Source organism: Ruminiclostridium papyrosolvens C7, assembly GCF_000421965.1.
Lineage (GTDB): Bacteria > Bacillota > Clostridia > Acetivibrionales > DSM-1351 > Ruminiclostridium > Ruminiclostridium papyrosolvens_A.
In genome coordinates this window covers 57,672-173,014 of sequence record NZ_ATAY01000022.1, presented here as the reverse complement: position 1 = coordinate 173,014, position 115,343 = coordinate 57,672, and the positions used below count along the sequence as shown (strand labels likewise).

Sequence of the window (115,343 nt, the reverse complement as noted above, 5' to 3'; positions counted from 1 at the left end):
GGGAAAAACTGGGATGGTTCACCAAAGTATGAAAACTACTACGGATTTTCAGGTTTAAGTGTTGATGCACAAAATCCTGATACACTTATAATATCGTCACTTCAATCATGGTGGCCTGATAACTTTATTTTCCGTTCAAGGGATGCGGGTAAAACTTGGGATGCTATTTGGGAAAACGGTGACTCATATCCGTCAAGAAACCTTAAATATACAATGGATATTTCGAAAGCGCCCTGGCTTACATTTGGAAATAAGATAAACGCAGCAAGCGGCGGTTTGGTAACGGGCGACGAAATAATGAATTATCCTGCTCCAAAGCTTGGCTGGATGATGAGCGCTCTTGCAATCAATCCTTTTGATTCCAATGAAATGATGTATGGTACAGGTGCTACTATTTATGGCTCAAAAAATCTGACAGATTGGGATAGCGGTAAATTAGTAAATATCGAAGTTATGGGAACGGGAGTTGAAGAAACTGCTGTTTTAAGTCTGATATGTCCGCCAATTAATGGCGTAGAACTGATAAGCGGGGTTGGAGATATCTGTGGATTCGTACATAAAGACTTAAAAGTAGGTCCGGACATGATGATGCTAACTCCTAGATTTACGAGCACTACAGGTTTGGATTATGCAGAGCTCAATCCGAAAACCATAGTAAGAGTAGGTAATACTGATAAAGAACAATATGAAATGATTAAAAAAAGCGTTGCCATTTCTAAAGATGGAGGCACAACATGGGCTGAAGTTCAGCCAAATATAAGTTATACATTCCCTGCAAGTACTGAAGATGACATTATACAGGGTGGTACTGTTGCAGTGTCTGCCGACGGTTCAACATTTGTCTGGTCAACAGGCACAAGTCAGGGAGTTGTATGCTATGTAAATGGCGGCTGGAAAGCAGTCAGCACACTTCCGGCAGGTGCAAATGTTTGTTCGGACAGAGTTAACCCGAAAGTATTCTATGCATACGCAAATAATACTTTCTATTCAAGTAATGATGGAGGTCAAATATTCACAGCTGTAAAAACAGGTCTTGAATCTTCTACTTCAAAAATCAAAGCAGTTCCTAATAAAGAAGGGCATGTTTGGATTCCTGGTTCAACCACAGGTCTTTCCTACACAACTGATGGAGGTAAAACAATTAATAAAGTTAACGACATTACCAGATCTGATGTAGTTGGATTCGGTAAAGCCAAGGATGGTGCAGACTACCTGGCAATCTATATGTGCGGCGAAAAAGACGGTCAATATGCGGTCTATCGTTCCGATGATATGGCTAAAAGCTGGGTCAGAGTAAATGACGACCAGCACCAGTATGGTTCTATAAACTACTCAATTACAGGAGATTTAAGAGTTTATGGCCGTGTATTTGTTGCAACCAATGGAAGAGGTATTGTATATGGTGAGCCTACCTCCGGTACACCCACTCCTACTATTGGAGACATTAATGAAGACGGCCTTGTTGATGCTCTCGATTTTGCGGCATTAAAAAGGTATATTCTCAGTTCAACGACACTTACTGATAAACAATTGATTGCCGCTGATGTTAATCATGATGGTTCAGTAAATGCTATTGACTTGGCAGTATTTAAAAGTTATTTATTGGGGATAATTACCTCGTTTTAATGATCTCTATTTAGTTTTTTAGTTAAGAGACACCAGCTTAGTGAAGTTGTAAAAAAAGTAGACAAGGATTACCACCTTGCCTACTTTTTTTTATAATTAATTATAGGGGTGTGGGATATGGGGATACTTAAAGGTACTAGAAGAAAATATGGATATAGTCTTTTAAATCATTGGGTTCATAAGTATTTAGATAATGTTGAAGACAAATAATACTATGTTTGAGTCTAATGTACTTTCTATACTAGCAAGGGCATATGAAAAAGGCATGGTTGACTATTCAGACCATCTGGCTACTAAACAATCATGTGATAAATGAGCAAAAATATAAAAATATATCATTAACTATTTTAAACTACTCCCATATGAAAATGTTTCTAATTCAACACCGTTATTAGCATCAATAACAACATTTTTATCTGCATAAACAGTAGCAGAATTTGTATTGCTTTGCTTAGGGCCACTTCTTAGAAGGTTTACGCCATTAAAAGTTACAATCCATACCGGATAATCTTTTAAAATAATATCTGATTCAGGTAATTTAAGTTTGTACATATCCGTAAATTTTACAAGTAAAGCAGAAATATTTTTTGCTTCTGTCCTTGTTTTTCTCCAACTACCTTTTTTGCCAACTCAATAGCAGTTTTCTTATCGATTTTTACTGCTTCAAACATTTTCCTAATCTCAAAACCATGATTTTGAAAGTTGGGGTTTTTCACTAAAGTGTTAATGATATTATCAGAAATAGTTGGGGATACAGTAGTATTGGTATTATTATTGTGTGAATTTGCAATTACTATAGCAGTCAAACATACTGTTAACACTAAAATTGTAACCATTGTTACAATCATTTTTTTCATAGTTAAACTCTCCCTTGATTTACGGCTCAATCGGATATTAGTAAGAAGTTTAGTACCAGTTGTTATAAATAACCAAGTACATTTTTGCATTGCCGAATCCGACTCTAAAATCTTTGTTACTAACTGGATATTTTAACCACCCTACTTGTACATATCCTGTACTACCACTATTACCATCACATGTCATAGCCCATGCAGAAGCCGAAGATATAACAGAAAGATTTTGTGTTTCAATAGTCGCTTCTGCACCTTTGTTGTTCACAGTTTACCATATCAAATTAATATATTATTGTCGAATTATGGTCTAACTAGATAAATTCCTATTTTTGAATATTTTTATCAACAATTAAGCCAATTGCTTATTCTAAAATTACCTTCTTTATTCTGCATTGCAAACCCTGTGAATTTACTTAATAAATCGTTGTTTTAAGGTAGGAATTTGTCACGAGTACAAATTTCTGGTAAAATAATGTCATATTTTGGTTGACTTTTAATAAAATAAATGTCAAAATATAAAGTATTTAACAATTTACAAAAAGGAGTGAAGTGCTATGAAGAAAGCAATTTCTTTCATCGTTGCTGTCGTCATGCTAATGAGTTCATTTGGAACATCATTTGCAGCAGCAGATGCATCGATGGCAACAGTACAACAGACGTTTAAAGATTTAAATGGCCATTGGGCATCAGATGCTATTTACAAATGGTCAGCACAGGGTGTCATTAACGGATATGATGGATTTTTCAGACCTAATGATTCTATAACCAGAGGAGAAATGGCATGTATCCTTGACAACATTATGGACTACAAGGCGACCTCCAAGAACACTTTTTCAGATTTAAAAGCAGGACAGTTTTATACTAATGCAGTTCTAAAGGCAAATGCCGCAGGAATTATTGATGGTAATGGAGCTACACTGCTTCGCCCAACAGATAAAATTACAAGGGAAGAAGCCGTAGTAATGATGGCAAAAGCATTTTCAGTAAATGAAGGCACTACTTCCAATACGCATTTTTCTGATGAAAAAGAAGTATCATCATGGGCAAGGACTTCTGTATTTGAGATGGAAGCCAAGGGCTACGTAAATGGGAATAATGGTAAGTTTAATCCTAAAGCAAATATTACCAGAGCAGAAATTGTAGCAATCATAAATAACATTGTAAAAGGTTATTATACAAAAGCTGGTACTTATGACGGCAATGTGACTGGAACAGTAGTTATAAAGGTACCTGACGTTATACTTAGGGGAGTTAATATTACAGAGAATCTGATTATTGCAGAAGGAGTTGGCGAAGGGGATGTCACTCTTGACAGTGTAACCGTTAAGGGGAATACTGTTGTCAGGGGCGGTGGTGAAAATTCTATACATATCACCGGGACTTCAAATATCTCAAATATCAAAATTGAAAAGGTTAATGATAAACTGAGAATAGCAATCTCAGATGGCAACACTGTAAAAGAAATTGAAATTGCAAAAGGTGAAGAAATCATAATCACAGGTTCCGTTGGAACCTTGGAGATAGGAACTCCAGATGTAATTGTTAAAGCAATTGCAGCAAATATTGAAAATACGAAGGTTTCAAGCGCCAACACTACTATATTTGTTGATAAGGAATCAAAGATAAAATCTGTTTCTGTAAATAATACAGGAGAAAATACTGCTATAGAGGCAGAAAAAGGTGCGGTTGTTAACACAATAACTTCAGCAGCAGAGACTACTGTTAGTGGAGCGGGAACTGTAGAGAAAGTTCTTCTCCATGAGGGTGCAAATAATTCCAGTGTTACAACACCGAACACACAAATAACAGCAGCAGCCGGTGTAACCGGAGCAACCGCGGGAGGAGTACCTGTCACGGGTGGAACTTCAGTTGTAAATAATAATACCGGAAGCGGTACAACAGGTGGAACACCAACGCCTAATCCCGGCAATGGCGGGAACAGTGGAGGTGATAATACAACACCATCAGTAACGCCAGTTAGTGCTATTAGTGTTTCACCAACTACAATGACCCTGACAGCAGGTGGAGCAACGGGAAAAATAATAGCAGCAATTACACCTTCAAATGCGACAAACAAAAATGTAACCTGGTCATCCGGCGATACAACGGTTGCAACCGTAAATAATGGTATAGTAACTCCATTGACAGAAGGTACAACTATAATCTCAGCTGTCTCAGCAGCAGATCCGACTAAAACAGCAACAACTACCGTAACTGTTAATCCAGCTGACACAACGCCACCTGAGCTTTCTGGCGGCACTGTTGAAAATCTGGGTACAGCAACTGGAACAACAGCTACATTGAAATATCATGCTACACAAGAAGCCGGTACCGTTAAATACTATTATTTACTAAAAGATGCAAGTGCAAGTGCTCCTGACATGGTAGCGATTAAAGCATCAAATACAACAGGGTCAGCTTCCGGAAACCCTGTGTACTATCAGATTAATCTGACAGGTCTGACAGCCGGTCAAAAATACACAGCGTATATAGTAATGGAAGATGCTTCAGGTAATACCTCTGATATCCTCACTATTACCGGCATAAATCCATATTCAAATGTTGCTTTAGAAAAATTAGGTACTCCAAGTGTAACACTATCTTCAAATACTTCAGGAACAGGCGGGCTGGCTTATACAATTACTGCGGCGAATGGCGCAGAGGACAGCAATATAAAAGAATATTCCGTGGAAATTGCTTCATTCTCAACTCCACAAACACCTGCAGATACAATCCTTACGTTAACAGTTCCGAAAAACAATCTTTCAGGGATAATATTACTGGACAATGGAATTGTTGCCGGAAACTCATATGTTGCAAGAGTGCAAACTATTGTTACAGACGGTAATATTGTATACCAGAATTCAGATTTCAGTACGTACACCGATATGGCAATCGCTCAGGCAGAGCTGGGAATGAAAGTAAATTATGTATCTAACTTTAATAAGGATTCAGCAGTCAAGAATATACAATTTTCATTTTCCGGCTCTAATGGTGCATCTGCAAGTGACTTGACTATTGATACAACAAAAATAAGTGTTATGATAGGTTCTCAAAAACATCAATTATCAAATTACAGTAAGGCTGAAAACTCAGGTGAGCCCGGAACTTATGAATTGTTGTATGGAAATGTTCCTGGTTATGTAAAAATAAATTTAACTGATGCGGACTATATTGCAATTACAGGTGATGCTAACTTTACTTCACCAACCGGAACCAACAAATTAGTGGCTGATTTGGGATGGGCAAGTATAAAAGGTACAGCTAGCGGAAAGGCTTCCGAGTCTACGATAAAATTTTCAAGGGATTTGACAATTGTAAACAATTCAGATGAGTATATTGCTAAATACCAGTTGCCTCAAAATTATCATTATAGATTACAAAGTGGTAAAATTCAAGATTTGGGTTATTCTGTATCATCAATTACTTTTTATAGTGAATTAGTTACAGACTCTGGTACAGAGCCAAATAAAGGATATAAAATAACAAAGACTATTACACCTGCCGACTCAACAATTAGCTTTAGTGAAAATGATGTTTGGACAAGACTTTCAGCTGCGGAAACTCCAACAGCCTTTCCGGATACAAAAGATTATTACAAAGTAACAAGTGCCGATACTGACCGAGTTATGATAGGTGGAGTTTATTACAAGGTAGCTCAAGGTGTGGCTGGCAGAATAAACAGTATGTTGACTATTAAGGAAGGCCAAACGGTTGATTATACAAATTCATTAATGTTTAAATTCAGTGATAATGGAACCTTAGAAGCTATAAAAGTAGTTGGTGAAGTAACCATTGGAACTGATTTGGTGGGTCACTTTGCACCAAGTGGTATTCCTGTCTATTTAGATTCAGTTACTGCAAAACTTACCGTCATCGGTGGAAACACAATTGGTGATATCATTGTAAATAAAGCTTCAAAAGATTCTTATGCAATTTATGTAATGGGCGGTAAGGTAGGAAACATCACCTTAGCAGATGGAGTTAAACTCAGTATACAGGGTTCCGAAGAAGTGACGAAAGTTGGAAATATCAGCGGTAAAGATACTTATACCATTGCCATTGATGTGAATTCACAGAATAAGAGAAAAGTATTGGTCGGTGACGTTGAGCTGGGAAGCAGCGGAACTCTGGATTTATTTCAGAATAATGCCGGTGATTTATCAGAGGAATATTTTACTATCGGAACTGTAACTGCTATAACCGGTGCTGCCATTATTATACCAAATGCCGAAAATGAGGAGTGTAATCCATATGGCTGGTTTACAAAATTTAAGGATTTAGTTGATATAGTTACTTTTAAAATTGGTCCTGATATATATACTCCTCCAACAAGTCAGATAACAATTAGTGGAAACAGTAGCTTTGTACCAACACTAATGCATGGTGTTATTAACTACTATGACCCTGAAATTTGGAAATGGAGATTTTTCTTTACAGATGCCACTATTACAAAAGAAGATCTGGAAAATGATAGTAAAAAATTCACGTTTTCTGCCATTAATGCTGAACATATAAGCAGTTTAGTTGAGTAGAAACTATTACCAACGTCGAATGATGAAAGAGAAAAATGAAATAACAGCAAGTAGAATCAAGCAGTAATCTCTCTAGTTCTTTATAATAGATGTATGGTGGTTGAAACGAGGTGAACGGACGGATGTACGAGTGGCAGAAGCAAATTCAAATAATCGTTGATGAAATTGACATATGTATTAAAAATTATAATGATGAAGCCTTGACACTACGCTTTCTGTCTCGCAGGCTGGGTTATTCCGAATTTTATACAACGAGAAAATTCAAAGAAATATCGGGTATGCAATTTAGGGATTATCTGCGGCATAGAAAATTAGCCTTTGCACTAAAAGAGGTTCGGGATAGTGAAAAAAGCCTTTTAGATATTGCTTTTGATTATGGGTTTTCATCCCATGAAGCTTTTACCAGAGCTTTCAAAGGAACATATGGTGTAACTCCAAATGAATACCGAAAAAAGCCTAAGCCTGTCGTTCTTCGTACAAAAATAAACCCTTTCGACCGCTATTTTTTAGGATTGGGAGAGATTGGGATGATGAAATCTACAGATGATGTTAAAATTTATTTTGTAACCATTCCCGCACACAAATTTTTGCACATTAAAAACTATGAGAGTAATGGGTATTGGGATTTTTGGCAAAAGCAAAGTCTTATTCCGGGACAGGACTGCGAAACAATTTGCGGCTTACTCGATAGTATCAAGGACAAATTGGATGATGATGGTGGGAGCGAATCGAACAGCGGCAGCGGTCAGATTATGGCGTACATTAATGATCCGGACGGCAGACTCTGCGATTGGGGTATACCGCGTACAGAGTGTTATGGTGTACGACTTCCTTTTGATTATAAAGGCGAAGTACCACCACAAATGCTTATGATTGATGTTCCCGAAGCCGAGTATATTGTTTTTGAACATGGACCATTCGATTATGAACAGGAAAATCGAAGTGTGGAGGAAAAGATTGAAAAGGCAATGTCAACTTTTAATTTTGCAGGCACTGGTTACTGCTTTGATACTTCCCCCGGTAGAATAATTTACTTTTATCATAATCCGGAACGGTTTTTTAAGTACATCAGACCAGTACGGAAGTAAATAAAATTGACTTGCTATCCACTATTGTTTCTAATGAGAAAACCAAACAAGAGACAGACTAGCTAACTTAGTAGTCTGTCTCTTGCTATCTATAGGAGGAAAAAAGCGGTATCAGAAATCTAATTCAGTTATGGTCGGTTTGGCTCAACCTGTAGTCTTTATACACTATAGAACAACCGACAACAATACAACGTTATAGTCTTCATGTGGATAAGGGCCTTTATTATAATACTTGTATAAAATATAATTAAATGGCATAAAAAAAGCTCTCATCGCCAGGAATTAATCCTGGGGACGAAAACTATATTCTTCGTGATACCTCCCCGGTTTACGTATACTTTACAGTACAACCCCTATAAAGTAGGGGGGGAGTAGAATCAAAGACCTCAAATCTCTTTTAAAGCATCTTCCTTTGTATCAACAAAAGTCACTTTAGTGTTAAACCCAGGAACATTCTTTGATAACCTGACAGCCTGTGATTGTGTAATTGATGAAGCACAATTGAGCATAAATCGTTTTTTGAATTTGAATTCATCGGAAGCATAAAGAGCCAATGCATTTCCAAGTGCTTCTGCCACTTGAGGGGTGGATGGTTTAACTCCTTGTGCGTCAACAATCATGATATAGTCCCCATACTTACTGCATTCCAGTGCAGCCTTAGTAAAATCTTCACAAAACGCAATTCCTTGCTCCATTGAAAAAAAACCTTCAGCAAAAGCAGTGAATACTTTGCTTTCTTTGTCTATATCCATTGAAAAAACCCCTGTTCCATTAATTGCCATGATGAATACCTCCATATGTATTATAAAATTTGACAAAATTTTATTAATATTTTACATTAGAAGCAAAATATATACAATAACTATTAATGTAATTTGACAAATTATTCACAAAATAATATGGGATTTGTTAATACTAAATAGGTTTTATATCATATCAAGGTAGCCTGTTGGAAATCTATCGGGGATGCCAGTTTTTTAACAGGAGCTGGATTTTCTGCAAGTTTTGGGATTTCAAATGTTACTCCGGAAACTTCTGCTTTCCAAAGAGCAATTGCAGAAAATTCAAGGAAAAATATTGCTTTATTCCCTAATCAAAAGGATGTCGAGGCAACTAAATTCGATATCTTAATAACAGATTGGAATGCGGTAGAGGATGAGTTATCTAGAATTGAAGATTTGGGGATTAATGTAATCATGGTAGATAAAAAATGAACATCCTCGCCATAAAATACACTTGCAAAAGTACAAATATTTATAGTAGAGTTAATCTATAGACTTATAAATATTATGTAAATAAAAGGAAGTATCCGGTAAAAAATCTGTACTAATGGAGGTCTTCTGTGAAAAAGAACTTGTTGGATCTGGATTATATAATAAATGCCGATAACTATAGGAATATTCAGGATTCAATTGCGGATGCCACAGATATGGCTATTATTACGGTGGATTACAAAGGTAAACCAATAACCCATCACAGCAAATGTACAAATTTATGTAAATTTGTACGTTCTCACCCTAAACTGTCCCACATATGTGAAAAGTGTGATTCCAGAGGGGGACTGGAGGCGGCGCGGTTAAATCAGCCCTATATATATTTATGTCATATGGGAATAGTGGATTTTGCCATACCTATAGCAGTTGACGGTCAGTACCTTGGTGCAGTTATGGGAGGGCAGGTCCGTGTTGAAGATGCCTCGGAAATGGAATCACTCGAGAAAATTACCAGTCAAAAAACAGATATTCTTGAATACATTAATAAAAATGAACTTAAAGAATTATATCAAAGTTTGCCGGTAATGAAGCTACAGAAGGTACGTGCTAACGCTGCCATGATATATAACATCTGTAATTATATCGTAGGAGAGGCAGTGCTGAAAATAAACCTTAGCGATGGGGCTATTTCAAAGGAAACAGGCTATAACAACTATCAGAATAAAAAAACATCAGTAAATACGGAAAAGTTGAGTATAAATACAACTAAAAAAGATGAACATACACATGGTGAATTGCTGAATAGCCGGGAGAATATTATTCTTAAACCGGCTCTTGATTATATTGAAAAATACTATACCCGAAATATTAGCCTGAACAATATGGCCAGCTTGTGCAATATCAGTACAAGTTATTTTAGTAAGCTATTCAGAAGGACAATCGGTGATAATTTCTCAAATTACATTAACAGAATAAGAATAAAAAAAGCCAGAGAACTCCTTGAGACCACTGATATTCCCATAACTAATATAGCGTTGGATTTGGGCTTTGAAGACAGCGGATATTTTATTAAAGTCTTTAAAAAATTCGAAGGAGTTACTCCCTCTAAATTCAGAAACGATGCACTTTGATAAAAGTACATAAAAAATCAGTGCTGAATTTTACTATCATTGCGCAATTTTACTATTGATTTTTACCAAAACTGTGCTTTTATGTTCAAGTTCCTGACCACTCGTTAATTTATAATAAAAATGTAATTAGTATTTAATTTCATTTTCTATATTAAATTTAAAGGAGTGGTTTATTTTTATGAAAAAAGTAATGATATCACCATCTAAATATATACAAGGTGAGGATGAATTGTATAATTTAGGAACCTACGGTAAGGAATTTTCCAACAGGGCATTACTGGTAGCCTCAAAGGTAGACCAATCAAGAGTGCAGAACTATATCGATAAAGCCTTGGAAACCGATTCCTTTGATATAGTGTATGGGGAGTTCGGAGAAGAGTGTACAAAAAAAGAAATAGCTAGATTGCAAAAACTTGCTGAGGATAAAAATTGCGGAGTATTTATCGGTTTAGGAGGAGGAAAGGCACTGGATACTGCTAAAGCAGCTTCATTCCTTTCTAAGAAACCTGTAATTATTGTTCCTACCATTGCATCTACAGATGCTCCAACAAGTAAGCTTGCAATAATATATAACGAAAAAAGTGAATTTGAAGAATATTTCCATCTGCAAAAAAATCCTGATCTTGTTCTTGTTGATACTGGAATTATCTCAAGGGCACCTGTAAGATTTCTTATAGCAGGTATGGGTGATGCGCTTTCCACATATTTCGAGGCAAGATCCTGTATAAGATCCGGTGCAAATAACATGCCCGGAGGCAAAAGTACCAAGGCTGCATATGCTTTAGCAACACTTTGCTTTGAGACACTGATGGAGGAATCCTTGAAAGCAAAGGCAGCTTGTGAAATGAAAGTTGTTACACCTGCACTTGAAAATATAGTTGAAGCAAATATACTTCTGAGCGGTCTGGGCTTTGAAAGCAGCGGTCTTGCGGCGGCCCATGCAATTCACAACGGTCTTACCGTTCTTGAGGAAACTCATCATTATATGCATGGAGAAAAAGTGTCTTTTGGAACAGTTGTTCATCTGGTACTGGAGAATGCTCCGCAAGATGAAATAGACAATGTAATTGGCTATTGTAAATCTGTAGGCCTGCCGACTTGTCTTAAGGACCTTGGAATTGTCCAGGTTACAGAGGAAAAAATTATGGCTGTAGCAAAAGCTGCCACTGCGGAAGGTGAGACAATACACAACATGCCTTTCCCGATTACGGCAAAGGACGTATACGCTGCAATAATGACTGCCGACAAACTCGGCCAATAGAATAGGAGTAAATGCATATGAAAAAAATAATAAATAAGGTTGAAGATATTGTAATTGAGATGTGTGAGGGTATTGTAAAGGCACATCCGGAACAACTTTCTTTCAGCAAAAAATATAAAATTATTAAAAGAAAACAGCTGAATAAAGGCAAAGTTACTCTTATCAGTGGCGGTGGAAGCGGACATGAACCTGCCCATGCAGGTTTTGTAGGCAAAGGTATGTTGGATGTAGCAGTTTGTGGAGACGTATTTGCATCTCCATCAACTATACAGGTGTACAATGCTATTGTGGAAACACAATCAGACAAGGGCACGCTTCTGATAATCAAGAACTACTCGGGAGATTGCATGAATTTTGACGCAGCTGCTGAGATGGCAGAAGACGATGATATAGTTGTTGGAAAAGTTTATGTAAACGACGATGTTGCAGTTAAGGACAGCTTGTACACTGTTGGAAGAAGAGGAGTTGCCGGTACTGTTTTTGTTCATAAGCTGGCCGGCGCCGCTGCTGAACAGGGTATGGAACTTAAGCAGGTTAAGGAAGTAGCACAAAAGGTCATAAATAACGTCCGTTCAATCGGTTTTGCATTGACTTCCTGCACTGTTCCGGCAAAGGGAACACCGACCTTCAGTTTGAATGATGATGAGATTGAATTCGGAGTCGGAATCCATGGTGAACCCGGAATTGCCCGTGAAAAGATTGCTACTGCTGAAGAATTGGCAGTTAGAATGGTAGATTTGATAACAAAGGATCTCCCGATAGTTTCCGGGGATGAGGTTGCTCTTCTGGTTAATGGATTGGGGGGAACACCCTTGCAGGAATTATATTTACTCAACAATTCAGTTGCAAATGCACTTGAGAATAAAAACATAAAAATATACAAAACCTTTGTGGGCAACTACATGACCGCGATAGATATGGCGGGAGCTTCTTTGTCACTGCTTAAACTGGATGATGAGCTTAAGGGTTATTTGGATGCTTCAGCCGATACTCCAGCACTAAAAATCTAAAACGAGAGGAAGTACAAGATATGTTGACTACTAAAAAGATAACAGAGCTTGTTATGAATATGGCAGATATTATCATAGCAAACGAGGTTTATTTTTGTGAACTGGATTCTGTTGCAGGTGACGGAGATTTCGGAATGTCAGTTGCAAAAGGATTTAAGCAGTTGAAGCAGGATTGGAATGAAGTTCCGCAGGAGAATATTGGAGCTTTCCTTAAGGGCTGCGGAATGATAATTACCGAGTACTGCGGCGGAGCGTCAGGACCAATATGGGGGTCTGCCTTCAGAAGTGCTGCAAAGTACGCCGCTGACAAGACTGAACTTGACCTGCCCGGATTAGCAGATTTAATGCAAAGCGCAGTAGATGGTATTCAAAAGAGAGGCGGAGCAAAGTTAGGAGATAAAACTCTACTGGATGCATTGATTCCCGCTACCGAAGCCTTAAAAGCCGGCGCCGATAAAGGTGAAGAAATGCTGTCTGCAATGAAGGCTGCGGCTGAGGCTGCTGTTGCAGGTGGAGAGAAAACAAAAACTATGGTGGCTACAAAAGGCAGAGCCAGCTATGTAGGCGAAAGAAGTGTAAACTATCCTGATGCAGGAGCTGTTGCTATCGGAGTAATCTTTACTGAGTTGACAAAGAACTTAAACCTGGCTTAAATAATTTAATTAAAAAGAACAAAACTCAATTTAAAAAGTATCAAGACCGTATGAAAATCTTAGATTTTTATACGGTCTTACTATTTTACCCAATTAAATCTAATTAATTAAATCCTTTAAAAATATATTGACATACTACACTGAAATGCAATATAATTTATACATAAAGAGACGAAAGATGTCGAAAACTACATGTTATTTTAAAATTTTTTAGAAATTGAATTAAAAAGATTAATCAAATATACAAATTGCAAAATTATTATTTTCAGGAGGGGAATAAGTTATGGATAACCAATTTGAATTTTTTATGCCGACAAAAATATGTTTTGAGGCCGGAATATCTAAAAAGGTGGATAAGTATATCAGCGGAAAGAATGTTCTGATTATTTCAGACCCTTTTCTATATCAGTCCGGTGTCGCAAAACAAATCGGAGACAGTATGTCAGGTAAAAATGTTGCCTACTTTAGTGATGTGGAACCTAATCCTTCATGTGAAAGTGTTGATAAGGCAGCAGAAGTTGCAAGAGCTATAAATGCTGATTGCGTTATCGGCTTAGGCGGTGGAAGCGCTCTTGATATTTCAAAGATTGTTTCCTGTCTGGTTACAAATGAGGGTAGCATTTATGATTATTACAGCGGCGGCAGCAGAACATTATCAAAAAGACAGGCAACTCTGGTATGTATTCCCACAACTGCCGGAACAGGCAGTGAAGTAACAAATGTTGGTGTATATACAAATAAGAAGGCCGGCATAAAAATGCCGATGGTTAATAACGAATTCTGGCCTGACTATTCAATAATTGACTGTGAGCTTACATATACCTTGCCGGCTCCGGTTACGGCTTCCACCGGTATGGATGCTTTCTGTCATGCTATTGAGGCATACTGGAACAAGGCATCACAGCCCATTTGCGATATGCTTGCAATTGGTGCCATGAAGCTAATTCTTGACAATATAAAAACTGCATACAGCGAACCCACAAATAAGGAAGCAAGGGCAGCAATGATTAAGGCTAGCTTGATTGCGGGAATTGCCTTTAGCCAGACAAGAACAACGGGTATACATGCATTAAGTTTTCCTTTGACCACCGAATTCGGAGCAAACCATGGAACAGCTTGTTCTATAACACTTCCTGCATTTATAAAAATCAGCGGACAGCAGGCTGAAACAAAAATGAAAGCATTGACTGATTACCTTGGCTTTGAAAGTCTGGAGAAATTCTCTGAAGAAATTGAAGAGCTTATGAAAAGTATGAATATGCCTGTACGTTTACATCAAATCGGAGTTAAAGAAACTGATTTGGAGCATATAACTGAAATTGGACTTGGAGCTGCGATTATCCAATTAACTCCGGCTGTTATGAATAATGAAACAGTTTACCAGCTGCTTAAATCAATTCTATAATAAAAAATTAAAATAAATTTTAAGAATAATTTGTAATCAAGGATTTGGAGGTAGCAAATGGAAAATAACATTAAAATGCTTGAAAACAGAGCATGTGAGATACGAAAGTTAACCATACAAACCATTGGAAAACTTGGTGTTGGACATATAGGTGGAGCGTTATCACTCTGCGAGGTTTTGTCAGCACTTTATTTTGAAGTTATGAATATTAATTCAAAAGATTCAAAAATGGAGAACAGAGACAGGTTTGTTTTGTCAAAAGGCCATGGTGGTCCGGCACTATATTCTGCACTGGCGTTGAAAGGCTTTATTCCAATGGAGGAATTGGATACCCTGAACAAGCCTAATACCAACCTTCCAAGCCACTGCGACATGAAGAGAACAAATGGTATCGACATGTCAACAGGTTCCCTGGGTCAGGGATTTTCAGCTGCAACCGGTATGGCGGTTTCAGCCAAGCTGGATAAGAAAAGCTTGTACGTATATACGATCATTGGCGATGGAGAGAGTCAGGAAGGTCAGATATGGGAAGCTGCCATGTTGGCAGGTGGCAGAGGTCTTGATAATATCATAGCCTTTACCGATTACAATAAAATGCAGATTGACGGTTTGATAGAGGAAGTAAACGGACTTGAACCTCTGGACAGGAAATGGGAAGCTTTTGGCTGGCATGTGCAAACAATAGACGGACATGATATGAAACAAATTTTACATGCCATTGACAATGCTAAAAAGATTAAAGGAAAACCACATATGATTATATTGAATACCATCAAGGGTAAAGGTGGATTTTTCTGTGAAAATAGTGTTGCCTCTCACAATATGCCTATTTCCGAAGATACATGGAAAAAGGCTGTGGAATTACTGGATAAAAGGGAGGATGCGTAATTATGGTACTTGAAAATAGATGGTTAAGAGAGACCTATGTAGACCTGCTAATAGAATATGCAAAGCAGGATGAAAGGCTTGTTATAGTTGAAGCAGACCTTATGAAGGCAGCAGGAACTACACGTTTTGGCGAAACTTTTCCTGAAAGAACTGTAAACTGTGGTGTTCAGGAAGCAAATATGATAGGTGTCGCAGCAGGAATGTCTGCCATGGGCAAAATTCCATTTACTCATACCTTTACTCCTTTTTCTACAAGACGTGTATGTGACCAGGTTACATTATCCGTTGCCTACGCTGGCCTGAATGTAAAGATTATGGGCAGTGATCCCGGAGTGACTGCGGAGTTGAATGGCGGTACTCATATGAGTATGGAAGATGTAGCAATTATGAGAAATATACCAGGTATGATTATATACGAACCGGTAGACAGCGCTCAGCTAAAGAAAGCTTTCCCACAAATATTAGAGCATTATGGCCCGGTATATATAAGGCTATTAAGAAGAAATGCAGTACAGATATTTGATGACAATACTGAATTCAAGCTTGGAAAGGGTATTGTTCTTAAAGAGGGAAAAGACGTTACCATTCTGGCAAGCGGAATAATGGTTGCAGAGGCCTTGAAAGCAGCTCAAACACTGTCTGCAAAAGGAATTGACGCGGAAATAATAAATATTCATACAATTAAACCTTTAGATGAAGAACTTGTGTTGCAAAGTGCAAGAAAAACGGGAGCAGTTGTAACTGCCGAAAATCATTCTATACTCAACGGACTGGGTGGAGCAGTTGCTGAATTCCTGAGCGAAAACAATCCTGTCCCTGTACAGAGAGTCGGAGTAAAGGATACCTTTGGAGAAGTTGGTTTTACAGACTTTTTAAAAGAAAAATACGGACTTACTGAAAAAGAAATAGTTCTGGCAGCGGAAAAAGCCATAGCCATGAAAAGATAAGGGGGATTTTATGAAAAAAATAATTATTGGTTCCGATAAATCAGGTTTTCCTTTAAAGGAAGCTATAAAAGCACATTTAACGCAGTTGGGGTATGAAGTTACTGATGGTGGCACACTCAATGAAGAGGAACCCAAGCCATATTTTGAAGTAGCTTCGGCAGTTGCTAAAAGAGTATCTGAAGGGGAATTTGAAAGAGCAGTTTTAATCTGTGGTACCGGTATGGGAGTATCAATAGTTGCAAATAAGTACAAGGGAGTTTATGCGGCAGTTTGTGAAAATACATATGCTGCTGAAAAGGCCAGAGCTATAAATGATGCCAACATTTTGTGCCTTGGTGGCTGGCTTACCGCTGAATTTGTGGGTTGTGCCATGGTAGACACCTTCCTTAATACCGAATTTACTCAGAATCTTGAAGAATGGCGTGCAAAGAATTTAAGGAATGCAAGAATACAGGTTAAAAATATTGAAGATGAGATTTATAAATAAACCAATTAACCAAATCTATTAAAGAAATGTGAGGGATACTGCTATGAAATATTTTTTAGACAGTGCAAAACTGGATGAAATCAAGTATGCATATGAGAATTTTTGTATTGATGGTGTTACAACTAACCCAAAACATATCCAATTAAGCGGAAAACCATTTATGCAGGTTGTTAAAGATGTAGCAGCTTGGATAAAGGAAGAAGGAATTGAGGGTATGGATAAATTTCCTGTATCCTTCGAAATCAATCCACATCATGATAAGTGGGAGGATATAGTTGAAGCAGCTAAGGAAGTAGCGGCTTATTCACCAAACTACGTAATAAAGCTCCCATGTACCGAACAAGGTTTAATTGCAGCAAAAAAGCTTGAAAAAATGGGAATAAGGACAAATGTTACACTGGTATTTTCTCCTTCACAGGCAATTCCTGTAGGAAAACTGGGAGCTAAGTTTGTTTCACCTTTTGTAGGCTGGAAGGAAAATAGCGGTGATGACTCAATAAATTATATTTCTGACATTATTGATATATACAGAAACTATGGCTTTGATACTGAAATAATTGTTGCAGCAGTAAGAAACGGTAAACAAATCGGTGATTTTGCCGCTTTAGGTGCAGACATTGTAACCTGTGGATTGGATGTATACAAGGCAAGCTTTGAGCATCCTTTTACAACATATGGATTAACTGTATTCAGAAATGCTTGGGAAGGTACAGCTAAAGAATAATATCACGAACGCTGTATGCGTAGATGGGAGATAATTATGAAACAAAAAGTTAAACTTGGCGTTGTCTGTCTGACCAGAACCACTTATGAATATAAAACAGCACAGGCAATGTATACAAAAACAATTGAAGACCTTAAAAAGCTGCCTGATGTGGACTTTACGTTCATTGAAGATTGCGTAATTGAAATAGAAGATGCAGAAAAGGCCGCGGTTAAACTGTTATCAGCTAATGTAGATGGAGTGGTTATAATAAGTGGTACCTTCCATTTGGGTCATCTGGCCTTGATTTTTGCAAAATATATTAAAAAACCATTCTTACTCTGGGCATACAATGAGCTTCCGTATGATGGCGGTAAAATTCGTCTAAATGCTGTTTGTGGTTTGAATCTTAATGCTTCCAATCTTTATAAGACCGGAAAGGATGACTACTCCTGTACTATAGGTGACAGTATTGACGAAAAATGGGTAGATGCATTGAGGGTAAAGGTTGCTCTCCAAAATGCAAGGGTAGGACTTGTAGGCTATCGTGCCCACGGATTTTTTAATGTTGGTGTTGATGACATGGATATCTATCAAAAAACAGGCATTTTGATAGACCATTATGAAATAGCCGATATGTTTTCACAGCCTGTTACAGATGTTGAAATTGAAGAAGAAGAGAAGGAAGTCAGGTCATTATTTATTTGTAAGGAAGTAAATGATACACAAGTGAAAAAAGTTGCTCAACTTTGTGTAAGTGCTTCTAAGTTTGTTGAGAAAAATGGCCTTACAGCAGTAGCAGTAAGATGTTGGCCGGAATTTGCAGCAAACTATGGAATTTCACCTTGTGCAGCAATGTCCATTCTCCAATCAAAAGGAATAATTTTATCCTGCGAAGGTGATGTTGAGGGTGCCCTATCCATGCTAGCAGGTGCTGCATTAGGTGCTGAAACACCATTCCTTGCAGACCTTTCACAGGTTGACCTTCAGGAGGATTTTGCTCTTATGTGGCATTGTGGTGTTGCACCGGCTAATCTCTGGGACGGTAAGAGTGAAAGAACACTTGATACTTATTTTGCCGGAGGTAAAGGTGTAACTGCCGGTTTTGTAATGAAAGAGGGTCATGTTAATCTCATAAGATTTGACACTGCCCGTGGAAAAACAAGAATGTTCCTTGCAGCCGGTGAGTCTATAGAAATGAAGAAACAGCTCTGCGGAACCTACACAAAGGTAAAATTTGAACAGAACATTAATGAATTACTCAATACAGTGACAGAAACAGGTGTTGCACACCATCTGGCCATGTTGTACGGAGAGTACAGGGATGTATTGAGGTTGGCAGCAAAAATGATGAATTATGAAGTTATAGAATAGTTAAAATATAGGGCAATTACTGTCAGCTAACAAACTGATGGTAATTGCCTTAACAAAAGCATCTAAAAATACAGGGGGTTAGATTATGAGCACATTTAAAGGCAGATTACATGAGACAGTGGTTAAATTTCCAAATACAGATATATGGATGGACTCCTGTGGGGAAAACGAACTTAACTACGCATTGGAGAGAGGCTGTGTTGGTGCTACAAGTAATCCTGCTATAGTAGGTTCTGTTATCAAGGGAGAACTGTCTATATGGGAAAAACGTATAAAAGAAATGGTGTCAGAGAGAAAAGACATGACCGAAGAGGACGTGGCCTGGGCTCTGATTTATGAAATAGGTGCACTTAGATCAAAAAAGCTTCTTCCTATTTTTAATGAGTCAAAGGGTATAAAGGGTAGATTGTCAATTCAGACTAATCCCAAGTATTACAGAGATACTGAAAAAATGTTGCAGCAGGCAGATGTTATAAACAGTCTTGGCGAAAATATGCAGATAAAAATGCCTGCCTCGGAAGCTGGAATTAAAGCAATGGAGGAGGCAACTTACAGAGGAATCAGTATAAACGCTACCGTTTCTTTCACTGTTGCGCAAGCTGTTGCAGTTGCTGAAGCTGTTGAAAGAGGCTTGAAGAGAAGAGAAGCTAAAGGATTGTCTACTGAAACCATGTCACCGGTTTGCACAATAATGATAGGCAGGACTGATGACTGGTTGAAGAAATATACCGATGAACATGATATAATTGTTGATCCTGAAATCCTTGAATGGTCAGGGATTGCAGTTATGAAAGAAGCCTACAGAATATTTAAGGAAAGAGGCTATAAGACCAGGTTGCTGTCAGCAGCATGCAGAAACCACCATCATTGGTCACAATTGATAGGTGGCGATTTGTCAATGACTATTCCTTTCAACTGGCACAAGAAATTGAACTCATGTGACATAGAGGTAGCAAGCAGAATTGAAATACCTGTTAAAGAAGAATATATGAATCAGCTCAGAAAGCTAAGCGAATTTCAAAAATCCTTTGACGAATTTGGAATGAAGTATAATGAATTTGAAAAATACGGCGGCTTCAGAGCGACAGTATCCGGATTTATTGGTGGCTATGACGAATTATTAAAACTTGTAAGGGGATACATGATTTAATGAAAATAAAACAAACAGCTCCTTTATTGCTATTAGCGTTCATATGGGGATGCTATTATGTCGCAAGCCAAAAAGCCGTCTCGGAAATGTCAGTTTTTACAGTGGGAATCGTTATTCGTTTTATAACTATGATCCTTCTGACTGTAATAATGTTTAAAAGACACGAGTTAAAGCTGTTATTCAATACAAAAGGCATTTTATTGAGATTAATACTGATTGGTGTTCTGGGTTTTTCGCTGGATCTGACCGCATTCATTGGTCTTAGTCTCTCTCACGCAGGAGCCGGAACAGCTTTATTAAAGTGTGATATTATCTTTGTTAACTTAATATCAGTTATAATATACAAGGAAAAATTCACGAAGCTGGACTGGACATACACCTTTATAATGCTCTTTGGTGTTCTTATGGTTATGGGAATTGATTTCAGTAAGTTCAAAATCGGGAATAAAGCGGATATATTTTTTATATTGAGTGCATTATTTGTATCAATCAACGCCTTTGTAATTAAAAGCGTTCAGTTGGACAAGAAGAATCCTGCGGCGGATAATGTAGTAGCTTTTTATAATAATTTTATCACTATGATTATGTTTATTGGTACGTCAGTTTTTATGGGGACCATGGGACAACTCAGCTTGCTGGCTGAAAACAGGCCGCTATTGGTGGCGGTAATGGCTGCAGGGTTGGGGCAGACTCTTATCTATATTGTATATTATTATAACCTTAGACGTTTCCCGGTTTGGATTGTTAAAGTATTCCTGCTTTTAATGCCTATTGTTGCAACAATAGTAGCCTTTCTCCTGTTTGGAGATGTTATGGTGCTGGGTCAATATATTGGAATGGCCATAGTATTAGCAGGAGCGTTTGGGATATTGATTGAACAAAAGAAAAAAGCTGAAATGCAAAAAAAGCTTAATTAATAGATGGATTAACCTTGGTTTTTTACTAAAAAGGGCTGATGTACAATGAATAAATTATATTCACTGTGCATCAGTCCTTTTTGTCAATAAAATAATAAATGCGGGTCCCGAAGAACCCGCAAGTGTTATAGAATGTAAATTAATCTTTAATATCTATTAAGCCGCCGTTCTCAAAGAAATAGTTTATTATTGTCGAAGCAGGCCCCTGAGTTTCCAATTGAAGATTGAAACCACTGAAGGTTACCTTTTCATAACCTGAGTAATTGGACAAATGTATATACAGATTCTTTCGGAACTTCTCGTTCTCGAAAAGTTCTCCGTATAAAATTATTGATTTGGGATCAAACAAGCACATTGAATTCTTTATTGCAATAGATAGAAAATAAATAGACCTGTCCAGAATGTCCTCTATCAATTTATCTCCGTCATTGTATGCTTTTATAATATTCTTGATATTTAAATTTTCTGCGTTTCCGTCTGTGTATGAGAAGAGATATGGCGTCAGCTTACTTGATAATATGTTGGCGGCATTTCTTTCAATAGCATCATATCCTGCGATAGTTTCAAGACATCCTCTATTACCGCACTCACAAATTGCACCGTTGGGGTCTGCAATAGTATGACCCAGTTGAATGGCATTGAAGTCAAAAACACTTAACGTATCCTGATAGAATACTCTGGCCGCTCCTACACCGGGGCCATATTTTATAAAAAGCATATCCTTAGGATGCTCCATATTGGCAAAAAAACTTTCTCCATGTGCCAGCGAACAGATGTTGTTTGTTAATATTGCAGGAACTTTCATTCTTTTCTGAATATATTCAACAACATTGACGTTATCCTCCCAGACGTTATAAGAATTAATACTTACTCCGGCTCTGGAATTCACAATACCCTTAACACTTACACCGACACCCAGAATAGTTCTCGTTCTGACTATATCATAATAAATAAGGTTATGCTCCAAAATTGAACATACCTTATCCAATATGGCTGAAGATTTCTTATGACAATCTGCTGTAAACACTGTATCTTCAAAAATAACCGTACTATTTAAGTCCATACACAGAATCTGAAATTTATTTGTACTGATATATATACCGATAGTTGCATATTTTTTTCTATTTATATCTAAAAGGATTTCCTTACGTCCCTTGCGATTGTTATTTTGTTCCACTGCCGATTCAACAAGAATTCCTTCATTAATCAGGTCGGTTGTAATCAGGGTAATAGCAGCCGGTGTCAAATTAAGTTTATTGGCTATCTCCTTTCTGGAGATTCCACCTGAACGGTAAATCAAATATAAGATTGAACTCCTGTTTTTTATCTTAACTCCCAGCATATTAATTCCATTTACAGATTGATCCATAGTTCTCACTTCTTTTCTTTAGATTATGTTACCTTAAAAATTACTAACATTTTATTTCAAAATTTTCGCCGGTTATTCCTGCATATGCGCCCTTAGATGCCGGAATACTCTCCTCGTGGGCAATTAACCATTTATTCTGCATCCATAAAAGCTTATCCTCATCACAGAGGGGTGATGGAATAGAGAGAAGGGGCTGGTTGGTACCGGCAGGAAGTACTATTATACTCTTAAAACCCTTATCTGATACTTTACAGGGGGCAAAATGCAGTGTAGTACCGTATAATTCAACAGCAGTCATAGCAGGAACAAAAAAAATCTCAGTTGATGCACTTGATAAATGATTATCCTTAATATCCCGTATATCTGCTAAAATAAGTACCAAATCTGTTACAGCGACATCTATCTCAGAACCTTTATGGTATTCCAGAGCATTGAGCTTGCTGCTGTTACCATTACAATATCCTATCTGAATAGGCATGTTACCATAAAAAATATTACTAAGCTCCTTTGCGATAGAAGTGCTCATTAATTCATCGTCACATGCAACATACACATTACCCGAATCCGGAATACCTTTGGTTTTCATAATTTCAATACACTCGGAAAAGTCATATTGGTCAAGTACTTTTCCATACCTTAAAAATGCTTCATCAAATATACTTTTTATTTGCAGAGTAGGATTTAATTGCTTTAAATAGTTTATCATAGAGTTCTCCTTATAATTATAATATATTATAAAAAAATATAAAGCTATCTACACAATATATGGAAAATATATTTCTAAATTTATAATGTAAAAGAGGAATTAATTATAAGTGTTAATAAAAAGCCAGAAAAAATATTATGTAGAACTTTATTTAAGAATATCATAGTAATTAAAATCTTTCAATCATTGAACTTACATTGAACTTAAAATACTATGGTTGAATGAGTATCCGGATTACGCATGTTAATACCATATTAGTAAAAGCTTTGTGACATAATTAAAATATTTAAACAAATAAATTTGCTATTTAAATTACAAATATAAAAAATGTATTATAAAGTCGAAAAATATAAAATAACTGTTTACTTTTTATAATATATGATATATAATTGCCATTGTAAACTATTGTTTTTGGTGAATATGTATAGCCGTTAGTAGCTTACCGAACCCAAGGGTTACTTAATGACTAGGATAGTTACCGACAAGTTTTATTTTTTTCTTCAATAAATTAAAGGTTTTAATTTATTGAAGAATTGGTATAAATGCCTAAAAATATAGCTTGTACCCAATGTTAAAATCCATACAGTAGGGTAATTTTTAATTGGTAAAATAAAATGAGAAAGAAGGTTAATAATTATGGGGAAGATTATCAAACGTATTGTGGCATTAATGGTAGTTCTTTCAATGACAATGGCAATTTTTGCAGCCTGTGGTAAATCAGATGTTAGCCAGTCGACAAATTCCACCTCGAATTCAACAACTGGGAAAAGTGCAAGTACTGAAAAGGTTGTAATCACATTCCCGAGTATTTGGGTTGGGACTGATGGAAAAGCAAAAGTGTTTGGTCAAATGGTTGATTCATTCAATAAGGAAAATGAATCTAAAATCGAAGTAAAAATTGAAGAATACACTGATTATGATGCTTATGAAGATAAGATAAGGACTACGATATCAACCGGTAATGCACCTGATATTTTTACCTTCAAATCAAGCGCAGACTTACAACTGTATTCTGAATCCGGTAAGCTAATGGATCTCACTTCCTACTTGGCTGATAAGGAATGGTCCAATAAATTTGCAGAGGGTGTAATTAAGACGGCTCAGTATAAGGGCAAAAACTTTGCTCTTCCATATGAAAACGCTGTTATTGCAATAATGTTTAACAAAAAATTATTAAACAGCGTCGGAGTAAGTACTGTTCCTACTACTTATGAAGAGTTGTGGAAAGTATGTGATGCATTAAAAGCAAAGAAGATATTCCCAACTGCACAGATGACAAATAAAAATGCATGGACTTCAATGCTCTGGTATTCATATGCACTTGCAGCAGTAGGAGGCCCTGATGTTTATGAAAAAGGATTAGATGATCCTGCTTTTGTAGAAGCTGCAAAGATTATGCAGAAGATGTTTACTTACACCTCACCTGATGCACTTGGAGCAGATGCTACAGTTGTAAATGGACATTTCTTTAATGAAAGATCAGCAATATATACAAATGGATCATGGATTTTGTCAAGAATTAAAAAGGAAGGTGTTCAGGGCTTATATGACAATTTAGCTATCAGTGCCGGTTTAGGCTACAATGGTAGTAAGCCTGGAGCATACGTAAACGCAGTTCAGGCTTACATAGCTGCTGCTAAGCAGGACAATCCTGCAAAAGAGGAAGCAATAGTTAAGTTCTTAAAATATATTTGTGATGTTGATAGAGTGACTGAATTGTCCAATTCATCAGGCTCAATATTTACTATCAAATCAAAGATTACTGATCAGACAGAAAAGCTTCAGGCTACAATGATTGAACAAAGCACAGCAGCTCCATATATGATCGGAACTTTTGAGTCCGCAATGCCTACAAAGGTAGTAACAGCATTCCCACCTGCTCTTGAAGGTCTTATTCTTGGAGAGTTAACTCCTGAGCAGTTTGTTGCGGAATTAAAAGCTGCAAATAAATAATAGAAAAATAGATTCAAATACTTTGGCAGGCTGTATAGCCTGCCAAAGTAAAAATAACTACTATAATATTTTGAGTTGGTTTGGACGATGGAGGCAGGAGCGATGGAAGTTAAAAAGCATGACATAAAAAACATCTGCATCTTTATATTGCCGGGACTAGCACTATTTACCCTATTCTTTATTATACCCGTAGGTTATGTATCGATAACCAGTTTTTTTGAATGGAATGGGATTACATCTCCTATATTTAAAGGTTTATATAATTATAAGGATATTTTTAGTGATAAAGTGTTTTGGCGCAGTGTAAAAAACAATGTTCTGTGGGCCGTGGTTGCCGGAGGTGTGCAGGTTCCTCTTGCAATGCTTATGGCATTAATATTATCAAAGAAACCAAGAGGTTGGCAATTTTTCAGAACAGTATACTTTTTGCCACAGGTTATTTCAGGAATTGCTCTCGCCATGTTATGGGCAGCAATGTACAACAGCGAATTCGGTTTGATTAACGGTTTGCTAAGAGCTGTTGGTCTTGGTGAATATGCAACAAATTGGCTTGGTACTGTAAAAACAGCTTTCCCTTGTATGCTGATTTATTGGGTATTTTATATCGGCTATTATATGGTTATAATGCTGGCGGATATAACCAATATTGATGAAAGCTATTATGAAGCAGCTCAGATTGATGGTGCTGACGGAATAAGACAACATATTCATATTACAATACCTTTAATCAAAGGTTCATTTCAGACTTGTGTTACATTGGCTATGATTTTCGGATTAAGAACGTTTGAACAGGTGTATCTGTTAACAAATGGAGGACCTGCAAACAGAACTTCCGTGCTTGTACTTTATCTGTACAATCAGATGAAAACAAATAACTATGGTGGAGCAAATGCTTCCAGTGTTATGCTCATATTAACAGGAGCCTGTGTTATTTTAATGATTCGAGGTATATTTGCTAAATTAAATAAGGAGTAAAGGAGGAGAAATATGTCGGCAAAAACTGCTCAGTCAATTGTAAGGGAAAAAAAGAACATTAGAGATTATTTAGCATCGTTTTTTAAATGGGTTTTAATCATATTTTTTGCAGTATATACATTGTTTCCACTATTATGGCTGTTTCTTACATCACTAAAAACAAATGCGGAATATTTCGATAATCCATTTTCCTTGCCTGCCGTACCACAATGGCAGAACTATGTAAATGCATTTCAACAAGCAAATTTAGGCAGAATGATTTCAAACTCTGTTATTGTTGCTGTTACAGCAACAGTGATAAACGTTATGATTGCCTCTATGCTTTCATATTGTTTATCCCGTTTTAAATTTAAAGGAAGAGAAATCATATTTACATTTTTTTCAGTAGGTGTACTTGTTCCTCTTAATGCACTTATGGTTCCTTATTTTTCTATATTCAGTAAAATGGGTCTTGTAGATTCTTTAGGTGCATTAATTATACTTTACGCTGCAATCGGGTTACCTATTTCAACATTTATTATTCGTGGTTTTATGTCTAGCTTCCCTGCAGAAATAGAAGAAGCAGCTTATATTGATGGAAGCGGATTTTACGGAAGATTCTTTAAAATGATTTTACCATTAACAAAAACAGGTCTGGTAACAGCGGCAACCTTTGAATTTATAACCTGCTGGAACGAATTTGTTTATGCGAATCTTCTGACTTCATCACCGGTAACAAAAACTATACAGATAGGTATCAGATATTTTACGAACCAGTTTACTACAGATTATGTTTCTATGTACGCTGCAATTATTATCAGTATAGCTCCTAGTATTATTGGATACATGTTATTCCAGAAACAGGTTATATCGGGCTTGACAAGTGGTGCTGTAAAGGGTTAATACTTTGATTTTCACTGTAATATACCGGGAGGGGAAATATGGAACTAGTTATACTAAATGATGGGTTTAAGTTATTATATCAGAATAAATGTATTATTCATCATACGACAGAAAATCCTTCTATTTATATAGGGTATGGTAATGAAACCGTCGAGATGTATAGAGGAAACTTTGATATCAGGGATTATGTAATTGAAAGGTATCCCTTAAGAAGTGTTTCTATACAAAAAAATAACAATGAATATTCATTAAATTTTGATAATAAATTAACAGCTTATATTAAAATTCAAGACAATAGGTTCTTGATGGACTTTGAAAAAAAAGATGATAAAATCAACAGGTTTTGGATTAGAATAGATGCCGATGAAAATGAGAAGTGTTACGGCTGTGGAGAGCAGATGTCCTATTTTAATCTGAGAGGAAGAAATTTTCCACTCTGGACATCTGAGCCGGGTGTGGGCAGAGATAAAACTACCTATGTAACCTGGAGGTCTGATGTGGAAAATAAAGCTGGAGGAGACTATTACAATACTAATTTTCCACAGCCTACTTTCGTATCAACTAAACACTATTACCTCCATGTTGATTCAACTGCCTATGCTGATTTTAACTTTAAAAATAAAGCTTTTCATGAATTGCAGATATGGGAAGTACCAAAGCAGATTAGGATTGAAGCCGCGCCTACCTATATTCAGTTACTCGAAAAGCTCACCGGCTTTCTTGGTAGACAGGTAGAATTGCCTGACTGGATATATAATGGAGCAATCCTGGGACTTCAAGGAGGAACAGAACGCTCTTTCGGACTTGTTGACCGTTCGCTGAGAAATGGAATCAAAGTCTCAGGGGTTTGGTGTCAGGATTGGGCAGGCAAGCGTATCACTTCGTTCGGTAAGCGTCTTAACTGGAACTGGAAGTGGAATCAGGAAATGTATCCGGGTTTGCCTGAAAAAATTAAAGAATATAAAGAAAAAAACATCAGATTCCTTGCTTACAACAACCCGTACCTTGTAAAAGAAGGGGATTTGTATAAGGAAGGCAAAGAGAAGGGGTACTTTGCCAAGTCCCTTGATGGTAATGATTATTTAGTGGATTTTGGAGAGTTTGACTGTGGCGTTGTAGATTTTACAAATCCAGATGCCTATGAATGGTTTAAAGAGTTAATCAAAAGGCATCTCATTGAATTTGGAATAGATGGCTGGATGGCTGATTTCGGAGAATATCTCCCTACGGATTTACAGTTATACAGTGGAGCTTCGGCGATGATAGAACACAACCACTGGCCGGTTCTTTGGGCGAAATGCAATTATGAAGCTCTTGTAGAAACAGGAAAGCTGGGCGAAATTGTATACTTTATGAGAGCAGGCGGGGCTGGTACCCAAAAATACTGTACTTTGCTGTGGGCAGGTGATCAAAGTGTGGATTTCTCAATGCACGATGGTCTGGTTACTGTAATTTGTGGGGCACTCAGTGCTGCAATGAGCGGATGTGGTCTGCATCATAGTGATATCGGTGGATATACCTCCTTGTTTAACAACTGCAGGACAAAGGAAGTATTCCTGAGATGGGCTGAAATGGCTGCATTTACTCCTGTAATGAGAACTCATGAAGGAAACAGACCAGAGGAAAACTTCCAGTATTATGACGATGCAGATACTTTGGAACAGTTTGCAAGACTGACGGAAATCTATACAATGCTTGCACCGTATACAAAGAGCCTTGTAAGTATTAATGCAGCTTCAGGACTCCCGGTACAAAGACCGTTGTTTTTACACTATGAAAATGATGAAAAGACCTATGATATTCAAACTGAATACTTATTTGGTGAAGATATCTTGGTTGCACCTGTATATTTGCCTGATGTAAAGGAGTGGGAGGTTTATCTTCCAAACGACCAGTGGGTTCACCTTTGGACGGGTAAGGAGTATCAGGGTGGAACAGTAACTGTAGAGGCAGGAATAGGCTTTATACCGGCATTTTATAAAAAGAATTCCAAGTATGCAAATTTGTTTGAATCAATTCAAAAACAGTATGGAATAAAATAGATTAGCTTTAAATTAGTCCTCCCTTTTAGCTGGAAATACATATTTTCAGTTAAAAGGGGTTTTTTTATTTGTTGGAATAACTGAGTGAAATACAAAAACTATTCAAAATCACTTCTCCAACCCGATTGCTGCTTATTTTGCTATAATTAAAAAGCCCGACATCTTCGTACAAGAAATGTCGGACAGGTCTTTTTCATCCCATATAAAATTGATAATGAAAGGAGCAAGTAGATGGACTGGCTACAATAACTTTATTTTTAAATACAGTATAAGAATGTTGGTAAATACCGTAGATACTAAAAATGTGCATTACTATAAATCTTTATCATCAATTCTTCGATACGTTTATAATCAGGCTTATCCGGCAGACAAGTACTTGCAGCAGCCATTTTAAATTCATGCTCATAATCATCAACCATTTCAAAAATCTCATTATAACTATATTTTCCGCTGCGAATATCAAGAAAAAACGATCTTTCTTTTTCTCTATAGGTATTAACTCCTTTTCCTTGGAGGATTTCTGTACCTGTTACAAGAAGACGTATCAAGTGCATAGCATGTTTGTTAAGATGAAGCTCATCCTTTTTGCTGTTTCTGTGATTCAACTTCGAATAATCCTTAACTATATTGTTCATATCGGAATAAATATTTTTAAAGTCCCGGAGGGGATAATGTTTTAAATTTACATCTATAAATATCTCCGTATCCATATCTTCTCTGTCAGATTTATCAATATATAAACTTATGTCACTGTCAGTAAAACTTTTATAGACTCTTTGCATATGCTCCATTTGACCCCAAATGCTATTTAATATATGTTGTTCCTTTTCAGCGTGAGGATAATTATCCCTTGCTAAAGCATTTTGCAGCCTTCTTAACTGGGCTGTGGCATAGCTGCCAAAACTCTGAATAGCTCTTTTGGATAAAAATAGGTCTACGTTGTTTCTAAGTAACTCACCTCCTTTTGATATAACAAGTAAATGTTCCTGCTTTGTTCCGAGAATCTCAAGAACATTCGGATTACAATTTAAACAAAGAGAGATGAATTTTTTGAGACCGTATATAACCGTATCTGTTGGTTTGTCCTCAAATTGTTCAAAACTTGATAAGCCCAAAATATCCTGCTTGTTTTCCAGAGTAACGCCCCTGATGTCAATATCGCTGGTAGCTACATTAGTTCCATAGGCAATAGACCCTCCGGTTGTGAGAATTAATATATTATCTCCCAGATGAGAGTCTTTCTTTAAAAAATCATATTCTTTTGAGTTAAGCTTATCTTTTAAGATTTGAATATTCATACAGCCCTCCTCTTGTATGTTTCCATTTTTATTGGAAATCATGGGTCGTGTTGTGCAAGATTACTTTTTATATTATCATAGAATAATATTATTATCTCTCATAATTTAAATGGGCAAGATTTGTTAAGAAAGGGGATAATTCTAATGCAGGAAGAAAAGAAATACGGGCCGAGCCCGGATACTGTTTATCCTAAGGAGGGATTCACCAGAATTGCTTTTTTGAAGAATATTATAAAAAATCCGAATATAATTGTAGGTGAATACACCTACTACGATGATAACGACAATAATCCGGAGAAGTTTGAAAAAAATATTCTGTACCACTATGACTTTCTTGGGGATAAACTGATTATTGGGAAATTCTGTGCCATTGCATCCGACGTGAAGTTCATAATGAATGGTGCAAATCATAAAATGCAGGCCTTTACAACCTATCCCTTTGGTATCTTCCAAAATGGTTGGGAAGCAGGGATTCCTGAATTAAAGGATTTGCCCTATAAGGGTGATACGGTAATTGGAAATGATGTGTGGATTGGGTACGAGGCTATTATTATGCCCGGTATAAAAATCGGAGATGGCGCGATAATAGCGGCAAAATCAGTAGTTACAAAGGATGTACCGCCTTATAGTATAGTGGGAGGGAATCCGGCTAAGATTATAAAAATGAGATTTAACGATGAAGTCATAGAGTATTTGCAACAAATAAAGTGGTGGGATTGGAGTATCCAGAAGATAACAGAAAATATTCCAAACCTTTGCAATGATGATATTAATAAGCTTAAATCGATTGTTATGGGGGAGCCAAATGAAACAAAATAAATATGATGATAACACTTTTTTTGAAAAATACAGTAATATGGATCGTTCAAAAAAAGGACTAGCAGGTGCGGGAGAGTGGCACCAACTAAAAAAGCTGTTGCCTGATTTTCAGGGTAAGAGAGTTTTAGATTTGGGCTGTGGCTTTGGGTGGCATTGTCGATATACCGTAGAGAATGGTGCAGAGTCAGTTGTGGGAATTGATATATCACAAAAGATGTTAAATGAAGCAAGGGAAAAAACAAAGTATGAAAATATTGAATATATCTGCATGCCAATTGAGGGTTTTAATTTTCCGGCTGATTCTTTTGATATAGTAATCAGTTCTTTGACTTTTCATTATATTCAGTCATTTGAGAGCATTTTATGTAAAGTAAGTAAATGCCTTGTTAATGGCGGAGACTTTGTATTCTCAGTGGAACATCCGATTTTTACTGCACAAGGACCACAGGATTGGTATTGTGATAACCGTGGAAACCGCCTACACTGGCCGGTTGACCAATATTTTAACGAAGGTGTTCGTAAGGCAATATTTCTGGGTGAGGAAGTTGTAAAGTACCATAAAACATTGACGACATACTTAAACAATCTCATAAAAGCAGGATTTGAAATAACAGGACTTGTGGAACCACAACCTGCAGAAGATTTACTCAATGCTATCCCTGAAATGTCGGATGAACTCCGCAGACCAATGATGTTGCTTGTATCATCAAGAAAACACTAGCTTCAGATACCATGGAACTTGTAAGTGCCTCTTGCGTCAAATAGAGTATAACAAAGGAGGTGCCCTCAATATGAAGAAAATACTAATCATTGTGCTTACAACCGTGTTGATGCTCAATATGGTGGGTTGCAGTAAAACATCCAATAATAAAAATGAAGAAAAGATAGGTATTCGGGGACTAATTACCAAGGTCTTGACGAATGATAACAAAATAGTAACTGGTGTTTTGGTGGAGGGGAAGGTTGAAATCGACACCATACATGATAAAGCAACAGTTAGCATAGATAAAAGTACAAAAGTATCTACAAGCGAATTGAAGGAAGGCATGAAGGTTGAAGTAGTTTTTGAAGGCCCTGTAATGGAATCATATCCTGTTCAGGGGAAGGCTAAAACTATAAAGGTCATTGAGTGATTCCTGATAAACTATCTTCATATTAGCATGCCATTTACTTTTTATTTTAAGTAGTAACCATCTTCCCGCCATTCACATGAATCGTTTGTCCTGTTACGTAGGCAGAGTCATCAGAAGCAAGGAAAACATAGGCCGGAGCAAGCTCAAAAGGCTGTGCGGCACGCTTCATCGGATTGTCGGCCCCAAAAGTTTTAACCCTTTCTGCGGAAAAACTTGAGGGAATAAGTGGTGTCCACACAGGCCCGGGGGCTACGGCATTAACTCTGATACCTTTATCCACAAGAGATTTCGACAAGGAACGTGTAAATGAAACTATGGCTCCTTTAGTAGAAGAATAGTCGATTAATGTCTTTTCCCCCTCATAAGCAGTAATAGATGAGGTGTTAATGATACAGCTCCCGCATTTCATATGAGGGAGTGCTGCTTTCGTCATGTAAAAGAAGGAGAAAATATTTGTTCTGAAAGTATCTTCCAATTGCTCTTTTGATATATTTAATATGCTGTCCTGAGGAAATTGAACACCTGCATTATTAACAAGTATGTCCAGTCGATTAAAATAACGGACTGTTTTTTCTATAGCTTCTTTACAAAATTCCTCTCTTCGTATATCTCCTTCAATATTTAGGCAACGTCGGCCTAGTGATTCAACGGCTGCTTTAGTCTCTAAAGCATCAGTACGCTCATATAAATATATTATAGCCACATCAGCTCCTTCTTTTGCAAAGGCAACGGCTGCAGCTCGTCCGATACCGCTATCCCCGCCGGTAATTACAGCTACTTTGTTTATGAGCTTTTCTGAACCACGGTAACCGGGATTGTTATATATTGGCCTAGGGTCCATTATATATTCAATTCCTGGCTGACGATTTTGATGTTGGGGAGGGAAGGTTAAGGGAACTTTTTCACATTTTGTTTCAAATCCTATGTAAGGATATACCGGGTACATAAAATACACATCCTTTTTGTAAACTCTCTTTTATATACTATTCTGTTAGGGAAGATGGTGTTCAATAATTAAGATTTTTTGTTAACCTAATAATCAAATTTCAGCAATATATTTAGTATTACGAAAGATAAATTATATAGCAATTGTTGCAGAATAGAAAACCTCCGTACTTTTTATCACGCTAGAATAATTAATAGCAAAATGGTATAATTATAAAAAAATGTAATATTTAACATTAAAGGGGGATTTCGTGAAAAAGAAATTGCTTATCCTAATTTCAATAAAGTCTTAGCACTTATCGGAACTGGTTTGTTTGGTCATAGCTTCTTTAATATTAGATTTAATTTCTACAACTCATCCCATGCTTTTTACACAAAAACAGATGCACTCTCTGTAGAGTCAAAGATTAAAGGCACAACACTAAGTAAATCAGAAAATGGTATCTGGATAAGCGAACCGGTTTATTTTGAAAATACACATCAGCTTCATTTTGCAATGATAAAAAAGGAAGCTGATGATATGTTCGGAGTAAAAGCTGTGTTAACTTCAGAGTCCGAAAAAACAATGCAAAAGGACTTCAATATATTTGCAGGACCCGGCTTTTTTATGTTTAAATCTTATCGGGTGTACTTTGATTTCCCGGAGCTGGTACACGGGGAGAAATATACACTTGAAATAAGGAAAGATGAACAAATACTAGGTAAAGTTCAATTTTCATTCAAATAAAATTAGTAAATCTCATCACCAAATAATTTCAATATTATGCATAAATCTTTACAATATACAAAAAGTGCTTGTATAATTAAATATTAGTAAATATTGCATAATAATTCTAATTTTAAGTCTATGGACCTTCTCTAATAACAAACTTCATAAGACCGTGGACTGGACAGAGGTAGTGTTAGCTAATGTAGAAAGTAATCACAGTAAATAATATGGTAGAGAACAACGGTTCCATTGAAGCTGTAAAGAATATATGAAGTTGAAAAAGGAAGTTACTGGTTCCATTAGTTCTGTTTTTCATAAATTTCAGACGGAAAAAACAAGAAATATGAGATTTTTACTATATTTTGACTGGATACAAATAAATAATTATACAATATATGGTTTTTTATTAAAGGTTAATGTATAATTTTATGTTATAGATAAATTCAGTATACTCTATTCAAAAATCTGTTTGCTGAAGATAGTAGAGAGGGGCGAAAGATTATCATGTCATACGATAACAATATAAAAATATTGGATTGTACCATAAGGGATGGCGGACTGGTTAACAATTTTAATTTTGAGGATGGCTTTGTCAGAGCCGTATATGACACGTGTGTTGATTCACATATAGATTATATGGAAGTAGGCTACAAGGCAGATAAAAAGATATTTACCGGTAATCAGTTTGGACCCTGGAAGTTTTCAGATGAAAACGATATACGCCGAATCGTAGGAGATAACAATACCGGATTGAAAATTTCTGTGATGGCTGATGCGGAACGAACAGATTATCACAAGGATATATTAAGGAAAACAGATAGTGTAATTGACATGATACGTGTAGCAACTTATGCTCATCAAATACCCACAGCTATTGATATGATAAAGGATGCTCATGATAAAGGGTATGAAACTACTGTCAATATTATGGCAGTATCACTGCTATCCGAAAGTATATTGAATAATGCTCTGGAACAGTTATCCAAATCAGAAGTAGAAGTCATCTACATAGTTGACAGCTTTGGTTCGCTTTACTCAAATGACATACATAAACTGGTAAAAAAATATATGCAGTATGAGAAATCAGAGGGGAAAAAAGTAGGTATACATTGTCATAACAATCAACAGCTAGCCTATTCCAATACTATTGAAGCTATTAACGATGGAGCTGAATTTATAGATGCGACGATAGCGGGGTTGGGCAGGGGAGCCGGAAACTGTCCTATAGAATTGATTTTGGGCTTTTTAAAGAACCCCAAATATAATTTAAGGCCGATTATAGAATGTATTGAAAAGCATATACCTGCAATAAAAAAGGAAAACAATTGGGGATTTGATGTAGCATATATGCTCACAGGATTACTAAATAAGCATCCCCGTGAAGCAATCGCTTTTTTAGACAATAAAAGAGAAGATTATACTAACTTCTATGACACCATCATAAGATGTGATTAAAAACGGAAAAAAATGATGAAAATAGGTATAATTTATTAAGAACAATAGCAGAATTATGATATAATTGTAATAAAATGAAGATTGGGAGGTAATATATCCCAGTAAAATTGCAGTACAAAAAATTTTTGGAGGTTTAAACCTATGTACCAATTGAAAAGAAACAGAATTGCAAGGATTTTTATTTGCATGGTGTTGGTTATGACCATGATTCTGCCGGCAGGATTAGCAACAAATGTAGCAAATGCCGCTGCTGCCAAACCGTCAATTCAAGCAAAAGTGACTATTGGAGCAGGAAGTATTGTTAGTAGTATTGATTACTATTCAAAGGATGACAAGTATACTTTGAAGGTATCAAATTCAGTAAAAAACGCAACTTATAGCTTTACATCAAGTAATAATAATATAGTAAAAGTAAAGGCTAGTGGAACTGCTGCATATTTGACAGGAGTAAAAGCAGGAAGTGCTACTATTACCTGTAATCAGAAATTAAGCGGCAAAACAACAAAAGTTGGCACTTGCACCGTTACAGTAAAAAATTCTACCGTATCTCAGGATTTCGTACCGGTATTACCTATGGGAACCAGTACTTCAAAGGAACCTATAGAATTCTCTTACCGAAATAACGAAGCAACATATACATACGTTTCCAATAACAAGAATTTCTCTATGAAAGAAAGTTTCAGTCAATTTGATGGTATGTATTTCATTTCACACAGTTTTACAGCAAAAGCGCCTGGAACATATTCTGTAACAGTTAAAGAAACCTATAATAAGATTACCAGAACAGTTGGTACAATTAAGTATACTGTAAAAAAAGCAACAATGTCGGGAGATACCTCAGTTGATTTAGGCTCCCCAATGTGGGCTTTTGAGCTTATGAGTAATTATAGGTCAGATGTTAATTACTTGTTTATTTCGGAAGACGAAGAAATTGTTGACCTGTATAGTGAGGATAAAACCGTTTATTTAAAAGGATTAAAAGTTGGAACTACAACCGTAACAATATATGAAAATACAGCTACTCCAGATAAAAACAAGCTGGTTGGAACTTGTAAGGTTACTGTAAAAGAAGTTGTATTGGAAGACCTTGAATGTGACTTTGATGAAACTGAATTGTATGTAGGTGATGGTCCGGTTGAATTATATATTTCAAAAGATCCTTATAATGCACCGGGAACCATTACTGTTACTTCATCAGATACTAAGGTTGTTACCGTTGGTGAACCTGATGAGGACGGCATTTGTCTTATTAGTCCGGTAGGCGCCGGAACAGCCACAATCACGATAACTTGTGGAGATATAAAAAAGACTGAAGAAATCACTGTATACGATGAAGATACAGAAGATGATGAATATTAATATTTGAAATACATGAAAAGTGGCTTTGCAAAACTGATTTTGTTTTGCAATAGCCACTTTTTTTATGATGGCATAAAAGATGTCCTGCCGTTATTTGAGGTTTTTAGTATTAATTCTGCTATGTCCCTGGCGGATTTTTTCATGCCACTTTTAAGCCACATCTGAATGACACCCACAGCACCGGAGGCTAGAAAGTAAAACAAATACTCCGCATCATCTTTATTTACTGAGTTGCTTCCCAGTATAGGAAGAAAATGCTGTTGTCCTATAATATTAATGAATTCTTGCTGAAATTTTATATCTCCGTTTAGATTAAGCAAAAGGTCAAAAAGTTCTGAATTTTCTGCAATATATTCAAGAATTCTCTCAATTATTTTAATATCAATAAGATTAGTTTCTTCGAAATTATATTCATTTAAGTATAAATTAATATCATCAATAATTTCATTTTCAATTTGTTGAAGTAAATCATACTGATCTGTATAATGTGCGTAAAAAGTAGCGCGGTTAATATCTGCATCTTCGCAGATTTCTTTAACTGTGATTTTTGATATGGGCTTTTCTTTTAAAAACTTAACAAGGCTGTCTTTAATCACCATCTTTGTATATTTTACACGCCTGTCCGCTATTTTTTGTTTCCATACCGGCCTCCCACTAACCAAAAAATAATTTGTTGTTTTCTAAACATTTTTTTAATATTTGTCGGGTAACTTACATTTATCAAAATTCTGATTGTTGTATTAGTTTCACACTGTAAATATAATATATTCAAGTTGGATTGTCAACACAGTGTTTAATAAATCGGAGGCAGTAAATGGCGCTTATAAAGTTTGAAAATATTAAGAAGGAATATGCAGTAGGTGATATTAAAATTACGGCGGTTGATGGTTGTACTTTTTCAATAGAAAAAGGTGAGCTGGTGGTCATACTAGGGCCGTCAGGAGCAGGAAAAACAACAGTTCTGAATCTTCTTGGAGGTATGGATAGTCCAAGTGGGGGAAAAATCATAGTTGACGGTAAGGAAATACACAAATACAACAAAAAAAAGCTGGTAAGTTACAGGAGAAGAGATATAGGCTTTGTATTTCAGTTTTATAATCTTGTAGGGAACCTCACTGCACTTGAAAATGTTGAACTTGCCTGTCAGATATGCCCGGATTCCCTTGACCCTAAAAATGTCTTGGAACAGGTGGGATTGTCTGAACGTATGGCGAGTTTTCCAACTCAACTATCCGGGGGAGAGCAGCAGAGAGTGGCTATAGCAAGGGCAATTGCCAAAAATCCTAAGTTGCTTTTGTGTGATGAACCAACGGGTGCGTTGGACAGCGTAACGGGACAGAGGATTATTGAGCTTTTGACAAAAAACTTGTAAGGAAATGGGTATGACTACAGTTTTAATTACTCACAATGCAGTCATTGCAGATATTGCAGATAAAATAATAAAAATAAAAAACGGCACGGTTGTGGATGTTATTAGAAACAAAAATCCTAAAAAAGCCGCAGAGATTGTGTGGTGATTAATTTGCTGTATAAAAACACTCTTAAAAAAATAAAGAAATCCTTTGGCAGGTATATATCCCTTTTTATTATAGTCATGATAGGTGTTGGTTTTTTTGCCGGAATACAAGCCACTACTCCTGATATTACAGGCATAGCGGATAAATATTATAAAGAAAATAATCTATTGGACTTTAAGGTAGTTAGTACATTAGGTTTGACTGACCAAGATGTTAATGCAATTAAGAAACTTAAAAATGTAAATGCAGTTATACCAAGCTATTCATTGGATGTTTTGGATACGGATAAAGCTATTAGGATTCACGCAATAGAAGATGGGGTTAATACCTTTAAGCTTGCGGACGGCAGAATGCCTCAAAAAGGTGACGAGTGCATTGCAGACAGTAAAACCTACAAAACAGGGGACATAATAAAAATTACAAGCGATACGGACAAAAAGCTGAAAAACAAGGAATTTACCGTTACAGGCACAGTACAATCGGTGCTGTATCTTGCCGAAGACTACGGAAACACCACTATAGGTGACGGAAAGCTGTCATCATTTATTTTTATAAACAAGGATAATTTTATTTTAGATGCATATACGGAAATATATCTTATTGCATCAGGCACCGGGAAAACAGCAGCATATTCTAAAGAGTATGATACTGAAGTCTCAAAGCTGAAAGACGAACTTTTGAAAATAAAATCAGACAGAGAAAATGCAAGATATCAGGAGATTTATACGAAAGCTGACAGTGAAATAAGAAAAAATGTAACAAAATTAAATGATGAAAAGGAAAAGGGCGAAAAGAAACTGGCAGATGCAAAAGCTACCCTTGATGAAAATGCCGGGAAACTGGAAAAAGGAAAAGCTGAACTTATTTCCAACGAGGCAAAACTGAAAAAAAATACCGAAAAGCAAAATGCAGAGTTTGCGTCTGCAAAAGAAAAAATATCGGCTGGCTGGAAGGATATAAATAATGCGCTTAATCAAAATAAAATAAAAAAAGAAGAAGTAGACACTAAAATCAATGAGCTGAATTCTGCCATTGGGGCCATGAATGCACAGCTAAGCCAGCTTCCCGTCGAAAGTCAGGAATATATCCGGCTAAATGCCACTATAAATCAATATTCCGAAATGCAAAAGGGCTTGCAAAAGTTAAAGGAATCAATAACTACATTAACCACTCAGGAAGCAAAGTTGGATAAAGGTATCAACACCTTTAACAGCGAAATTGCTAAAGCTAAAAGAAAAATAGAACAGGGTAAAATTGAGTTAACTGAGAATGAAAAGAAACTAAAGGACGGGTATGCAGAGTATAATAAAAATCTGGAAAAATTTAATAAGGAAATAACAGATGCTCAGGCAAAGATAACAGATGCAGAAAAAGACGTTTCTGATATAGAAAAACCCAAATGGCATATATTTGGAAGAGAGGCGGCTGGGGGTTACAGTGAATTAAAATCGGGTATCGACGTGGTTACTTCGGTTGCAGCACTTTTTCCATTCTTTTTCATACTTATTGTAATGTTGATGGCATCAAACTCAATGGTCAGGATGATAGAGGAAGAAAGAAGCGAGTTGGGTACGTTAACCTCACTGGGGTACAAAGATGGCAGTATAATATCAACATATCTGTTCTACGTACTGTCTGCTTCAGGACTTGGAGCAGTTGTAGGATTTTTCACAGGCTGCGGGATTATTCCTCCGTTGATTTACTCAACCTTCCGGTTTAATCTGCCGCCACTTGTTACTAAATACAGCATGGGAACATTTACGATAATTTTACTTATTACCTTTGCCCTTATGAGCATAGTAACGGTTATTTCATGTAACAAAGAGCTAAAGCAGAAGCCATCGGCATTAATGCGCCCGGCTTCCCCTAAAAACGGTAAAACAATTATTCTGGAAAGAATTAAACCTCTATGGGGCCGATTGTCCTTTACATGGAAGGTGACATTGAGGAATATGTTCAGGTATAAAAAAAGAGCCTTTATGACCATTGTAGGAGTGGCAGGGTGTACGGCCCTCCTCCTTGTAGGTTTTGGTCTGAGAGACAGCATGAATGGTGTAGCGGAAAAACAGTATGGTGAAATCTTCCGCTATGATAATATGTTTATTTTAAAAGATGAAATAAAAAATATACAAGGGGACTTGGAAAGCCTTTTAACAAGGGAGCAAATAAAAGAGCCACTTTTACTTAAACAGACTGCCTTAAAATGTGAAACAACGAACAAAACCCATGATGCTTTTTTAATAGTACCTGCTAATGAGGAGGATTTTTATAAATATTTTAATCTGAAAACTCCTTCTGACGGAAAACAGTTAACCCTTAATGACAGCGGAGTCCTTATTACACAAAAACTGTCTGATGTTTATAATTCCGGAAAAGGCGATACAATTACCGTAAAAGATGCTGAAAATAATTCTTATAAGTTGACTGTTAGTGGCGTGGCAGAAAACTATACAGCTGATTATATTTACATGAACAATCAAATGTATAATAAGATTTTTGGCAAAGCTGCATCTTATAACGCCATTGTGTCAAATCATAAAACAGATGAAACGTCTTTTGCAGAAAAGCTTATTGACAGCGGCTTAATTTTGAATGTGGTGTTTAATGGTGACTTGATAAAGAAGGTTCTTGACAGTAACGAAAGCCTGAACAGTATTATCCTGTTGATTGTGGTAGTTGCCTCACTTTTAGCAATTATCGTTCTTTATAACCTGACATCCATCAATATAAGCGAGCGAACACGTGAAATTGCTACGCTAAAAGTACTGGGTTTTACCGATGAAGAAACAAACGGTTATATTTACCGTGAAGCCTTTATACTTACATTAATAAGTATCGGGGTGGGCTTGATATTGGGAATTTATATCCACGGTTTGGTAATTGATGTAATTGGAGAAAACTCAATGGTGTTGTTTAAGAAAATAAAATGGCTAAGCTTTGTATTGGCAGCGTTACTCACGGTGATATTCTCTGTGGTAATGCAAGTAGTAACTTATTTTAAATTACAGACAATTGATATGATAGAATCCCTGAAGTCAGTGGAATAGGAATAAAACAAAAAATGTGCCTCCTATCGCAGGAATAAATGCGGTAGGGGGTTTTTTCATCTGTCCTTCTTAATCCAGTTAAATTTTGCAAGTATGTAATATATTAAAATATTATAGTAATTGACACATTTCTTACATAAATATAAAATAATACATATTAATGGTAAATATATTATAAAATGTAAAAGGATATTTATGAGATACGGTTATTTTGATGATTGTAATAAGGAATATGTTATTACAAGACCCGATACACCTACTCCATGGTCAAATTATTTGGGATCAATGGAATACGGAGCTTTGATAACTAATAATGCAGCCGGCTACAGCTTCGTGAAATCCGGCTCCGATGGGCGAATTTTACGTTTTCGGTTCAACGCAGTTACACAGGATATGCCGGGTAGGTTTATTTATATAAAGGATCAGAATTCAGGAGATTACTGGTCTGCTTCATGGCAGCCGACAGGTAAGGACCTGAGTGACTATAAATCGGTTTGTCGGCACGGTACAGCTTACACGGTTATTTCTTCAGACTACGACAAAATTTCCTCCGAGACCCTTTACTACGTTCCTTTGAATCAAAACCATGAGGTCTGGCATTTTAAAATAAGGAACAATGATACAAAAAGACGGAAAATATCTGTTTTCAGCTATGCAGAATTTACAAGTGATAATAATTCCATTCTGGATATGGAGAATATCCAGTACACTCGGTACCTAAGCCGTACATATTTTAAGGACAACTACATACTACAGTCACTAAAAGAACTGACCGAGGAAAGGGTTTTTCGGTTCTTTGCCGCAAGCGGCGGAGTTAAGGTTTCAGGATATGATGGTTCAAGAGAAAAATTTGTAGGATCCTACGGGTCATACAGTAATCCTTTGGCACTGACTAACGGATACTGCAGCAATTCTTTGAATTATACCGGAAACTCCTGCGGCTCTCTTCAAATAGATTTGGATTTATTACCCGGTAGCGAGCAGGAAATCGTTTTTATTCTTGGGGAGGGTAATGAAGAGACGGCTGAAATGAAAGTAAAGCATTACAAGGGCGTAGGAGTGGTTGAAGAAGAACTGTCACAGTTAAAGGCTTACTGGCATGGTAAGCTGGAAGTATTTCAGGTAAAAACGCCTGATTCTGCCTTTAACAGCATGATGAATGTGTGGCACAGCTATGAATGCTTTGTAAATACCTTCTGGTCCAGGACAGCTTCCCTTATTTACTCAAGCCTGAGAAATGGCTTTGGTTACAGGGATACAATGGCAGATATTCAGAGTATTATGCATCTTGACAGTAAACTTGCTGGTGAAAGACTGGTTACAATGTTATCCGGGCAGGTATCAAACGGAGGAGCTCTTCCACTGGTCAGGTTTGACCATAAGCCCGGGATGGAACCGGTTCCGGGTTCTTCACAATATCAAGAAAAGACGGGCTATAAGGAATATCGCTGTGATGATGCACTTTGGCTGTTTCAGGCTGTTCCCCAGTACATAAAGGAAAGCGGTGAGCTTGATTTTGTCGACAAGATAATTCCATACTCTGACAAAGGCGAAGATACTGTTTACGGGCATCTAAAGAAGGCACTGGAGTTTAGCCTTGAGAGATTGGGTCGGCATAACCTGGTACTGGGCATTGATACAGACTGGAACGACTGTCTGAAGCTTGGAGAGAAGGGGGAATCTGTTTTTGCCTCCTTTCAGCTTTATCTGGGCTTATGTGAATTCAAAAAAATTGCACTGGGTAAGGGGAACCGTGAGGATGCTGATTGGGCGGAAAAGAACAGAGAAAAACTATATGACAGCCTACAGAAGTATTGCTGGGCGGACGACCAGTTTATAAGAGCCTTTACAGGAGACAATCAAGTAATTGGTTCATCTAAAAGTAAGGAAGCTGCTTTGTGGCTCAATCCACAAACATGGTCAGTCATTAGCGGTGTTGCGACACATGATCAGGCCCAAAAAGCATTAGACAAAGTACACGATACCCTAAAAACCGAATACGGTGCAATGCTTTTCTATCCAGCTACAAAGACGATTGGGCCGCCTATATTCCTTATGAGCTTGTATCCACCCGGAATAAAGGAAAATGCCAGTATATTTTTAATGGCGGAAGCATGGATTATTCAGGCAGAAGCTATGATGGGTAACGGAAACCGTGCATGGGATTATTATAACAGCACAAACCCTGCTGCACAAAACGACTCTGCTGATCTACGCCATACAGAGCCATATGTCTACAGTCAGTTTATTGATGGACTGGAAAGCCCGAACCACGGCAGATCTCACGGGCACTGGCTGACAGGTTCGGCTTCATCTATAATGACTGCCGTAGTTGAAGGGATTTTGGGGGTTAGAGCGGACTACAACGGATTAATTATTGATCCGTGCATTCCATCGGAGTGGAAAGAATTCAGTATGGTAAGGCATTTTAGAGGAAAGAAACTGAATATTATTGTACAGAATCCCGGTGGTGTAGAAAAAGGTGTAAAAAAAATCATTATCAACAGTAATACCATATTGAACAGCTGCCTTATCCCGCTAGATTATATGGAGGACATAAATGCTGTTCAGGTAATTATGGGTTGATATAAATAAGTAAGTAAAATGTATATCTAGTAATTCAATAAAATAAATATTTAAATCTAGGAGGTTATTATGATTAATTTACCGGCAGGATTTACATCCGAAGAGCAATATCAGTTTCCAAATATAATCAATGTTTGTATATTCAAGGGTGAATGTTCAGCAAACTGTGTTCACTGCCCTATCGGCATTACGGCAATTAGTGAAAGAAAAGAGAAGTTTGGAAGCGGGTCTATGAGCTTGGAGGTATTTAAGAAAATTGCAGATGAAGTAGCAGCGTATCCACACTGTACCTTGAGAATCCATTCTGTTGGAGAACCGCTTATGTGGGAAAATCTGACTGAAGCTGTTGAGTATGCCCATTCAAAGGGAATTATAACCTGGATATTTACAAATGCGGTTACAGCAGATAAGAAGCTGCTAGAAACAGTGGTTTCAAAGTGCAGTGTTGTGGAAGTTTCAGTTAATAGTATAGATTCAATGGACTATAAAGAAACAAAAGGTGTGGATGCTTTTGAGCTGGTTAAGGAAAATATAGAATATATGCATAAATACATCAAAGCTAATCAATTGAATACAAGGTTTTTATTAAGCCGTGTTGAAAGCGATGATAAGGAATACGATCAAAATTTCCTGTCATATTGGAAACAAACCGGTTATGCCGACGATATTTTTGTAAGGTCTTATCACTCATATAACAGTCTCATAGAAGATAAAATCAAGAATAACAAGGTCGTTGCATGCCATGTTCACTGGGGAAGGTTCAATGTTGATACCAACGGTGAGGCTGTAGTCTGTTTCAATGAGCTGTTTAAAGGTCCGGAAATGGACAGGACCCTGGTTCTTGGAGATTTGAAGAAACAGTCAATTCAGGAAATATGGAAGGGCGAAAAATTAGCAAAAATTCGTACCTCACAAATTGAAAATAAGCCTGAATTAGTTGATTTTACAAGTAACCTGCCCTGCGGCAACTGTACATATTGTCAGCCCCTTTTCTCTGATTCTGTAAAAAGTGAGAATCAGATAAATTATATTTTAAACAGTAGGAATAAATAATATGAAAACATATAAGATTCGTGAAGAAAAGGAAGGGGCTATGTTGTTTGATAGTTTGACCGGCTCTACATCTTACTTAACTGAATTGCAGTATCAGAGCATATTAAGGAATAACTCAGATGAATTCAGATATCTTTTTGCTGAAAACAATACTCCCTTGTTCTCCATATTCAAGTCGAAAAAAGACAGGGAATCCTTGCCTTCAGATTGCTTGTCGGCTCCTTCAAAGGTTTACTTTGAAATAACCAGACGCTGTAATCTTAAATGTGTATACTGCTACAACAACAGTCGGAAGGATTTCTCCAAGGAACTTGGAAAAGAGCAGATTTTCAGACTTATAGACGAACTGTATGAAGCGGGAACCTTCGAAATCAGGCTTACGGGTGGTGAACCCACACTTCATCCGGATTTTTTTGAAATAATCAAATATATAAAGGATAAGAACTTTTTTATTTCTTTAGGTACTAATGGTGTATGGAATGATGAGCTGATAGAAAGAATAGGTCAGTCTGGTATAAGAATCGTTATAATCAGTCTTGACGGAACCGAAGAATATAACGATCAGTCCAGGGGTAAAGGAACCTTCAAGTCAATAACCAACACCATAAAACAATTAAAAAAGTTCCGAAATATAACCTTGAAAATAAACAGTGTCATATGCAGGGAAAACATGGACCAGCTGGAGACAATTGTTGCTTTAGCAGACGAACTGGGGATTGCCGGAGTCAATCTTGCCCCTCTGCGGGTTTCTGGCAGGGCGGACGGTTCAGGATACGGCACACCGCTTTTACCTGCTGATATGTATTCTGTTGTTGCAAAAGTAACGGAACTTCGTAAGAAATGCAAGGTTAAAATACAAACCTATTATGATATTATTGAAGCTCCTGATTTATCTGACAAATTTCCATCCTCATTACTTAATAACAAAAGTTGTGCAGCAGGTATAGAAGTTGCCGCAATATCTCCCTTTGGAGAAGTTTACGGCTGTGTGGTCTCGCCTGCCAATGAGACAGAGGATACTCCCGCCAAGAGATTGTTTACTGCAGGTAATCTGTCAGAGGGTAATTTCATTGATATATGGATTGATTCTTCCCGCTGGAATGTGTACAGAAATCTAAGCATAAACAAAAGTTCAAAGTGTCTGGAGTGCAATCACTATTCAAAAAGATGTTTTGGAAATTGCGTGGTGGACTCATACAGTCAGGGAGGTAGTCCCAACGCTGAAAGTCCCCTTTGTTTTGTTGACATTATGAATAAAAAGACCTGTACATCAGAAAAGAACAAAATACATAAAATCGGAACAGCCATAATAATTGAAGACTCACAGGGAAAGCTCCTCCTTCATCACAGGGATTATAATCCAAAAATCAAGTACCCCGGAACATGGGTACTGTTTGGAGGCGGAAAGGAGCTTGGGGAGACTCCTGAACAAGCTATCAGGCGTGAGCTGATGGAAGAACTTAATCTGGATTTAACGGATTTCACATTTTACGACAATTACCATTATAACGACGAGGAAGAGGAGCATTTGCAATTTGTTTATTATATGAAAATGGATTTGGATATTTCAGGGGTTAACCTGAATGAGGGAGCAGGACTAGGTTATTTTAGCCGCGATGAGATACATAATTTACAGCTAGGATTTAATATCAGAGAGATAATTGAAGACTTTTTTTCTAGGCAGTCTTCAAAAGTACTATTCCATACAAATCCGTAAATATTTTCAAATGAGGAGGAGAAGTGAATTAATGAACAAAGAGGTTAGAACAGTATTAATAAATTTGCCTATACCATTTGTTGATGATGATGAACGTCAGCCACCGGGGGGACTTGTTTCAATTGCAACATATGTAAAGTCAAAGGGTTTTGACATAAAGGTATGTGATTTATCAGGGGTGCTGGAAGATAATTTAATCGATTATATTGAGGAAGCTGAGATTTATGGTATAGGGACCTATTCAGCTACCTATGACATAGCACAAAAGCTGCTGGTGGAATTAAGAAAAAAATACCCTAAGTCCATTGTAGTTGCGGGGGGGCCCCATGCAAGTGCATTGCCGGAACAGGTTGCAAAGGATTTTGATGTGGTTATCTGCGGTGAGGGCGAATATGTTTTTTATGACTTGATAAAAAAAGTACAAGAAGGAAAAATGCCTGATAGAATTATTGAGGCGGAGGTTATTAAAAACTTGGATGACCTTCCTTTTCCGGACTATGATTATTTTTGCAATATGAGCAAATATACAAGGAGAATAGACAATCTGCCTGTTATATGTCTCGATAGCTCCAGGGGCTGTAACTTTACATGCCGGTTTTGCAATTCCAATGTCAGCAAGCGTGGATACTGGAGGGCCAGAAGTCCCGAAAATGTTATAGAAGAAGTAAGGATGCATTATGATAAGGGTTGGCGGGCTTTCAGGTTTAATGATGATAATTTTTTAGCCGATCCTAAACGTGCAATGAAAATATGTCAATTGATTAAACCACTTAATATCAAGTGGAGGATTTTTGCCAGGGCGGAGTCCTTAAGCCTTGACATTTGCAGAACCCTGCTTGACTCAGGTTGTACACATATAAGTGTTGGAATTGAATCCCTGTCGACATCAATGCTGTCTAAAATGGGGAAGGCCACATCAATTGAACGGATTAAATGGGGTTTGAACAATGCATTTGAAGCAGGAATCAGGACCAGAGGTTTTTTCATAGTCGGATTTCCAGGCGAGTGCGATGAGACGATTTCCGAAACCATAAAATCTCTTGAAGGGCTGAAACTAGGTGAGGCTACAGTTTATCCATGTTTGCCGTACCCCGGTACGGATCTGTATTCAAGACCTGATTATTATGGTATAACATGGATTGATAAAGACTTCTCAAATTACATACAGGTGGGTAAGGAAAAACTAACAGGTTATGCAATCAGGACAAACACCTTCGGACCTGAAGATATGCGGAGATGGAGAGATATTTTGATGGATGCTCTAAAACAAAATAATATAAATTGGTGTGACGAAACTAAGGAAGTTGTATAAACATAATCCAACAAAAGAAATAATTCAAGAAATATACGCAATATTTACTTATTTTACCAATTGTGTTATAGTTGGTAAAGTAAATTACTTATACAGGAGAAGCTGATAATGTCCGAAATTCAAGTAAGATTACTTTCAAAGCAATTTTCATATTACGAAAAGCAGACAGGACTGGGAAACTCCGTAAAAAATCTTTTTCATAGAGAAAAACTATATAAGGATGCTGTAAAAGAGGTTTCCTTTGAAATTCAAGCAGGTGAAATGGTAGGATTTATAGGGTCAAACGGTGCAGGTAAAACAACTACCTTAAAAATGCTGTCAGGAATACTTTTTCCTACCAGCGGTGAAGCCAGAATATGCGGCTTTGTGCCGTGGCAACGAAAAGTGGAATTCAAAAGGAATATTTCAATTGTTATGGGTCAAAAGAACCAACTGTGGTGGGATCTTCCTGCCAGCGAATCTTTTTATCTGAATAAGTGTATTTATGAAATAGATACCAAGGCTTATTCACAGTTCCTAGAAGAACTTGCGGAGCTACTAGACGTAAAGCATTTGCTGAATATTCAGGTACGACGTCTTTCGCTTGGTGAGCGTATGAAGATGGAGCTGATTGCTGCTCTGATACATAAGCCCAGGGTACTGTTCCTTGATGAGCCGACTATTGGGTTGGATATTATGTCACAAAAGAAAATTCGTAGCTTTTTAAAATACTATAACGAACAGTATAAATCTACAATACTTCTCACAAGTCACTATATGAAGGATATTGAGGATCTTTGCAGACGCGCTGTTGTTATAAGTAAAGGAGCTGTGGTTTATGACGGTGAATTGGCCCGGATAAATGATGCATTCAGCGGAAAGAAGCTGGTTCGTCTGCAATTATCCCGGCAAGTGGAATTGCCTGTACTGGAAAGCTTTGGAGAAGTGCTTGAAACTGACGGCTATTCAGCTACTTTTGAGGTTTGCCGTCAAAATGCATTACAGTTGACAAAGAGTATACAGGATAAGCTCCCGGTTGAGGATTTTAATATTGTCGATGTCCCTGTTGAGGAAGGGATAGCAATGCTGCTTCAGAAAGGATAGAATTAATTAATGAGATCATCTAACAAATATCTGTTTTCATTTCAAATTGGAATGCAGAATGCAATGGAGTACCGTGCGAACTTTTTCTTAAGCATACTTGCTGCAATAGTTCCTATTTTCATACAAACCTTTCTGTGGATATCTGTCTATAAAAATTCCGGCAATTCAGTAGTCTTTGGATATTCTTTCGCTCAGATTATCCAATACACGGTTATAGCTCAGCTGGTATCCCGGTTTGTCAGAACTGATTTTGAAGCTGAAATAAATGATGATATAAAAAACGGAGGGCTGAACAAATTTATTGTTCGTCCAATAGGGTATTTTAGCCATAAGCTATGCTGCTTTTTGGGGCAAAAGGTTGTAAACCTTGTTGTAATGATAATTCTGTTCATTACTTCTATTTTAGTGCTGAAGTTTTCACTTGGTGTTGTCATTACAGGGCAGGCAATGGCTGCATTTACTATTTCTTTGATATTATCTCTGTGCCTTAATTTTTTAATTTTCTTTTGCGTAAGCACCCTTTGCTTCTGGCTGAATGAAATCGGCTTTATTTTTGAGGCAGTACGGATAATAATTATTACTTTAAGCGGGGGTATTTTTCCGCTTAGTATTTTTGGCTCGAAAGTGGTGTCAGTACTGGATTTGATGCCGTTTAAGTATACTATAAACTTTCCTGTTGATGTTTTAAATTCCCAAATTATGGGTTGGGGAATAGCAAGGGGCCTGTGTATACAGGTCGGGTGGATATTGTGCATTGCACTGCTGGCCAATATATTCTGGCTCATAGGGTCAAAGAAGTACATAGCGGTGGGGGGCTAAAGCTGAAATGGACAGAATTCTTAAAGTTATAAAAAAGCATATTATTGTATATTGGATTTTTGTAAAAAACAATATAATGGCACAGATGGAATACAGAGTTAATTTCTTTTCCGGAATAGCTATGGAAATCGGCTACCTCTTTGTAAAGCTTCTTTATGTTATAGTAATTTTCCGTTCAGGTGCCAATATAAACGGTTTTACTCCAAATCAGCTTTTGGTTTTTGCGGGGACATTTATAATTTTGACAGGCTTCCATGCGGGTCTGTTCATGGTCAATTTTATGAGTATGCGTACTTTAGTGAGGGAGGGAATGCTGGATTTTTACATGGTTAAACCTGTTTCAGTCCAGTTTATTGCAACCTTACGCCGCTCAGATATGGGTTTGTTTGTGACTGATGTTACAGCCGGTATTATTCTTGTAGCTTTGGGAGTAATCAGGATGAAGCTTTCCCTGACGATACTTCAGATTCTTGGCTACGCAATGTTTATTGCCTGCGGTGTTGCTATAGGGTATTCACTTTTTCTTATTCCTCAGATTTTAACCTTCTGGTTTATTAATACCAGTGCAATAGGTGAGACATTTAATTCCTTCTGGGATATAAATAATGTACCTATGGTAGTTTTTAACAAATGGTTCCAAAGAATCGGAATTTTTGTAATTCCTATCTTTGTGGTAACAAACTTTCCTGCTCTTTTTATTCTTGATAAAATGAGCCCGCTATATTTTGCATGGGGACTAATTGCTCCGGTTGTAGCTTTTGTATTGGTACGTCTCTTATGGAAGGTTGCAATCAGAAATTACTCAAGTGCAAGTAGCTAAGATATTTATAAATGGAGTGGATATTTACCGGGTCAACTTTTTTAAAAGTTGGGTCGGTATTTTTATACCTAATTATTATAAATTATTCCAAAATTGTTAAGAAACTTACAAAAACATGTTAAAATAATTATATTCAAATATGTATTAATTAGGGAATTGTGTAAATATGTTAAAGGAGAATTTATAATGACACCGAAAACGATAGAGGTTGAAAAGGGGAATGAATTTAAAATCAAAATTCGTGAAATCCCAAGTGAAGGTAATTCCAATGCATTTGCAGGTGATATATTCGGGGATGCGTACATACAGGCGACAGCCAGAGTTGAGGAAATAGTTACTGCCACTGATAATATAAATGATGATAAATCCCAAGACAATTATTTGAATAACATAATTGCTTTTACTGGAGAACGTGGACAGGGAAAGAGCAGTGCCATGTTATCTTTTACACATTATCTGGAAAATGTGTCTAAAATAGAAGCATTTAAAACTAACACAAAAAAATATAACTTCATTTCTCTTGAAACAGTTGACCCTTCAACCTTTGAAGATATGCACAACATTCTTGAGGTAGTAATTGCGAGAATGTATAACAACTTTTCCACAAAATATAAAAAAGATAATACTAGTATTTCACGTGACAAAAAGAATGAAATTAATGAACTTTTTCAGAAGACATATGAAAGCCTCTGCCTTATTAGAAATCCTAAAAAGCTGGAAGAACTTGAATATGATTATGAAGGTAGTATTCAGAAGATAGCTCAAATTGGGGATAGTACGAATTTACATAAAATACTCCAAAAACTAATCAAATCATACCTGAGCATAATGACTGAGGGAAACTGTAAAAGTTTCCTCATAATTCCTATTGATGACCTTGATATAAATATTAAGTATGCTTACAAAATTACCGAACAGATAAGAAAATATCTGGTTTTGCCAAATGTATTAATAATAATGGCCATTAACATAGACCAACTGAAAAAGTGCGTTGAGATGGAATTCAGAAAGCAGTTTTCCACACTAATGAACAGGCAGAACCCGCTTTCGGATAATGAGTTTATTAATATGGCTGCAAAGTATGTTGAGAAGCTTATTCCTGACGGAAGGAAAATATCACTTCCAGAAATCCGGGCAATATCACAAAGCGGTAATGATTCGGTAGAACTTGTTTACCATAAAAGAGGTTCATTGGAGAATATTCTTGATAAAGACAACCGTAAAGGGATTGAAGAAAGAATTCTTGGCTATATATATGATAAAACAGAATTGGTTTTCATCAAGCCCCAGAATGGGGTTCATAGGTTAATACCAAATACACTAAGAGGTGTAGTGAATCTTTTATCTGTCTTAGGAAAAATGGAGGATATAAAAGAAGGAGAGTCAAAAAGAGAAATACAGCTAAGTAATATCCTGCTTTTTGAAGACTATTTTCTTCATACTTGGATACCTGATAATCTGGATGATGGGAATATGGAAATGATAAATGAGCTGCTTTCGGTAAGTGACTTTGAAAAGCACAGGCTGCTGTGCGTCAAGGTAATGGATGTTATTGAAAACCACAAAGTCTATACTGTAGACCCCAAAAATAATGTTAACCAACTCAACACTACATTAGCTGATTTGAGAGATAAGTATTCAAAGCAGAATACAAATCACATGAGCTATTCACTGGGGGATGTTTTTGATATACTGTATATCCTCTCAACAAGATATATAAATACCCAGACCATTAATCTGGTTTTTACCATTAAGACCATCTATACTTTGACAATGCATAAGATTTGTCTTAAAGAGGCAGAAGAAAGAAAACTCTGCCCTAACAATATCTACAGGTTTGTTGGCGACAGTCTGTGGGGAAGCAGGGTTACAAATGCACTAAGAGGTGACAGGGCAAAATTTTTATTCACAGCTGATGAATTTTTGGGTGAAATTTACCCTAAAAATGGTTACTTTTCACAAAACAAGATATACAATGATCAAGAAATTAAACAAATGGTTATTTTAGCTTTCTGGGCAAGGTTCCCTGAAGTTGATAAAGGCCTGATTGAAAAAATGTCGAATACAGAAACCTATGAAGATGCATTAAAAGTCTACGAGAAAGAAATTTTTAACCAGGTATTATATAAAAATAATTTAATTGCAGACAATTATCTTGGACGCAAAAATGCTGAATTATGCATAGATAATTTATTTATATCATTTTTAGATACAGAATATTTAAAGGTTAGAAGTGGTTTTAATTTCATTAAATTTACGCATATAGACTGGTTTGACCAGTTTGAGAAATGTGTTAACCTCAGCTTACTTCAAAAAATAGTAATTAACATGGAACTTAATGAATATGTACTCCAATATTCTACGGAGAAAATGAATTATAGGTCAACAGCATTTGACAAGACATATTTAAGACATTTTATCAAAAGACTAGATGAATCTTTAAAAGAAAATCAATATCTTAATATCACAAAAAATGGAGAACACAACAAACTATTTACAGACGACAGTTGGAAAATAGATTTGATGAATAGTTTTGTTAAATGTTACAATTTAAAGTATCCTAAAAAGGTTGATATAAAAAATGAACTGAAAAATGATAAACAAAATAAGGTAAATGATTTTTCCCCTAATTTGCTAAAAGAAAATGAATCATTTAATCTCGAAGTTTCATATCAAGAGATAGACAAAGTTTTAAATTCTAAAGAGATCTATAAACTTAATATCACGCCAGATATGAGCAATGCAAAGCTAAAACAACTTAAAAATCAAACCCTTGTTTTAGCAAGAGTAGTAGCATATTACAACTATGTCAAACAAACTAGATTTGACCCAGACAGCATAAATGAAATTCGTGAAATATATGTGAATTGTGTATTTACTGATAAGATTGAAGATTATGGAGTAAGGGTGGCTAGAATTCAAGATTTAAGAGAAAGGTATATGTCTGTTGCATATAAAATGTTGAGTCTAATTGGCAATTTAGATAGATAGCAGTAATACACGGAGGATGTTGCTTTTATGGATATAGAAAGAGGTTGCCTGGAGGTATTATTTAAAAGAATACCTAATTCATATTTTCTAAATGAAATAGTAAACGGAAATCCACAGCGAAAAAACAGTTATTCTAGAATATCCAAAAAGGTATTTTGTGAATACTCTGCAAGTGTTTTTCCCCACTACACCATTAATGAAACAGAAAATATTTATGATTTTCTCGATGTCAAGCTCAGCGAGGATTACGGGGTTTTTGGCTTCGTTGCGGATGTTGCAGGAAAATTCCTTACATATGATGAAAGTGAGCCACAATGTGTATATGAACAGATTCTCAGATGGAGGGATATATCCTTTAAGCTTGGACAAGACCTGTTTACTTCTGCCTATCTTGCAAAGATTGATACACTATTTAACCAAAGAACCGAATTCTTTGCATGGAGTCCCATAATTAAAACAGACAACAAAAGACTTCACAATATTCTGAAAAAAGGAATAGCTGAAAATCATTTTCATTTGAACGGGTCAACGCAAATATTCGCTTTGAACTGGGCATCTATAATGAATTACATAGCCAACAGACAGAAGGATTTCAGGCAAATAGATAGTTACATGGATTCAAAGCTGTTTGTTGAAACTGATTCTATTATAAAAAAATCTCTTTATAGCGAATGTATGACTGCTGCATTTATCAGGCTATACTTGTTTAATTGTATCAAATACAACAAGACATCCCCCCAATTGGAAGATGCATTTAAAGCTGGAGATTTGGATGTAATGTGGGTTGCAGAGCTGCAGAGGGAGATAAACAGCTTGAAGGCAGAGTATGGTTTTCAGACTGAACATGGGTATTTAGATTATGCTTTAGAAAAAAACGACATCAGATTAAATAGTAATGATAACAAAGTATTGGCAGGAGAAAGAAAGTTCCTTTACGAGTGCTTTTTATGGGTTTTTCAAAATAAATTCAATGATTTTCAGAAGGATTGCTTTTATATTTATCTGATTATTAAAAATCTTTTTAGAAGTGAATTGATACAGGTTAACGAAAGATTGGGATTTAAGAACTTCTGTCTTTATCAGGATAGAAAGGAAATTTTTATTGAAGGGTTCAAGCAATATAAACACGAACTGATAAGAATGGCAATTAATTCTACTATCAAAAGCCAAAATGTAGTTTCTCTGGAAGCCAGGATTTGTCCCAAAAAGGATGGAATGGCTAATATAAAAGCGATTCGGGAGATTGACGGTCATGCTAAGGAAAAAAATAAATTAAAATTAAAAACAAAACCAAAGCATTTTTTTGTTCTGCATTTCCCAAAACTTCCCGATACGGGCAAATTTGTAGACTATACCCCAAGAAACTCAAAAATGAGAAAAAAGGTTGAAACATGGACAAAATCAATTGTTCAGCTTTTAGAAACCGATGGTAAAACCAGATACAGAGTAAAGGGGATTGATGCATGTACCCATGAAATCGGCTGCAGGCCGGAGGTGTTCGCCCAAAGCTTCAGGTATCTGGCAAATTTTAATATTATTAAAAAATCCGTGGTAGATGAGTCCACTGAACCTGTCAAGCTCAGTGCTACCTACCACGTTGGAGAGGACTTCCTTGATATTGTGGACGGTCTTAGGGCAATAGATGAGGCTATATTATTCTGCAATCTGAAAAGAGGGAGTAGATTGGGACATGCTCTTGCATTGGGAATTAACCCTCAGGACTATTACGAGCTAAAAAATTATAATCTTGTTCTAAGTATGTTGGACATAATTGATGATACTGCATGGATGTTGGAAAAATCAAAGGAATTTGGTTTAAATCTGAGCTATTCATTAACCTCATGGCTGGAAAACACTTTTTATGATTACTTTAAAGCAGTTTATGGACATATTGCAGGTCTCGGCGAAAACATATCTGCACATGACTACTATTGTGCATGGAAATTAAGAGGTGACAAGCCTGATATATATTGTAAATCCGCAGCTGAGTTAAAAGGGTATCTCAATTATATAGAACAGCCGTTACTTCAATCAGAATACTACGAAGTAAATAGGAGAATTCCGGACAGTATAAGGGAAAATACAAAGTTTAACGGGTTATATTTCGCTTATCATTTTGACAAAAAAGTAAGAGAATTGGGGAACAGGCAAACGGATTTCAAAGTAAATAAGGAATACGTAAATCTAGTTACTGAAATACAGAATAAAATGATGGTGGATATCTCCAGAAAGGGAATAGCTATAGAAACAAATCCATCTTCAAATTATCTGATAGGAACAATTAAAAAATACGACCAACACCCGATTATCAGGTTCAATAATTTGGGACTTGAAACTGATAATGAAAAGATAAATGAAAGCCCTCTGATATCAGTTTCAATCAATACTGACGATCAGGGCGTTTTCGATACAATGTTGGAAAACGAATATGCACTGCTTGCCTATGCATTGGAAAAAAGTGTTGATGAAAATGGAAGAGATAGATATAAACCTGAGATGGTATACCGATGGTTGGATAATATCAGAAATCTAGGGATTGAGCAGGTTTTTTAGAAACAAAAAGTTCGTTCTTAACCTGTACTAAAGAGTATAAATTGTAGCAATGGAAGCTTGGTTAAATATATTTTCAGTTGTTTATCAGCGAACACGGATATTTTACCCGAAAATCTACACGATGTAGGTTTTAGCGAAACAATGAATCATGGACGATGAATGTGATCGACGGTAAAATATCCTAAGATGAGCCGCTAGAAAACTCTTGCAAATATCTTGGAAGCAATCATTGATATAATTATACGGGAGTACCGGTGTTAAAACAGAAAAACTTTCTGTTTTACACCCCCCCTTTTCTTTATGTATTCCAAATCACAGAAGCATCAATGGAGGCAATGTCCTTTGAACATGTCCTTGCCATTACACCTGCAAGTTCTACGTTCATTTCTTGAATTATTTTCTGCACCCCGTCAGCTGCGTCTTTATTCAGGTGAGTGATTAAATATTTTGGTAGCTTCGCCAGACTAGCTGTGCTATAATGCAATTAAATATATGTCGAATATTGTAAAACACGGAAAATTTATATTAGTATGGGGTTAAATATGCAAGTAGGAGATAGAATATCATTTGGCAGTTACGATTGGCGAGTACTTGACATAAAAAACAATACGGCTTTGATTATAACCGAATATATTATAGAACAGCGTGCTTACCACGACGCTTATAAAGATATAACATGGGCTGACTGCTCGTTAAGAAAATATCTGAACGGTGAATTTTATGACAAATTCACCGCAACTGATAAATCAAGAATAAATCCGGTATTAAATAATAATCCTGACAATCAGTGGTATGGTTCAAAGGGCGGAGCAGATACCCAAGACAGTATATTTTTATTAAGCGTTGAGGAAGTTTGCAAATATTTCGGTAATAGCCTTTCAAAACTGTATAACCCGGGAAAAAATCAGAGATATTGGTTTGAAAGAAAAGATGAAAACAACAGCAAGCGAATAGCAAGACTTCAGGGTACAGAATGGGGTTGGTGGTGGTGGCTTCGGTCGCCCGGTCGTGTTAACGTAAAGGCTGTGTACATCCACGGGACTGACGGTAATATAGGTATCCAAGGCAACAATATATTGAAGGGCAATATCAGCGATGGCAAATGTACCGGCGGTGTTCGTCCCGCTTTGTGGCTTAAGCTGTAATGTGTTGACTAATTCATCATGCTTTAATGATGAAAAATTTAATAGTAGGAGGAGTTAAAATTGAACAGGTACGAAGAAGGATTAAAATTAATTGAGGAAAGATGCGGCAACGGAAAAGACAATGTCATCTCTCTCTCAACCATCACAATGGAACCAAACACTGAAGGAAAACCTCGTCCATATGTCCGTGATGTGGACGCTTATTATGAAGATGGCGTGTTTTATGTTACTACTTGGGCCACATCGGCAAAAATGCAGCAGATAGCTCAAAACAAAGAGGTTGCATTTTCGGTTTGCTCCGAGTGGTTTTCAGGAAATGGAATTGGCGAAAACCTCGGATGGGTTTTAGACCCGAAAAATGCTCAGCTAAGGACTAAACTTCGTAAAACATTTGCAGAATGGTACGACCACACAAATGATGAACAGAATGAAAACTGTGTTATTTTGGCAATCTGCATTACAAGGTGTACCGTAATTAAAGACCACGGTGCTGTGCGTTATAATATGGACTTTGTGAATAAGGTAGAGACTGAAGAAGGGAAGATCAGGTAAATAGGCATAAGTCAACAATCTGAAGGGGCTGTTACAAAAATAATTTTTATCTTTCTTAACCTGTACTAAAGAGTATAAATTGTATCAATGGAAGCTTGGTTAAAGATATTTGCAGTTGTTTATCGGCGAACACGGATATTTTACCGGAAAACCTACACGATGTAGGTTTTAGCGAAACAATGAATCATGGACGATGAATGTGATCGACGGTAAAATATCCTAAGATGAGCCGCTAGAAAACTCTTGCAAATATCTTGGAAGCAATCATTGATATAATTTTATACGGGAGTACCTTTGTTAAATTAGAAAAACTTTCTGTTTTGCAACAGCCCCTTTTTCCTTATCTTTGCAAAATCACTGAAGCATCAATGGAGACAATGTCCTTTGAACATGTCCTTGCCATTACACCTGCAAGTTCTACGTTCATTTCTTGAATTATTTTCTGCACCCCGTCAGCTCCGTCCTTATTCAGGTGAGGAATTAACGTACGACCAACGGAAACTGCATCAGCACCAAGGGCCAATGCCTTAAATACGTCTATACCGCTGGCAACACCGCAATCGACGAAAATTGGTATACTGCGGTTTACGACTTTTGCAATCTTGGGCAGCACCATAAGGGGAGGAACTGCATAATCCATAATTCCGTGATGGTGAGAGATTACTATACCCTTAACACCTGCTTCAAGGCATTTATATGTATCCTTTTCACTAAGTACACCTTTGATTATAAAAGGCAACTTTGTAGCCTTAACAAATTCTTTGATTTCATCAAGGGTTTTACCCGACATTGGAAGACCCAAAACATTGTCAAATTCCCCTTTACTGTTAAAGGAATGATCGATATCCATACCAAGGGCAAGTACACCGCATTTCTCCGCATGTTCAATTCTCTTAAATATAGTATTGTTATCAGAATGAGGCTTAATAATTTTAATGGTTTTGGCACCGGTGACTGTTATTGCTTCCAGCTCAGCTTCATCCCCCATACCTGTCCACATAACTGCGTTTGCAGCTTTGGCCCCCTTTGCCATTTCTATCATTCCGTTGGCACGGTTGTTATTGAGATGGGACAATGCAGCGGTCATAATTGGTGTAGAAAATTTCTCTCCGTAAAGTTCAAATGCAGTAGACGGTATTACCGAATCAATGTGCCGCATTTCAATCAAAAGTGAGTCAAAGTACTGGCGTGTGATTTCATCTGAATCACCTGCTCTGTAATTAGGTTGTATATTTTGTTTCATCTTAAACCTCCACCTGTAATTATTTTATTTGCAGTTTACTACAATATACTGCCCTTGTCCATGAAATCCATACATACCCTGAATACATCTCCGTAGCTTTTGCTGCGGCTTGTAGGAGTTGCCTGAATAACATATACAATATTTTTGCCGGGGACTACATTTATCTCCTGACCTCCGTAACCCCTGCATGAAAAACCGCCTTCAAAAAGCCAGAAAAGACAGCCGTATTCCGGCGTATTCGGAGAAGGTGAAACGGCCTGATTTAAATAACTTTCACTTAAAATCCTATTACCTTTATTTAAAAGCAGGAAACCAAGCTTAGCCAAATCATTGGCTGATAAGTCGGATTGAGCCTCAATATTCAAATTTCTGTCTATACTATAATTTATACCTCCGGGCAATTTTGCCCATTCACCGCTTGTTATTCCAAGAGGCTCATACAAATAAGACTTACAAAATTCGTAGGTATCCATATTTGCTGCCTTGGAAATGACCGCAGACAGTAAAATAACATCCCATTCCTTGTAAACGAATTTTGTTCCCGGTAAATTTGCCATTGCTATGTCAGACAAGTGTTCGAGACAATTATCAGAACGCCAGAGCTGCTCAAGCATGGGGCAGTGATAATGAATTCCACCGTTCCAGTAAATGCCTGAGGACATGGTCAGAAGGTGTCTTATGGTAATCAGCTTATGATAAGGATGATTGTTGGCAGCAAATTCACTTAAATAATTTGCGACAGGTTCATCAAGACTTTTTATGTAACCCTTATCAAGACATATACCTGCGCAAATAGATAAAATGCTCTTCCAGATGGATTTTATATTATTACGGCTACTCTTACCGTAATTATTATAATATCTTTCCATAACCGGCTGGCCATCCCTATACAGAAGGATACTGTTTACAAGTCTGTACTGTTTTTGCCTTATATAATTATCTATATATTCTGACAACTCGTTATTCATTTCAAATACCTTCCTATTATGGAGTTTTGGTTGTTTTTCAAAGCATGGGGAGAGCCTTCTGCAATCAGTTTTCCGCCGTCACTGCCACCTCCCGGTCCCATTTCAATTATGTAATCACAGTTAGACAATATATAGGGGTCATGTTCAGTTACAATGACGGTATTACCTTTGTCTGCAAGTTCCTCCATCAGCTTCATAAGCCTTACACTATCGTGAAAGGACAAGCCCGTTGTAGGTTCATCCAGCACATAAACAGAATCCTTGGCTGATTGTCCCTTTGAAAGCTCCTTTGCCAGCTTTATACGCTGACTTTCACCTCCGGATATGGTTGGTGTCTTTTGCCCTAAGGTAATATAGCCCATACCTACCCTTTGGAGAGTAGCAAGTATTTTATCTATCTGTTTGTCTCTGCCTTTAAAAAATACTACAGCCTCATCTACTGTAAGGGTCAGGATATCCCTAATATTTTTACCGTCAAGAGTTACTTCAAGAGCTTCGGGTATAAAGCCTGTCCCTCCGCAAGCTTCACATTCAGAATCAATAAAATTCCCAAATCCCACATGATAATGTACTTCACCGTCGCCTTTGCAAACTTTGCAGCCACCTTCTGAATTTACGGTAAAAAGTCCGGCAGACGAACCGCTTTCCTTTGAAAATAAAGTACGGATACGGTCAAATACTCCTGTATAAGTAGCAGGACATGATGTGCGGCTCCTACCGATAGGCTTTTGGTCTATAACCAAACATTTTTTTATTTGTTCCCATCCGCGTATGACAGAATTATCCTCCGAAATTCCTTCACTATCCTCGTCTTCGTTCCCAACAAATTTGTCATTTAGTAAATCCTTTAATTTAGGAACGAGTGTATCTGAAATAATGCTTGATTTTCCGCTGCCGGATACTCCTGCAACACCCACCATTAAGCCCAATGGAATGGTAACAGTCACGTTCTGAAGGTTATGAATATTTGCGTTTTCAATTTTGAGTATTTTGTCATAATTAACTGTTCTGTAGGTTTGTTTTATATTTAGAAGGCTGTCATTCCTTAAATATGGTGCAGTATTTGAATTGTTACACTCCAGAAATTCATCAAAGCTGCCTTGGAAAATACGTTCTCCGCCGTTAATTCCCGCAAGTGGGCCAAGGTCAATAATATAATCGGCACAACGCATGAAGTTTTCGTCATGCTCTACGGCTATTACCGTGTTACCACGGTTCACAAGGTTTCTTATTATAGAAATCAGCTTTTCTTTTTCCACTTCATGCAGACCAATTGTGGGTTCGTCAAAAGCAAATATGATGCTGTCCATTTCAGCAATAATGTATGATGCCAGAAACAGTCTTTGTATTTCACCGCCGGACAGGGTTGGTACCGGGCGGGAAAGGGAGAGGTGGTGAAGTCCCACGTCAACCATACAAGAAAGCTTGCTTAGTATCTCATTAAGTAGAGGGGATCTTTTTATAGGAGCATTACGCAGAAAATCAAACAGGTCTTTAATGTACATATTTTCGAGTTCTGAAACAGTTTTACCGTCTACAGTAGTGCTGGACGCATGTACTCCAAGTCCTGTACCGCCACATTTCGGACAGGAGGATTTTGTCATGTATCCTGCTTCGGTGAGTAAATACGAAAGACGGCTATTGGTTGAAAATGCACCGTTTGTAACATGAAATATCCACGGAATAAATCCCATAAAAGAGGACTTTCCGCTGTCTCCGTATTTCAAGCAGAATAACTGCTCATCTGAAAGAGAGGATAGTTTTTGCTCCGGGGATATATTATGATGTTTGTAAAAGCTGTCCAGCATTTTCTTGGTGCTTCCACGTTTGCCTAACCCTAGACACACATCTGCAACCTTTAAAGACAAGTCTCCGAACAATTTATCTTCATCTACTTTTTTTACTGTCCCTGAACCCAGACATTTAACGCACATTCCCTTTGGAGAATTTTTCTGGAACATCTCCATAGACAGGGGAAGACCGTCGTCATATCTACTGTCCCTTGTTCCGTAAGCCGCAAACAACATGGCAAGGATGTTGCCGATTTTTGTACGAGTACCGACGGTACTGCGCGGATTTGATTGCCTGATAATTCTCTGTTCCACTGCAACAGTGGGGGAAAGCCCTGTTATGCTGTCAAAGGTCGGTGTACTGTCAATCATAAACTGTGTACCGGAAAACATGAGGTATCGGCGTTTTCCTTCTTCGTAAAGGGTATCAAAGGCCAGACTGGATTTTCCGCTGCCTGACACTCCTGTTATAACAGTCAGTTTGTTTTTAGGAATTTTTATATCTATTCCTTTAAGATTATGTATTCTTGCGTTTTTGATTTCAATATAATCGTTAATTGAGATTCACCCCGCCATAAAAATATATGATAATTTTAACATAAACATAAAGTAAAGAATATTGAACAATTTTAATCAAGTATAGCATTTTATACTTTTTTACATATTATGTATTGAGGACTATGGTGAATTTGAATAAAAAATATCGTAATGAGCGATAATATGCATGAGGTGAATCTATTTTGGCAAAATATATTAAAAACCCTATACCAATTGAAGCAATTGAATACAGTCGAGGGTTGGAAGACGGTTTTGACGACATACAAACAGCCATTAATGCAGGACTGGATACGGAAAATTATGTAAACCCTGATACTTGTAACGAGATTCCGTTTATAATTACGCTGGAAGGAAAGCATTACATCAGCAAGGGAGACTATATTATAACAGGGGTTGACGGAGAGAGATATCCATGTAAAAGGGAAATCTTTTTAAAGACCTATACAATATTGAATATTTGATTGATAATTAATTTCTCGAAGGCTTTTTTATGCTAAGTTCAGCAGATCTCCACGTCCGATTCTCCTTTTCAACTATAGAATTGACATTCGAAATCAGCAGCTCATGTTTGTTTGACTTGTTATAGGGAGCTGATTCAGTTAAATAAAGACGTTTGTGATATTCCAGAATTTCAGCCGTTGTACGGTATTCAACCCACTTCTTGTGCAACCCGAAACTTGTCTTAAAAGCAGACAAAATAGTAATAAATGAACCCATCAGGGCAACAATATATTTGGTCTGAAAAAACACATCATTAAATAAGGCAGTAAAAGGGATAAAGGCTGAAATAACTATGTCCAGTATAACAAAGAGATTGTACAGCTTTTTGTTGGAGGCTGCCTTTTTATCGTAATAATTAAGGTTTCTGTATAAATAATTTTTAGCGTAAAATCTATTTTTATCATTCATATCGTTTACCTAATAATTTAATATAAAATTCCTTACTATTTGCACTGTTTTTAAAGGTGATTCTGATAAATGAATACGGTTTTTAATATATTCAGGTATTCGGCTATCCTGAAATACATCAATACTGTTATCCAATGAAATAGGGCATATTTCTTTTATTCTGTTTAAATTATTTAAATAAATTGCCTGTTTCAGTTCACGCTGTACAAACTGGCTGTTAAGTGAATTATTTGTTATGAACAAAATAAATAAATCAATTTCATACAATCTTTCAAGGATATTATCAATGGGGATGTCCTTTTTGTAAGGAGGTAAAAAGTAAAACAGTTTATATTTTTCAGGCAGTGTTAGCAAGTCATCTATTATATATTTAATATATGTTTGGTCGTGACTGCTGCATGATAAAAATACCTTTACCATTTTCATCCCCTCAAATGTTTGTTTGATATTAGTACATTGTATGCCTGTACTATTGAAAACATTCTTTTCAGGTTTGAAATGCAACAAAGGGAAGTCTTTTTAGGACTTCCCTTTGCTTAATAGCTGATTTCTTCTTTTTTAACCCAAAGGCAATTGAGCCACCTGACCTAGAAGATACCTTTTTAAAATCTGCATATCCAAAGCATCTATTGAGGTGTCTTTGTTAAGGTCCGCTGCCTGTGTGTCAATATTCTGATTTATACCCAAAATATATGATTTCAATGCAATAACATCAAGTGCATCGATTTGTCCGTCTTTATTAACATCTCCATATTTTATGGTTGGCTGATCCGGACTGCCCAGCAATACGCCATTTTTTCCAAGAGGAATTTTGTGATCCAGACCGATAAACTTTCCTTCGCTGTTTTTCCATAGTACAGGATATAAGTAGTTGTCGTACTTATTGTCATTCCATTTAAGGTCTCTTCCACCGGGGAAAGCAGTTCCTTCCCCACGAGTTAAAAGTCCACCTGTATCCGCTGAGTCAATATTTATACACCAGAAAGTATGGTGTAGCTTGTACTTGTTTTCTAAAATATAATCCCTCATACATCTGAGATATTTCTTATTGGCCTCCAGAAGTTTGTCTTCTCCTTCAGTGAGACCTCCCCATTCACCTATAAGCAGAGGGGCTGTTCCGTTTTCCATGATATAAGCCCAATTGTCCTTCCAACACTTATCATAAAGTATTTTTTTTGCTGTGGTGTCATCACAAGTTGGGAAATCACCTTTGAACCACTCCTGCTCATAAACCATCGGGCCGTAGTCATGTGGTGAATATACAAGCTGCTTCTGATAAGCGCCCAGATTAATAGGATGATCCTTTACACCTCTCAGGTTGCCGCCCCACCAGTTACCGTAGTAATCATTGGTGCCTGTCCATGGACTTGTATCGAAGGATTCATCATCCCATAAACCATCTTTAGGGTACATTTCAACGCCTTCAACAAAAATCAATGCATTAGGATGAACCTTCATTATAGCAAGAGCCGTTTCTTGTGCTACTCTTTTCCAGTTGTTTGCATGTGCTGAGTCATCCCAGATAGCACTTTGAGATTTCATTTTCAAAGTACCGGTATTTGTGTGGGGCTCATTTTTCAAATCAAAACCAATAATAGTATCATCGTTTTTATAATGGTCAGCAACCCAAACCCACGCAGCCTTGAAGACATCCTCTGTTATGGTGCCGTTATACCATAGCGGGTAGGTATGTCCCATATTGTCAGTTTCGGCACTATGTACGTCAAGAATAACCTTGATACCAACCCTTTTGAAGTTTTCAAGCATAAAATTAAACAGTTGGAAGCTGTTCAAGCCTGCCAGATCAGCATTATTGTAGCTTGTATCCGTAGAAGCAGGGTATTCACCTTTACTCCATGCATATAGCAGGTCTGTTGCAATTGGCATTCTGACAACGTTAATTCCTTTGTCTGCAACCATTTCGATATCGGCAACAATATTACTGTGATATGAATCCAAAAGCATTCTTTCACGGCAATTAAAGCCAAACCAGTTAGCGCCTGTAATCCATACCTTGTTGCCGTACTTGTCTACAATATTTGTACCTTCAACATGCAGCCAATCATCGCCGGGGTCTGATACTCCGGGTTCTGCTGCTGAAACCTTTGTAACTGACGGTATTAATAAAGTCAAAAGCATTATTAATACAAGAAATACACTAATTGTTTTTTTCATACTTTTTCCTCCCAAATAAAATAAAATACTAATACATTTCTCTTTTGGAGATTAAATATTTAAGGGAATGAAAGTTGTGAATTGGAATAAATAAATGAGAAAAGTACTTCCAGGAACCTTTAATTTTACTTTAAATCCACCTATCACCTCCATGGACTAAACTAAAAGTCATACAAATAATACCATATAATCAACATATATACAACAAAATATCTTTTTGTGTCGTTTGCTGCTAAAGTACATGTAATATGATTACAATACTAGATAATTTATGGTAAAATAATAATAAATGTATTGAGTTTAATAAAATTCCAAGGAAAACCCTATAGGAGTATAGTATGGAGGATAATTATTTTAATCTTAAAAACATACTGGGTATTTTGTTTAAAATAACAAAAAAAAATGCCAATATACTAGCAGATAGATATTTACTTAAAGAAGTTTCCATAATATCTAAATGGAAAAATAACAAAGCAGAGATTAAATCAGAAGATATATCCAGAATTGTAGAGTTTGCAGTAAAAGAATCAAGTGAAGTTCAGCGTAAAATGATCAGAAAAGAAATACTAGCGATAATTGACTGCTCTTCTATTACAGAAGAAATAAAAGAAATGCTTATTGAAATAAAAGATTTTGGTGAATTTATCGAAGAATCTTTAAATGTATGTACTTCCTGGTCATATGATGTACCGGATGTAAACACAAGTAATGGATTCACCGATAAGCTCAGCAGTGGCGATGAATACGATCTGGATCTGGAAAAAGGATTAGAGGGGGGCTATAAAGGAATTGTAAGGTTTGATCTGGAGCTACTTAAAAATAAAAGTAATCAGGAAAGTACAGGTACTAAGAAAAATCCTGTACTAAAAAACAGTAAAATCAATCTGATACCCAAAAGCAAACTGGGGAATGCAAAAAAATTTATAGAAGCAAGAAGCATTTTAACCGTAATTGTTGTTGTTGCTATTTTAAGCTATACATTTATTCAGGCAGGCAGCAACAATAAAAAAGTAGCATCCGACATAAACCAGACTCAATCCTCTCAATCAACATATCAGGTTAATGACCCTGCAAAAGCAGGTCCGGGAGATGCTTCGGCAAAAGCAGAGAATGTAGTGCCGGCAAAAAAGTCCGATGAAAAGAAGACAACCGAAAGCCGGGAAAACGATAATAAGAAGCAGAAAAAAAGTCCTGCTTATGTGGATAAATCAAAGGATAAAACTATAAACAGACCGGAAACAAATAATAATATAAAAACTCAAACCGATCAACAAAATAACGATATAAATATAAACATATCCGGAAGTTCCGACTTAAACATCGGAGTAGGCAACAACATAATAATTAGTAACAACGAAAGCAAGGAGGCTTCAGAGCCTTCTCACTCAAAAGCAGGGACAGCGGAATCTTCAGCTGAAGCCACCGATACAAGCGGAAAATAAAAATTCACAATTTAAACAGCAAAATTTATACCTCCAGGACAGTAATGTATTTAAAAAAGTATGAGAAAGAAAGTAAAAATAAAATGCCGGAGGGATGTTCATGAAAAAAATTTTAGGAATACTGACGTTTGCGTTAATTATTATAGCGCAGATAAATTTCGTAGGGGCTAATTCGGATAAGATTAATATCAGAATTGACAATGAACACATAGAATTTGCCATGCCTCTTCAACTTGTGAATAATCAGCTGTTTGTGCCTTTCAGAGAGACAATGACCTTGTTCGGATATGATGTAAGCTGGGATAAAAACACAAAAACAGCCACAGCAATAAAAAATCGTAAACTGCTTTCGTCCAAGGTTGGCAGCAGGGATATAACAGCAGAAGGCAAGAAAATTACTTTCGGTTCAGCCTCATATTTATACCAGCAAAGGTTATATGTACCTGTTCAGGTAATTGAAAGAGGACTAAACAAAATTGTTAAATGGAAAAGCAATGAAAATACCTTATACATATCCGGCTCCAAAAATAATATAAATATAGATGTTGAAAATTCTAACGAATGTGTAATAGCTGTAGGAAATAATATTCTGGTAAACATAACAAACAAATACGGAGTTAACGAAATCAACGATATCATAAATGATGCCGATAAGCTTCTGGAAAGTAATAACTATACCGGAGCTATAGGCATGTATGAAACAGTTCTTGAGAATATTTCAAGCACGCAAAATCCTGAGGAATACGGGAGAACTAAGGTAAACATTGGTAATGCATACAATAGGCTTGCCGTTATTATTGACGAGGAAGACAATGCAAAAAAAGCGGTTATGGCTTACGAGGCGGCGCTTAAAGTCAGTACTCCTGAAAAAAACACTATTGTATATGCGGCAGCCCGGAATGGATTGGCTTATTCTTATGTTATTCTGGCACAGGTAAGAGATACTGAAAAAAACATATCAAAAGCTCTGGACTCATATGCCCAAGCCCTGAAAGTATACAGTCCGGATGCATACCCGCAGGAGTATGCCCGAATACAAAACAATCTAGGTTCTGCTTATTTAGTGCTGGCTGGTGTTAAAGACCGTCAAAAAAATCTTGAAACTGCAATCGAATACTGCAATGAGGCTTTAAAGTTCTTTACACCTGAAAAAAACATCCAGACAAATATAAAATTACACAATACTTTGGGATTGATTTATACGGGATTGGGGATGCTGTCAGAACCAGAAAAAAATATATCAAAGGCATTTGAGGAATTCAATGAGGTTTTGAAAGTGTGCAGTATCGACACATATCCCAACGAATACGGATATGTACAAAACAATATAGGTCAGTGCTATGGTAAGTTAGCTGATATCAGAGACCGTGAAGAAAACAGCCTAAAAGCCATTAAAGCATATAACGAAGCATTAAAGGTTATTACCCCGGAAAAGAACGCTGTTAACTATGCCGTAACCAATATGTGCCTTAGCTATGCTTATGTCAAGCTTTCAGAGGTAAGAGATTCCGGTGAAAATCTTACAAAGGCAGCGGCGGCCTGCAATGAAAGCCTGAAGGTTCTCACAATAGGGACGTATCCTTTAAATTATGCAGATGCACAGAACAGGCTTGGAACAGTCTATTACAAACTCTCAATTCTTAGCTCAAAAAGGGCCAATCTTTTAAAGGCAATAAGTGCATACAAGGAAACCTTGAAAGTTTATACTTCCAACAAGTATCCGCTAGATTACTCATTAAATACTTATTATTTGGGAACCTGCTACAAAAGCCTTGGTGAAGTAGATGACAGGGAGGGAAATACCTTAAAAGCTGTTGAAATGTATACCGAGGCATTAAATATAATTACATTTGAGAAGTATCCCATGTATTACGCAGACATAAAGAACAGCTTGGGAAACGCTTACAGAGCTTTGTACTCATTAACCTTTAAGATGGATAATTTATATAAATCTATAGACGCGTACGATGATGCTCTGAAGGTGAATACATTTGAAAAGCAGCCTATGAGTTACGCTTTAATACAATGCAATCTGGCATATACCTATATGAATTTGGGAGATGTACTGGATGACGAAGAAATTATAAATAAATCCATACAAGCCTCTCTGGAAGCATTAAAGGTATATACATTTGACAAGTACCCAATACGGTATGCAGATACAGTAATAAATATGGGGTCAGCATATTGGGCAATGTCTGAGATCAAGGACACGGTAGAAAATCTGGCAAAAACCCGGGACAGTTACGAGGAATCTCTGAAGGTCTACACCTTAGATAAATACCCCTTAGACTATGCCTTTTCTCAATATTGCATAGGGTATGTATGTACTGCAATTGCCGAGGCAAGCCCCTCCGAAGACATAATTAACCAGGGCCTTGAGGCATGTCAGGAAGCATTAAAAGTGTATACTTTGGAAGAAAACTCCGGCGAATATATACAGGTCAGAGCCAATCAGGCCGCATTATATGTTAAGTTAGCGCAACTAAAGGGCTCAGAAGATATATTAAAGAAATCACAAGAGATTTATCAGGAACTGAAAAGTTACTTCACTGATGAAAATGGTTTTGTAAGTGATCCGGGAATTAATGCGGATCTCGGATATATGTATTATGCTTTATCTAAGTTCAAGGACAGGGAAGAAAACCTTACAAGTGCAATAGAAGCCTATCAGAGGGCCGAAACCATGATACAGGAGAAAGATAATCCTGCAATGTACGCCAAAATCCAAAAACAATTGGGTATTTGCTTTCTAGACATATCGAATGTTAAAGACAAGCAGGAAAATCTGACAAAGGCACTAGGATATTTTAATGCAGCTATAAATTATATTAAAAATGATGCTGACTTGGAACAAATAAAAGTCTACATAACGCAGATTAAAAAAGATTTAAACAAATAGCAGTGGAGATGAAAAAGGGGAGTGTTACTGTGAGGGGAAAGCTGTTGCTATTAATAATTACTTTTCTTATTGTTATGGAGATAGGCGCTGTAAGAGCATATGCCGAAAATACAAAAACAGTACAAACTCCCTCTTTTGATTTTGAAGCAAAGCCCATAATAATAAAAAAAGAACCCTTTATACCGATAAAGCCTGTACTTGAAGCACTTGGATGGAAAGTAACCTGGGATTCAAAGAACAAGACGGTGCAGGCACTTAAAGGAGAAAGTGCACTTGTAATAAAAATAGGCAGTAATATCGCAACACTTAATGGAACTGCAGTTTTTCAAAAAAATCCTTCTGTTGTTATAAAAGGTATATCATATGTAAGCAGTAGGTTTATAGCTCAGGAATTCGGAACAAAAGTCAGGTGGGACAGGAAGGAAAACCTGATAGTACTTTCAAACATAGATACCGGAAACGTAAAAGTCAGCGGTCAGGGAAATATTATAATTGCCGGAGATGGCATGATAGTCAACATATTTGAACCATATGGAATTGATGTAGTATATGACCAGATAGATGATGCCGACAAGCTATTAAGTGCAAAAAAGCCCCAAGAAGCTATTACAAAATACAAAAACATTTTAGAAAACATATCTGAGAAAGAGAATCCCAATATATACTGTCAGGTAATGAATAACATGGGTAATGCCTACAATATTCTAGCCGAATTCAGAGATGCTCAAAATAACAGCCGAAATGCCATATCGGCCTACACTAATGCACTTAGAATTTATTCATCTGATAAACGAAGCAAAAACTATTTTATTACCTTGAACAATCTTGCAAATGCATATTTCAATTCATGGGAGGCAGCGGGAAAAAAAGCTGATTTGACGGCTGCTTCAGATATTTATGCTGAAATACAAAAGTCCGGCTGTTTGGACGATACTTGTATAGAGAGTGCTTTAACCGACTATAATACGGGTATGGTTTATTATTCCCTTGGAAAAAAACAAATGGCTGTTGATAGTTTTATCAAAGCACAGAATAAATACCTAATACTCATAAAAAAAGTGAACAAAGAGGAGAATGAAGAAATATGGGCATTACTGCAATATAATCTGGGCAATGTCTGCAAATCCTTATCCTTGATTACTGACAAAGAAAAAAACGCTAACAATGCTGAAAGTGCGTATAAAAAAGCACTGACTGTAATGACCGTAGAGAGCTACCCACTGGAATACGCTCAAATACACAAATATCTGGGTGATATTTACAAGGTATTGTCAAGCTTAGCCAACAACAAACATGAATATGTCTTGAGAGCAATTGAGGAATATACCGAAAGCCTGAAAATTTACACACCTGACGAATACCCCGTTTTCAATAAAAAGATTAATATGGAATTAAAATCCATAATTCATTAATCTTTCATAAAACTTTCATAAAACATTCATTAATAATTCCATAAAAAACTAACCCCCTGCTTATATAATAATATAAGTATTTATATTGTGTTCCGCCAAATCATTAAACTCCTTCTAATTAACACCACACCTATTCTAACCATATCGGAGGAACATAAATAATAAAGGATATGAATGGCACTTTTGGCGGTTATATGAAAGTGTTATTACATCAGGGGGTGTAGGAGTTTAATGATAAGTGACGGCATGTTTTTGGCAATTTTATGTATTTCAGCCGTTGTGTCCTTAATAACGATATTCTATATTGTTATTTCTACAAAAGAAATTGTATGTAGACAAAGGTATTTTAAGGGCGGGGGAATTAAAGGACTATTTAATTTTGTAATGTCTCTTGTATTTATGGGATTTATGGGTTATTGCCTTTATAATATACCTGAAATTCTCTTTTTTGGGTTGACATGGAATAGTTTGGAGAAGGTAGGCCCTGATAACGTTGAAAAAGTTATAATTTGTTTAAGCTTTGTAATTTCTATCATGTACATATATTTTATATTAACTTCATTTTTTTATAAACCAAATGACAAGCCATACTTCATGGTAATATCTCTTAGCATAATCAGCGGAATCGGAAATTCTATAGTTGTTTTTATAATAAACAGAGGACTTGGAATTCTGGCAGGGGGCTTAGAAAAATGGACTCTTATAGAAAGTAAACTATACATATTTTTTATATGCGGTATACTACTTTTTACAGTAGCAGCAATGATTGTACGGAAAAAACTCATTTCTGTTACCAATAATATCATATACGAAAAGCGTATCCAGATAATAGACAAAATATTAAAAGCTCCATATGTAAAAATTTCATCTCTTGAAGACGGCAGTATTTATGCAGCATTAAATAATGATACTGAAACAATCGGTAATTTTGTAGGACATCTGGTTTCGGGTATAACAGGAGTTATAACACTGATAACCTGCTTTGTATATCTTGCAATTCTTGATAAAAGAGGAACTCTGTTCTTCCTGATTGTGCTTATTGTAACAATAGTCATATTCCAGCTAGCCGTATCCGGTGCTCAAAAATTCTTTGAACAGAACAGAAACTATCAGAACACTTTCTTTAAAAACATAAACGACCTTGTAGAGGGTTTTAAAGAGCTTTATATCAATGCAAGAAAACGTATGGGGTTCAGACGTGACATCGAGGACAGTTGTGTGTCTTATCGTGACACTAGAATAGCAGGTGACTATAAATTTACAAACGTTACCATTCTGGGAGAAATTCTTTATACAGGGGTAATCGGTGCTATTGTATTTACGTTTCCAATACTTTTTGACATACAAATTTCAACTTTACAAAACTTTATACTCGTACTCTTGTATATGGGAGGAATAATAAAAGAATCACTCTTTGCTGTTATTCCCACATGTATGAGAGTGGTAGTAAGCTGGAAAAGAATAAACAGCTTTGCCAACAGCATTTCAGCAGATGAGGATTACAGGGATTCTGAGATTGAAAACGCCGAAGAAAACCTCACAATTGAATTCAGAGGTGTCAAGTTTGCCTACAAAAATGAAAACGGGGAATCATTTGAAGTTGGCCCTATTGATTATACTTTTAAATTCGGAGAAATAGTTTTTATTATGGGGGGCAACGGCAGTGGGAAGTCAACTCTTGCGAAACTCCTGACCGGACTGTATCTGCCGGATGAAGGACAGGTGCTGGTTAACGGTAAAAGAGTAAATTCAAGAGAACTGGGAGCATATTTTTCATCAATTTACAGTGATTATCATCTTTTCGAAAAGCTATACGGAATTGAATACAAGGACAAGCTTAAAGACATAGAAAGATATCTTAATATTCTTGGAATAGACAGCAAGGTTGAAATAAAGGACGGGGAATTCAGTACACTCAAGCTATCTTCAGGACAAAGAAAAAGACTTGCCCTTTTGGTAAGCTACCTGGAGGATCGTCCGGCATATCTGTTTGATGAATGGGCTTCCGATCAGGACCCTGAATTCAGAAAGTTCTTTTACAAAACACTTCTTCCGGAGCTGAAAGCAAGAGGAAAAGCCGTAATAGCAATAACCCATGATGATAAATACTTTGATGATGCGGATAAAATAATCAAAATGGACATGGGAAAGATAGTCAGCAGTATTATCTCGGTTAATGTGTAATGGGGGAGTCGGAATGAAAAAATTACTTGCAGGGTTATTAATTATATTATTGGTTTTTCAGACTGCATGCACACAGGAAATATCAGTTAAAAAAGGTTCGCCGAATTATAAGGGAAAGGGTGTTACCATAACGGATAAAGGAAACTATTTCGATGTAGCACTTGATTTTACAAAAGGATTAAGCCACAGGGAGATAGGAAAAGAATTTGCCAGAGGAATACTTTCCGTTGTACCCGATTATGAAACTCTGGTTGATTCATATATAGCCGAAAACCTTTTTAAAAGCCAATACAATGAGACTTTCTGGAGAGTTGATGATATAAAAGCACAGATTGATAGAGAGTACAGAGAAGAAATTGAAGGTATGGCTGAAGTATTTTCCGGTGGAGATAAAAATGTCAGAGGAGATAACAAAATTTCAAAGGACGAGTTTTTCCTGTTTAATTTATTCCTTGACGTTATAAGGGCTACACAGTGCAGTTTTGTATCTGTCTATGGCTCGCAAAGTGCAACGGGTAAAACAATTACCGGGAGAATTCTTGATTGGTATGGAGGTAATAAGAACCAGCTTCCCAGAATTCAGGCGGTTATTACAATGAAAAATTCTACAGGGAGCATATGCTCCATTGGATATATAGGCTTTATGGGAATAATAACCGGATTTAATGACAGAAAGATATTTGCCGCGGTTCAGGAATCAACATCAGGAGCGGCATATTCATCCGCAGGTAAAAGGTCTTACCCATTGGATTTGAGACATGCCTTGGAAAACACGGCAAACATGGAAAAAACTATTGAGTTTATGCAGGATGAAAAAAAGCAGTATGCGGTAAATCACCTGATTGTATTTTCAGACCCTAATGAGAGTAAAGTTCTGGAGAATAATTTCAGCGGAAGAGGCTCGGGGGCAGGACGGCTGAAACGGGCTGTGAGAACGGCTGAATCCAAGCTGAATAAAGGTGTCACATGGGGAATAAAAGATGCGGTCGCATCTGTTAATTCATTTATTCTCGAAGGCAACACAGACAACCATACAAGAACTAAATACAATACACGAAGATGGAAATACATAAAAGAGCAGTTCTCCGGCAGAGAATCAGGCTTTTCTCTCGAGGATATTAAAAAAATTATGACTTACACCAAAGGCTCACCAAGAGCTTTATTGGATACAAGGTATTTGTATACAAAAGCGACATTGAGCATGACTGTTTTTCAGCCGGATACTCTTTCACTGGAAGTATATTTTTTCCCGAGGAATACGTTGAAAGTGCCCGATAAACCTACTTTTGAGAAAATTTCCGTATTTCAATAATATTAGTTTAACAGGTGGTGAAAAGAATGTATGCTTTTAAAACATTGATAGATTTGATTTTATCCAGACAGGATGAAAAATCCAAGGGTATTACATTTATACTAAGTGAAGTAGAAGAACATTTTGTATCCTATAGTGAGTTATACCATGGAGCAAGGACTCTTTTATACAATTTGCAGGCATCAGGCTTTAAAAAAGGCGACGAAGTTATATTTCAGATAGATAACAACAGACAATTTATGTTTGCCTTCTGGGCATGCATACTTGGAGGGATGATTCCGGTTCCGGTTACAACGGGGACAAATGATGAACACAAACTAAAGCTGTTTAAGATATGGGATATATTAAAAAATCCGAAAATGCTGACTTCCGATGATTTTTTTGCAAGACTTAAAAGCTTTGGAGATAAAAATGGTTTATCTGAACAAGTTGACATAATGCAAACCAGAACCTTGAGTCTGGAGAATTTAGATAAAACCGACAGTTTCGGAGAAATTGAAAAAGCTGAGGAAAATGATATTGCATTCATTCAGTTTTCCTCAGGCTCTACAGGCGACCCAAAAGGTGTAATAATTACTCACAAAAATGTTCTGTACGATATAGGCTCGGTTATACGCTGGGTAAATATAAATTTAGAGGATTCAGGACTTAACTGGATGCCCCTGACCCATGATATGGGCCTTATAGGTACACACATAAAGGATGTAATTGCATGTATAAACCAATATAATATCGAGACACAGCTGTTTATAAGACATCCTTCATTATGGATACAAAAAGCCAGTGAACACAAGGTTACACTATTGTATTCACCTAATTTCGGGTACAAACATTTTCTGACCTTTTTTAAGCCGGAAGTAAAAAAGGACTGGGATTTGTCAAAGGTCAGGCTCATATACAACGGTGCTGAACCCATATCATATGAATTGTGTGATGAATTCCTGGAAAAGCTGTCTCCGTATGGCTTAAAAAGAAACTCAATGTATACGGTTTACGGTCTGGCAGAGGGGACTATCGCAGTAACATTTCCAAGACTTGGTGATGAGATGAGGTTTATAACCCTTGACCGTAATTACCTGAATGTAGGTGACATTGTAAGAGAAGTAGGCAAGGGCGACGCCAGAGGCTGCAGCTTTGCTGATGAAGGATATCCAATATATGATTGCTATGTCCGAATATGTGACATTTACAACAAGGACATAGGTGAAAACAAAATTGGCTACATATGCATATCGGGTGCCAATGTTACATCAGGCTACTACAACAACGAGGAAGCAACCCGCAAAGCAATAACCAAAGACGGCTGGCTCAATACAGGTGATTTGGGCTTTATGAGGGATGGAAGACTTGTTATAACAGGACGTGCTAAAGAAGTAATCTTTGTAAAGGGCCAAAACTACTATTCACATGATATTGAACGCATCGCACAGGAAGCTGAGGGGATTGAACTCGGAAAGATTGTTGCGGTTGGAGCATTCAATGAAAAAATCAAGTGTGACGAACTGATACTCTTTGTTCTGTTTAAAATGAAAGCAGATAAATTTACAGGAACAGTACGTATTTTAAAAAAATTAATCAGTGAGAGATTGGAAATAGAAGTGTCACAAGTTATTCCCATAAAAAGTATTCCAAAAACCACCAGCGGAAAAGTAGAACGTTACAAGCTACGTGAAAGCTATATTAATGGTGAATTTGATCCCATAAAGAATGAAATAGAATTACTGCTCAAATCAGAGGCAGAAAGCAGACCAATTGACTTGCCTGAAAATGAAATACAGGCCAAACTGGTAAAAATCTGGCAAGAGGTACTGGGTGTAAAGAAAATAGGCATAAAGGATAATTTTTTTGAATTGGGTGGAGATTCTTTAAAAATTACTCAAACAATTTCCCGGATAAGAGAAGAGTTCGGAGCTGAACTTGAACAGACACTTTTATTTGAAAACCCTGTCCTTGATGTCCTTGCTGATATCATTGAAAAATCAGACAAAATATCTGTTGATGAAAATAGAATACAGCGTTTACAAGAGAACGGTGCTTTATCCCTTTCATATGCTCAGCAGCGGATATGGTTTCTTGACAGACTAAACGAAAACAGCTCCCAATACATGTTATATTCAGGCCTTAATATAAAGGGAACCCTGAATTATGATTTGCTGTTAAAAAGCTTCAATACGATTATAGAAAGACATGAGAGTTTAAGAACCTCCTTTTTTGAAGAGGATGGACAGCCTGTGCAAACAGTAATGGAAGGGGTTCGCATGGGGCTGCCTTTTATTAGTCTTGTAGAAATACCATTAGAGAACAGAAAAAAAGAAGCTATGGTTCTTGCAAAAGAGGAAATAAGCTATCCATTTGACTTAAGTAAGGCACCTCTTATAAGAGGAAAATTGTTTCAACTTGAAAAAGACGAATACATTCTGATTCTGGCAGCCCACCATATAGTATTTGACGGCTGGTCATTCAAGGTACTGCTGAAAGAATTGGAAATTTTATACAACTCCTATTTGCAAAAAGAAAATTATGTTTTGCCGGAACTAAAAATCACATATTCGGATTATGCTTGCTGGCAAATTGACAGATCCAAGGGAAATACCATACAGAAACAGCTTGTCTATTGGAAGGAAAAGTTAGGCGGAAAGCTTCCAGTACTGGAACTGCCTTTTTCAAAGCAAAGGCCTACAGTACAAACCTATAAAGGCTCCAACTTCCGTTGCAGCCTTTCAGATGAGTTGTCTCAAAAACTAAAAAGCGGGGCGGAGCAGGAAGGTGCCACGCTTTATATGATTCTACTTGCAGCCTTTAAGGTCTTACTTTTTAAATATACAGGACAAGAAGACATAATCATCGGTTCACCTGTTGCAAACAGAAACCGTTCAGAGCTGGAACCATTGATAGGGTTCTTTACAAACAATCTGGTCATTAGGACAGCTTTCAGCGGAAATAGCAGCTTTCGTGAACTTATGAGAAATGTAAGAAATGTCACCCTTGAAGCATACTCTAATCAGGATGTTCCTTTTGAAAAAATAGTTGAAGAACTTAATCTGGAACGCGATATGAGTCGCAATCCCCTTTTCCAGGTGTTTTTCAGCCTCCAGGATACTCCTGTACCAGAAGCAAGGCTGTCCGGCATGAGTATTTCAAGTATTGAAATAGAGGGTGACACAGCGAGATTTGACCTTTCTGTTGATATAAACGACAGTGGGTCGGGCCTGGAAGTAAACTTTGAATTTAATACAGACTTATTTGATGAAGATAGCATAAAAAGAATGGCAGGACATTACACATATTTATTGGAGAATTTAACTGCAAATTTCGAAACACAAATCAAAAGGTTTGATATTTTGAGTTCAGAGGAGAGTAAAACCTTACTGGAAGGCTGGAACAATACCCGTGTGGATTTTGAGTGTGATTTGTGGATACAACTTTTTGAGGACAAGGTGTCAATTAACCCCCATGCCGTTGCCGTAGTAAAGGGAGACAGACAGCTTTCCTACGGTGAACTTGACACAAGAGCCAACCGGCTTGCAAATTATCTTGTATCTCTGGGAGTCGGCCCTGAAACCGTAGTAGGTATATATATGGAGCGTTCCATAGATATGCTTACGGCTTTAGTAGGTGTCCACAAGTCTGGTGGAGCATACCTTCCTATGGACCCCATTTTTCCAAAGGACAGGCTGGAGTTTATGCTGGATAATGCACAGGTTCCTATCATTTTAACTGACACTATAATCAAGGATACACTGCCTTTAAACAAAGCAAAAATTATCTGCATCGGTGAACAATGGAAGGAAATATCGGAACAAAGCGCTGAAAAACCTGAAAACAGAGCGACAACGGATAATCTGGCATATGTAATATATACTTCAGGCTCCACTGGAAATCCCAAGGGCGTACAGATTGAACACCGTGCATTAACAAACTTCTTGCTCTCAATGGGTACAAGTACAAATATATGTGAGAAGGACAGACTTTTGGCTGTAACCACTCTTTCATTTGACATTGCAGGACTTGAAATGCTGCTTCCATTAGTAACAGGTGCCTCAGTTGTAATAGCAGGAAGAGATGAAGTAATCGACGGAGAAAAACTCATATCACTTATGGACAAGCATAATATTTCTATTATGCAGGCAACCCCTGCCACATGGCGAATGCTAGTAGAAGCACAATGGCAGGGCAGCAATAAGCTCAGAATACTCTGCGGAGGAGAGGCACTGCCAAGAGATTTGGCAAATGAGCTGATGGACAGATGTTCATGCTTATGGAATGTTTATGGGCCTACTGAGACTACAATATGGTCTACCATGATGCGCTTGGATTCAAAAGAAGGCCCGGTATCCATAGGGAAACCCATTGCAAATACAGCGGTATATATACTTGATAATGAAATGAAGCCAACTCCTGTAGGGATTCCGGGAGAACTATATATTGGAGGAGCGGGCCTCGCAAGGGGATATTTAAAACTTCCAGTGTTGACCCGGGAAAAATTTATACGGAACCCATTCAGCAGCGAAGAGGGTTCAAGACTATATAAAACAGGAGATATTGTAAGGTTTATGCCTGATGGAAATATAGAATTTGTGGGTCGTGGTGATAATCAGGTCAAAATACGGGGCTTCCGCATAGAATTGGGTGAGATAGAGACACTTTTAAACAAAAATCCTCTGATAAGTCAGAGTGTAGTTGTATGCAGAGAAATATTCACGGGTGAAAAAGCCCTTATAGCCTATATAATATTAAAAACAAAGGAAACAGATACAGTTGGGTTAAAGAACTACCTCAGGGAAAGACTGCCTGATTATATGATACCCTCGTATTTTGTAAAGCTTGATTCCTTCCCAATGACACCGAACAATAAAATAGACAGAAAAGCTCTGCCAATACCTGAAAAAACCACTCATGGAACAAACTCAGACATGATACAGCCGTCAAATGAGGTACAAAAAACGGTATCAGAGGTCTGGAAAGAGGTTCTGGGAAGAGAAACCATAGGACTCAATGAAAACTTCTTTGATCTGGGAGGTCATTCACTACTTTTGGCAAAAGTACGCAGCAAAATATCAAAAACAATGAGTATAGATTTGCAGGTTATAGATTTATTCAAATATCCTACAGTCAACACACTGTCAGAATATCTTGAACAGAGGCTGGGCAAAAAAACAGCGGTTATAAACACCAAAAAAAGTATGCTAAGAACGACTTCTTCACAAAGCAATGATATAGCCGTAATAGGTATGAGCGCAAGAGTACCCGGTGCAAAGAATATTGATGAGTTCTGGACAAATCTCTGTCAAGGAAGGGAATCAATAACCCGTTTCAGTGACCAAGAGATAATAGCAGAGGGCATAGCCCCCGAACTGCTAAAAAAGCCGGAATACGTAAAAGCTTGGGGCGTTTTAGAGGATGCTGACAAATTTGATGCACAGTTTTTCGGTTTTAATCCAAGGGAAGCGGAAATACTGGACCCCCAGCAGAGAATATTCCTTGAAGAAGCATGGAAGGCAATGGAGGACGCAGGCTGTGATTCCGAAAAGTTCAGCGGTGCAATAGGAACCTTTGCAAGCGTCGGCATGAATACATATATAAAATATCTTACAGAAGACAGTGAAATTGGGAATGTTGCAAATAATTATCAGATAATGATAAATAACGATAAGGACTTTCTTGCCACCAGAGTAGCTTATAAACTAAATCTGGAAGGCCCCGGAGTAACCGTTCAGACAGCCTGCTCATCCTCAATGGTTGCAGTACATCTTGCTTGCAGGAGTCTTTTGAATAAAGAATGTGATATGGCTCTGGCAGGTGGTGTAAGTATAAGACTTCCACAAAAAACAGGTTATCTGTATCAGGAAGGAATGATACTGTCACCGGATGGACATTGCAGAGCCTTTGACGAAAAAGCAAAAGGAACGGTGGGTGGAAACGGTGCCGGAGTAGTTGTTTTAAAAAGGCTGGAGGATGCCATAGCACAAGGGGACAACATCTGTGCAGTAATAAAGGCAACTGCGGTCAACAACGACGGGTCGCTGAAAGTAGGTTACACAGCCCCAAGAATTGAAGGTGAAGCGGGAGTTATTGCAAAGGCACAGGAACTTGCCGGAGTAAATCCTGACACCATTACATATATTGAAGCCCACGGAACAGGGACACCACTTGGAGATCCTATAGAAATAGAAGCACTGGAGAAGGTGTTCAGTGAAAAAAATGACAAGAAAAAGTATTGTGCAGTTGGTTCGGTCAAAACAAATATAGGTCATCTGGATGCGGCATCAGGGGTAATAGGCCTTATAAAAACAGTTCTTGCCATTAAGAACGGCAAAATACCCCCAAGTCTCAATTTTGATAAGCCTAATCCCAAGTGTAATTTTCAAAATGGACATTTCTATGTAAATGCAAAACTCTCCGAATGGAAAACTGGTGGGATACCCCGAAGAGCAGGAGTAAGCTCATTTGGAATCGGAGGTACAAACGCACATGCAGTTCTGGAAGAAGCACCAGTAAGAAGAGATGTAACTCCTGAAAAATCAAGGCATTTATTTATATTTTCAGCAAAAACTCCAAGTGCACTAAAGAGAATGCCATCAAACTTTGCATTATATTTAAAAGAAAATCCCGGTATAGATCTGAACGATGCAGCATACACACTGAAGCTGGGCCGCAGAGAGTTTGAGTACAGGTGCTTCCTTGTTTGCTGTACAAGAGAAGAAGCAATAGAAGCTATAAAAAATGATAATTTGATATATGGAAACGGTGTAAAAAGTGACAAAGGATATAATGCAGCAAGCTTAAAGGAGTACACAGAGGAAGAACTGGGAATTTTCTGGCTGCAAGGTGAAAAAATAGATTGGATTACTTTGTATGATGGACAGGTAAGAAACAAGCTTAATCTTCCTACGTATCCCTTTGAAGGACAATCCTTCTGGGCAAAATCCAAAAAAGCGGACAGGAAGGATATCAATGATTATTTTTACACACCGTTATGGAAACAGACTGTTTACAATATTCCATCAGAGCTGACACTGCCTGAAAATATGAAATCCATACTGGTACTGGCTGAAAAAAGTAACTTTGAAAATAAATTTGTGGAGCTTTTAAGAAAATCAGGGGCCAAGGTCATTGAGGCTAATCCAAAACAGCAGCAGGACTATGATTCGTTGCTAACAGACATGAAAAATCAGGGCAAACTGCCGGACAGTATTATTAATATGCTGGGTATTTCAAATGAAAATCGAGGCAAGGACCTTTTCTACAGTATGCTCTTCCTTGCAAAAGCACTTGGAAAGCAGGAGTTAAAAAAAGAAATAACTACTATTGTTCTAACAAACGGTATGCAAAAGGTATTCGGTGAATCCGTGCTGTATTCTGAAAAAGCTTTGGTACTAGGCCCTTGTAGAGTAATTCCAAGAGAATATGAAAATATCAAGTGCAGAAGTGTGGATTTTATGCTTTGTGAAGATGACAGTCCATTTGAAATGGAGCTGTTGGAGCAGCTTTTAAATGAAGCCTATAGTGATTCGAAAGATAAAACAGTAGCGTACAGAGGGGAAAGCCGTTGGATTCAAAGCTTTGACAAAATGGAACTCCAAAATACACAAAAGCCTGTGCTTCAAATAAAAAATAAAGGAACTTATATTATAACAGGCGGATTGGGCGGAATCGGACTGGTCCTGGCAGAATACCTTGCCGAGAAGGAAAAAGTAAATCTTGTCCTTGTGGGACGCTCTTCATTCCCTGAAATGGAAAAGTGGGATGAATGGCTGAAAGACAAGGGAGAAGCTGACATAATTTCCGCAAAAATACAAACCTTGAAGAATATAAAAGAACTTGGCTCGGAAATTCTCATCTGTCGTGGAAATGTTGACAATATGGAAGAAATGACAAGAGTACGTCAGCAGGTTCAGAATCACTTTGGAAAAATCGACGGTGTAATTCATGCAGCCGGAAATCCCGGAGGCGGAATGATACAGATAAAGGAAGAAGGCTTTGTTGAAAATGTATTTGCACCAAAGGTCACGGGAACACAGGTGTTGTATGAAGTATTAAAGGACTGCAAGCCGGATTTCTTTATTATGAGTTCATCCCTTAACTCCATAACAGGAGGTTTTGGACAAGCAGATTACAGTGCCGCTAATAATTTTATCGACGCATTTGCAATTGCCCATGATTCAAGACACGGAACTCGTTTTGTATCAATCAACTGGGACAGATGGCCCGGCGTAGGCATGGCCAAAGGCAATAAAAAACCGATTCACCCTTTGCTGGAAAGAAAGCTATCCGAATCTTCGGATAAATCCGTGTATTTATCACGGTTTAATCCTAAAAAGGACTGGGTGTTAAGTGAACACCTTGTAATGGGAATCCCTACAATAGCGGGAACTACATATATTGAAATGGCTCGAGCTGCTTTTGCAGATATAAATGGAGATAAACCTGTTGAATTTTCAGATGTGAACTTTCTAACTCCAATGGCAGTTAGGGAAAATGAAGAACAGGATGTTTTGACAATTCTTGAAAGAAACGGCGGACATTATGAATTCAAAATATTTAGCAGACTCCATTCAAATGTGGAAGACAACCTATGGAGAGAACATGCACAGGGAAAGATTGCAGCTGCAATTGACCCGGAATACAAACGGATTGATATTTCTGAATCGGCAAACATATTTAATGAAGAAAAGTTTGATTACATTAAAAAAGATATTAAGGAATTTATAACTTTCGGGAACAGGTGGAGGACACTGAAAAGGCTTGGTTTCCACGGTACAAAAGGAATTGCTCAGATAGAACTGGCCCCGGAATTTATAGATGATTTAAAGTACTTTAATATACATCCTTCTCTTTTGGATGTTGCTACCGGTTCGGTAAGGTTGGCATCCAAAAGAAATTTTCTTCCTGTTTCATACGAGAAGATAATTGTAAAACGAAGACTTCCTGGAGAAATTTATGCAAATATAACATTCAGAGACGAATACAATGCGTCCAATGAAATAATAACCTGCGATATTGATATTTCGGATGAAAAAGGTGTTCAGCTAATTGAAATAAAGAATTTTTCCATGAGGCTAATTTCAGACGAGAACAGTGAAAATATAAAAAACAGAAACCGGAATTTAAATTCCTTTACAGAAGACACCCAAGTTTATAACAGCTTAATTAACAGTTCAAATAGCGGCAATATTTTGGATTCGGGTCTGACGGTGGCAGAAGGCAGGAAGGTATTTGAAAAAATACTGTCAGGACAGTATTTTAACACTCAGGTTGTTGTTTCAACCAAAGAAATTAAAGAAGCTATTGCAGACGCAGGTTATATAAATAAAAAAAGCAATACTGTTGCTGAAAAGGACGAACAAAAAACATTACATCCAAGACCTTACCTTCCCAATGCCTATTCTCCGCCAAAAAGCGAGGCTGAAAAAAGGCTTGTACCACTATGGCAAAATCTTCTTGGCATAGAGGGAGTAGGAATTCATGATGAGTTTTTTGCACTGGGTGGAGATTCTCTTCTATTGGTACAGCTACATACAAAAATAAAAGAAATATTTTCGACAGATTTAGCCGTTGTTGATTTATATAAATACAACACAGTAGCACTTCTGGCCTCAAAGCTTGACGGGGAAAACCATCAGGAAGAAAAGCCAAGTTTCAAAAGTGTAAGTGAAAGGGTCAGTAAACAGCAGGAGAGGTTAAAGCAAAGAAAACAAAGGATGATGATACAGAGGGGGGAGAATCATTAATGAGTAATTTTGAAGAAAGCGGTTCCCTGGACGGTGCAATAGCCATAATAGGTATGGCAGGACGCTTCCCGGGCGCTAATAATACGGATGAGTTCTGGGAGAATCTATATAATGGTGTGGAGTCTGTGAAATTTTTTAAACACGATGAGCTGGTAAAGATGGGTATAGACGAACATCTGCTGGATAATCCCAAATTTGTTGCGGCTGATGCTATTTTGGACGGAATGGACATGTTTGATGCTGAGTTTTTTGATTATTCCGCAAGAGAAGCCGAAATTATGGACCCACAGCATCGCTTATTTTTAGAGAGTGCGTGGGAGGTACTTGAAAGTGCCGGATATAATTCCGACCTGTATGACGGAAGAATCGCAGTCTATGCTAGTGCAAACCTAAGCGGATACATGATAAGAAACCTGTATTCCAACCCGGGATTGGTTGAAAGTCTTGGTTCCTTTAAAATAATGATAGCAAACGGACAGGATTTCCTTGCAACAAAGGTGTCCTACAAAATGAATCTTATGGGGCCAAGTGTCAATGTCAACACTCTTTGTTCATCATCTATGGTAGCAGTTCATTACGCTTGTCAGAGTCTTAACAACTTTGAGTGCGATATCGCTATGGCAGGGGGCGTCAGCTTTCAGGTGTCCAGAAACGAGGCATTCTTTTATCAGGAAGGCGGCATAGGTTCAGCAGACGGACATTGCCGTGCTTTTGACTCCAAAGCCAACGGTACGGTAAGCGGAAGCGGACTGGGTGTAGTTGCCCTTAAGAGATTGGAAGATGCAATTGCTGATGGAGATTATATACATGCAATTATAAAAGGAACAGGCATTAATAATGACGGTTCCTCAAAAAACAGTTATACTGCTCCAAATGTAGACGGTCAGGCAGAATGTATTGCTGAGGCCATAGAAATGTCGGGAGTTAACCCTGAAACAATTACATACATAGATGGTCACGGAACGGGTACAAACCTGGGAGACCCGATTGAAATAGCTGCTTTGACCAAGGCATTCAGAGCTTATACCGATAAAAAAGGATTTTGTGCTATAGGTTCGGCAAAAACCAATATAGGGCATCTTGTAAATGCCGGTGGTCTGGCCAGTGTGATAAAAACAGTACTTTCCATGAAACACAGGGTAATACCGGCAAGTCTGAATTTCGAAGAACCGAACCCCAAAATAGACTTTGTAAACAGCCCTTTTTATGTAAATAGTAAACTTTCAAAATGGGAAACAGAAGGGTTTCCTCTTAGAGCGGGTGTTAGCTCCTTTGGAATCGGCGGCACCAATACCCATGTTATTCTGGAGCAAGCTCCTGCTGCCCAACCATCCGAAAAATCACAAAGGCCTTACCAATTGATTTCACTATCAGCAAAGACAGAAACAGCACTTGAAAAAATGACACAAAACCTTGTTGAACATATAAAGAAGAATCCTGACCTGAATTTGGCAGATATAGCATTTACACAGCATGTAGGCAGAAGGAGTTTCAATCATCGTAGAATTGCAGTTTGTAAAAACCTTGAAGATTTGGAAGTGAAAATAAGTAATTCCACAAGCGGTAATGTTATCTCATACTTCCAGAAACACAAGGACAGGCCGATTGTATTTATGTTTCCCGGAGATGCAAAATACATAAAAGAGTGCGGTGAATTGTACAGGACAGAAGAAAGATTCAGAAATACTGTGGATTACTGTGCAGACCTTCTATTGTCAATACTGGGTACCGATATCAGAACTTTACTTGATTCAGACATGACTGCAAATGAAAATAGAAATGTAAGGTCAGTAGCTTTTGTTACACAGTATTCAATGGCAAAACTTCTTCAAGAGTCAGGTTTAAAACCTGAAAGCATGATAGGAGAAGGTACGGGAGAATATGTTGCCGCATGTATTTCTGAGGTATTGAGCCTTGAAGATGCATTGAGAATTACTGCTTCTGAAGATAAGAATTTTTCGGAAATTCTCTCGGAAATCAGTTTAAATGTACCACAAATACCCTTTGTATCATCCGTGAGTGGGCAATGGATAGAGGATTCCATGGCCACAAGTACGGATTACTGGTTGAAACAGCGTAACAGCAGCTTTTCAGCCCAAGGCTTGCAGGAAATTCTGTCTGATGATGAAAGGATTTTTGTTGAAATCGGTAATGGGGAAAGGTTCTTGTCGGAAGCCGGAAATTCGTTGATTTCAGTTCAGATTGAAAACACAAGTCCTTCTGAGGCATTTATGGAATGTATGGGGAAAATCTGGGTTTACGGAGCAAAAGTTGACTGGAATAAATTCTATGAAGAAGAAAAGAGACACCGTATTCCACTGCCCACATATCCATTTGAAAGGCAGAGATATTGGATTGAACCCGGCGCAAGAAATGAAAACAAAAAGGAGCAGGAGTTCCCTGTTTCAGATAAATCAGAAATTGATGAAAAGGTTCTTGCAGAGTGTATTAAGGGAAATATATCAATATCAGTAGATTTGGATGAGTCAGCAAAGAAAAAGCAAATAGAAGCTATTCTTCTTTTTAAAGATAAACTTGAAAAGCTATGCTTGGAATTCCAAGGCAAAATAGAAGTTTCACCCCTATTGCTAAAAGGGTCGGAAAAACTTTCAGGAAGTATGGATGGTTCCGAAAAGCTTAGCAAAAGGCCTCGTCCCGATTTGGATATACCTTATGTGGAACCTTCAAGCGAAGTTGAAAAAATAATTGCGGAGTACTGGAAAAAGGTTCTTGGCTTTGAAAAACTGGGAATACACGATGATTTCTTTGAGTTGGGAGGTCATTCGCTAATTGCTGCCGCAGTTGCAGCCGATTTGAGCAAGGTGTTCAAAATACAGATTCCAATGACCAAGCTTTTGGAAACCACCACAATAGCCTCTGTTGCAGAAATGGTTGAAACCTATAAAGGGGTAATGCTGGGGGACGGAGAGGCGGCAGCTGCTGAAGAGAACATGGAAGAGGGTACTATATAGACGTTAGCAATAGCATATAGGATGAACAGTTAAAATGGTTCTTTCAATTAATTGGGGGGGAATACTCATGATTTCCAAAGAGTGTGACAGTAATTTAAACGATCTGTCTGTCACTGAATTTATGCATATTATTAATAGCAGGAATATAAAACTGTGGATGGATGGGGAAAGCTTAAAATATAAAGCTCCTAAAGGCGCTGTTACTGACGAAATATTAGCATATATAAGGCAGAGAAAAGAAGAGATAATATCCGGAATTCTTATAGAGAATGCAAAAAGGTTGCTGTATGAACCTATTGAAAAGGTAGATGAAAGGGAGTTCTATCCTTTATCTAATGCACAAAGAAGGATGTATTTGTTATATAAGCTTGAGACGGAGAGCACAGCATATAATATAACCAATGTGCTTAAAATAGAAGGAAATTGCAGCAAAGAAAAAATGGAAAGTACCTTTATGGAGATAGTTAAGAGGCATGAATCCCTTAGAACTTCTTTTAAAATTGTAGACGGTGAGCCTGTTCAGAGGATTAACAGGTCAATTGATTTTAAAATTGAATACGGAGAGATTGATGATGACAGGGATATCGAAGATTTGACCCGGGAATTTGTACGGCCTTTTAACCTTGCATGTTCACCTTTATTCAGGCTTAAGCTTTTAAAACTTGATGAAAACCGGTTTTACCTCTTGTTTGACATACATCACATCATTTCTGACGGTGTATCTGCTTCGATTTTTGTTAAGGAATTCAACTGCTTATATAATGATAAAAAGTTAGAGCCGATTAATATACAATATAAAGATTACAGTGCCTGGCATGAAAAGCTCCTTAACAGCGAACTGGTCAAAAAGCAAAGAGAGTATTGGCTTAAAGCCTTTGAAGGAGAACTCCCGGTTTTGGCACTCCCAGTTGATTATAAAAGACCTGCTGAATACAGCTTTGAAGGAGACTCAATAAGATTTAATATTGGGAAAGAAATTACCTTACAGCTTAATTCTTTAGCCCGTAAAAATAGAGCTACTCTGTACACGGTTTTACTTTCGGCATATTACATATTACTTTCAAAATATACCGGACAAGATGACATAATAATCGGGTCTCCCGTAGCAGGCAGAAGGCATTCTGACGTATATAGCACTATCGGCATGTTTGTTAATACCATACCCCTTAGAAATTACCCTGATCAACATAAGACTTATAAAGAATTCCTGCATGAGGTTACAGGGAATGTATTAAGTACATTTGATAATCAGGATTATTCCCTTGAACGCTTGATGGAAGACCTGAATGTTGAGAGGGATCCAAGCAGAAATCCCTTATTTGATACTGTTTTTGTTTTGCAGAATATGAACATTGATGATGTACAAGCTGATGGGCTTGGAATAGAAATATTTGAATACAATCAAAAGACAGCTCAGTTTGATATTACCGTGAGGGCTACAGAGAAGAAAGACGGTATGGAAATTGAAATTAACTACTGTACAAGCCTGTTCTCAAAAGAGACAATAAACAGGTTAAGTACACACTTTACAAACATTCTTGAACATATAATAAAAAATCCGGAATGTGAAATTAGTGAAATTGAGCTCATGTCAGATGAAGAGATTCAACAATTATTGAAGGAGTTTAACAATACATCGGCAAACTATCCCATGACCGCAACTATACACGGCATTTTTGAAGAACAGGTGAAAAAAACACCTGACAATATTGCAGTTTCTTTTGAAGGTAATTGTATGACCTACAGGGAGCTGAATGCCAAAGCAAATAGGCTTGCAAGAACTATAAGAGAGTATGTTACACAAGATTCTGATAAGAACCCCAAAATTGCTGCAATATTACTGGAACGTTCTTCGGATATAATTGTGGCGGCTCTTGGTGCTCTTAAAGCAGGCTGTGGGTATCTTCCAATAGATCCCGGATATCCTTCCGAAAGAATAAACTATATGCTGGAGGATAGCGGGACAGGCATTTTAATAACTAAAGAAGAATTCATAAAAAAGAATAACTTCCAAGGCCGGACTATTCATATGGATGATAAAAGCATTTATAAGGGAGAAGATACTAATCTTGAAAATACAGTAAAACCAGACAGTCTAGCATATATTATTTATACTTCAGGTACCACCGGGAAACCCAAAGGAGTAATGATAGAGCACCGTAATGTTGTTCGTTTGCTGTTTAATGACAGAAATCTGTTCGATTTTAATGACAAAGATGTCTGGACAATGTTTCATTCATTCTGCTTCGACTTTTCAGTCTGGGAGATATATGGAGCACTTCTTTATGGAGGGAAGCTGGTAGTTGTTCCAAAAAGTATAGCAAGAGAACCTAAGGATTATCTCGAACTTTTAAAAGCAGAAAAGGTAACAGTTCTAAACCAGACACCTACTTCTTTTTCCAACTTAATAGAATATGAAATTGAAAGTAAGGAAAAAGCCCTTGCCTTAAGGTATGTTATCTTTGGGGGAGAGGCCTTAAAACCAGCAGTTTTAAAGCCTTGGAAAGAAAAATACTCAGCAATAAAGCTTATAAATATGTATGGAATAACTGAAACTACTGTCCATGTAACATATAAGGAAATAACTGATTATGAGATTGAAACGAATATAAGTAATATCGGGCGACCTATACCAACACTTTCGGTTTACATAATGGATAGCGAAAGCAAGCTCGTTCCTATCGGAGTTCCCGGGGAATTATGTGTAGGCGGGGATGGAGTTGGCCCTGGCTATTTAAACAGACCTGAGCTTACAAGGGAAAAGTTTATTCCAAACCCTTATATTCCATTACAAAGATTATATAAATCCGGCGATCTGGCGAGATTCCTGCCCAATGGTGAAATAGAGTATCTGGGAAGGATAGATCATCAGGTAAAGATAAGAGGACACAGGATTGAACTTGGTGAAATTGAATCAAAACTTTTAAGACATCCGGAAATCAAGGAAGCTGTTGTTATTGCAAGAGAGAATAGAGGCCAAAATAATATCAGTGCATATATCGTTTCAGGCCAGAAACTTAAATCGGAAGAGATACGAGGGTTTTTAGCGGAAGAATTACCTGATTATATGATACCTGCGTATTTATTCTATTTGGATAAAATACCACTTACCTCAAATGGGAAAATTGACAGAAAGGCTCTACCTGTTATTGACGGTAATTTTGATACAGGTGAGGAATATGTTGCTCCGGGAAATGAGATTGAAGAAAAAATGGCAGTGGTTTGGCAGAAAGTTCTAGGGTTGGACAAAGTAGGTACAAATCAGAATTTCTTTACTCTTGGGGGAGACTCAATAAAGGCAGTAAAACTTGTAAGCAGGATGAATAGTGCTCTTGGAACAAATATTAAGATGAAGGATATTTACCTCAATCAAAATATAAAGGAACTGAGTGCAAATATAAGTATAACCTCCGAAGGTTGGGAAGATGAACTTAAGAATGGTATTGCAATAATTGATGAAATAAAAAGCAGTATCCTAAATAGCACAGAAGAATCAGGCAAGCTTCCTGCTGATACTGAAGACTTTTATCCGTTAAGTCAGATACAACAGGGAATGGTGTACTATTCTAAACTAAGGCCCGAGGAGCCAATATACCATGACCAGTTCCCATATCTTATAAAATTCAAGGGATTTAATGAGGATAAATATCAGGAAGCTGTAAAACTCGTTGTTAAAAGGCATACCATTTTAAGAACTACCTTTGATTTGGAAAAGTTTGCGCAACCACTTCAGATTGTACATAAAGACATGCTTCCTGTTATTAAAATAGAGGATATTTCAAGAGTGTCTGTAATTGAACAGCAAAGCCATATAAAGGCTTATATGATTGCGGATTTGAAAAATAAATTCAAGTTTAAAGATGACTTGTTGTGGAGAATGGGAATGTTCAAGCTGGACAGAGATAACTACTGCATATTGTTATCTTTTCAGCATGCGGTCTTAGATGGCTGGAGTGTTGCTGCTCTCATGACGGAAATTATGGCATATTATAGTAAGCTGCTAAAGGGTGAAACAGTGGAAAACTTGCCTCTGAAGTGCAGCTATAAAGATTATGTTGCTATTAATCTCAGCAGAAAAGCAAATAAATCAACTCAGAAATTCTGGAATGATTTGCTAAAGGGATACACAAGGACGAAATTACCTTTTAATATTTCAGGTAAAAGACTTAACAAGGACACCGAAAACAAGATATTAAAAAAGTCCTTCAATTCAGAATTGCTGAACCGCCTACAGGAAAAAGCAAAAAAGTATCAGTGTACCCTGAAAGAAATTTGTCTTAGTGCCTATTTATACTTAATGGGGGTGATAACTACTGAGAATGATATAGTTACAGGTGTTGTAACCCATGAAAGACCTGCATTGGAAGATAGTGAAAATATACTGGGATGTTTCTTAAATTCGGTACCTTTACGTTTAAAAGTAGAAAAAGAGATAGACAAGTTGGATTTGCTAAATAAAGTCAAGGATTATGAAAAAAATGTAAAGGCCCATGAACTGTTTTTGGGAGATATCAGTAATATTATCGGCGAGGTAAATAATAACGGAAACCCCGTATTTGATACCCTGTTCAACTTTACGGACTTCCATGTAATGGAAGATATAATGAATACGGAATTTGCAGCACGTTCTTATTATGAACTGGATTTGAAATCCGCAGAAATGACCAATACACTGTTTGATCTTGAAGTATCAAAGACCTTGGATAACTTTGAGATGCAAATAAAGTATTCATCTGCATTTTTCCAATCTGAAGATATTGAGACTGCTGCCGGGCTATATGAAAGGATTCTTGAGAAATTTTCAAGTGATGATAAGGTAATAGTCGGTGAAGACCTGCTTACAAATGAAGAGTTGAAAGAAATATTGTTCAGTTCAAATAATACAAAGGTAAAATACGACTCCTATAAGAAAATCCATGAGCTATTCGAAGAGCAGGCTCAAAAATCCCCGGAAAGTATTGCTTTGATATCAGATGGGAGGACATTAACCTATGGTAAGCTGGATGAGTATTCAAACAGACTTTCACACCAGTTAATATCCAAAGGTGTAAAAAGTGGTGATCACGTAGCACTTATATCACAGAGAAATTTTGAGATGATAATAGGGATGCTGGGGATTTTAAAAGCCGGGGGTGCCTATGTGCCTATTGACCCTGACTATCCAACTTCAAGAAAAGAATACATAGTATCAAATTCCGATGTTTCAGCAGTGGTGACAGATATGGACTATGATTTTCCACATAAAAATACAGTAATAATTAATTACGGGGATATGGAGTTATATCCGGCCTACAGACCGGATATCTCAATCGATTCAAGTCAATTGGCTTACGTCATATATACATCAGGGTCTACAGGCAGCCCCAAGGGGGTAATGATAGAACACCATTCGGCGGTAAATCTTATATCTTGGGTAAACAGAGAGTTTAATGTAAGCAAGAATGATAGGCTTTTATTTATTACATCTATGTGTTTTGACCTTTCGGTATATGACATATTCGGTATTCTTGCGGCAGGTGGTAGTGTGGTAGTTGCAAAGAAGGAACAGGTACAAAACCCATCCGATTTGAAAAACCTTGTGAAGACGGAGAGAATAACTTTCTGGGATTCGGTGCCTTCTACTATGAATTATCTGATAAATTCTCTTGAAGGGGATGATGAGGGTTTCATACAGAATGATTTGAGACTGGTTTTTATGAGCGGTGATTGGATTCCGGTAAAGCTCCCGTATAAGATAAAGGAATATTTCCCCAATGCAAGGCCAATAAGTCTGGGTGGTGCTACCGAGGGGACTGTATGGTCAATATACTATCCTATCGAAGAAGTAAATGAATACCAGACAAGTATTCCATATGGCAAACCTATTGATAATAACTATTTCTACATATTGGACGAAGCCGGAAGGGTTGTTCCGAGGGGAGTAGCTGGTGAGCTTTATATTGGCGGGGTTGGAGTAGCAAGAGGATATATGAATGATGAGAAGCGGACTGCTGCTTCTTTCGTGGATAATAAATTTTTGGATGCCGGTAATCATAAGATGTATAAAACCGGTGACTTGGGAAGAATGATGCCTGATGGAAATATTGAATTTTTGGGAAGGACGGACCATCAGGTAAAAATCAGAGGCTTTAGGGTAGAGTTGGGTGAAATCGAAAATCAATTGCTGAAGCATGGTGAAATAAAAGAAGCAGTTGTAACAGACCGGGTTGATAATAGCGGGAATAAGTATCTTGCGGCATACTTTGTGGCGAGCAGAGGCCTGTCTGGGTCCGAATTAAGAGAATATCTGCACAGTAAGCTGCCGGAATACATGATTCCAACATACTTTGTGCCTCTGGAAAAAATTCCTTTAACGCAAAACGGTAAGATTGACAGAAAAGCTGTTCCAGACCCTGTAACAAGTGTAACTTCCGGGCAAGAGTATGAAGCTCCCCAAAATGAAGTTGAGATAAAGTTGGTTGAAATATGGAAGGAAGTACTTGATATAGACAGGGTAGGGGTAAATGACAACTTTTTTGAACTGGGGGGCCACTCTTTAAAAGCCACAGCAGTGGTAACAAAGATTCATAAGGCATTTAATGTGGAGATACCATTGGCTAAAATATTCGGAAGTCCCACAATTAAGCAGCTTTCAAACTATATTATCAGTGCAAAGGTCAGTATATATTCCTCTATTAAACCAGTGCCTAAAAGAGAGTATTACGAATTGTCTTCTGCACAGAAAAGGGTATATATAGTAGAAAATCTCAAAAAGAGCGGAGAAAAAACAGATGGTGATACCAGCTATAATGTTTCTTCGGCAGTGATTGCAGAAGGCGAAATAGATGTAAACAAGCTCCAAGAGGTTTGCAGGGAAATCGTATCAAGGCACGAAGTTTTCAGGACATCATTCGAAATAGTTGATGGAAGGCCGGTGCAGAGGATAAGTGATTATGTTGACTTCAGCATAAACATTGATAATTTTGAGGATATTGAAGAAAATGAAATTAATATTAACAAACTGACAGACAACTTTATAAGACCCTTTGATTTAAGCAAAGCACCGTTATTCAGGGTGAATGTGGTAAAAATAGGTGCTGAAAAGCACTTGTTGATATTTGATATGCATCACATTATTTCTGATGGGGTATCAATGGGGATATTACTCAAAGAGTTCAACAGCCTTTACGGAGGACATAAGCTCCAATTGCCGAGGATACAATATAAGGATTTTGCACAATGGCAAAACAATATTCTAAAGACTGAAGTAATGAAAAAGCAAGAAGATTACTGGCTTAGTCTGTTTTCGGACGGAATTCCAAGTCTGGATATTCCAACGGATTACCCACGACCTGAAATAAAGACCTTTGAAGGTGCCGAATTCAAATTCGGATTTGATTCTTCAATTGCGGAAAAACTGTCAAGGCTTGCATCAGAAACCGGAACTACAATGTATATGGTGCTTTTATCTGCATTCTACGTACTGCTCCATAAAATTACAGGCAAGGAAGAAATGGTTGTAGGTACTTCAGTGGCAGGCAGACCACATTCAGATTTGGAAAATGTAGTTGGAATGTTTGTAAATATGCTTGCAATGAGGAACAAACCAAAGGCAGATATTACATACTATGATTTTCTAGCAGATGTAAGGGAAAATGCTTTGAAGGCTTTTGAAAACCAGAATTACCAGTTTGAAAAGCTGGTGGATAAGCTAGGGCTGGAAAGGAATTCAGATCGCAATCCTTTGTTTGATGTAGCCTTTGTATTACAGAATACAGGCTTGGGCAATATGGAGGCAAGTAATGTAAAATTTGCTCCTTTTATTATGGAATCCAAAATATCGAAGTTTGATCTTACCCTCTATTCATGGGAAACGGATGAAGGAATTGATTTTATTATTGAGTACAGCACGGCTCTCTTTAAAAGGGAAAGTATTGAAGAGATGTCAAGACAGTTTATCAGGATAATAAAATCCATAACCGAGAATAAACTCATAAAAATAAAGGATATAGCTTTTTATGATGAGGAAAAGGCGAGTTCAATTATAGAAGAAATCAATAAAAATCGGAGAGATATTGTAATTGACATAGATTTTTAAATGGGGGAGTGATAAAAAATGAACGAAAAAATTGATGAGGCTGCTTTATCTTTAAAGGAATTTGTAGATGCAAAGCAGTACTGGATTGATAAATTATCCGGAAGTGCAAGTAAAGTATATTTACCATACGATCTTGTCAAGGAAGATAATAATTCCGAAAAGAGACACTATAAATCAAATTTAAGTCAGGAAACCTCGCAAAGGCTCCTAAGTGCCGGCAAGGGAAATGACCTTGCACTATATGTAATACTTTTAGGAGCTTTGAAGGTTTTATTATACCGTTATACGGGCCAGAACGATATTGTAATTGGATCTCCGGTTTTTGTTCAGGGGGAGCAAAAGCACCTTACAAATAAGTTAATTGCTCTAAGGGATAATGTTGATGATGGCTTAACCTTCGCAGCTTTACTGAGAGAAATAAAAGAAACCTTAACTTATGGATATAAAAATCAACATTACCCTGTTAGTAAATTGATGGAAATAATTAATGGCGAAAACGTTGAAGCTACTTTTTTCAGTATAGTACTGACTTTATCCAGTATACATAATGAAACAATTGCTTTTGATATGCCCGATTCCTTTAATAATGACTTGATTATATCGGTACAAAAAGGGGAGCAAATTCAAGTAAATGTACACTATAATTCAGGAAAATATAAAATCTGTACAATTAAAAGGTTTGTAGAGCATTATAAGCATGTATTGGATCAGGTTTTAACAGATATGGGAACAAATATTTCAGAACTGGAACTGGTTACAAAAGAAGAAAAGGAGCATTTATTGTACCGCTTAAATGATACAGGTGCACAATATCCGAAAAATGTAACCGTTCATAAGATATTTGAGGAACAGGCTGCAAAAAATCCGGACAGGACTGCTGTGATATTTAATAACAGGCATATTACTTATAATGAACTTGATTTAACAGCAAATAAGCTTGCAAATTTTTTGGTCAAACAGCAAAATTTCAAGCCAGATTCCTTTGTGGGAATACTTATGGATAGGTCGGAGCATCTTGTAACTGCCGCTTTGGGAGTATTAAAGGCCGGAGGGGCTTATGTACCTATAAACAATGAATTTCCTGAAGAACGTATTAAAGCAATTATAAATGACGCAGGGATACGTGTTGTTATTATAAGTAAAGATTATCAGGAGCTTTTAAGCAGAATCGGGCCACAGTGTAAAACTCTTGAGGCTTGTTTGTGTCTTGACAATACTCTGGAAGCCGGAAATAGCACAGGTGTAATACAGTTTTATGGCGTTGAGGCACTGGAGAAATACGGCAGTAATCCGTTAACAACAGAGGTTAGTCCTGAAAATACCGCTTATGTTATATATACCTCGGGTACCACCGGAATGCCTAAAGGAGTGCTGATAAGCCATAAAAACGTAGTAAGATTGCTTATAAATGACAGCTTTCAGTTTGATTTTAACCATAATGATGTCTGGACTATGTTTCACTCATTCAGCTTTGATTTCTCCGTATGGGAGATGTACGGAGCGTTGCTTTATGGCGGCAAGCTGGTAATCGCGCCCAGAACCGTTGCAGCAGATCCGAAGGAATATCTTGAATTGCTGAAAAAAGAAAGAGTAACCGTATTGAATCAAACACCTACAGCATTCTCAAATCTGATTAATGAGGAATTGGATAAAAGTGAGAGTCAGCTTCATATAAGATATGTCATATTTGGGGGCGAAGCGTTAAAACCGGCAATGTTAAAAGACTGGAGAAGAAAATATCCGAATACCAAGCTGGTAAATATGTACGGAATAACTGAAACTACAGTCCATGTGACCTATAAAGAAATAACTGAAAAGGAAATAGAATCAAACCAGAGTAATATCGGTAAGCCGATACCAACCCTAACGGCTTATATCATGGATAAAAATATGAAGCTCCTTCCTTGTGGGGTACCGGGTGAGCTATGTGTCGGGGGAGATGGGGTATCCCATGGATATCTCAACAGACAGGAATTGACAGCTGATAAGTTTGTAATGAATCCTTACAAGCCTAATGAAAGGCTGTACAAGTCCGGAGATCTTGCAAGAATGCTGCCTGACGGTGAGATGGAATATATAGGGCGAATTGATCACCAGGTAAAAATAAGAGGTCACAGAATAGAACTGGGAGAAATAGAGTCAAAGCTTTTAAAGCATCCGGGCATTAAGGAAGCAATTGCATTAGTGGTAGAAGATTCCGAAAATAACAAGAATATATGTGCTTACTATATGGGCAATAAGGACTTAACTGCAGCAAACTTAAGAGAATATCTGGCTACGGAGCTTCCGGGGTATATGATACCTTCTTATTTTATAGGAATGGAGAAATTTCCGTTAACTCAGAACGGTAAAATAGACAAAAAAGCTTTGCCTTCACCAAAAGGAAATTTCACAACGGGAAGTGAATATGAGCCTCCAAGAAATGATCTGGAATTAAAACTGGCGGAAGTGTGGCAGAGTGTTCTTGAAGTGGAAAAAGTGGGAATCAGGGAAAACTTTTTTACCCTTGGAGGGGATTCAATAAAGGCAATTAGCCTTGTAAGTAAAATAAACAATGTCTTTTGCACTGATCTATATATAAGGGACTTGTATTCAAACCAGACTATCGGGGAAATGGCTTTATTAATCGCTAATGGTGAAAAACCAAAAACCGAAAGTGATTTAATGAACGGTCTGATAATTGTCGAAAAGGCAAAAGAAGAGATTCTTGCAGATAAAAGTCTGGTATCAAAATTACCGGATGGATGGGAAGATATATACCCTTTGAGCAGGATACAGCAGGGAATGGTATTTTATTCTAAATCAAAACCGGAAGAGCCCATTTACCATGACCAATTCCCATTTATGATAAAGTTTAAAAAGTTTGATTTGGATATTTATAGGCAGTCATTACAGGTTATTTCAAAAAAGCACCCGGTTTTAAGGACAGGATTTAATATAGAGGACTTCAACCAGCCCGTCCAGATTGTATATAAAGAATTGATACCGGATGTTACGGCGAATGATATTACAAATCTTAAAAAGTGCCAGCAGGAAGAGAAGATAAAGAACTACATGAGTGAGGACTTACGTAACAGGTTTAAATTCCAAAACGAACTTTTATGGAGAGTTAAGCTTTTTAAACTGGATGATGAACATTACTATATTATAACAACAATACACCATGCGATTCTGGACGGATGGAGTGTAGCTTCCTTCAATACCGAATTTATAAATGTATACAATGATTTAATTGAGGGGAAACAAATTGAATTAAATAGTCTTAAGTTCAGCTACAAAGACTTTGTTGCAATTAATACCGCCAGAAAATCTTCAAAAGAGACTAATGATTTCTGGAAAGGTGTATTGGAGGGATATAGCAGAAATAAGCTGCCCTTTAACTATTCCGGCAAAAAAATCAGTAATATTAACCAGAGTAAAAAATGTCTGGTGAATATAGGCACAGAGCTTTTGGACAGGTTGGAAAAGCAAGGGAAAATAAATAACTGTACTGTCAAGGATATTTGTATCAGTGCATATATATATTTACTCATGCTTACAACCACGGAAAATGATATTGTGACAGGGGTTGTAAGCCATGAGAGACCTGCTGTTGAGGATTCCGAAAAGGCACTTGGCTGCTTTTTGATAACAGTACCTATGAGAATAAAAGCAGACAAAAATGTTAGCAAGCTAAAGCTTCTTCAAATGGTAAAAGCGTATCAGCTAAATGCAAAACCCCATGAGATGTTTTTGGGTGATATTGCAAATGCAACGGGAGTGACAGACAGGACAGGGAATCCAATATTTGATACCATTTTTAACTTTACGGATTTTCATGTACTTAAGGGTATTTATACTAATGAGGGTAAGGCGGCTACTGAAGCAGGCTACGGTCTTACCCTGAGTCCAAACGAGATGACCAATACATTGTTTGACCTTGAGGTGTCCAAGTCTCTTGAAAACTTCAGTGTATGGATTAAATATTCGCAAAAATACTTTTATGAAGAGGATATCCGTAACGCTTTAAAAATCTATATAAGGCTCCTGGAAGAATACGCAAATGATGGGGATTACCCGTTGAACAGCGTTGGATATTTATCACAAGAGGACAAAAAATTACTGATTTATGACTTTAATAATACTGTATCGGAATATCCAAAACATAAAACCATTCACATGCTCTTTGAAGAACAAGTGAAAAGAACACCGGAAAATATAGCTCTGGTTCAAAATGAGAAGAAACTGACCTACCGGGAACTAAATGAGAAGTCAAATAAAATTGCATGGGAGTTAATTCAAAGAGGCGTAAAATCCGGGGATCACGTAGGGATTATTGCCCAAAGAGGTTTTGGAATGATAGCCGGAATGCTTGCCATACTAAAAGCCGGTGGGGCTTACATACCGATTGACCCGGATTATCCTTCAACGAGAATTGAGTTTATATTGAATAATTCTGATGTAACAACTGTTGTGGCAGACAGTGAATATGGGCTTGCGGTCAACAAAATAATCAGAATTGATACATTGGACTACAGTCGTTTTTCGGAAGAAAACCTCTGCATAGAGAAAAACTCACAGGATTTAGCATACGTGATTTATACTTCAGGTTCCACAGGTACGCCTAAGGGAGTCATGATAGAACACCATTCGGCTGTGAACCTGATAAACTGGGTTAACACAAAATATAATGTAACAGAAAGAGACACACTTCTCTTTGTAACTTCAATGTGCTTTGACCTCTCGGTTTATGATGTTTTCGGTATTTTGGCATCGGGAGGAAGGATTGTTATTGCACGGAAAGAGCAGGTTCAGAGCATGGAAAATTTGGGCAGGATTTTAAAGAAGGAAAGAATAACCTTCTGGGATTCTGTTCCGTCCACTATGAACTATCTTATAAATACACTTGAGGAAGACGAAATCAGCTTTACTCAGACAGATTTAAGGCTTGTATTTCTAAGTGGTGACTGGATACCCGTAAAGCTTCCGGAAAGAGTCAATAAATTTTTCCCGAAAGCTGATGTCATAAGCCTGGGTGGTGCAACTGAAGGAACAATTTGGTCAATATACTATCCAATTAAAGAAGTGGGACAATTCCAGACAAGCATACCATATGGTATGCCCTTGGATAATAATTTCTTCTATATTTTGGATGAAAATAAAAACCCGGTACCAAAGGGCGTTGCAGGAGAACTGTATATAGGAGGCGTTGGTGTTGCACGGGGCTATATCAACAGACCAGAACTCACAACGGAAAGGTTTATTCCCGACCCATTTGTTTCTGAAATACGCAATCCGTATTCCTCTAATATGCTTATGATGTACAGAACCGGTGACTATGGCAGAATGATGTCCGATGGAAACATAGAGTTTTTAGGCAGAGTGGACCATCAGGTTAAGATAAGAGGTTTCAGAGTTGAGCTTGGTGAAATTGAAAGCCTATTGCTAAAGCATGAAGCTATCAGAGAAGCTGTTGTAGCAGATAGAGAAACTAAAACAGGGGACAAGTATCTATGTGCTTATATAGTAACTCATGAAGACTGTAGTGCTGGGACACTGAGAGAATTCCTCTCCCAGGATTTACCGGATTATATGATTCCGTCATACTTTGTAAGGCTTCAGAGTATTCCATTGACTTCAAATGGCAAAATAGACAGAAAGGCACTGCCGGAGCCTGAAACAGTTATGGAAACTACAGAAGAATATGAAGCACCTCGAAATGAACTGGAGGAAAAACTGCTGAGTGTGTGGCAGGACATACTGGGTACGCCGAATCTGGGAATTAATAATAATTTCTTTGATGCGGGTGGTGATTCTATAAAGGCAATGCAGGTAATTTCAGGACTTAAGAAAATTGGTTTTGTTCTTGAAATTAGGGATATATTCTCACATCAGACTATTAAAGAGGTAAGCAGCTGTGTAAGAGTCAAAAGTAAAAAGGCAATAAATCATACGGTTACAGGTGAAATAGCCTTAATACCAACCCAAAAAGGATTTTTCAGAAAAACAAGAACGGATATAAATCATTGGAATCTATCAATTATGTTATATAAGAAGGATGGATTTGATGAAAAACTGGTAGAAAAAGTATTTACAAAGATTTTGGAACATCACGATGCTTTAAGGATTGTTTTTAAACTGGATGGAGACAGAGTAACTCAATTTAACAGGGGTATAGACGAGAAATTGTTTGAGCTGAGAGTTATGGATTGTACTGGACACTTAGATGATACAAAGATAATGGATGATGAGATATACGCCATAAACAGCAGCATGAATTTGGAGAAGGGACCTCTGGTGAAACTTGGGTTATTCAAACGAGATGATGGCGACCACCTATTACTGGTTATTCACCATTTGGTATGGGATGGCCTTTCCATGATGGTTATACTGGAGGACTTTGCCACAGCTTACAGGCAGCTTGTAAACAATGAAGAAATAAGACTTCCGGAAAAGACCAGTTCGTTTAAAGAATGGTCAGAACGGATAAACCTTTATGCAAACAGTGAAGATTTATTGCAGGAGTTAGAGTTCTGGAAGGAAATGGAGAGTAAAACCGTTTTGCCCCTTCCTAAAGATTATTTTTCCACCGAAAACACAAGAAAAGATGATGAGACAATTTCTGTTGACATATTAACTGAAGAAAAAACCGGGATACTCTTCAAAGAAGCTAATAAAAAGCATGAAACAGAGGTTAAGGATATTCTTGCGACTGCGTTCGGTGCTTCAATAAAAGAGTGGACAGGACAAAATAATGTACTTATAGATTATAAAATACACGGAAGGGAGGATATATTTGAGAAAATTGATGTAACAAGGACAGTTGGATGGTTTGCAACAGAATATCCTATGGTACTGGATATGTCATATAGTGAAGATTTGACTGCACAATTAATTTCTATAAGGGATACCTTCAGAAAAGTTCCCGGGAGAGGTCTTGGATATGAGACATTAAGAGACATTACCTTGTTGGAACATAAAAAATCACTTAAGTTTAACTTGAATCCGGAAATATTGTTTAATTTCTCAGGTGATTTTGACACAAACATGAATTTGATTTTTGGGGACTTCAGCATGTCACCCCTAAACAAAGCGTTTAATGAGAGTCCTAATTCAGAGAGAAAATATACACTTATTATTGAGATGGCTGTTGTTACAGGTAAACTCTACATTACGGTTCACTACAACAAACATGAGTACATAAAAGAAACAATGCTGAAGTTAATAGATAGTTTTAAGACAAATCTTATTAAGTTAATAGATAAATGTACTTTATTTTAAAAGTGGGGTAAAAAATATGGATACTAAAAAAATGACATTAGTCATCATGCCTTTATGTGGCACAGACCATCCGCATATTGGGGTGGGGTATATAACAGCTTATCTTGAAAAATACGGATACAGCGTAATCCAAAGTGATTTTAATCTAATATTAAGAGATAAGCTTAATTATGACAATAGAGAGATATTTTCCAATTATTCGAGAAAGTGGTCAAAATATGAAGAGTACAACAGTTATATATATCCGATCATAGAGCCATATATGAATGAATATGCGGAGAACCTTGCAGGAAATGATAGTGGAGTTATCGGTTTTTCAGCGTTTTTTTCAAATATATATCCGGTTTTAACGCTGGCCAGGAAAATTAAAAATATTAACCCTGAAAAGATAATTATTATTGGAGGGCCTGAGGCAAGTGAAAAGTATATAAAACACGATTGTATAGATTTTATTGTTCCTGGTGAAGGAGAGATTACTTTACTTGAATTTATGGATTCAATTAATGGCGCCCGAGCTTTTGACCGGATTAAAGGGCTTATATACAGGGAGGGCAATAAGGTTATAAATACAGGGGAAAGACCTTTTATAGAAAATCTGGACATGCTTCCGTTTCCGGTATTCCAAGATTTCGCAGAGATTAATTACAATTATGAGTGTATACCTATAGCAGCAAGCAGAGGTTGCATAAATAAATGTAGCTTTTGTACAGAATCAAGATACTGGAAATGTTTCAGATCAAGGTCAGGTGAGAGTGTATACAACGAATTTGTTGAACAGAGGAAAAAGTATGGTGTATACCAGTCAAATGGAGAGCTTAGAGAACTTGCTTTTATGGATTCTTTAATAAATGCCAATATTAAGGAATTAACGAAGTTTTGTAACCTTATGATTGAAAATAAAATAAATTCCCCATGGGTTGGAAAAGTAGCTGTATCCAAAAATCTGACTAAAGAGGTTTTTCAACTGATGAAAAAAGCAGGGTGTAAAAAGCTTATGTTCGGAATAGAATCAGGTTCAACTCCTGTCCTTGAAAAGATGCAAAAAAGATATCAGATTCCCACAGCTGAAAGGGTTTTAAAAGATGCACATGACAGTGGTATACAGGTAATGATTTATATATTGATTGGATTTCCGAATGAAACTTATGAGAATTTTGTTGATACAAAGAATTTTATTTTAAGGAATAAGAATAGCATAGATGAGGTTGTACCGGGTGTTGGCTGTCAGGTAGAAAAAGATAGTGAGCTTTTTAAAAACAGCGATGAATATGGAATCTCCTGGGATGAGACTAAAGAAAAAAGTGCAGAAAACTGGTATAGTCAATTCTCTTCCTATGATATACGGGTAGAAAGAGTGAATGATCTGGTTGAGTTTTGCGAAAAAGAAGACATTAGAGTCATAACGACAAGTCTGGAAGCCACTGTTCCCCAATTGCTAGAGGTGTAACAGAGAAAGGAACTGTTATGTTTGACTATAATAAAAAGAAGATAAATTTTCCGCAAAACAGAACAATCCACCGTTGGTTTGAACAACAAGTGAGAAAGACTCCCCATGAAACGGCAATTGTATTTGAAGATAAAAAATTAACATACAGTGAATTAAACGTAAGGGCTAATAAATTAGCAAAGGTGCTCAGAAAAAAAGGAGTCGGGGCAAATGATACCGTAGGCTTGATGGTAAGCCGTTCCCCGGAAATGATGATAGGGATAATCGGTATCTTAAAATCCGGTGGAGCTTACATGCCAATAGATACGGAGTTTCCCGCCGAAAGAATAAAGTATATGCAAGAGGACTGCGGAACAAGGCTTTTACTTACCCAAAAGCAGTTTTTTGACAAAGTAGACAATGCCTCAGTACAAATTATAGATATTGAGGATGAGGGGCTATATGAGGGCGATGGGTCAAATCTTCAACCTATAAGCACTTCCTCCGATTTGGCATATGTTATGTATACCTCGGGTTCGACGGGGAGACCCAAAGGTGTAATGATAGAGCATAAATCCGTAAGCAATTTTATTGAGGCCATGAGGAATGTAATAGATTACTCCGGGAGAAAAACAGCTATAGCCGTTACTTCGGTTTCCTTTGATGTTTCCGTTAATGATGCGATAATTCCAATTGTAAGCGGACTAACACTTATATTAGCAAATGAAGAGCAGCAGAAAAATCCTGAGCAATTATGCAGTCTTATAGTTGAAAATAATGTCCGGATGATGGTGACAACCCCTTCAAGAATAAAACTCCTTTTAGGCAGTAAAAACCGTGAAAAATGTTTTAGTTGTCTTACTGAACTAATGATAGGTGGAGAAGCTTTTCCAAAACAACTTTTTAAACAATTGAGAGAGCTGACCACTGCCAGACTTTATAACATGTATGGGCCTACTGAAACCACAGTATGGTCGACTTTCAAGGAATTAACGGCGGATGGAGAAATAAACATAGGAAAGCCTTTGGCAAACAACCGGATTTACATATTGGATGAGAATAAAAAACTTATGGAGCCGGGCAAAATGGGTGAATTGTATATTGCCGGGGAAGGTCTTGCAAGAGGTTATATTAACAAGCCTGAGCAAACTTGTGAAAGGTTTGTGCCTGATACATTCTTTCCAGATGAAAGAATGTATAGAACAGGTGATTTGGCGATGTACCGTAATGATGGTGATATAGAGTTTTGCGGCAGGGTGGATAATCAGGTAAAAGTCAGGGGTTACAGGATAGAATTGGGTGAGATTGAAAGTCAGCTGTCAAAACATCCTCATGTAAAAGAAGCTTTAGTAGTGGCACGGGTTGACACAAGAGATGAGGGAGACGGAAGCGCTTATATTTGTGCATATATTATTGGTGATTCAGAGCTTAAAGTGCAGGATTTAAAGGGGCATCTGGCAAGTAAACTTCCTGATTATATGATTCCCTCCTACTTTGTTAAGTTAGAAAAGATACCACTTAATACTAATGGAAAAGTAGATATAAAGGAATTACCTGACCCTATAAAAAGCTTGTGTATATCCACTGAATATGTCCCTCCCGAAACTGATATACAGAAATACCTTGTTGAAGTGTGGAGCGAGATACTGGGGGCAGAAAGGATTGGCATAAATGACAATTTTTTTGAACTTGGGGGGCACTCATTAAAAGCTACAATGCTTACTTCAAGGATTTTTAAAAAATTCGGGGTCAATTTATCCCAATCGGAACTGTTTAGGAATGAGACTGTAAAAAAGCTATCGTATTATATCGCATCTGCCGGGAAAGATGAGTTCTTATCAATTGAGCCAGCCCCGGTAACCGATTGTTATCCATTATCATCAGCACAGAAGAGACTTTATATTATGGACAAGTTCGAAGGGTCAAATATCAGCTACAATTTACAGTCCATGCTAATCCTTGAAGGAAAAATAGACAGAAAACAGGTTGAAATGACAGTTGCCAAACTTATGGAAAGACATGAAGTTTTTAGAACCTCATTTGAATTTGTGGGAAATGAGCCGATACAGAGGATTCATGATGATGTAAGTCTGAACCTTAAATATATAGAGATTAGTGAAGATGAACTTGATGATGCATTATATGACTTTATAAAGCCCTTTGATTTAAGTAAAGCCCCATTAATGAGAACAGCACTTTTCAAGCTTTCAGAAAATAAACATATTCTTGTTTTTGACATGCACCATATAATATGTGACGGCATCTCTACGGTTATTGTAGCCAGAGAATTTGCAGATTTGTACAGTGGAAAGATTTTAAAGGATTTAAAGATAAGATACCGGGATTTTGTTTTTTGGCACAATAACTTATTGAAGTCAAACATAGTAACAAAACAAAAGACTCATTGGATGAATGTATTTTCAGGTAAGTTACCTGTTGGAGAAATCTGTACGGATTTTCCGAGAACCTATGTGAGAAGCATTGAGGGAGATAGGGTTGAACTTGTTTTGAGCCGCAAACTTACAGAGCGGTTAATGAAGTCTGCCGGTGATAATAATTGCACCATGTACATGATTTTATTGGCCATATATAATATAGTGCTTTCAAAATATTCCGGGCAGAACGACATTATAGTCGGAAGCGGCACTTCGGGCAGAATGCATCCCGATGTGGAAAATTTGGCAGGTATGTTTGTTAATACCCTAATGATGAGAAACCAACCAAATGGAAATAAAACCTTTAAAGAGTTTTTAAACGAGCTAAGAGATAATACACTAAAAGCTTTTGACAACCAGAGTTATCCATTTGAGAAGCTGGTAGAAGATTTGGTATTGGACAGAAAGATTGGAAGAAGTCCTTTACATGATACTGTTTTTATGCTTCAGAACATGGATGATACTGATATTTACATAGATGGATTAAAGGTTACTTATATAGAACCTGAATTAAAGATAGCACAAGCAGATTTGGAACTATATGCATACGAGAAAAACAATGATATTACCTTGAGATTTATATATTGCACGGCTCTTTATCGGAAAGAAACAATTGATAAGCTTGCAAAATATTTTCTCAGGATAGCAGAACATGTGTCCATAAATCAAGAAGTCTTCATAAAAGACATAAATATTCTTGATGAAAATGAAAGGGAGAATTTATTATCTAAAACAGGCAATAAAAGCGTGGAAATAGAATTTGATTTTGAATAAGGGAGGGATTTTTATGAAATATTTCAGTGTACCGGCTGACTTTAAAAAGACGACAATTGATGCATATGAAAGGCTTAACAATTCTTACAAAGGTTCAAAGGTAATAGAGACCTATGGACAGATTACGGAAGGAAATCTCTTTGGCTCCGGCAGACCTTCAGATGTATTAAATAAGGTTGATTTTAATGGCTTAAAAGATTATGTTGAGTATTCAAAACAAAAGAATATTGACTTTAACTACACATTAAATACTTCTTGCTTCGGAAACAGAGATTTTACAAAAGAAGGAATTCATGAGATAAAATGTTATCTTGATAAGATTTACAATGCAGGTGTAAGGTCTTTGACAATTGCAATGCCGTCTCTTATCGAAATTGTTAAAACCATGGGCTATGATTTCAGCATAAAAGCTTCTGCAATTTGCCAGATTTCAAATGCAAATAAGGCCTTAGCATATAAAAAAATGGGTGTTGACAGAATGGTGGTCGATATTCCAATACATAGGGACTTTCAGGCATTAAAGAACATAAGAGAAGCATTTGGTGAAAAAGTTGAGATAATTGTCAATACTATATGTCATAAAAACTGCATATACACTATGTTTCACTATAATGAATGTTCCCATGATTTTGATAAAAATTCGCAAAAGTCAAGTGTTAACTATTATCCTTACCGTTGTATATTAAGATGCCATGAAGATAACAGCAACTTTATAAAAACTGCATGGATACGACCTGAAGACCTAAAATATTATTCAGAGGTTGGTATTAATTACTTTAAGATTCAGGGAAGGCAGGTAGTTGCAGTTGGAGACCCGGTAAGGACTGTAGAAAGTTATTTCAAAGAGTCTTTTGACGGAAATTTGATGGACTTGCTAAGAGTGTTTTCGCCAACAAACTTATTCAATATCAAGATTGACAATAAGAAACTTGAGGGTTATTTAAAGCCATTCTTTGATATTCCTAATTTCTGTAAGAATAATTGCCCGGAATGTAATTATTGCAACTCTTTTTTAGAAAAAAGCATAAATGTTGATAAGGCAAAAGTAGAGAACAATAATGCAATAAATTATTACACCGGTTTTGATGAGTTTACAAATAGCATTAAGCAAGTAATGGATGAAGCAATTGTTGAAAACAGGGCTAAAAAATGTACCGCAAAACCAGAGTTGGATTTTGATTTTGACCTTGACTTCGAGGAAGATAATTCGAAAGGGTGTGTGAAATAGTATGGATAAAGAATACTGGCTTGAAAAGCTTTCTGGAAATCTTACAGAAGTAAGGTTTCCGGTAGACTATTTAAAAGTATCCGGCTACGAAAAAGGGAACAGCAGATTTGTATTTGATAACGAAACGGCAAATAAGCTGATTAATATAGGAAAAGGTCAGGATATAGCAATTTATACTTTATTAACGGCTCTTTTAAAAGTTTTGATTTATAAGTATACCAACCAGAGTGACATTTTAGTTGGAGCTCCGCTATTTACCGGGCCTGAAGAGATTTATGAGTATAACAACCGGATACTGTTAAGAACCAACATACAGAGTGAACTTACGTATAAGGAAATTCTTATAAATGTTAAAAAGTCGGTTACTGATGGCTATAATCACCAGCACTATCCCTTTGACAAACTGTCGGAGCTTTTACAGTTTGATGATAGTGAGTCACCCGTGAGGATTATTTCTGCTATGGAGAATATACATAATAAAAGCAACATAGACGAAATCAGTATTCTACCCGGCAATGACATAACTTTCTCCTTTTTAAGAAATGAAGGTTGTATTGAAGTTGATATTATTTACAACAGAAATTTATATAAGGAAGACAGCATTAACAGGATTTTTGAGTGCTATAACAATATAATGTTGCAGGCATTATCAAATATAAATATCAGAATAGCTGATATTGAGCTAATATCGGAAGAAGAAAAGAATAAACTTTATACGGTGTTTAACAATAGTTGTTCCGAAGAACCAGATGAAAAAACTATTCAAAGCTTATTTAAAGAACAGGTTGCAAGGACTCCCGATAACATTGCGGTAAGCTGCTTTTCAGAATTAAATGACAACCTTACATATGAAAGTATTACTTACAGGGAACTTGACGAAAAGTCTGACTTGCTTGCAGGAGTACTAAGAGATAAAGGAGTTAAAGCCGGTATTATTGTAGGGCTTATGCTTGAACGTTCAATCGGGATGGCAATTGGCATAATGGGTATACTCAAAGCAGGAGGAGCCTACCTTCCCGTTGACCCTGAGTACCCAACTGAAAGAATAAACTTTTTATTGAGTGACAGCGGTGCAGGCTTTATGGTAACTCAAAAAAAACTCATATCTAAAACAAGTTTTAAAGGTGAAATAATTGATATTGATGATCAAAGTATAGAAATGAGGGAAAATACCGAGCCTGATGAAATAAATTCACCGGAAGATCTGGCGTATATAATATATACCTCCGGTTCAACCGGAAAACCAAAAGGTGTAATGATAGAGCATAAAGGTGTAGTTAATTTTGCAAATTGGCGCATAAAACAATACGGTTATGGTGAGAATGACATTACTCTACAGCTTATTTCTGCCTCATTTGATGGCTTTGGAGCTAATTTTTACTCCAGCCTGTTATCCGGAGGCAACCTTATTATTGCCGGCGGCAATAGCTACATGAACTTTAATCTAATCAGGAAAGTTATTTGTGATAAAACGGTGACAAACATGAGTGTGGTTCCGTCGATGTACAGGGCTATTCTTGATAGCTCCAGTGAAAAGAATTTGGAAGCACTAAGGTTTGTAGTTTTGGCTGGTGAAAAATCCGATGACGATTTGGTGGAGCTGAGCAGGGTTATTTGTCCTGATACGCAACTTATAAATGAGTACGGCCCCACTGAAAATACAATAGCAACTACTTCCTTCATAGGGATGGTTAAAGGAAAAACGTCAATAATAGGAAAGCCCGTATACAATCACACCGTACATATAGTTAATAAGGATTATAATCTTATGCCTGTGGGTGTACCGGGAGAACTGTGCGTTTCAGGTAAGGGACTTTCTAGAGGATATTTGAATGAACAGGAGCTTACAGTTGAAAAGTTTGTTACTGTTCCGGCTCTAAATGGCGGTAAAAGGATATATAAAACGGGAGACATGGCAAAATGGCTTCCTGACGGGAATATAGAGTTCCTGGGAAGAATGGATGAACAAATCAAGATAAGAGGTTTCAGGGTAGAACTTGGTGAAATAGAAAGCCGTCTCTTACAATGTGAATTTGTGAAAGAAGCTGTAGTGGTGGTCAAGGAAGATAAGAATGGCAGTAAAAATATTGTAGCATATCTGACTTCAGATAAAGTAGTTAAGGTAGAAGAACTTAGGGAGTACCTTTCAAAGACGTTACCGGATTATATGATACCTTCATTTTTTATTCAGTTGGAAAAGATACCTTTGATGCAAAACGGAAAAGTTGACAGAAAGATGTTATTAAAACAAAGTGGGAACTCCATAATCGGTGAACAGTATTTAGCCCCGGGAAATAATATTGAAAAAAAGATGGCGGATATCTGGGAGGAAGTGTTAGGTTTAGACAAGGTGGGAGTAAACGATAAGTTTATTGACATTGGCGGTGATTCCATGAAGGCAATCCGAATAACCATGGAATGTGAAAAACAAGGGATTAAACTATCTGTTACAGATATATTTTCATATAGAACAATTTCAAAAATAGCAAAACATATCGAAAGCTCAAATTCAGTGGAGGAAGGTTTTGGAGGAGACGTGCAATCAGTTAATAAAGCCAAAGAATCCAATATGTTAAAAATAAAGGCTCAGAGGGATATCACTACATACCTGCACCGTTCACTTCCGTTATGTGCAATTCTTGCCGATGAGGAGAATTATCCCTGGTACTATCAGCATTACTTGCAAATATTCTCTGTTAAATACAGTAATGGATTTTGCCGTGCTGAATTCCTTGAGCCAAAAAACAATTTCAGTGAGATATTCGATGAGACCTATATTCCATTTAGTGAGATGGAGAATAATAAAAGCATAATAGAGTTTATTGTGAACAAAATCGACCTTGGCTACTATGTGACTGTATATGTAGATGAGTATCATCTTCCTGAGAAGGCAAGCTATAATAAGAGTCACTTTGTTCATCCTTCATTGATATATGGCTATGATAATAAAGAAAAAAAGCTTATGTCAATAGGGTTTGATACTGATGGAATATTCAGGGAACTTACTTTTGACTATAATTTATTTACCGAAGCTTATGAAGATGGAAAACAACACTACAAGGAATTTGCACCATGGGCCGAAATGGAAGCCCTCCAATTGCTTAAACCGAAAAGGCTGGACAAGAAATATAATTTTGCAGAAGAAAAGTTCATTAGTGAAATAGGATGTCATCTGCAATCCTCCGGAACAAACGGTTCAAGGGTTAATAGCCTTATCTCACAGGAAGAATTACAATCCATAAGTGAAATAAAGTTTGGTATGGATGTATATGATGTTGTGTTGGAAGCCCTACAAACACTGTCTCCTAATATGATAACAATAGATTACAGAACCCTTCATTTATTATATGAGCATAAAAAATGCATCTATGAACGATTAAGGTATGTTTCAGAAAACAGAAAGGTTGATATTAGCGGTTTATTGGAGGAATACTCCGACCTGATTGCCAGCCTTAATACTGTCAGACTAAAATTTTATGATCTTGAACACATGTTTACTACCGGAATAGGCTTGGATGATGTGTCGCAGCAGGAGCTTATGGAGAAGGTCATGGCAATGATAGATATGATTATGGCAGCCAAAAATCAGGAGTCTGATTTACTTGGCAATATATATAAAATAATTCAAGAGAAAAATTAATGCGATTAATGCTAAAGGGGGATAAATGGTGGGGTATAAAAACTTTAGTGTAGCTCTTTTCTGTACTGTGAATGACCTTATTCTGATTGAAGAGATGGATTATCTTGAAGAGAAGATCGGTTTTATAGAAAAACATATCTTTGTTAATAAAGTATATTTGGAGACTTATAGAAGCGGTAAGATGGTGGAGAAGGAGAAACTGTTAAGAATAAAAGAATTTTTCAACGAAAAAGGGGTTTTAACATCCGGTGCTATCACGCCGCTGCCAACATATGATCCTGAATTGGCATTTGAATCCTTTTGTTATAATAACGCTACTCACATGGAGGTTTTTCTGGATTCCGTAAAGTTTACTGCCGGGATTTTTGATGAAATTATTCTTGACGATTTCTTTTTTACCAACTGCAAATGCGATAAATGTATTGCTGCTAAAAAGGAACAGGACTGGCAAAGCTACAGGACAGAACTTCTAAAAGAAGTTTCAGAAAAAATAGTAAATACTGCAAAGGGTGTAAACCCAAATGTTAATTTTATAATAAAGTATCCAAATTGGTATGAAGACTATCAAAACACCGGTTATAATCCCGAAGCTCAACCTGATATTTTTGATATGGTTTACACAGGAACAGAAACAAGGGATCCGGAAAATACTCAACAACACTTGCAACGATACCTTAGTTACTTCCTAATGAGGTATATTGAAAATGTGAAACCCGGTAAAAATGGCGGAGGATGGATTGACGGCCTTGATTGTACATACAATTTGGGAGCTTATGGAGAACAAGCTTATCTTACATTATTTTCAAAGGCAAAAGAGATAACATTGTTTTGTTTTTCCCTTTTGGCTTCCGAACAATCCGTGTTCGTACCGTTAGCAGGTTATGTCTTTGACAGGACAGACGGATTTATCGGATTACTAGGGAACCCTCAGGGGATAAGCTGCTATAAGCCATACCATTCTTCCGGTGAAAATTATCTGCACAATTACATTGGAATGCTTGGAGTGCCTATGGAACCTTCACCCCACTTCTCTTCAGACAGCAGTATCATTTTTCTTACAAGAAGTGCGGCTAAAGACAGGGACATTATAAAGAAAATAAAAGAACACCTGTCCTTGGGCAAAAATGTATTTGTGACTTCAGGTTTTATACGTTCTACACAAGGATTGGGAATTGAGGATATTGCAACCTTTAACTACACAGAAAAAAAAGCTTCCATAAAAAAGTTCGCATATAAGACGTGGGACTGTGCTTATGAAAGGTATTATTCCACATCTGAGGAAATCATTATACCCCAGATAGAATATGGAACAAATGACGTGTGGACTATAATATCCGGTTTAAGCCAAAATAATAATTTCCCTGTGCTGGCTGCTGCGGGGTATGACAAAGGTACAATGTACATACTGACAATACCTGATGACGCCGCGGATTTATACTACTTTCCAAGAGAAATTTTGAAAGCTGTAAGGGATTATATTTGTGAAGGAATGTTTGTGAGTATTGATGCTGAAAGCAAGGTGGGGTTATTTATATACGATAATGATACTTTTATTATACAATCCTTTCTACCCTATAATACAACCGTAAATATTATGGTTGACAGGTGCCGGGCAAAACTTCTGGAACTTGATAACAAATATAAATACACTGGTAGCAAAAAAAAAGAAAATGATGCCGAAAGGGTTGTAGAAGGAACAGCTATAAATGGTAAAACATCTTTTACAGTAAAGCTTAAAGCGAGAACCTTTAAAGTATTTAAGTGTGTATAAGTTTTAAAGACCGAAAGGAGATAGAAATAATATGAACAAACTAGCATTTTTGTTTCCGGGACAGGGAGCACAATATATAGGTATGGGCAAAAGCTTATGTGAAAACTTCCCGGTTGCAGGACAAATTTTTGATGAAGCAAATGAAGCCCTTGATTTTGATCTAAAGAAACTCTGCTCTGAAGGAGATATATCTGAGCTGACAAAGACGGAAAATACACAGCCCGCCATACTTACGGCAAGCCATGCAGCCTTCAGAGTGTATATGCAGGAAGTGGGCATTACGCCTGAGTATACTGCCGGACACAGCCTCGGGGAGCTTTCTGCTCTATGCTGTGCAGGGGCAATAAAATTTGCTGATGCCGTAAAGCTTGTCAGACAGAGAGGAAGGTTCATGCAGGAAGCGGTACCTGAGGGCTTGGGGAGCATGGCGGCAGTGAGTGGAATAGACTTAGATACCATTGGAATAGAGTGTTCCAGGGCATCCGGCAACGGAAACGTAGTTGTGGTTTCAAACTACAATTCTGCTGAACAGACAGTAATTTCCGGGCATTTGAAAGCTGTTAACGATGCGGGAGAAGCACTAAAAGTCTTAGGTGCAAGAGTAGTTTATCTGAAAGTCAGTGCACCTTTCCATAGTCCTTTGATGCAACCTGCCGCAGACAGTTTCAGAGAAATATTGAGGAACTGTACTTTCAACGATATGGAATGGCCGGTAATTTCAAATGTAACATCTGAACCCTATCCCGGAAAGGAAGCAATAATTGACTACCTGTCACAACAAATAACCAGCCCTGTCAGATGGCAGTCCACAATAGAATATATGCATGAGGCAGGAATAAATAATGCTATAGAAATGGGACCGAAAGCAGTACTAAAAAACCTTATGAGAAGCAACAAGGCAATTAAGGTATATTCCTCCGAAACGCCCGAAGATATCGTACTTATACAAAAAAAGCTTTCACTTGGACAAACGGATGAGAATCCGGTTAATAACGGTTTGCTTTTTATAACAAAATGTATAGCGGCGGCAGTAAGTACAAAAAACAGGAACT

General features: G+C 37.1%; 66 protein-coding genes and 2 pseudogenes (2 of these 68 cut by a window edge). 53 read left to right on the top strand and 15 right to left on the bottom strand.

The features are described 5' to 3' along the window. Window positions 1-1,626 carry the 3' portion of a dockerin type I domain-containing protein gene (locus L323_RS27905; RefSeq protein WP_020814936.1) on the top strand. It extends 996 nt beyond the left edge of the window, so only the last 1,626 of its 2,622 coding nucleotides appear in the window; the start codon falls outside the window, past its left edge; its stop codon occupies window positions 1,624-1,626. Between the two features lie 342 nt (window positions 1,627-1,968). Here the strand turns inward: L323_RS27905 and L323_RS27900 are convergent, their stop codons facing one another. From L323_RS27900 to L323_RS41180, 3 genes are read right to left on the bottom strand one after another with little or no spacing between them, the layout of a single operon-like run. Continuing rightward, window positions 1,969-2,178: a hypothetical protein gene (locus L323_RS27900; RefSeq protein ID WP_020814935.1), complete on the bottom strand. Its 210-nt coding sequence runs from the start codon at window positions 2,176-2,178 to the stop codon at window positions 1,969-1,971. Window positions 2,179-2,189: 11 nt separating this feature from the next. Then, entirely contained in the window at window positions 2,190-2,483 is a 294-nt protein-coding gene (locus L323_RS27895) for a hypothetical protein (protein WP_020814934.1), read from the bottom strand. 49 nt (window positions 2,484-2,532) lie between these two features. After that, a complete protein-coding gene (locus L323_RS41180; RefSeq protein ID WP_131451045.1) occupies window positions 2,533-2,745 on the bottom strand; it encodes a hypothetical protein in 213 nt (70 codons plus the stop codon). 289 nt (window positions 2,746-3,034) lie between these two features. Here L323_RS41180 and L323_RS27890 point away from each other — a divergent pair, with 289 nt between their 5' ends. Together L323_RS27890 and L323_RS27885 are read left to right on the top strand one after the other, a co-directional pair. Beyond that, entirely contained in the window at window positions 3,035-7,015 is a 3,981-nt protein-coding gene (locus tag L323_RS27890; RefSeq protein ID WP_020814933.1) for an S-layer homology domain-containing protein, read from the top strand. Between the two features lie 122 nt (window positions 7,016-7,137). After that, window positions 7,138-8,103, top strand: coding sequence for a helix-turn-helix transcriptional regulator (locus L323_RS27885; protein WP_020814932.1), 966 nt, complete (start codon window positions 7,138-7,140; stop codon window positions 8,101-8,103). A gap of 386 nt (window positions 8,104-8,489) precedes the next feature. On the opposite strand, the gene L323_RS27880 is transcribed toward L323_RS27885, so the two are convergent. Then, a complete protein-coding gene (locus tag L323_RS27880; protein WP_020814931.1) occupies window positions 8,490-8,885 on the bottom strand; it encodes a hypothetical protein in 396 nt (131 codons plus the stop codon). Between the two features lie 560 nt (window positions 8,886-9,445). Between L323_RS27880 and L323_RS27875 the strand changes: the two genes are divergently transcribed. The 11 genes and pseudogenes from L323_RS27875 (at window position 9,446) to L323_RS27820 (ending at window position 21,242) form a co-directional block, all read left to right on the top strand. Next, complete coding sequence (locus L323_RS27875; RefSeq protein WP_020814930.1) at window positions 9,446-10,447, top strand: PocR ligand-binding domain-containing protein; 1,002 nt, start codon at window positions 9,446-9,448, stop codon at window positions 10,445-10,447. A 178-nt stretch (window positions 10,448-10,625) separates the two neighbouring features. After that, window positions 10,626-11,708 carry a glycerol dehydrogenase gene (locus tag L323_RS27870; protein WP_020814929.1) on the top strand — a complete coding sequence of 361 codons (1,083 nt, stop codon included), beginning with the start codon at window positions 10,626-10,628 and terminating at the stop codon, window positions 11,706-11,708. A 17-nt stretch (window positions 11,709-11,725) separates the two neighbouring features. Continuing rightward, a pseudogene (gene dhaK / locus L323_RS41045) lies at window positions 11,726-13,371 on the top strand (dihydroxyacetone kinase subunit DhaK). 283 nt (window positions 13,372-13,654) lie between these two features. Next, complete coding sequence (locus L323_RS27855; RefSeq protein WP_020814926.1) at window positions 13,655-14,776, top strand: iron-containing alcohol dehydrogenase family protein; 1,122 nt, start codon at window positions 13,655-13,657, stop codon at window positions 14,774-14,776. Between the two features lie 57 nt (window positions 14,777-14,833). Next, entirely contained in the window at window positions 14,834-15,664 is an 831-nt protein-coding gene (locus tag L323_RS27850) for a transketolase (RefSeq protein ID WP_020814925.1), read from the top strand. Between the two features lie 2 nt (window positions 15,665-15,666). Beyond that, complete coding sequence (locus tag L323_RS27845; RefSeq protein WP_020814924.1) at window positions 15,667-16,611, top strand: transketolase family protein; 945 nt, start codon at window positions 15,667-15,669, stop codon at window positions 16,609-16,611. A 10-nt stretch (window positions 16,612-16,621) separates the two neighbouring features. Continuing rightward, complete coding sequence (locus tag L323_RS27840) at window positions 16,622-17,098, top strand: RpiB/LacA/LacB family sugar-phosphate isomerase (protein ID WP_020814923.1); 477 nt, start codon at window positions 16,622-16,624, stop codon at window positions 17,096-17,098. 43 nt (window positions 17,099-17,141) lie between these two features. Beyond that, entirely contained in the window at window positions 17,142-17,822 is a 681-nt protein-coding gene (locus L323_RS27835; RefSeq protein WP_020814922.1) for a transaldolase family protein, read from the top strand. Window positions 17,823-17,858: 36 nt separating this feature from the next. After that, window positions 17,859-19,175, top strand: coding sequence for an L-fucose/L-arabinose isomerase family protein (locus L323_RS27830; RefSeq protein WP_020814921.1), 1,317 nt, complete (start codon window positions 17,859-17,861; stop codon window positions 19,173-19,175). A gap of 85 nt (window positions 19,176-19,260) precedes the next feature. Further along, window positions 19,261-20,325 (top strand): transaldolase family protein, encoded by a 1,065-nt coding sequence (locus L323_RS27825; protein WP_020814920.1) that lies wholly within the window; start codon window positions 19,261-19,263, stop codon window positions 20,323-20,325. Beyond that, window positions 20,325-21,242 (top strand): DMT family transporter, encoded by a 918-nt coding sequence (locus L323_RS27820; protein WP_020814919.1) that lies wholly within the window; start codon window positions 20,325-20,327, stop codon window positions 21,240-21,242. The genes L323_RS27825 and L323_RS27820 overlap by 1 nt, the downstream gene beginning before the upstream one ends. A 139-nt stretch (window positions 21,243-21,381) precedes the next feature. On the opposite strand, the gene L323_RS27815 is transcribed toward L323_RS27820, so the two are convergent. Both L323_RS27815 and L323_RS27810 read right to left on the bottom strand, forming a co-directional pair. Then, window positions 21,382-22,611, bottom strand: coding sequence for an ROK family transcriptional regulator (locus L323_RS27815; protein ID WP_038275415.1), 1,230 nt, complete (start codon window positions 22,609-22,611; stop codon window positions 21,382-21,384). A 43-nt stretch (window positions 22,612-22,654) separates the two neighbouring features. After that, window positions 22,655-23,317, bottom strand: coding sequence for a DUF4867 family protein (locus L323_RS27810; protein ID WP_020814917.1), 663 nt, complete (start codon window positions 23,315-23,317; stop codon window positions 22,655-22,657). Between the two features lie 636 nt (window positions 23,318-23,953). On the opposite strand from L323_RS27810, the gene L323_RS27805 reads away from it, so the two are divergent. From L323_RS27805 to L323_RS27790, 4 genes are all read left to right on the top strand, one after another. Next, entirely contained in the window at window positions 23,954-25,270 is a 1,317-nt protein-coding gene (locus L323_RS27805) for an ABC transporter substrate-binding protein (RefSeq protein ID WP_020814916.1), read from the top strand. Window positions 25,271-25,372: 102 nt separating this feature from the next. Next, on the top strand, window positions 25,373-26,245 hold the full coding sequence (locus L323_RS27800) for a carbohydrate ABC transporter permease (protein ID WP_020814915.1): 873 nt from the start codon (window positions 25,373-25,375) through the stop codon (window positions 26,243-26,245). Window positions 26,246-26,257: 12 nt separating this feature from the next. Further along, a complete protein-coding gene (locus L323_RS27795; protein WP_020814914.1) occupies window positions 26,258-27,127 on the top strand; it encodes a carbohydrate ABC transporter permease in 870 nt (289 codons plus the stop codon). Between the two features lie 38 nt (window positions 27,128-27,165). Beyond that, window positions 27,166-29,169, top strand: coding sequence for an alpha-glucosidase (locus tag L323_RS27790; protein WP_020814913.1), 2,004 nt, complete (start codon window positions 27,166-27,168; stop codon window positions 29,167-29,169). Between the two features lie 296 nt (window positions 29,170-29,465). Here the strand turns inward: L323_RS27790 and L323_RS27785 are convergent, their stop codons facing one another. Further along, the gene (locus tag L323_RS27785) at window positions 29,466-30,467 is read right to left on the bottom strand and encodes a nucleotidyltransferase domain-containing protein (RefSeq protein ID WP_020814912.1); all 1,002 of its coding nucleotides are present in this window, start codon (window positions 30,465-30,467) and stop codon (window positions 29,466-29,468) included. Window positions 30,468-30,611: 144 nt separating this feature from the next. On the opposite strand from L323_RS27785, the gene L323_RS27780 reads away from it, so the two are divergent. The 3 genes from L323_RS27780 to L323_RS27770 all read left to right on the top strand — a co-directional run bounded on the left by L323_RS27780 (window position 30,612) and on the right by L323_RS27770 (window position 32,419). Beyond that, entirely contained in the window at window positions 30,612-31,286 is a 675-nt protein-coding gene (locus tag L323_RS27780; RefSeq protein WP_020814911.1) for a Vat family streptogramin A O-acetyltransferase, read from the top strand. Then, window positions 31,273-32,007, top strand: a complete 735-nt coding sequence (locus tag L323_RS27775) for a class I SAM-dependent methyltransferase (RefSeq protein ID WP_020814910.1) — start codon at window positions 31,273-31,275, stop codon at window positions 32,005-32,007. The genes L323_RS27780 and L323_RS27775 overlap by 14 nt, the downstream gene beginning before the upstream one ends. Before the next feature lie 70 nt (window positions 32,008-32,077). Then, window positions 32,078-32,419, top strand: coding sequence for a DUF3221 domain-containing protein (locus L323_RS27770; RefSeq protein ID WP_020814909.1), 342 nt, complete (start codon window positions 32,078-32,080; stop codon window positions 32,417-32,419). Window positions 32,420-32,465: 46 nt separating this feature from the next. On the opposite strand, the gene L323_RS27765 is transcribed toward L323_RS27770, so the two are convergent. After that, window positions 32,466-33,365, bottom strand: a complete 900-nt coding sequence (locus L323_RS27765; protein ID WP_020814908.1) for an SDR family oxidoreductase — start codon at window positions 33,363-33,365, stop codon at window positions 32,466-32,468. Between the two features lie 309 nt (window positions 33,366-33,674). Between L323_RS27765 and L323_RS27760 the strand changes: the two genes are divergently transcribed. From L323_RS27760 to L323_RS27750, 3 genes are all read left to right on the top strand, one after another. Then, on the top strand, window positions 33,675-34,091 hold the full coding sequence (locus tag L323_RS27760; protein WP_020814907.1) for a hypothetical protein: 417 nt from the start codon (window positions 33,675-33,677) through the stop codon (window positions 34,089-34,091). Window positions 34,092-34,577: 486 nt separating this feature from the next. Continuing rightward, the gene (locus tag L323_RS27755) at window positions 34,578-35,528 is read left to right on the top strand and encodes an aldolase catalytic domain-containing protein (RefSeq protein WP_020814906.1); all 951 of its coding nucleotides are present in this window, start codon (window positions 34,578-34,580) and stop codon (window positions 35,526-35,528) included. A 141-nt stretch (window positions 35,529-35,669) separates the two neighbouring features. Continuing rightward, the gene (locus L323_RS27750; protein WP_020814905.1) at window positions 35,670-36,887 is read left to right on the top strand and encodes a hypothetical protein; all 1,218 of its coding nucleotides are present in this window, start codon (window positions 35,670-35,672) and stop codon (window positions 36,885-36,887) included. A 62-nt stretch (window positions 36,888-36,949) separates the two neighbouring features. Here the strand turns inward: L323_RS27750 and L323_RS27745 are convergent, their stop codons facing one another. Then, complete coding sequence (locus tag L323_RS27745; RefSeq protein WP_051153512.1) at window positions 36,950-37,486, bottom strand: TetR/AcrR family transcriptional regulator; 537 nt, start codon at window positions 37,484-37,486, stop codon at window positions 36,950-36,952. A 215-nt stretch (window positions 37,487-37,701) separates the two neighbouring features. Here L323_RS27745 and L323_RS27740 point away from each other — a divergent pair. The 13 genes and pseudogenes from L323_RS27740 to L323_RS27680 all read left to right on the top strand — a co-directional run bounded on the left by L323_RS27740 (window position 37,702) and on the right by L323_RS27680 (window position 58,082). Beyond that, window positions 37,702-38,404 (top strand): annotated as a pseudogene (locus L323_RS27740) (ABC transporter ATP-binding protein). Next, the gene (locus L323_RS27735) at window positions 38,398-41,451 is read left to right on the top strand and encodes an ABC transporter permease (RefSeq protein ID WP_020814901.1); all 3,054 of its coding nucleotides are present in this window, start codon (window positions 38,398-38,400) and stop codon (window positions 41,449-41,451) included. Before L323_RS27740 ends, L323_RS27735 begins: the two are co-directional and overlap by 7 nt. 195 nt (window positions 41,452-41,646) lie before the next feature. Further along, window positions 41,647-44,037, top strand: a complete 2,391-nt coding sequence (locus tag L323_RS27730; RefSeq protein ID WP_020814900.1) for a GH36-type glycosyl hydrolase domain-containing protein — start codon at window positions 41,647-41,649, stop codon at window positions 44,035-44,037. A 69-nt stretch (window positions 44,038-44,106) separates the two neighbouring features. Beyond that, window positions 44,107-45,090: a radical SAM protein gene (locus tag L323_RS27725; protein ID WP_020814899.1), complete on the top strand. Its 984-nt coding sequence runs from the start codon at window positions 44,107-44,109 to the stop codon at window positions 45,088-45,090. A 1-nt stretch (window position 45,091) separates the two neighbouring features. Further along, window positions 45,092-46,807: a radical SAM protein gene (locus L323_RS27720; RefSeq protein WP_020814898.1), complete on the top strand. Its 1,716-nt coding sequence runs from the start codon at window positions 45,092-45,094 to the stop codon at window positions 46,805-46,807. 31 nt (window positions 46,808-46,838) lie between these two features. Continuing rightward, window positions 46,839-48,119, top strand: coding sequence for a B12-binding domain-containing radical SAM protein (locus tag L323_RS27715; RefSeq protein ID WP_020814897.1), 1,281 nt, complete (start codon window positions 46,839-46,841; stop codon window positions 48,117-48,119). Window positions 48,120-48,227: 108 nt separating this feature from the next. After that, the gene (locus L323_RS27710) at window positions 48,228-49,202 is read left to right on the top strand and encodes an ABC transporter ATP-binding protein (protein ID WP_020814896.1); all 975 of its coding nucleotides are present in this window, start codon (window positions 48,228-48,230) and stop codon (window positions 49,200-49,202) included. Between the two features lie 9 nt (window positions 49,203-49,211). Then, window positions 49,212-50,021, top strand: coding sequence for an ABC transporter permease (locus L323_RS27705; protein WP_020814895.1), 810 nt, complete (start codon window positions 49,212-49,214; stop codon window positions 50,019-50,021). A gap of 7 nt (window positions 50,022-50,028) precedes the next feature. Beyond that, window positions 50,029-50,841 (top strand): ABC transporter permease, encoded by an 813-nt coding sequence (locus tag L323_RS27700; RefSeq protein ID WP_020814894.1) that lies wholly within the window; start codon window positions 50,029-50,031, stop codon window positions 50,839-50,841. Between the two features lie 186 nt (window positions 50,842-51,027). Then, on the top strand, window positions 51,028-53,832 hold the full coding sequence (locus L323_RS27695) for a hypothetical protein (RefSeq protein WP_020814893.1): 2,805 nt from the start codon (window positions 51,028-51,030) through the stop codon (window positions 53,830-53,832). Window positions 53,833-53,859: 27 nt separating this feature from the next. Continuing rightward, complete coding sequence (locus L323_RS27690) at window positions 53,860-56,385, top strand: hypothetical protein (RefSeq protein ID WP_020814892.1); 2,526 nt, start codon at window positions 53,860-53,862, stop codon at window positions 56,383-56,385. Window positions 56,386-56,927: 542 nt separating this feature from the next. Continuing rightward, the gene (locus L323_RS27685; RefSeq protein WP_020814891.1) at window positions 56,928-57,530 is read left to right on the top strand and encodes a DUF6273 domain-containing protein; all 603 of its coding nucleotides are present in this window, start codon (window positions 56,928-56,930) and stop codon (window positions 57,528-57,530) included. A gap of 60 nt (window positions 57,531-57,590) precedes the next feature. Beyond that, window positions 57,591-58,082 (top strand): pyridoxamine 5'-phosphate oxidase, encoded by a 492-nt coding sequence (locus L323_RS27680; protein ID WP_020814890.1) that lies wholly within the window; start codon window positions 57,591-57,593, stop codon window positions 58,080-58,082. 340 nt (window positions 58,083-58,422) lie between these two features. On the opposite strand, the gene L323_RS27675 is transcribed toward L323_RS27680, so the two are convergent. From L323_RS27675 to L323_RS27665, 3 genes are read right to left on the bottom strand one after another with little or no spacing between them, the layout of a single operon-like run. Further along, the gene (locus L323_RS27675) at window positions 58,423-59,325 is read right to left on the bottom strand and encodes an alpha-hydroxy acid oxidase (RefSeq protein WP_020814889.1); all 903 of its coding nucleotides are present in this window, start codon (window positions 59,323-59,325) and stop codon (window positions 58,423-58,425) included. 38 nt (window positions 59,326-59,363) lie between these two features. Then, a complete protein-coding gene (locus tag L323_RS27670) occupies window positions 59,364-60,293 on the bottom strand; it encodes a serine hydrolase domain-containing protein (protein ID WP_020814888.1) in 930 nt (309 codons plus the stop codon). Then, a complete protein-coding gene (locus tag L323_RS27665; protein WP_020814887.1) occupies window positions 60,290-62,545 on the bottom strand; it encodes an ATP-binding cassette domain-containing protein in 2,256 nt (751 codons plus the stop codon). The genes L323_RS27670 and L323_RS27665 overlap by 4 nt, the downstream gene beginning before the upstream one ends. Window positions 62,546-62,823: 278 nt before the next feature. Here L323_RS27665 and L323_RS27660 point away from each other — a divergent pair, with 278 nt between their 5' ends. Beyond that, window positions 62,824-63,102, top strand: a complete 279-nt coding sequence (locus L323_RS27660) for a hypothetical protein (RefSeq protein ID WP_020814886.1) — start codon at window positions 62,824-62,826, stop codon at window positions 63,100-63,102. Window positions 63,103-63,109: 7 nt separating this feature from the next. Here L323_RS27660 and L323_RS27655 read toward each other — a convergent pair whose 3' ends face one another. The 3 genes from L323_RS27655 to L323_RS27645 all read right to left on the bottom strand — a co-directional run bounded on the left by L323_RS27655 (window position 63,110) and on the right by L323_RS27645 (window position 65,725). Next, window positions 63,110-63,550 (bottom strand): DUF4231 domain-containing protein, encoded by a 441-nt coding sequence (locus tag L323_RS27655; RefSeq protein ID WP_020814885.1) that lies wholly within the window; start codon window positions 63,548-63,550, stop codon window positions 63,110-63,112. 9 nt (window positions 63,551-63,559) lie between these two features. Further along, on the bottom strand, window positions 63,560-63,970 hold the full coding sequence (locus L323_RS27650) for a toll/interleukin-1 receptor domain-containing protein (RefSeq protein WP_020814884.1): 411 nt from the start codon (window positions 63,968-63,970) through the stop codon (window positions 63,560-63,562). A gap of 138 nt (window positions 63,971-64,108) precedes the next feature. Further along, a complete protein-coding gene (locus L323_RS27645) occupies window positions 64,109-65,725 on the bottom strand; it encodes a cellulase family glycosylhydrolase (protein ID WP_020814883.1) in 1,617 nt (538 codons plus the stop codon). A 338-nt stretch (window positions 65,726-66,063) separates the two neighbouring features. On the opposite strand from L323_RS27645, the gene L323_RS27640 reads away from it, so the two are divergent. The 15 genes from L323_RS27640 to fabD all read left to right on the top strand — a co-directional run. Next, complete coding sequence (locus L323_RS27640) at window positions 66,064-67,167, top strand: hypothetical protein (protein WP_020814882.1); 1,104 nt, start codon at window positions 66,064-66,066, stop codon at window positions 67,165-67,167. Between the two features lie 100 nt (window positions 67,168-67,267). After that, the gene (locus tag L323_RS27635) at window positions 67,268-70,069 is read left to right on the top strand and encodes a stalk domain-containing protein (RefSeq protein ID WP_020814881.1); all 2,802 of its coding nucleotides are present in this window, start codon (window positions 67,268-67,270) and stop codon (window positions 70,067-70,069) included. A 29-nt stretch (window positions 70,070-70,098) separates the two neighbouring features. Beyond that, complete coding sequence (locus L323_RS27630; RefSeq protein WP_020814880.1) at window positions 70,099-71,481, top strand: stalk domain-containing protein; 1,383 nt, start codon at window positions 70,099-70,101, stop codon at window positions 71,479-71,481. Window positions 71,482-71,712: 231 nt separating this feature from the next. Beyond that, window positions 71,713-73,665 carry a cyclic peptide export ABC transporter gene (locus L323_RS27625; protein WP_020814879.1) on the top strand — a complete coding sequence of 651 codons (1,953 nt, stop codon included), beginning with the start codon at window positions 71,713-71,715 and terminating at the stop codon, window positions 73,663-73,665. Between the two features lie 13 nt (window positions 73,666-73,678). Then, on the top strand, window positions 73,679-74,977 hold the full coding sequence (locus L323_RS27620; RefSeq protein ID WP_020814878.1) for a C45 family autoproteolytic acyltransferase/hydolase: 1,299 nt from the start codon (window positions 73,679-73,681) through the stop codon (window positions 74,975-74,977). Between the two features lie 26 nt (window positions 74,978-75,003). Continuing rightward, a complete protein-coding gene (locus L323_RS27615) occupies window positions 75,004-84,708 on the top strand; it encodes a non-ribosomal peptide synthetase (protein ID WP_020814877.1) in 9,705 nt (3,234 codons plus the stop codon). After that, window positions 84,708-87,680, top strand: coding sequence for a type I polyketide synthase (locus tag L323_RS27610; protein WP_020814876.1), 2,973 nt, complete (start codon window positions 84,708-84,710; stop codon window positions 87,678-87,680). Before L323_RS27615 ends, L323_RS27610 begins: the two co-directional genes overlap by 1 nt. 67 nt (window positions 87,681-87,747) lie before the next feature. Beyond that, window positions 87,748-95,757, top strand: a complete 8,010-nt coding sequence (locus L323_RS27605; RefSeq protein WP_020814875.1) for a non-ribosomal peptide synthetase — start codon at window positions 87,748-87,750, stop codon at window positions 95,755-95,757. A gap of 18 nt (window positions 95,758-95,775) precedes the next feature. Continuing rightward, complete coding sequence (locus tag L323_RS27600) at window positions 95,776-103,017, top strand: non-ribosomal peptide synthetase (protein ID WP_020814874.1); 7,242 nt, start codon at window positions 95,776-95,778, stop codon at window positions 103,015-103,017. Window positions 103,018-103,033: 16 nt separating this feature from the next. After that, on the top strand, window positions 103,034-104,464 hold the full coding sequence (locus tag L323_RS27595) for a B12-binding domain-containing radical SAM protein (RefSeq protein WP_020814873.1): 1,431 nt from the start codon (window positions 103,034-103,036) through the stop codon (window positions 104,462-104,464). A gap of 17 nt (window positions 104,465-104,481) precedes the next feature. Next, complete coding sequence (locus tag L323_RS0120570) at window positions 104,482-107,652, top strand: non-ribosomal peptide synthetase (RefSeq protein WP_051153511.1); 3,171 nt, start codon at window positions 104,482-104,484, stop codon at window positions 107,650-107,652. Window positions 107,653-107,665: 13 nt separating this feature from the next. Next, window positions 107,666-108,880 (top strand): U32 family peptidase, encoded by a 1,215-nt coding sequence (locus L323_RS27590; RefSeq protein WP_020814872.1) that lies wholly within the window; start codon window positions 107,666-107,668, stop codon window positions 108,878-108,880. Window position 108,881: 1 nt separating this feature from the next. After that, window positions 108,882-112,520 (top strand): non-ribosomal peptide synthetase, encoded by a 3,639-nt coding sequence (locus L323_RS0120565; protein ID WP_031341896.1) that lies wholly within the window; start codon window positions 108,882-108,884, stop codon window positions 112,518-112,520. A 25-nt stretch (window positions 112,521-112,545) separates the two neighbouring features. Next, window positions 112,546-114,291: a hypothetical protein gene (locus L323_RS27585; RefSeq protein WP_020814871.1), complete on the top strand. Its 1,746-nt coding sequence runs from the start codon at window positions 112,546-112,548 to the stop codon at window positions 114,289-114,291. Window positions 114,292-114,322: 31 nt separating this feature from the next. Beyond that, a protein-coding gene (gene fabD, locus L323_RS27580) for an ACP S-malonyltransferase (RefSeq protein ID WP_020814870.1) crosses the window boundary here: on the top strand, window positions 114,323-115,343 show its 5' portion. It continues 224 nt past the right edge of the window; 1,021 of the gene's 1,245 nt are visible here — the first part of the coding sequence; its start codon is at window positions 114,323-114,325; its stop codon lies off the right edge, out of view.

What these genes read in the sequence shown, in the direction of transcription:
- L323_RS27710 (WP_020814896.1), top strand. Translation starts at nt 48,228, where the DNA reads ATGTCCGAAATTCAAGTAAGATTACTTTCAAAGCAATTTTCATATTAC.
- L323_RS27900 (WP_020814935.1), bottom strand. Translation starts at nt 2,178, where the DNA reads ATGTACAAACTTAAATTACCTGAATCAGATATTATTTTAAAAGATTAT.
- L323_RS0120570 (WP_051153511.1), top strand. Translation starts at nt 104,482, where the DNA reads ATGTTTGACTATAATAAAAAGAAGATAAATTTTCCGCAAAACAGAACA.
- L323_RS27765 (WP_020814908.1), bottom strand. Translation starts at nt 33,365, where the DNA reads ATGTACCCGGTATATCCTTACATAGGATTTGAAACAAAATGTGAAAAA.
- L323_RS27640 (WP_020814882.1), top strand. Translation starts at nt 66,064, where the DNA reads ATGGAGGATAATTATTTTAATCTTAAAAACATACTGGGTATTTTGTTT.
- L323_RS27620 (WP_020814878.1), top strand. Translation starts at nt 73,679, where the DNA reads ATGAAAAAATTACTTGCAGGGTTATTAATTATATTATTGGTTTTTCAG.
- L323_RS27770 (WP_020814909.1), top strand. Translation starts at nt 32,078, where the DNA reads ATGAAGAAAATACTAATCATTGTGCTTACAACCGTGTTGATGCTCAAT.
- L323_RS27830 (WP_020814921.1), top strand. Translation starts at nt 17,859, where the DNA reads ATGAAACAAAAAGTTAAACTTGGCGTTGTCTGTCTGACCAGAACCACT.
- L323_RS27820 (WP_020814919.1), top strand. Translation starts at nt 20,325, where the DNA reads ATGAAAATAAAACAAACAGCTCCTTTATTGCTATTAGCGTTCATATGG.
- L323_RS27670 (WP_020814888.1), bottom strand. Translation starts at nt 60,293, where the DNA reads ATGAATAACGAGTTGTCAGAATATATAGATAATTATATAAGGCAAAAA.
- L323_RS27745 (WP_051153512.1), bottom strand. Translation starts at nt 37,486, where the DNA reads ATGGTGATTAAAGACAGCCTTGTTAAGTTTTTAAAAGAAAAGCCCATA.
- L323_RS27775 (WP_020814910.1), top strand. Translation starts at nt 31,273, where the DNA reads ATGAAACAAAATAAATATGATGATAACACTTTTTTTGAAAAATACAGT.
- L323_RS0120565 (WP_031341896.1), top strand. Translation starts at nt 108,882, where the DNA reads ATGGATAAAGAATACTGGCTTGAAAAGCTTTCTGGAAATCTTACAGAA.
- L323_RS27790 (WP_020814913.1), top strand. Translation starts at nt 27,166, where the DNA reads ATGGAACTAGTTATACTAAATGATGGGTTTAAGTTATTATATCAGAAT.
- L323_RS27850 (WP_020814925.1), top strand. Translation starts at nt 14,834, where the DNA reads ATGGAAAATAACATTAAAATGCTTGAAAACAGAGCATGTGAGATACGA.
- L323_RS27880 (WP_020814931.1), bottom strand. Translation starts at nt 8,885, where the DNA reads ATGGCAATTAATGGAACAGGGGTTTTTTCAATGGATATAGACAAAGAA.
- L323_RS27600 (WP_020814874.1), top strand. Translation starts at nt 95,776, where the DNA reads ATGAACGAAAAAATTGATGAGGCTGCTTTATCTTTAAAGGAATTTGTA.
- L323_RS27780 (WP_020814911.1), top strand. Translation starts at nt 30,612, where the DNA reads ATGCAGGAAGAAAAGAAATACGGGCCGAGCCCGGATACTGTTTATCCT.
- L323_RS27840 (WP_020814923.1), top strand. Translation starts at nt 16,622, where the DNA reads ATGAAAAAAATAATTATTGGTTCCGATAAATCAGGTTTTCCTTTAAAG.
- L323_RS27870 (WP_020814929.1), top strand. Translation starts at nt 10,626, where the DNA reads ATGAAAAAAGTAATGATATCACCATCTAAATATATACAAGGTGAGGAT.
- L323_RS27645 (WP_020814883.1), bottom strand. Translation starts at nt 65,725, where the DNA reads ATGAAAAAAACAATTAGTGTATTTCTTGTATTAATAATGCTTTTGACT.
- L323_RS27750 (WP_020814905.1), top strand. Translation starts at nt 35,670, where the DNA reads ATGTACCAATTGAAAAGAAACAGAATTGCAAGGATTTTTATTTGCATG.
- L323_RS27890 (WP_020814933.1), top strand. Translation starts at nt 3,035, where the DNA reads ATGAAGAAAGCAATTTCTTTCATCGTTGCTGTCGTCATGCTAATGAGT.
- L323_RS27585 (WP_020814871.1), top strand. Translation starts at nt 112,546, where the DNA reads ATGGTGGGGTATAAAAACTTTAGTGTAGCTCTTTTCTGTACTGTGAAT.
- L323_RS27655 (WP_020814885.1), bottom strand. Translation starts at nt 63,550, where the DNA reads ATGAATGATAAAAATAGATTTTACGCTAAAAATTATTTATACAGAAAC.
- L323_RS27785 (WP_020814912.1), bottom strand. Translation starts at nt 30,467, where the DNA reads ATGAATATTCAAATCTTAAAAGATAAGCTTAACTCAAAAGAATATGAT.
- L323_RS27685 (WP_020814891.1), top strand. Translation starts at nt 56,928, where the DNA reads ATGCAAGTAGGAGATAGAATATCATTTGGCAGTTACGATTGGCGAGTA.
- L323_RS27635 (WP_020814881.1), top strand. Translation starts at nt 67,268, where the DNA reads ATGAAAAAAATTTTAGGAATACTGACGTTTGCGTTAATTATTATAGCG.
- L323_RS27730 (WP_020814900.1), top strand. Translation starts at nt 41,647, where the DNA reads ATGAGATACGGTTATTTTGATGATTGTAATAAGGAATATGTTATTACA.
- L323_RS27695 (WP_020814893.1), top strand. Translation starts at nt 51,028, where the DNA reads ATGACACCGAAAACGATAGAGGTTGAAAAGGGGAATGAATTTAAAATC.
- L323_RS27595 (WP_020814873.1), top strand. Translation starts at nt 103,034, where the DNA reads ATGGATACTAAAAAAATGACATTAGTCATCATGCCTTTATGTGGCACA.
- L323_RS27615 (WP_020814877.1), top strand. Translation starts at nt 75,004, where the DNA reads ATGTATGCTTTTAAAACATTGATAGATTTGATTTTATCCAGACAGGAT.
- L323_RS27605 (WP_020814875.1), top strand. Translation starts at nt 87,748, where the DNA reads ATGATTTCCAAAGAGTGTGACAGTAATTTAAACGATCTGTCTGTCACT.
- L323_RS27715 (WP_020814897.1), top strand. Translation starts at nt 46,839, where the DNA reads ATGAACAAAGAGGTTAGAACAGTATTAATAAATTTGCCTATACCATTT.
- L323_RS27855 (WP_020814926.1), top strand. Translation starts at nt 13,655, where the DNA reads ATGGATAACCAATTTGAATTTTTTATGCCGACAAAAATATGTTTTGAG.
- L323_RS27625 (WP_020814879.1), top strand. Translation starts at nt 71,713, where the DNA reads ATGATAAGTGACGGCATGTTTTTGGCAATTTTATGTATTTCAGCCGTT.
- L323_RS27705 (WP_020814895.1), top strand. Translation starts at nt 49,212, where the DNA reads ATGAGATCATCTAACAAATATCTGTTTTCATTTCAAATTGGAATGCAG.
- L323_RS27800 (WP_020814915.1), top strand. Translation starts at nt 25,373, where the DNA reads ATGGAAGTTAAAAAGCATGACATAAAAAACATCTGCATCTTTATATTG.
- L323_RS27845 (WP_020814924.1), top strand. Translation starts at nt 15,667, where the DNA reads ATGGTACTTGAAAATAGATGGTTAAGAGAGACCTATGTAGACCTGCTA.
- L323_RS27590 (WP_020814872.1), top strand. Translation starts at nt 107,666, where the DNA reads ATGAAATATTTCAGTGTACCGGCTGACTTTAAAAAGACGACAATTGAT.
- L323_RS27720 (WP_020814898.1), top strand. Translation starts at nt 45,092, where the DNA reads ATGAAAACATATAAGATTCGTGAAGAAAAGGAAGGGGCTATGTTGTTT.
- L323_RS27815 (WP_038275415.1), bottom strand. Translation starts at nt 22,611, where the DNA reads ATGGATCAATCTGTAAATGGAATTAATATGCTGGGAGTTAAGATAAAA.
- L323_RS27835 (WP_020814922.1), top strand. Translation starts at nt 17,142, where the DNA reads ATGAAATATTTTTTAGACAGTGCAAAACTGGATGAAATCAAGTATGCA.
- L323_RS27610 (WP_020814876.1), top strand. Translation starts at nt 84,708, where the DNA reads ATGAGTAATTTTGAAGAAAGCGGTTCCCTGGACGGTGCAATAGCCATA.
- L323_RS27755 (WP_020814906.1), top strand. Translation starts at nt 34,578, where the DNA reads ATGTCATACGATAACAATATAAAAATATTGGATTGTACCATAAGGGAT.
- L323_RS27810 (WP_020814917.1), bottom strand. Translation starts at nt 23,317, where the DNA reads ATGATAAACTATTTAAAGCAATTAAATCCTACTCTGCAAATAAAAAGT.
- L323_RS27825 (WP_020814920.1), top strand. Translation starts at nt 19,261, where the DNA reads ATGAGCACATTTAAAGGCAGATTACATGAGACAGTGGTTAAATTTCCA.
- L323_RS27805 (WP_020814916.1), top strand. Translation starts at nt 23,954, where the DNA reads ATGGGGAAGATTATCAAACGTATTGTGGCATTAATGGTAGTTCTTTCA.
- L323_RS27725 (WP_020814899.1), top strand. Translation starts at nt 44,107, where the DNA reads ATGATTAATTTACCGGCAGGATTTACATCCGAAGAGCAATATCAGTTT.
- L323_RS27885 (WP_020814932.1), top strand. Translation starts at nt 7,138, where the DNA reads ATGTACGAGTGGCAGAAGCAAATTCAAATAATCGTTGATGAAATTGAC.
- L323_RS27895 (WP_020814934.1), bottom strand. Translation starts at nt 2,483, where the DNA reads ATGAAAAAAATGATTGTAACAATGGTTACAATTTTAGTGTTAACAGTA.
- L323_RS27650 (WP_020814884.1), bottom strand. Translation starts at nt 63,970, where the DNA reads ATGGTAAAGGTATTTTTATCATGCAGCAGTCACGACCAAACATATATT.
- L323_RS27795 (WP_020814914.1), top strand. Translation starts at nt 26,258, where the DNA reads ATGTCGGCAAAAACTGCTCAGTCAATTGTAAGGGAAAAAAAGAACATT.
- L323_RS27700 (WP_020814894.1), top strand. Translation starts at nt 50,029, where the DNA reads ATGGACAGAATTCTTAAAGTTATAAAAAAGCATATTATTGTATATTGG.
- L323_RS27675 (WP_020814889.1), bottom strand. Translation starts at nt 59,325, where the DNA reads ATGAAACAAAATATACAACCTAATTACAGAGCAGGTGATTCAGATGAA.
- L323_RS27690 (WP_020814892.1), top strand. Translation starts at nt 53,860, where the DNA reads ATGGATATAGAAAGAGGTTGCCTGGAGGTATTATTTAAAAGAATACCT.